Raw genomic sequence first — 115,343 nt, forward strand, 5'->3', positions numbered from 1 at the left:
CAGCGTTCATCCTGAGCCAGGATCAAACTCTCCAATAAAGTTAGTTTGTCTAGCATCTAAAATAAAAATTGACGTTTCACGTTGTTTGTTTCGTTCAGTTTTCAAAGAACTTGTCCGCCACTTCAGAAGCGACTTCATCATATTAACATCTTCATTTTTCGATGTCAACTAAGTTTTAAAATTTCTTTTTTGTCGTTTTCTGCGTTTCCGCATCAGCGACGTTTATTAATATACCATCACAACTTTTAAATAACAAGTGTTTTTTTATAAAAATATAAAAAAATTATCTACCCTACTTTCTTCTATAGAAATAACTATTATCCTCTCCACTAAAAATAGTTATTCTGATTGTATATTACTACACTTCATTCAACTAAATTGAATTTCACAATACCTTCCCAAATTTTCATTCTCTTCTATATTAAGGTTTATAATAATTATCCTTCTATAAAATAACTATACAAATTAGCCGTAAGAAAAAATCCCATCTACATTAAACAGCCACTCGCGCGCATTATCCCCTTCCTTCTCATTCGAAAATTCCCCCCTACAAATTAACAACATTCCAATCCTAATATAAACTTAAGGGCATTGTTAGAATTTTTTTACATTTAATTAATGAAAAATATCCATTTTTTGTTATATAGTAAGAAAGGACGCACTCAACTATAAATAAACCAATGGAGGAATTATTTTATGGATAGGTTAACAAAGTTTTCATTAAAAAACCGAGCTGCCATTATCATCATGATCTTTCTCATTTCCATACTCGGTGTTTATTCCGGCTCTAAATTACCTATGGAATTTTTACCAAGTATCGACAATCCGGCAATTACCGTCACAACCTTATCTCAAGGACTCGACGCTGAAACGATGACAAAGGATGTAACTGATCCTCTCGAAAAACAATTTCGCAATTTAGAACACGTCGACACCATTACTTCTTCTACATACGAGGGATTATCACGTATCGACATTACGTATACATCAAAAGCAAACATGAAAGATGCAGCACGCGAAGTCGAAAAAGCCGTCAATACAATTAAATTCCCTAAAGATGTAACCAAGCCCGTAGTTAGTCAATTAAACACTTCTATGATTCCACTCGCTCAAATTACTATCCAGAAACAAAACGTTTTTTCAAAAGCAGATGAAAAACAAATTGAAAAAGAAATCGTACCACAACTCGAAAACATTGATGGTGTTGCCAACGTTATGTTTTTCGGAAAATCCACCTCTGAATTATCTATCGTACTTGATCCGAACCAATTAAAAAACAAAAACGTAACATCACAGCAGGTACTAACTGTTTTACAAGGAAAAGAAACTTCTACTCCAGCTGGGGCAATTACTGTTAATCAGGAAGAATACAACCTCCGCGTCATTGGGGACATAAAAAATGTAAATGACATTAAAAACATCACTGTGGCACCCCAAGTGAAATTGCAAGACATTGCTCAAATTGAAATTAAACAACACTACGATACAATTTCACATATAAACGGAGAAGAAGGCACAGGATTAATCATCATGAAAGAACCGAGTAAAAATGCAGTTGCCATTGGAAAAGAGATTGATAAAAAAGTTAAAGAGATAGATAAGGAATATAAAGATCAATTTTCTATTAAGCTTTTGGCTTCAACCCATGAACAAGTTGAAAATGCTGTTACTAGCATGGGAAAAGAAGTAATACTTGGAGCAATCGCTGCAACTCTAATTATCTTAATCTTTATACGTAACTTCCGAACAACACTCATCGCTGTTGTCAGTATTCCATTATCTATTTTATTAACACTCTTTTTACTACATCAATCTAACATTACGCTTAACATTTTAACCCTCGGTGGTTTAGCTGTTGCGGTTGGGCGTCTCGTCGATGATAGTATCGTTGTCATCGAGAATATTTTCCGCCGTTTACAAAAAGATTCTTTCTCTAAAGATATCATTCTCGATGCAACGAAAGAAGTCGCAGTCGCAATTACTTCTTCTACTTTAACAACGGTCGCTGTTTTTTTACCTATCGGCCTCGTATCAGGAGCAATCGGAAAATTAATGTTACCTATGGTATTAGCAGTTGTATATTCTATACTATCATCCTTAATCGTTGCACTAACAGTTGTTCCACTTATGGCTTTTTTACTACTCAAAAAAACAAAGCATCGAAAGCCAAGTTCTTCATCACGATATGTCGCTACATTAAAGTGGGCTCTTTCTCATAAATTCATTATTCTACTTACTTCATTTTTATTATTTGCAGGATCAATTGCGGCCTATATATTACTACCGAAAGCAAACATAAAATCTGAAGACGACACAATGTTATCTATTAACATGACATTTCCAGCCGATTATAATGCTGAATCTCAAAAACAAAAAGCATTTGATTTTGAAAAGAAATTACTTTCTAATTCGGATATAACAGACGTTATTTTACGAATGGGATCTAGCGCAGAAGATGCACAATGGGGGCAAACAACTAAAAATAACCTCGTTAGTATATTCGTAGTCTTTAAAAAAGGTTCTGATATTGATCAATATATTAAAGAGTTAAAAAAGGAAAATAAAACTTTTGAGCCTGCTGAACTTGATTATATAAAAACAAGTTATTCAAGCTCTGGCGGCGGCAATAACTTACAATTTAACGTAACAGCTACTAACGAAGCGGATTTAAAAGAGGCGGCTACTATCGTTGAAACAAAACTAAAAAGCATGGATGATCTTTCTAAAGTAAAAACAAATTTAGAAGACTCTAAGAAAGAATGGCAAATTCATATTGATCAAACAAAGGCTGAACAACTAGGTTTAACACCAGAAATAGCTGCGCAACAAGTAGCATTCCTTATGAAGAAATCACCTATTGGCGAAATTACAATTAATAATGAAAAAACTACTATTATGATAGAACACAAAAAAGAAAACATTAATAAACAAGAAGATATTTTAAATACAAACATACTATCACCTATTAATGGCCCAATACCTTTAAAAGACATCGCAACTATTTCAGAAAAACAAACACAAACAGAAATTTTCCATAAAGACGGAAAAGAAACAATCCAAATTACAGCCGAAGCTTCAAATGAAGATTTGAGTAAAGTAAACACAGCAGTAAATAAAGCGATAACTGACTTAGATTTACCTAGTGGTGCAAAAGTAAATATCGCAGGAGCTACTGAATCTATGCAAGAGAATTTTACAGATTTATTCAAAATTATGGGGATTGCAATAGGGATTGTATATTTAATTATGGTTATCACCTTCGGGCAAGCACGTGCTCCTTTTGCAATCCTATTCTCTTTACCGTTAGCTGCTGTCGGCGGTATTTTAGGATTAATCATTTCAGGAACACCTGTTGATGTAAATTCCTTAATCGGCGCATTAATGTTAATCGGGATTGTTGTTACAAACGCTATTGTATTAATAGAAAGAGTCCAACAAAATCGGGAACACGGAATGGAAACAAGAGAAGCCTTACTTGAAGCAGGTTCTACTAGACTACGCCCAATTATTATGACAGCTATTACAACAATCGTTGCTATGCTCCCACTTCTATTTGGCCAATCCCAAGCAGGGAGTATGGTATCAAAAAGTTTAGCCGTCGTTGTCATCGGTGGTTTGGCATTCTCAACTCTTCTTACATTAGTAGTTGTTCCAGTTATGTATGAACTATTAGATAAAATCGGGAGAAAAAGACGCTCCCGTAGAAAAATAAGCACTTCTACAGAAACACCTGATATTTAAAAGAAAAGGGTTATCTTCACGAATGAAGATAACCCTTTTTCTCTACCTACTTATATAATCCATCATTTTTTCCGCATACCGTTCTAGAGATTCACTAGAATCCACAATCTAAATTACATCTGTTCGTCTATATAATTAATCACAAATTCAACAATCGTTACGCCCTTTCCTTCTATAATTAAAATACAAAAGAACCCCCTATTTATAAGTAGAGAGTTCTTCTTTATAATTTATGCCGCTTTTACCTTTTTCGTCGTTTTACTTTTTCTTTTCGTTCCTGTAAAGCGCTTGTGTAATATAGATGCTACTAAGCGTGAAATAACATTGAATAGTAATACCATAATAATTAATACAGCTGCAGATTTTGTCGCAATTAACTTCGCATCCGGGATAATTCCTTCAGAATTTAACTTCCAAATGTGAACCGCTAACGTTTCAGCTGGTCTAAATGGATTTAAAGGATGAGCAGGACTTGAGAAGTCCGCTGCTGAATTTAAAATCGGAGATGTTAAACCCGCTGTATAAATTAATGCCGCTGCTTCACCAAATATACGACCCGCAGCTAAAATAACACCTGTAATGATTTGTGGTAATGACGACGGAATAATAATACGAGTGATCGTTTGCCACTTCGTTGCACCTAGCCCAAGACTTGCCTCTTTCACATTAGAAGGAACTTCTGAAATCGCATTTTCACAAACACGCGTTAAGCCCGGTAAGTTTAAAATAGTTAAAGCAAGGGCACCACCCATTACTGTATATCCCCAACCAGTCATTGTAACAAACACTAACAAACCGAATAAACCAACAACAATAGAAGGTAAAGATGCCATTGTCTCGATACATAAACGAACAAAGTTTAAAAAACGTCCTTGCTTTGCATACTCTGCTAAATATATTCCAGCACCTAATCCAAGAGGAATAGATATAATAAGCGTTATAACAAGCATATAGAAGGAATTGAATAACTGCGGACCAATCCCACCACCAGCTCTTGTATTGCTTGGTTCTCCAAACAAGAAATTAGGATCCCAAAAACCCCATCCCTTTTGTAAAATCTCAAACACTAAGAACACTAGCAAAGCTACAACTAAAGCTGCAATCGTATAAAAGATACCTGTCCAAACTTTATTTACCGTTCTTGCATTCATTATTATCGCTCACCTCTTTGCCCAATCGCTCGAATTACTAAAATAAACAGGAATGAAATAACAAGTAAAATCATTGCTAAAGTCCATAGCGCATTGTTCCAAGCAGTTCCGTTTAATGTATTTGTCATGTCCATTGTTAAAATACCAGTTAACGTCGCTGTCGGACTGTATATTCCTTCTGGTAATTTAATCGTATTCCCGATTACCATTTGAACCGCTAGCGCTTCGCCAAAAGCACGCGCTAAACCTAAAACAACACCTGTTAAAATCCCTTTCTTCGCAGCAGGAACAATTACTCGGCTAATCGCTTGCCATTTCGTTGACCCTAGACCATAAGAAGCTTCTAAATAATCAAATGGAACAGAACGTATTGCATCAGAAGCTATACTAGCAATAGTTGGCAAAATCATAATACTTAATACAACAATACCCGCAATTAAACTAAAGCCCACTCCCCCAAACGAATCACGTAATAGCGGCACTAAAATCGTAACCCCTAATAATCCGTATACAACCGAAGGAATACCAACTAATAATTCTAAAACAGGCTTCAATACTTTATTTCCAAACTTTGGCGAAATTAAATTCATGAATATAGCAAGAGCTATAGCAATTGGCGCACTAATAATGACCGCACCTAACGAAACCACCGTTGAACCTACAATGAAAATTAAAGCCCCGAAGGATCCTTGATCAGCATTTGGATTCCATTTTGTCGATGTTAACATCTCAGTAAATGAGATACCACTTTGTGTAAAAGATTGAATACCTTTACCACAAATAAACGCAATAATAGCTAATGTAATTAAAACAATAAAAATACCACAAAACGTAACAAGTGATCTTCCTATATATTCACTTTTTACGTAATTAATTTGTTTTTTCCCCTTCATCACAGGACAGACCCCACTTCATAAATTGAAATGAACAGGACTGGCCTTGCAGCCAGCCCCATAAATTTTATTACTTATTTAATTTAGACATTGGAATATAACCCATATCTTCTACTTGCTTTTCAAAATCTTTACCTTTTACATAGTCAATGTAAGCTTTTGTTGCTTCTTTTGCCTCACCTTTTGTTACCATGTACTCGTAAGACCAAAATGGATATTTACCAGACGCAATGTTTTCAACTTTCGGTTCAGCACCATCAATTTTTACTGTTTGTAGCGCACCTTTTTTCTCGCCGACCATGTAAGACATCGCTAAATAACTTACTGAACCTGGAGTAGAGTTAATTGCTTGTTCTACTGCACCGTTAGAATCTTGTGTAGTACCAGTTCCATCATTGATTTTCGCGTCTTTCATAATTGTTTTTTCAAATGTAGCACGTGTACCAGAAGAAGCTGGACGATTAATCACGTTGATTTTTTCATCTTTCCCGCCTACTTCTTTCCAGTTTGTTACTTTTCCAGTGAAGATATCTTGTACTTGTTGTACTGTTAAGTTATCAACTTTTACATCTTTATTTACGACAAGTGCGAATGCAATACCCGCTACCTTGTTATCTACTAATTCTTTCGCCTTATTAGCATCTTTTATTTTATCTGCAGATGGAACATCTGAGTTACCAATTTGGACTGCACCAGAAGCTACTTGGTTAATTCCAGTTCCACTACCGCCACCTTGCACTTGAATAGAAACGTTTGAATTTTTCTCCATAAATTTCTTTCCGGCTTCCTCTGCAAGAGGTTGAAGTGCTGTAGAGCCTGCAGCTGCTATCGTACCTGACAATTCTTGTTTTGCATTATCGTTTCCTTTAGCATCTTTACCTGATGTCTCTTCTGCTTTTCCACATCCCACTAATGAACCCGCTACCACTAAAGCTGCTAAAGAAAATTTAATACCCTTTTTCATAACCATGTCTTGTACCCCCATTTGGATTATCACTTTTCACATTTGTCTACTTCTTTCGAACACAAATTCATTGTAGGACAATAATATTATGTAAGTGTTAAGCAATTTTTAATTTTAAGTAAATGACGATAATAATCCTTAAAAACTAGGAATCCCAACATTTATAGTTAAAGAACCCAACAAAATCCACACCATTTAAGCTGTAATGTAAATTTATTCTTAACAATGTAAATCCAATGTAAATGTTTTTCTCTCTTTTTCCCTTTTAATTAAAGTTACATTTACAATTCCGCTGTATTTTGTAATTTTTACACACCTAATTTATGCACATTAAAAATAATTTCAGTAATATTTTTTAGTACAACTAAATAAATTGGAACAATTCTAAAATTAAATGAATATTTTTAAAGTACCAATTGACAGCATCATCCAATGTAGTCTACTATATTACTAACAAAAAGTTTACCTAAGGAAACTTTTTAAACTCAAACTAAAAATATAGAGATGAGGTAACTTTTATGGTATCGGCTAATATAAAACCACTTTCCGAATTTAAAATAGGAGAGTTTGTACAAATTGAGAAGATACAATTAGAAGGAACTATGAAACGACGCTTATTAGACTTGGGATTTATCCCAGGGGCGACGATTAAAGTATTGCAACGCAGTCCACTTGGAGATCCGGTCGCTTATCAAGTGAGCAACACAACTATTGCACTGCGTAAAGAAGAAAGCTCCCTTATTTTCGGGGTATTAATAGGAGATGATTTCAGATGAGCAAACATCGTATCGCTTTAGCTGGTAACCCGAATACAGGGAAAAGTACATTATTTAATACTTTAACAGGCTTAAAACAACATACTGGAAACTGGACGGGAAAAACTGTTTTAAAAGCTGAAGGAGAATATGAACATAACGGAAGTAATTATACATTAATAGATTTACCTGGAACTTACTCACTATACTCAAATTCCGCAGACGAAGAAGTAGCAAGGGATTATATTATATTTGAAAAACCAGAAGTAACTGTAGTTGTTATAGACGCAACTGCTATGGAAAGAAATTTAAATTTAGCACTCCAGGTGATGGAGATGACAAATAATGTAGTCATTTGCATTAACTTAATTGATGAAGCCGAGAAAAAAGGGATTGTTATCGATGAAAAGAAATTAGCAAAATCACTTGGTGTACCTGTCGTTAAAATTTCAGCACGTAACCGAGTAGGTATTGGTCATTTGCTAAATGTTATTGCAAAAGTAGCAAATAAAAAACTAATTCCAACACCAATTAAAATTACTTACAGCGAAAAAATCGAAAATATGATTCAGGAATTAGAGCCACAAATTTATAAAGTGTTCGGTGATACGTATCCAGCACGTTGGATTGCGTTACGTATATTAGATGGAGATAAAAATTTCTTAACTACACTTCAAAAACACCATAATGAACCACTTGTAAGGGAGGTCGTAATTAATGGAATCTCACTCAGCCAGTAAAGCTCTTCCATTAGACTATATTATTCAACATGCACAAACACTTTCAAAAGAAGATATACGAGATGATATAGTCGGAGATATTTACCGAACATCCGCAAGCATATGTAAAGAATCCATCCAATATACAAATACTGATAAATTATATCGTTCCGAAAAACTAGATAAAATTTTCACATCTCCAATCTGGGGATTCCCAATTATGCTCGGTATTTTATCTATTATTTTTTATCTTACAATTGCAGGCGCTAACGTACCATCTGATATGATTGCCGAATTCTTCGGATGGGCCGAAGGATATTTAACATCTTGGTTCCAAGCAGCACATGCACCTGAATGGTTACATGGCATTTTAATACTTGGTTTGTTCCGTGGTATCGGTGCTGTTATTAGCGTTATGTTACCACCTATGGCAATCTTTTTCCCTATGTTCGCGCTATTAGAAAACTACGGATACTTACCACGTGTCGCGTTTAATATGGACCGCTTATTCAAACGATCCGGCGCACACGGGAAACAATCTTTAACAATGGCAATGGGATTTGGTTGTAATGCAGCAGCCATTATGTCAACACGTATCATTGAATCACCACGTGAACGTATGCTAGCAATTTTAACGAACAACTTCGTTCCTTGTAACGGTCGCTGGCCTATGTTAATTTTAATGGCTTCACTATTTATGGCTGCTGGTTATACAGGCAGTATGCAAACATTGGTTACTGCTGGCGTTGTAGTTGGAATGGTTGTAATTGGTGTTATTATGACATTAACCGTTTCTTGGGTACTATCAAAAACAGCCTTAAAAGGGGTTCCAACTCACTACACACTTGAGTTACCTCCGTACCGCAAGCCAAAAGTTTGGAATACAATTGTTCGCGCAACACTCGATAAATCAATCTATGTTTTAAAACGAGCTATAGTTGTTGCTGCCCCTGCGGCTGCATTAACTTGGTTACTTGCTAACATTTTTATCGGTGACACAAGCTTACTTATGTATTTTGTAAACTTCCTAGATCCATTTGCTAAAATGTTAGGACTTGACGGGTTTATTCTAGCTGCATTCATTCTTGGACTACCCGCTAATGAAATTGTAATCCCAATTTTATTAATGTCTTACTTATCGACTGGGGCTTTAACTGAAATAGATGATTTTAATCAAATTAAAAATCTATTCCTAGAAAATGGTTGGACTTGGTTAACAGCGTTAAACACAATGTTGTTCTCACTTCTTCATTTCCCGTGTGGAACAACACTTGTTAATATATACAAAGAAACAAAAAGTGCAAAATGGACATTCTTATCGTTTGCAATCCCTACCGTTATCGCCATTGTTGTTACATTCCTCTCTACACAATTGGTACATTGGTTAGGGCTTGTATAAAGCAAAGCATACATAGAAGGTATCCCCCTTCACATATGCTTTGCACGAAAGAAACCTGAAATTATTCAGGTTTCTTTTTTTGCACATCAGTATTCCACGGCTGTGCTCCATACGTTGTGAGTTTTTTATGAATAAAATATATAGTTCCTGGAAGAACTGCCATTAATATCGTGCAACTAATTCCTAATCCAGTAAACAACTTTCATCACCTTATTTCACTCTTTTCGGTAAAGCTGAACCTGAATGTTCAATTGTTGGATGAACATGAACAGTAATTTCAGCATTACTAAAGTAATTTTCGCCTTGATCCCAATTCTTACTTACCTTTTTCCACTCTTTATAATTATGTCGCTTATACACTTCCCCTAACTCTAGTACATCTACCTTATATTTTTTTTGAACAAGTTTAATTGATTTTTGAATACGCTTCTCCATTTCTTCCGATATATCCTTCTCTAAACGCTTTTCATTCAAAACCTTTTTATGATCACTAAAATGCAACTCAGCCAATGTGCCTTCCAGAGATAAATGAATATCAAACTTTGGTTTTGTAGCATTCGTTGTGGATACTTTAATTTTTCGACGTAACTTATGAATTTCATATGTAATAAGTTGATTCTTTTTACGGATGGTAAAAAAACCTCCAATTTTTTTACCTATTATATAATTCATCCCTACTGTTTCTTCCCCACTCAAATTGCCTACACACTTATTATCCTTTCCACGAAACAATGCTGCACCGTTCATTTGTACTCCTTGTTTTGTTAGTTCCAGAATAGGTAATACAAAACTTCGGTTAGAGATCATCTTTTCCTGCACCTCACCAATTCTTGCAGCCTCAATCATTTGGGCATTTTTCGGAGGGTGTTCAGCTAACATATCAATATACTGCGCCGGTAAATTTTCAGGCTTGGCACTTTGTTTTAAAATAGCTTCGGCATTTTTATTAGAAACGAACAAACGAATATTTCTTCTCATCTCATGATCGCGAATATATACATCTAACGTATTTTGTAAAATGTATGGATGTGAAAGTAATTCTTCAGAGAAAATAATCACCTGTATATGAGGGAAAAATAATGTACGACTAATTTTTTTGGCGATTATTCTTATTTGTTCAAATACACTATCTGCTTTTGCACTAACATTAATATAATTTTCGCTATCCCCACCCCCTTGTCCACCCTGTTGAGACAATTTACTGGGGAGTACCATCTGATAGGTCCCTTTCATAATTGGATTCGCTTTCTTCTCCTTCACAATATCGTAAGCCGCTCCTACTACAAATCCTCTTTCTTCTATCTCTTCTAACTCAGAACACCCACTCATAAATCCAGTTAAAGCCATAACCATTATAATTTTAAGAAGGTGTTTCATTTCCACCATTCCTTCTTTTTATTTTATATACAATTAAAACGAGCAAAGGTGCTAACACAACAAACCCCATATCTATCCAAGCTAAATAAGTCCCATAACTTGATAAAGCATTCAAACTACTAGGTATCATATTCACCATAAAAATAATAGGGGCACTTATGAAAATAAAAATTTGTTTCTTCACTTTCGGAAACATAGCACAAAACAATAAAGATGCAACGTCATAATACATTGCTGTAGTGTTATAAATAGTAATAATCCAAGTCGTAAAAAAAATCGCATCAAACCTTTCTAAAAATCCTCCACCAATTTCAATTTCTTTCCCTAATTCAATTGTTGGATATGTCAATCCACGTGTTGTCATATACGTAAAAACACTAATACAAGTTACATAAATTAAAATGTATGACAGCACGTTTACCATCACCGCTTTCGCGACTGCCATTGGCGCTTTTTTCGCTGTCTTATCATTCAGCAACACCGCATAAAATAAAGCTACTTCAAATCCAATAAACGTAAAAATAGAATTTTTAACTCCAACAGCATATTGACTTACTTTCGTTTGAAAAGCTGGTAGTAAATTATTTATTTCCATTAAATTTATATTTAATAAAGAAAGAAGTACTATCGCAATTAAAACAATAGGTAAGAATAAAACATTTAACCTTAATAAGGCTGCTCTTGATCCTGCTATTCCATAAATAACAACTAATAAAAAGAAGAAAGACAGTAGTTGTATTGGTGTATCACTAAATAAATACGTTTGAGAAATAACTGAAATCATTCGCGATTCATATGCTGTCAAAGCAGCGAACGTTAATACTAAAATGCTACTAATTGTGTATGCAACAGGCTTCGTCAAATGCGCACTCGTATATTGAACAAAATTTTGTTTCGGAAATAAGATAGCCACTCTCGTCACAAACCAACCTAAAACTGCACAGATCAATCCACCCAAAAGCAAAATAATCCAACCGTCCGAAAATAAAGTTTGGTTAGCAATATCTCTTGGCATAGACAATGCCCCTATACCAATAATGGTCGATGATACCGCAAACCCAATTTCCCGAGATCCAATCTCTTCATCGCCATACTCAAATGGTTTCAATTATTTTCGCTCCTTTGGACGTATTGTAGAATCTTTTGTTTGTAAGTACTCCGGTCTATCTTTCAACATCGCTTTTGGTATGCGAATAAATTCTTCTTTCCAATCTTTATAAAATGCAGGAGCAATTGGAGTTGTATACGGTATACCAACACTTGTTAAATTTGTAATATGAACAGCAAGTGCAATCAGAGCTAGAATGATCCCATACAACCCAAAAGCAGTTGCAGCTAATACAAAGACGAAAAGTAAAATCCGGAACGTAATCGTAATACTATATACAGGAAGCGAGAACGTAGCAATCGCAGTAACTGCAATAATAATAACTAAAAACGGATTTACAATCCCTGCATTTACCGCAGCTTCTCCAATTACAAGACCTCCTACAATCCCTATCGTTTGTCCCATTGGTTTGGGCAATCGGATTCCAGCTTCTCGTATTAATTCCATAGTCAAGGCCATCATTAACGTTTCAATATATGCTGGGAACGGAACACCTTCCCTCGCACCTGCAATTGAATAAGCCAGTTTAGAAGGAATAAGTCCTTGATGATAAGATACAAGTGCTACATACATAGCTGGTAACAAAACCGCAATTATGCCTGAACCCATACGTAAAAATCTTAATAACGTTCCAATCACCCAGCGCTCGTAATGATCTTCTACAGATTGAAAAATATCAACAAACACAAGTGGTGCAATAAGAGCAAACGGGGATCCGTCTACTAAAATGGCCGCCTTCCCTTTCGCTAATGAGGCTATAATATTATCAGGCCTCTCTGTATTCAAAAACTGTGGAAATGGGGATAAATTATTATCCTGAATTAATTGTTCAATCGTACCTGTTTCCAAAACGACATCTGTCACTATTGATTGAAGACGGCGATCTAACTCTTTTACAATGTGAGGATTAATAATATCTTCTATATATACTAGGGTTACTTCTTTCTGCGATCGCTTCCCCATAATATAAGATTGGAACCTCAACTTTGGATCGCGTAAGCTGCGTCGGATTAACATTTTATTCACATTAATATCTTCATTTAATCCAACTCTCGGTCCACGTATTAAATCTTCTGTCACTGGTGGTTCTAAACTTCGCTTCTCCCAAGCCCTACTATTAATAATGATAGCGGTTTGAATATTATCAATTAATATAACTGTATCTCCCGCTAAAATCGCATTTATAATATCCGGAAATGTTGTCTTCTTACCCACTTCCGCAATAGAAATAAAACGATCCAATAACGTCTGAACGACAGCCGCTTCATTTTGCACTTCTTCATATTGAAGAGTACGAACTACATATTTATAAACATTATCCTTGTCTGTTAACCCACATAAAAATACAACCGCACAACGTGTAAAACTCCCAGCAAGAGCAACTTCTCTAATTGTTAAATCATTAGGTGAACCTAACTCATCCCTAATTTCTTTCATAACTTCAAATAAGTTACCTTCAAGCTCTAACAATTTCCCCACCTAACTTCCTTTTCAACAAGTTTTTAGTTAGATTCCGCTAATTGAAGAAAATATATACAAAAAAGAGCTATCTCTTTTCAAAGATAGCTCTAATAAAGTAAAACTTTAATCAACCCTCACCAATCGGGCTTTTACAGGCAGCAGGGCCCCCACCTAACTTCTTTGCTTCCGCTGAATTTTGAGGTGGGGGTCTTACTGCTTGTTAATGCGGGATAAACGAATTACTTTTCCACTATTATAGTGTTTTTCTTTATAAATACACCTTTTGTAAATCCACTGACTCCAAACATCACAATTATATTAATTAGCAATGCGACTATACCTACATTCAAATCTTTTATATACTGCGGGAAACTCGGAAACATCGTGGCTATAGTTGAACCAGATAAGGTAATATATGCGACCACTAATAGCCCAACTCCCATTCCTGCAATAGCTCCTTGCTTCGTAATAATTTGACGTGGAAACAAACTACATACAAGTGCAGGGAAAAGTTGTGTAACGATACTGTATCCCATTAATAGAAGCGCTCCTATCGTTTCTCCTCCTTTAAATGTAAATAAAACTGCCACGAGCGTTACTACAGGCACAAATAATTTTGCCATCTTAGCAACTTGTCTATCTGAAGCAGCTGGAACTATCGTTCGATAAATATTTTTCGCTAACAATGTAGAAGCCGCCATAACAAGCATCGAACCCGGAACCAATGCCGTTAATACTCCCGCACTACCAATAATTCCAATAAACCAAGGGTCAAACGTTTGAAGAGCAAGTCTGAACAATGAAAGGTCTACATCCCCTCCTTTTAATCCCGGAACCTGTAATATAGCAGCAAATCCTGCAAAAAATACGAAAAGTAAAACTAAAGAATACAATGGCATAATTGCTGCATTTTTACGAAATACTTTTTCATTTTTTGCAGAAAAAGCAGAAGCAAATGTATGAGGCCACATATAGAAACCGAGGGCCGTTAATATAATAGTAGAAACAAACCAAGAAATACTCATTCCTTCTTCAGGTAAAGATAAAAATCCCGGTTTCGCTGCCTCTACAGCCTCAAACATCGGCTGAAATCCTCCATAATAATGATACGGTAAATATATACCTAAAAACATAACGATAAACAGTATCATAATATCCTTCAAAGCGGCCGTCCAAGCCGAACCATGTATACCTGAAACCATTACATATATAGTTATAACAATAGCACCAATCCAAACCGCAACAACAGGTGACACCCTTCCGTAAGAAGCTTCTGAAACGATAATTCCCAGTCCTTTTAACTGTAAAACAAGATATGGGATGATGGAAACAACACCAACAATTGAAACAATAATCCCAAGCGCTTTACTTCTATATTTCTTCGCAAAAAAATCCGACTGTGAAACAAGGTTATGCTCTTTCGCATACTTCCAAATCGGTGGCAATAAAAAATACGATAAAAGATAAGCTAAAGCGCCATAGCCTAAAATATAAAAGGTAGGTGCTCCTTTACTATACGCCCAGCCACTTCCTCCCAAAAATGTAAACGTCGTATAAATTTCACCTGCCATAAGGAGAAAAACAAAAATAGTGCCAAACCCTCTTCCCCCAACTGACCATTGCTCTAAATTCATATCTTTTCCATGTTGTGCCCGAATCCCTAAAAATAGTGCGAGAAACAAAAATAAAATAATGATAAGTAATGCAGTCATTTTACATCCTCCTTATTAGCAGGATCAAACACGTACACAAGCCCCATACAAAAAGATGTAATAAACACTGATAATAATACCCAAAATAATAAAAATGGCATCCCTAATACGTAAGGAGTAACTGAATTCGCAAATATTGGCCCAACTACTAAACAAAGAACTGGGATAAGCGCTAGAATGTGTATTTTCTTCATCTCATTCTCCTTTACTTATAAATTTCATAATGGCTGATACAAAGACTTCCACTCCAATCGGTAATGCATCTTCGTCAATCGTAAAACGAGGGTGATGGTGAGGATATATAATACCTTTCTCTTTATTTCCCGCTCCGATAAAAAAGAATGTCCCCGGTGCCTTTTGTAAAAACGCTGAAAAATCTTCTCCAGCCATCGTCGGCTGTAAACGAACAACTCTATCCCTTCCATAAAGTTGTAAGGCCGTTTGTTCAATAAGCTCTGTAGCTTCATAGTCATTTACAACTGGTCGATACCCATATTCATATGAAAATGTATATTTCGCTCCGTAAGATTCCGTAATATGCTTCACAATCCGCTCAATCTTCTTCTCTGTTTCACCTCGTAATTCATGTCTTAAACTTCTCACTGTCCCTTCAATCTCGGCTTGCTCTGGTATTACATTATGAGTTGTCCCCGCATGAAATTGCGTAACAGATATTACGAGAGAATCTAATGGATTCGTGAGGCGAGATACAATTTGCTGAAGTTGCGAAACGACTTGTGTTCCGATTGCAATACTATCCACCGTTTCATGAGGGATTCCAGCATGCCCACCTTTTCCCTCTATCTTAATTTTAAAAACATCCGGTGCAGCCATTGCAGGACCATAAATAACACCTATTTTCCCAACCTCTAACGACGCCCAAAGGTGAGCACCAATAATATAATCCACACCTTCCATTACACCTGCAGCAACCATCTCCTCTGCACCACCAGGAAAATTCTCTTCAGCATGTTGGAATAGAAAACGAATCTCCCCTTTAATCTTCTCTCTTTCTTCTACTAACTTATATACAACCCCAAGTAATATCGCTATATGTCCATCATGACCACATGCATGCATTACACCTTTATATGTAGAAATAAAATCAAACTCATTTTCTTCATGAATAGGAAGAGCATCCATATCGGCGCGAATCGCAACTGTTTTGCCCGGATGTTTACCTACTAACTTTGCCATCACACTATATTTAGTCGGTCGTGACACTTCTAAACATGGAAATTTCCGAAGTATATCGAACACAAACTGCGATGTTTTTTCTTCTTGAAAAGATAACTCTGGATACTTATGAAAATGCCTTCTCCACTCAACTAACTGATTTTTTAACAAAACAAGTTCCTTTGCAACATCCATTTCTCTTCTCCCCTTCTTCACCAAGTTAAATGTTATTATAACGTGAATTGTTAACTTTTAAAAGAATGTTCTGAATTTTCAGTGATGATAGACTAAAAAGAAAAAGCCATCCAAAAGATGACTTTTTCATTATTATAAAATAGTAATTGCTTGTTTTCCCATTTGCTCCCAAGCTTTCTCAAATTCTGCTCGCGGAACAGCCAAACGTGGATTATTTTTAAGAGGATCATTTACATATACAAAGTTTTGATCATATCCAATTACTACTGCACTATGCTCATAATATGTAATTTTCACTTCGCCTGAACTCGTATTCCATGTTTCAAAACTACTTTCAGCTAGCGGCTTAAACGTCGTATTAATAATGACCCATACCGGAGAGCCTGAACTAATTACTTTATATATATCTTGCATGTCTCTACCTGTTAAATTAATTACTTTTTCAGGAACATATTTTTCTGCTAAATCAAAGATTGGTTTATTGTACACACCATATCCAGGCTCTGCCTTTGTATAAATATTTCCCACAAATCCCTCGTAAGGATTTCCACGCAAACCATTTTGTTCAAATGGAACACGATGAATTTCGCTAGCAAGTTGCATCTTATCTACTTGTACACCTTTATATTGCAGCAACATAGCTAAACTTGTCACTTCACATCCTCGAGGTAATTCTGGTAATTGTTTAATAAACGGAACATCTTCAATCATAGCTACTTCTTTCATTTCAGATAGAAATTCTAGGCGTAGAACTTGCGCCTTTTGCATGATTTTATCTTTCCCTATAAAAAACGCAGCAGCAATTATAATCCCAAAAACAAAAAGATATTTTAACTTTTTCATTATAAACAAAACTCCATTAATTATTATTTTACAGACATAACTCTTATCATTGTACCCTTCTTCTTACTAGTTTGCTAGAAAGATCATGTGAATTATCGCTCATAGAATGAATCATAAAAATTCTAATTATTTTTAATAAAAAGAAAAATAAATATACATTTACAGAATATTTTGCTAAAATCAAAATTGTTAACATAGTGAAGATATCACCATGTTAACAAACATTCTTAGAGTATTTAGTCATAGTTCTTTTTTTACATACTCCATTCATTTCATAGCAAATAAACCGAGTGTGTGTTGCATCCCCCACTAATGATTAAAAACTCAGAATAAAACGAAGTTCACACATTCAAGAAAATACGGGGTGAGGGCATATGAATCAACAAATTGAACAAACAGATTTAAAACGAACAATGAAAAGTAGACACCTATTTATGATTGCACTCGGCGGTGTTATCGGAACCGGGCTATTTATGGGATCTGGTCAAATTGTCCATAATGCCGGACCTGGTGGTGCTATTCTTGCATTTTTAGTCGGTGGATTTGTTATGTATTTAACGATGTTATGTCTTGGTGAATTATCCGTTGCTATGCCAGAAGCAGGTTCATTCCAAAGTTATGCAAGCAAATTCATTTCACCTGGTTTTGGATTTGTTGTCGGTTGGATGTATTGGTTAAATTGGGCTGTTACAGTTGGCGTAGAGTTAACAACTGTAAGTATTTTAATGAAACGCTGGTTTCCAGACGTTTCTTCATGGATTTGGTGCGTTACATTTGCAGCGGCACTCTTCCTCGTCAACGCTTTATCAGCAAAAGCATATGCAGAAGCAGAGTTTTGGTTCGCAAGTGTAAAAGTCGCAACAATTGTTATTTTCATCGTACTTGGCGGCGCTGTTATGTTCGGTCTACTAGACTTTAATGGAAAGCCAGCTCCAATGCTTCATAATTTCACTGAAAATGGCGGGCTATTTCCAAATGGTGCATTAGCTGTTCTTCTTACGATGATTACAGTAAATTACTCCTTCCAAGGAACAGAATTAATTGGAATCGCTTCAGGCGAAAGTGAAAATCCTGAAAAAACAATTCCAAAAGCAATTAAAAACACAATTTGGCGAACTCTCTTCTTCTTCGTCTTAGCGATATCAGTTGTTGTAGGTTTACTCCCATGGCAAGAGGCTAATCTAGTCGAAAGTCCCTTTGTACTTGTATTTGATGTAGCCGGTGTCCCATATGCAGCAGACATTATGAACTTTGTTATTATTACAGCTGTATTATCCGTTGCTAACTCTGGTCTATACGCAAATTCTCGTATGCTGTGGGCGATGGCAAAACAAGGAATGGCAAGTCCAGCATTTACGAAATTAACTAAAAAAGGTGTACCGCTAAATGCATTAATTTTCAGCCTAATTTTCGCTAGCCTGTCCTTACTAACAAGTGTATTTGCGGCAGATACTGTCTTTCTAGTTTTAACATCTATTGCAGCAATGGCTGCCGTTGTAGTTTGGATGTCAATCGCCGCTTCACAGTTTTTCTTCCGTAGAAATTTCGTGAAAAATGGTGGCGACATAAATAATTTAAAATATCGTACACCGCTCTATCCACTCGTTCCAATCGTAGCGTTCTCGCTCAATTTCATTACATTTGTTAGTTTGGCTTTCATTCCAGATCAAAGAATTGCTCTTTATTGCGGCATTCCATTTATGATTATTTGTTACATTTTATACCAAGTTAAATATAAAAAAATTGTCACACTTGAACAGCCACGAACTGTCACACGAGAAATAAACTAAATATACAAAATATTCAGCTATCTTTCTTATCATAAGATAGCTTTTTTCTATTTCTTGGATATCCTGGTATAACTTTATTTATCTTAAAATTTTCACAATCACGTTTTTCTCTGGAAAATAGTTTACAATGTAATCAAGTTACAAATGATATTCACCTTAAAAAGTGTGCATTTGTGTCTATTTTTTAACAATATATCAAAAACTATTGCCTTCTATAAATTAATAGGTTTATATTGTTTTATTGGCATAGTTTCAATCCAAGGAGAAAGGAGATTTTCAATCGTGCAACTAAAGAAAGCGTTTTGGAAGTTGGCTTCGCTTCTTCCGTTATCATTACTTCTGTTCCTCGGTGGCTGTGATAAAAAACTCGCAGTATTAAATCCGCAAGGACCTGTTGCAAAAGCACAGTATGATTTAATTGTTTGGTCATTCTTGCTTATGTCATTAATTATCGCAATTGTATTCATTCTGTTTACAGTCATCTTGATTCGTTATCGTGAAAAACCAGAGAATATGGACTATGAGCCACCTGAACAACACGGTAACACATTACTAGAAATTATTTGGACGCTTGTTCCTGTTATTATCGTTATCGCATTATCGATTCCAACAGTAAAAGCAACTTATGCTTCGGAAGAGGTTCCGAAAGAGTCCAAACATATTAAACCAGTTGAAATTTATGTTACATCTGCAAACTGGAAATGGTTATTCAGTTACCCAGAGGAAAAAATTGAAACCGTTAACTATTTAAACATCCCAGCTGGTGTACCAATTCAATTCAAACTGACTTCTGTCGGCCCAATGAATGCTTTCTGGGTACCAGAACTTGGTGGTATGAAGTACACAATGGATGGCATGATTATGGATCTTTATTTACAAGCTGATAAGCCAGGTTCTTACCTAGGCCGTAGTGCGAACTTCTCTGGTGAAGGATTCACACACATGGAGTTCGAAGTTGAAGCAAAAACTAAAGAGAAATATGACAAGTGGGTTAAAGAAGTACAAGAAACTGCTCCTAAACTAACAGAAGCTAAGTACAACGAAATTGTTAAACCTGGTGTAGTTGGTCGTATGACATTCTCTAGTCACCACTTAAGTTATGTAGATCCAAAATCACTTGAATATTGTGATTACAACTACTACAAAAACAAAAAATAATAGCTATTATTCCAACAGATTGGAGTGAACACAGTGAAGCTTGATGAATTCTTTGTCACAGGTGACCCGATTATTTACGGTGCAGACGCTTCTATCGTTCTTGTGACATTAGCAATCATTTTCGTACTAACAAAGTATAAAAAATGGAAATGGCTTTGGGACGAATGGTTAACAACTGTTGACCATAAAAAAATCGGAGCTATGTATATTATTTCTGCGGTTATCATGTTATTCCGTGGTGGTATGGATGGTTTAATGATCCGTGCACAATTAACATTCCCAGAAACAACTTATTTAAACGCTGAACACTATAACGGGATCTTTACAACACATGGTACAGTAATGATTCTTTTCATGGCAATGCCATTCGTTATGGGATTAATGAACCTTGTAGTACCATTACAAATTGGTGCTCGTGACGTTGCATATCCGTTCTTAAATGCTTTAAGTTTCTGGTTATTCTTTGTCGGAGCAATGTTATTCAACATCGCTTTCGTAATTGGTGGTTCTCCAGACGCTGGGTGGACTTCTTACTTCCCAATGGCAGGTACAGAGTTTACTTCGGGCGTAGGAAATAACTACTACGCAATTGCATTACAGATTTCAGGTCTCGGTACGCTAATGACCGGTATTAACTTCCTTGTTACTATCTTAAAAATGCGTACACCTGGTATGACTTTAATGAGAATGCCAATGTTTACTTGGTCAATCTTAATTACAACAATTATCATTATTTTCGCTTTCCCAGTATTAACAGTTGCTCTTGCATTAATGACATTTGACCGTCTATTCGATGCTCACTTCTTTACGATGGCGAGCGGCGGTATGCCGATGTTATGGGCCAACCTGTTCTGGGTATGGGGTCACCCTGAAGTATATATCGTTATTTTACCGGCATTCGGTATTTTCTCTGAAATCATTAGTACATTCTCACGTAAGCGTCTATTCGGTTACAGTGCGATGGTATACTCAATGGTTGCAATTTCTTTACTAAGTTTCGTCGTATGGCTTCACCACTTCTTCACGATGGGTGCAGGTCCAGCGGTTAACTCATTCTTCTCGATTTCGACAATGGCGATTTCGATTCCAACCGGGGTTAAGATCTTTAACTGGTTGTTTACACTGTATAAAGGACGTATTCGTTTTACAGTTCCAATGCTTTGGTCATTGGCATTTATTCCAAACTTCGTAGTCGGTGGGGTTACAGGGGTTATGCTTGGAATGGCAGCAGCTGATTATCAATACCATAACAGCTACTTCCTAATCGCTCACTTCCACTACGTATTAATCGCAGGTACAGTATTCGCTATGCTTGCTGGATTCACATTCTGGTATCCAAAAATGACTGGTCATATGTTAAATGAACGCCTAGGTAAATGGACATTCTGGATCTTTATGAGCGGATTCAACATCTGTTTCTTCCCAATGTACTTCTTAGGTTTAGACGGTATGACTCGTCGTATGTACACTTACTCTGAAAGTCTTGGATGGGGATGGCTAAACCAAATCGCATCTGTTGGTGCGGTAATGATGGGTATCGGCTTCCTACTTCTTTGCTACAACGTAATTTGGAGTGCACGTCACGGTGAACGTGACACAACTGGAGATCCATGGGATGGTCGTACACTTGAATGGGCAACTCACTCTCCTGTACAACATTACAACTTCGCGAAGCTTCCTGAAATTAAAGAAGCTGATGCTTTCTGGTACATGAAAAAACGCGGAGAAACAGTTACACCAGCAGCAGAAGATATCAAACCAATTCACATGCCAAGTAACTCTGGTGTGCCTATTATTGCGTCTGGATTCTTCGGTCTTGCAGGTTTCGCATTAGTATTTAGCTGGTTCTGGCTTGCAGCAATCGGTGGAGTTGGTATTTTAGCTTGCTTAATCTATCGTTCATTCGATTATGATGAAGGTTACTATATCAGTGTTGATGAAATTAAAAAAACAGAACATATAGCATGAGAGGTGAAATGACATGGCGGCTTTAGATAAAAGCTTACCTTTGGAATATCAATCCGAACAAAGCAGATTGAATATCCTAGGATTCTGGATTTTTCTTGGGGCTGAAATTATGCTGTTCGCAACACTTTTCGCCTCTTATCTAGTCCTTGCTGGTCGTACGGCAGATGGCCCAACACCAGCGCAATTGTTTGAACTTAAAACGCTTTTAATTCAAACATTACTACTTTTAACAAGTAGTTTTACATGCGGTATCGTAATTCATGAAATGCGTAAGCATAACCAAAAAGCGATGCTTGGATGGTTCGTCCTTACATTACTTTTAGGTGCAGGTTTCCTATTCTTTGAGATCGAAGAGTTCATTATGTACATTGGTGAAGGCGCAACAATTCAAACAAGTGCTTTCTTATCTGGATTCTTCGTTCTTCTTGGAACGCACGGAGCTCACGTAACAGGCGGTATCATTTGGGCAACTTGTGTTATTATCCAAATTTTAAAACGAGGTTTAACACCAGTTACAGCTCGTAAAGTATTCATTATCAGCTTATACTGGCATTTCCTTGATCTAGTTTGGGTCTTTATTTACACACTAGTTTACTTGAACGGGATGGTGGCGTAAATGGCTCAAAACAACAATCAAGCAAACGGGCATGCGCATAGCGGATTCCCTTGGTCACACGTTTTCGGATTTATTTTATCGCTTGCATTAACGTTTCTAGCGTTATACGTGGCACTTTACACAACATTGCCACTTTCAACAGTCTTAACAACTATTATCATAATGGCTGTTGCGCAAGCATTGTTACAATTAATTATGTTCATGCATTTAAAAGAAGGAGAAGGAAGAGTTCAAATTCTTACAATGATATACAGTTTCTTCGTTGCAACTGCAACAGTTGGTTTAACTGTATGGATCTTCTTCTCAATGTAATGTACATGAAAAAGACTGCTGAGATTCCTCAGCAGTCTTTTTTTATCCCCTCCCCTATTACATCCACATTACGGAATTAACAACAGAATCATGAAAAATATACTTATTATGACAAATGTTAAGAAAAATCTTTCTTTATGAAATCGAATCCATATGCGTTGCTTTTCTACCTATTATATGGCTAAATAGGTACTATATTTATTTGAAGGGAGAGAACGCAATGGAACATCATACTTCTGTTCTATCACTTATGGTTGTCGTTGCAATCGCGTTTTTCGTTCCCCTTTTGTTACAACGCTTTAAATTAAAAGCACTTCCTGTTGTCGTTGCAGAAATTATTGCAGGAATCTTTGTAGGTAAAAGTGGGTTTAATATTATTGAGCCAGATATATGGCTTCAAGTTTTATCAACATTAGGATTTATCTTCCTCATGTTCTTAAGCGGTTTAGAAATTGATTTTTCTATCTTTAAACAAAAAGGGAAAAAAAATACGACTAATGAGCCAAATACATTTCAAGTAGCAAGCATTATCTTCTTATTTATTTTCATCTTATCTTATGCCCTATCATTACTATTCGTATGGCTAGGATTTGTAGATAATGCAATGTTCATGACTTTAATTATTTCAACTATTTCTTTAGGTGTTGTTGTACCAACATTAAAAGAAAACAACCTAGGAAAAACTGCAATCGGACAAATCATTTTATTAGTTGCTGTTATTGCAGACTTAGTTACAATGATTTTACTCGCTGTTTTCGTCGGATTAAATTCCGAAAGCGGTCAAAGTATGTGGCTCTTACTTATTCTATTCGGTGCCGGTATTGTCATTTACTTTATTGCAAAACGCTTTAAAAACATTCCATACTTAGATAGTTTAAAAGCTGGTAGTGTACAAATTGATACACGAGCTGTTTTTGCACTCATTTTAATCTTAGTTGGGTTATCGGAATCTGTTGGAGCAGAAAATATTTTAGGCGCCTTCTTAGCAGGTGTACTTGTATCGTTATTATCACCAAATGAAGATATGGTGGAAAAACTTGATTCTATCGGCTATGGTTTCTTCATCCCTATTTTCTTCGTAATGGTTGGTGTAAATCTAGAGGTGTGGTCTATTTTCAAAGAACCTTCTAGCATGCTAATGATTCCAATCTTAATTGTAGGACTCTTTATTTCGAAACTCTTACCATCACTCGTCTTAAGAAAATGGTATCCACGTAATATCGTACTTGGAAGTGCAATCTTATTAACATCGACACTTTCTTTAGTTATTGCGGCTGCACAAATTGGTGAAAAACTGGAGATCATCAGTCCAAGTTTATCTGCCTCTCTTATTTTAAGCGCAGTTATTACTTGTATTTTTGCACCTATATTGTTTAAAAAAATGTTCCCAAAAGTAGAAACACCAAAACCAAAAGTAGCTATTATTGGCGCGAGCAGAATTACCCTTCCGTTATCACTAGATTTAAAACGAGAAGATTATGACGTAACGCTATATATGATGCGTCAAAACAAAATAAATGATGAAGAAGCGAAATCACATGACTTCCCTATCGTGAAATTAGATGACATCACAATCGCATCATTAACTGAACAAACAGCATTTGATGCAGATCGCGTCGTTGTTGCAACAAGCGATGATGAACAAAACTTATTATTGGCAGAACATGCAAAAGATCTAGGTGTTGAACATGTTATTGCAAGTGTAGAAGATCCACTTCTACAAGAAAAAGCAACGCAAGAACATATCGCTGTATTCTCAACAATTAACTCTACACGTATTTTATTACGTGCACTTATTGATAAACCTAGTCTCGTTCGCTTAATTACAACAGCAAACGAAACAGTACGTGAAGTTGAACTGCGCAGCAATAAATATAACGGCGTTGCGCTTCGCCGCCTCCCGTTTTTAGGTGATGTACTTGTCATTCAAATCTACCGCGGTAACAAAGCATTAATACCACATGGTGATACAAGACTACAACACGGTGACACATTACTTGTAACAGGTTCAAAAGAACATATCGATACACTAAAAAACATATTAGAGTAAAAAAATGCCCCTCACATAATTGAGGGGCATTTTTTTAACTTCATATGGTAAAATGTTACTATCACATATTATGAGGATGGATCACATTATGTCTATTGTAACTTTAGCTCTTTTATTATTAGCAGAAATACTCGTTGCCATTATTCTCATCGGTGTTAGTATTGAGATTTGTAGTTACGGATGGAAAAAATCGAATGGAATAAAATATTCTTGCCTCCTACTTTCACTCCTTCTCGGAACTGCTAGCATACTCGGACTTCTCGCCGCACCTGCTTATTTCTTTATACAATTAACAGAAAAGGCCTTATAAGAAAGGATGTTAATATGATTATCGTGAAAAATATTGAGGGATCTGAAACTTACGTATTACGTCAAAAAATTTTACGCCCCAATCAAACATTAGCAGATTGTAAATATCCTTCCGATTATGAAACAGACACCTTCCACTTAGGCGCATTTATAAACGATGAACTAATTAGTATCGCTTCCTTCTCAAAAGAAATATACCCTGACCTACCAGCCGGTATTCATTATCGTCTACGAGGAATGGCCACATTACCTGAGTTTCGAAACAACCACGCTGGAAGCTCCTTAATTCAGAATGCAGAACAAATCTTACAAGAGCGTCAAGCAAATATGTTATGGTGTAATGGCCGAATTACTGTAACTGACTATTACAAGCGATTAGGCTTTCAGGAGCATGGTGAAATTTTTGAAATTGAACCAATTGGCCTTCATAAAGTTTTGTATAAAAAGATATAAGAAAAGCTTTCCTCAATACGGGAAAGCCTTTCTTATATTTCAATTTTCTCTTTTTATTTTTTTCATATATATGTATATAAACAAACTAGGAACTAAAAAACAAGCAAACATAATAAGTCCTGTCATACTAATTTCCTTTATCGAAATATCTGGTGTTACAACGATACAAATAGCTAAAATCCCAATAATAATACCCACCGGAATGAATAATAGCTTCATAAAATAACGACGCGACACTCCGCCCGTATGCTCATACACTTCCACTGAATTTTTCAGATTTAAAAAGTTAATAATTATTATCCCGCCCATAAATACCATTAATAAATCCGAAACACTTTCATATCCTGCCCCTTGCAAGACATAGCGGTAAAAGAAGATAGCTAGTATGACGATATTTTGTAAGATGAAAGCTAATCTAATATGTTTTAACCCTTCAATCATTAAACGTTCATCTTTCACGATTTTCATCCTACCACTCCTTTTCCTCCCAAAATAAATCATTCAACGTTTTATCTACTGCATAACAAATTTTTAAACATAAATCTAAAGATGGATTGTATTTCCCCTTCTCAATTAAACTAATCGTTTGCCTTGTAACGCCTACTTTTTCTGCTAATTGTTGCTGTGTTAAATCTAACTGAACACGCGCGACTTTTATTTTACTTACAGCCATTCATGTTCCTCCTCTATCTATATTGTAACATATATATTCCATTAAGTAATTTATATTTTACAAAACCAATTAAGTTTTCATCTTATCCCGATTGGTGCGGGCTAATACACAGTGAGGATATCCCCTACTGCCCATAGTTTCACTTTATTATACACAAAAAGGGAGCCTCCCATAAGAAGGCCCTCTCCTATATTTATATTATAAGAATAAATGACATCCAAATAAGAATGCAAATAAGTATAGTAATGGATGCACTTCCATCCCTTTACCCTTCACAATTTTCAAGACTGGATATACTAAAAATCCAATTGCGATTCCATTTGCAATACTAGATGTTAACGGAATACCTATAAAAATTAAAAATGCTGGTAACGCATCTTCAAATTCATTCCAATTAATATCTCGAATGCTTTGTGCCATTAAACTACCTACTATAATTAATGAAGGAGCTGTAATAGCGGCTACACTTGATAAAGAAGCAATAACAGGACTAAAAAATGCCGTTATAATTGTTAGACCAACAACTACAATCCCTGTTAATCCAGTTTTACCACCTGCAGCAATACCTGCTGATGATTCAATCGTCGCTGCTGTTGGGCTTGTTCCAAAGATAGAACCTGTAGTCCCGCCAATTGCATCTGCAATAAACGCTTTACCAAAACGCTTCTCTGTATTGTCTGTAATTAAACCTGCTTGTTTAATTAAACCGAGTAATGCACCTGTTGTATCGAATAAAAGTACAAGTAAAAATGAAAATACAACGCCGTATAATCCGTATTCAATTACATCTGAAAAGGCATTGATTGGGTTTGAAACGATGATACCCTCTGGTAAATGAGGCATCGCCACAATTTTATCAGCAAACTTCAATTGCCCTGTAAAGAAGGCAATAATTCCTGTCACAATCATACTAATAAATAATGCACCGCTCACACGCAATGTCATTAATACCGCCGCTAATATTAAACCAATTAAAGTTAAAATAACAGCTGGAGAATGAAAATCACCAATCGTAACTAAATTAGACGGATGATCCACGATAATTCCAGAAAGGCGCAATCCAATAAAAGCAATAAATAGTCCAATTCCACCTGCAATTGCATGCTTTAAACTATCAGGAATTGCTAAAATTAACTTTTGCCTAAACGAAGTAAAAGATAATAAAAGAAAAATAATCCCCGTTACAAATACAGCTGAAAAGGCAACTACATATGTAATCCCTTCTGCCTTCTGTACAACAGAATAAGCAAAATATGCATTCATTCCCATAGCTGGAGCAATAACAATCGGGTAATTCGCGAAAATCGCCATACCTACTGTTCCAACAACGGTTGCAATAATTGTTGCTGTAAACGCTTGGTCAAATGGTACACCTGCATCAGATAATATTTTTGGATTGATGACAAGAATATACGCAAATGTAAAAAAAGTTGTGATGCCAGCTAAAAACTCTTGCTTCACAGAAGTGTTATATTTTTGTAATTGAAACATGCTTATGTACCCTTCCTACACCTGAATTATTATCACACATTCTTTTTCTTACTAGTATGTGAGCAAATATAATACTTAATCTTAACAATCAATAAAAAGAAGAGTCAATATATTCCCTAATAGTTCGAATTTTAAGTTTAAGTCTGACAAGTACAGATGTAGTACAGTTCATTATGATTATTTTTGTAGCATAACAGATAGAAATGTTTTATAATTTGAAATAGTTAAATATTTAGTAAACGCATTCAAATATCGTTCACTCTACAAGGGGGATTCTTCTTATGCAGCACACAAACAAATCTGGAACTTTAAATCGTGGTTTAAAAGAACGACATATTACTTTAATGTCACTGGGCTCAGCTATTGGCGTTGGGCTATTTTTAGGATCCGCTTCCGCCATTAAACTAGCAGGTCCTTCTATTTTGCTAGGCTATATGATTGCCGGTCTCGTTATTTTTTTCATTATGCGAGCGCTTGGGGAAATGGCAATTGAACAACCTGTTGCTGGTTCTTTTAGTAAATATGCATATGATTATATTGGACCACTCACTGGTTATATTACTGGTTGGAATTACTGGTTCTTATGGGTTGTTACTTGCATGGCTGAAATTACAGCAGCTGGCATTTACATGCAGTACTGGTTCCCTGATATCCCGCGCTGGACTTGGGCGTTACTTGCTCTATTATTAATGAGCGCTTTTAACTTCTTATCGGTAAAAGTATTTGGAGAACTTGAGTTTTGGTTTGCTCTCATTAAAATTGTCACAATTATCTGTATGATAGTAGTCGGAGCTGGTATTATTTTATTCGGATTCGGAAACGGTGGTATCGCTACTGGTATTTCAAATCTTTGGTCACATGGTGGCTGGTTCCCAAATGGATTTTCTGGGTTACTACTCTCCATGCAGATGGTACTATTCGCTTATTTAGGCGTTGAATTAATCGGTGTTACAGCTGGTGAGGCTCAAAATCCGAAGAAAACACTCGCAAAGGCAATTGATAACGTATTTTGGAGAATTCTACTCTTTTACGTTGGGGCATTATTCGTTATGATGGCAATTTATCCATGGAACGAACTTGGTGAGAAAGGCAGTCCATTCGTATTAACATTCCAGCAAATTGGTATCGCAAAAGCAGCAGGTATTATTAACTTTGTCGTATTAACAGCAGCTCTTTCTTCTTGTAACGGTGGTTTATTTAGTACAGGCCGTATGCTATATACATTAGCTCAGCAGAAAAAAGCTCCTAAAAGATTTGGTCGTTTAAATAAAAACGGTATTCCAAGCCAAGGAATTGTAGCAACTGCTATCGTTTTACTCATTGGTGTTATATTAAACTATCTCGTACCTGCAAAGGTATTTACATGGCTTACTAGCATTTCAACTTTTGGTGCAATTTGGACTTGGGGCATTATATTAGTCGCTCAAATTAAATTCCGTAAAAGCTTGCCTACTCAAAATAAACAAAAGTTATCATATAAAATGCCTTTATACCCATTAAGCTCATATTTCTCACTTGCCTTCCTTGCACTAGTCTTATGTATAATGGCGTATTCAGAAGATACACGAATTGCATTGATTGTCGGCCCAATTTGGCTTATCGGCTTAGCAATCGTATATTACATGAAAGGGTTTCATAAGATTGATGAAACACCTAACTCAAAAATTAGTTAAGCAAAACATCCCTTCCTTATTACTTGGAAGGGATGTTTTTATATCTATATAAATATTTCTCAACAAAATTCACGGTATTTTTACAATTTTTTAATATTTTTTATGTTTTCCGTCTTTATTTTTACAGAAAAATAAATTACATTATTAAAGCACATATATTTATTATTAGGGGGATTCTTCTATGAAGAATAAAAAATGGATTACATTTTCTTTAGCAACAGCAATTACACTAAGTATAGGGACCTCGTTCATACCGTCTACTTATGCCGAAAGCTCTGTAGACCCAGCTCCTGAAATTGCTGCAAAAGTTGTAAATCAAAACAATGGGAAGAAAGTATTATTTGATAATACACACGGTCAAACTGCTGGGACAGCTGACTGGGTTATTGACGGCGGCTTTTCTGACTTCGGAAACGGCATTGCAAAAAACGGATATCACGTAAAGGAACTTCGTAAATCAACACCTATTACGTACGAAGATTTAAAAGATTACAATGTATTTATCGTTCCAGAAGCTAATATTCCTTACAAAAAATCTGAGCAGGACGCTATGTTACAATATGTAAAAAATGGTGGTAGTATCTTCTTTATTGCTGATCATTACAATGCAGATCGTAATAAAAATCGCTGGGACTCTTCTGAAGTATTTAATGGATATAGACGCGGTGCTTGGGATAATCCAGCAAAAGGAATGTCTAATGAAGAAGCAAATTCACAAGCTATGCAAGGAGTAGAAAGCTCTGATTGGCTCTCTGACAACTTCGGTATTCGCTTCCGCTACAATGCACTTGGTGATGTTTCAGCGAAAACAATTGTATCACCTCAACAATCTTTCGGAATTACAAAAGGTGTTTCGTCTGTAGCAATGCATGCTGGTTCTACTCTAGCAATTACAAACCCAAAACTAGCAAAAGGACTTGTTTACCTTCCAGAAAATCCATCAAAATGGAATAACGCTGTTGATAGCGGCGTTTATAATGGCGGTGGTATTGCAGAAGGCCCATATGCTGCAATTGCAAAAGTAGGACTTGGAAAAGCTGCCTTTATTGGTGACTCTTCTCCTGTTGAAGATGCTACGCCAAAGTACGTTCGTGAAGATTCTGGCCAAACAAAGAAAACTTACGATGGTTATAAAGAAGAAAACGATGCTATCTTATTAGAAAACATCGTAAATTGGTTATCGAATAAAGAGACATTTACAAGTTTAGATCAAGTAAATGGTTTACAACTTGATTCACCTACAGCTCTACAGACATTTGAACAGCCAAGCTTATCAACAGAACCACAACCTGAACCTTGGGGTGCACCAAATGCAGGTTATCAATGGTTTAATACAAATACTTTCAAACCAGGTTCATACGGTTATAATGGTGCGGTAACAACAAGCGACTACGTCGTTACACACCCTAGCATTCTACCAAACAATGAAATTTTCCAAATGAAGATTCAAGTAAACAACTTACTACCTAATACAACTTATAACAACTATTCTTTAGGTATCTTCACTACTGGTGGAACACAAGTGGCTAAATTACAAAATGCAAACGGCACTTGGCCATCTACTTTTGGATATAGTAGTGCATTTTCTTTCACAACAAACAGCTTAGGCTCTGCTGAGAAAGTTGTAAATGTACAGATTGATTCAAATACAACTGGACAAGCAACGCTTCGTCTACGCCAAAATACAACAACGAAATATAATGAAACTGTAACGATTAATAAGAAATAATAAAAAAGGCAATCCATACATGGATTGCCTTCTTCTCACTTCTCTTCCTTCGAGAAAAACATTCTTGAAATAACGATACCTATACTACCGACGATTAGGAATAACACTGCCCTAATCATCATTGATACCTCTGGTAAGTCAAGTAAGAATAACTTCCCTACCGTTACGACTAAAACGACTAAACCAGCATATAATATTTCATTCATATTTCTATTTCTTCCAAACCAAACCGCAAATAATGCATATACCATCCATAATAACGATACTGATACACTAATTACGCTTCCATCTGTAGATAAAACTTCACCGATTCTCGTAATTGTAATAAATACAATTATCATAAACCAATAGAGCACTATAGAATACATATATTTGCCGAAGCTCGCTAATACTTCTTTCGCTTCTCTCATGCAATAATAGAACGTTCCTATTAAAATAAGATGAGCAACAAAGCCTGCCGAAATAAATTGATCAAACGGGCTAAAAATAGTCTGTATCATTCCAATTGCGTAAACCGTCGCACTAACATACAATTTTATCTGTTGTTTTACTTTAATAGAAGTGACCATGCCGAGGAAACCTTGTAATAATAGTACAATCGCTGCATTCACTAAACTATACTCATATAAAATTGCTAAACTAAATGCTCCCATTGCGAAACCAAATAAGAGATTTGTAAATGTAGAATGTCTATTTTTCCTATATTCAAATACGAACATAGCGGCATGCACGATTGCACTAATAATTAATCCCCATGTTGTAAAATCATGTATTTTTGAAATAGCTAGTATAAAGAACACTGCATTTGCACTAAATATCGCCAAACGTGGTTCTAGTATAAAACTTCTCTCCGTAAACATATGCCAAAATAATAGTAAATGAATCAAACCATATACAATCGTTAACTGTACTTGCAAGTTCTCTACTAACATTGACATAACAGCAAAGAAAACGAAAAGGACAATGGCAGCAACAGCGTAAGAAATCATATATAAGTATTTATAACGATTTTTCAACGCATACCATAATAAACTAAGTGTTAATACTGTCTCATATCCAAAGAAAATATAAGGATTAGGAGTCGTACTATTTAACAAGAATGGTACGAAGAACGCTCCGACCGCTACGAAAATAGTGAGATATTCCGATTGATATCTTTTCGCTAAATAAATACCTAAAATAACCCATGCAATATTACAGAGAAACGCGACACTTGCCGGAATAAATCCATATAAATAATGTGCTGCAAACGTTGTTAGAACAATCCCGGTAATACTTCCTCCAGCTAATACTAACCCTAACGCCTGCCGCTCTCTTTTAATTTGAATATCTCCTATATAATACAATCCGATAGATAATACGATACCAAACACAATTCGTATCGCTGGTGTTAATAAGCCAGCATCTACCCCTGCTTTAAATAACCAGATCACTCCAAGCAACATAATACCGACAAATACACGCGGTAACCATGTTTGACAAAACTTAATAATATTAAATGGCTCTGGTTTAAAAGTAGATATATCTACTTGTTTTACCTGACGTTCTTGCAAAGGCTCTTTTATCTTAACTATTTCTTCTTTTGGCTTTTCCTCCATTACCGTTTCAATATATTCTTTCTTGTTCTTACTAACACGTTGCTGAGCGTTTTCTACTTCTATTTCCCTTTGCTTTACTTTTAATTCAGCAAGTGCTTCTTGAATTGTTTCAATTGCCGTTTCGAGTGCTTCTATTTTCTTATCCAAATCCTTCTTCATACGCTCCCCCCTTATTCGTAACTCTCATTAAACCTATATATTACCAATTATCTTTATCATACTCTTAGTCTATTCATTTTCAATAGTATTTTTCCAAAAAAAGAAAGGTGTCTTCCCAAAATAGGAAAACACCTTTTTACTCATTTATTCTTATTTAGAAAAATGCTAACGATAAAACCAAGACACATGCCTACAATAGCTGGAACAATCCACCCAACACCTTCTGTATAAAACGGGATGTATTTTAATGCTGACGTCCACTGATTCATCATTACATTTTTATTTAAAATATCAATTGCACTAAATATCGCTACAACCAAAACAGTTACTGCATATACGTATGCATACTTTCCAATATACTGATGGAATAACCCTAGAATAATAAGCGTTAACGCAATTGGATAAATAAATCCAAGAATTGGTACTGATACTTTTAAAATTTGCGTTAACCCTAAATTAGCTAAAATCATACTAACAACGCTTACTATAAATGCCCACACTTTATAAGATACTTTCGGAAATGCACTCGCAAAAAATTGACTACAAGACGTAACAAGTCCAATTGAAACACATAAACATGCGATAGTAAAAATAAGACCTAATAAAACGACTCCGCCCTGCCCAAATAATGTAGTCATAACTTGCGCTAACACTTTCGCACCGTTATCGAATGTTCCTAATGAGCCACTAATTGCCCCCACATATCCAAGGATGACATAAATAATCGATAATAATAATCCTGCCACAATGCCAGCAATACTCATATATTTCGCTAAACCTTTATCATCTTCAATACCTTTTGCACGTAATGCATTTGCAATAACAATTCCAAAGATTAAAGCAGCTAACGCATCCATTGTTAAATATCCATCTAAAAACCCTTGAAACATAGGAGCTTGTCCATAGTTCCCTATTGGTTCTTTCATATCTCCTACCGGTGTAAACATACTCTTTATAAAAATAAGTGCAATCATACATAATAATAACGGCGTCAATACTTTTCCAAACAATCCCATTAATTTAGATGGAGATAAACTTAACCAGTAAACAATACTAAAGAAAATAACTGTGTAAAACAACAATAGTCCGCTTCCTGCTTCAGGGAATAACTGACCTGGCCCCATTTCAAAAGCTAAACTTCCCGCACGTGGTATACCAAGCCCAGGTCCAATAAATACATACACGATACATGGAAAAATAATTGCAAATGAAGAATGAACCCTACTCGCTAACGTTTGAAAACTTCCTGCTTTTGCAATAGAGATAACACCTAATATAGGAAGACCTGTTGCTGATATAATAAACCCTACTAATGAAATCCAAACATGTTCTCCTGCTTCATACCCAAGGAAAGGTGGAAATATAAGATTCCCTGCTCCAAAGAACATAGAGAATAACATAAGGCTAATAAGTAAAATTTCTTTTTTCTGTAACAATTTCATTTCTTTCTCCTTTTTTAATTTCATCTTTTATGAAATCAATTTCACATATAAAAAAGTACAATAACCCGCTTCCTTACAAAGAAAACATAGTCCATAGTCTATCACAAAAGAAACACCCATTCTATAGCTATTCCTCTTTTCCAATTTCTTCTGAAAAATCAACCTTTATTGACTTATAATAGTTAATAAGGTAAAATATTAAGTGTACAAAATTATTAACTTTGTTTTTGTTTGTGTCAGGAGGAAAATAACATGGAATCAGCGATACAACTAGAAAGAGAACAACAAAGAAAAAAGAAACATCCTCCAGGTTTATACTTACTCTTCTTTACAGAAATGTGGGAAAGATTTAGTTACTATGGATTACGAGGATTATTAACATTATATTTAACGACAGCTTTAGTAAGCGGTGGTCTTGGGTTTAGTCCCGCATGGGCACTCTCTATTTACGGATTTTATACTGGAGCCTGTTATTTCACACCAATGATTGGTGGATACTTAACAGACCGTTTTCTAGGTAGACGAAAAGCAATCACAATTGGTGGTATAACAATGGCAATCGGTAACCTTACACTATTTGCCTTGCAAAACCAATTAGGTCTATACCTCGGATTAGCGCTTATTATTATAGGTAACGGATTCTTCAAACCGAACATCTCTACACTGGTTGGAGAATTATACGAAGAGAACGATCCAAAACGTGATAGTGCATTTACCATTTTCTATATGGGTATTAACGTCGGGTCATTTTTAGCTCCACTCGTTTGCGGATTTTTATCAGAAAATTTATTCAAAACAACAGTTGATGGCGTTGTACATTACGGATTCCGTTACGGTTTCTTAGCCGCTTCAATCGGAATGATCATTGGACAAATTTTATTTACAACACTATCAAATCGCTTCCTTGGTAATATCGGTAAAAAACCAACTCGTGATTTACAAACAGCTGCTGGACAACCATCAGTAGGAGATACACCGTTAACAAAAAAAGAAAAACAACGTACCGCAGTTATTGTCATTTTAACATGCTTCGTTGTCTTCTTCTGGGCTGGCTTTGAACAAGCTGGTAGCTCATTAACATTATATACAAACAAATTTGTAGACCGCTCTGTGTTCGGATGGGAAGTTCCAACATCTTGGTTCCAATCGGTCAATCCATTATTTATTATTTTACTTGCTCCAGTCATTTCTGCATTATGGGCAAAACTTGCAACTCGCAAGCAGGGTGATTTAAAAATCCCAACTAAAATGGGACTTGGTATGATCTTACTCGGTATCGGTTATATCATTCTCGTTATCGCTACATTAAAAACAGGTAGTGATGAACATAACATTACAGAAAAAGCAAACTTACTGTTTATCGTCTTTACGTATCTTTTCCATACGTTAGGTGAGCTATTCTTATCACCTGTCGGACTATCAATGGTTAGTGCGCTTGCTCCGGTAAAATTAGCATCTTTATTAATGGGTGTATGGCTAGCAAGTTCAGGTATCGCCAACATTTTAGGCGGACAACTCGCAAGCTTCACAACTTCACTTGGATACGCTGAAGTATTCACAGTTATTGGCGCTGTGGCAATTGTATTAGGCTGTGTTTTATTATTAATTTCTAAGAAATTAGTGAAATGGATGGATTAAAAAAGATGAGGAATTTCTCCTCATCTTTTTTATGCTGTTTTACCTTTTTCTATTGCTTGTTCGTACAGCTCTTTATGTTCTTTATATTCACTTGGTACGAAACTCTTATAGAAGAATGAGAACCAGCTGTCTCCTTTTTTATACCCTTCTTCTCGAATTTCCGCTGCTTTTTTATTCGATTTAAATCCTTCAGTAAACCACTTCTTTAACAATTCATTTCGTTCATACTTAGCAGGAACTTTTAAATCATAGTTTTCAAATGCATACTTATAGCCAGCCTTTTCTACTGCCTTTTTTGTAGACTTATAGCCTTTTTCATACGCTGTTTCATATGCCTTCACGTATACTTCTTTCTCTCTATTTTCAGGATTCTTTTCAGCTAGTTCTTTCCCTGTCTTTTCCCCTAATTCAGCTTGCTCTTTTTCAATTTTTTCTGTTCTTTCTTTATTCCCTACTTTGAACCCGTCTGCAAAGTTTACCTTAAACTCTGGAGCAACTTGACTATCGTCCATCGTCTCTTGTGCTAAACCTTGTTCTTTTCCTTTTTCAAAATGCGTTTTCTTCTGCTCTTCTAAAGACCATGCGGCTGCATAAGTCGCTTTAAACGCTTGTTTATATGCATCAGATTTTCCAGCTACATGCACTTCTGCATCATTTTTTCCTGCTTTAAAATCAGTTTCTCCATTCTTTTGACCTTCAAGTTGACCTTTTTCCATATCAGCTTGGCGCTGCGCTTCCTCTTGCTTACGTGCCTCTTCAGCTTTTCTTTGTTCCTCGGCTACACGTTGTCTCTCTTCTTCAGCTTTACGCTGTGCTTCTGCAGCACGTTGTTTTTCAGCCTCAGTATTGCGCTGTGCTTCTGCTTGTCTCTCAGCTTCTACAGCACTATTATTATTCTGACTAGGAGCTGGGCTCGTTGCGCCACTACTAGAAGCTGGTTTATTGTGATAATGATATTCCCCGTACTGTAATCCCCACTTCTCACAATTTGTACGACATGTATGTCCGCCATTAGCATCTGTACGCCCTGGATGCGCATAAGCTGAAATTGGAGCTACCAATAACGCTATACTCGTTGTTAAAAGAAGTTTCTTCACCTGTTGTCTCACTCTTGTTCCTCCCAAAATATAGAATTCTAACTTTATTATACATAAATAGAAGAATATTTAAATACGAACCGAAATATTCTATTATTTCTCAACATTAGTAAAAAAGAAGGTGAACTCTTTAAAGAGTTCACCTTCTTTTTTACTTCTTCGCCTTCGTTCCTACTAAATCACCAGCAACAACATAACGCTTAGAATTATCCTTTACAGATACACATGTAATAAGCGTTATCTCATCTTTCCCATGATCCTCTACAACTTCCCACTTATCAGGAGTCACTTCAGATACACCAGTAACCGCATACTCATATTCATTTTCATTGTCATACAAATAAATTTTATCGCCTTTTTTCAAAGAAGCTATATCACTAAATAAAACACCTTTTTTAGACATATTATGTCCTGCTAATGCGTAATTTCCTTTTCCCATAACTTGATTCTCTTTTACTGTCGCTGCACCTGATAATAAGTTTTTTTCAGTAGAAGCTTTTAAAACAGGCAGTTCTACTGAAACACTTGGAATCGAAATACGACCAATTACTTGTTTCTTATCTAATGATGCATTCGCTACTTCCGCCAAGTCTGGTTGATTAATTTTGGAAGCATCTACAAATTCCGTCTCATGCTTTTCATAATCCATCTTTTGAACAGCCTGCACATTTTCAGTCTGTTTCTTTTCAGCCTGATATCCATCATAAAATGGCTTTCCAATTAACACGCCACCTACAACAAATAGCAGAATTGCTACTATACTATAAATTCTTTGCTTATTCATACACAGTTCCTTTCCCTTACAAAATCTTACTCTATATAAAATGATAAAATAATATCGCTATATGTACAAGTATTAGCTTAAAAAGAAACCTTCTTGCCGGTGCAAGAAGGTTTCTTTTTAAGCTAATTTATTTCTGTATAGTGATACGTGAAATACTGTCATTTGAATAAAGAAAATAGAAAATAGAATATATAATGGGTATCCAGGAAGATATTCATTAATAATAGGCGAAAAAGTTAAAAATCCAACTGCACAAGGTAACACAAACCATAACGATACAAATGTTGTTCTACAAGCTTTATCCGTAATCGCTTTTTCACGTTCATCTTCTAGTGGAAATAATAATGGATACATCCAAAAAGATAAATTCTTATATTTTTTCTTTTGAATTCTATAAAAAATTGTAACTATAATTGCTCCAATAAATAATAAAATGAATGGTACTCCATTAAACCATACTTCAAACGGGAATTTCTCGTTTTTAATTATATCTGCTAACTCTGTAATAACACTATAAAATTCAACAAATGTCCAACATGCTAGTGCAGTATAGAGTACATTTATAATATAAGAAAAAACAATTCTATTCATCCTTTTCCCCCTCCTTATTTAAAACAAACACATCTTCCATCTTTAACTGAAACACATCACAAATCGTAAGTGCCAATAACAACGAAGGAACGTAATCCCCTTTTTCAATTGCTGCAATTGTTTGTCTCGTTACTCCAACCTTTTCTGCTAATACGCTTTGCGTAAAGTTAAAACGAGCTCTTAATTCTTTTACTCTGTTTAAAATGGTCAAATTTACCACCTCTCACCGTTATTGTATGCTATCCTTAACAAAATGTAAACTCAACTTAACATTATTATTATAAAAAAATCCAACTCTACGTATTGTAAAGTTGGATTACGTGTTAGTTTAAAATTGTAACTTTAACTGTTCTTCTGCCCCAACTACTTGATGAACCTTTATCTGGCATTAAAACATCAATTCTATGCCCCTTAATAGCTCCACCAGTATCGGCTGCAATTGCTACTCCATAACCTTCAACATTTACAGTCTTACCTAATGGAATAACATTTGGATCTACAGCAATTAATTTCATTCCTGGGTTTGCAGTTAAGTTATAGTGTCCCCATGCAGAAAATACTTGTTGACCTGGTGCATAACCATTTTCCGCTGGATCAGCTGTATAAGCTGTAGCTTCTACATAAATTTCTTTCCCACCAGCAGTTGGCTTAGAAGGTGGTTCAGGTTGTGCAGGTTTGGTAGGTTCTACCTTCGAATTATTATTAGCAACTGGTTCAGCTGGTTTACTAGCTTTTTCCTGCTTTTGCTTTTCAGCAATTTCTGCTTGTGCTTTCGCTAAAGCTTCTTGCTCTGCTTTTGCAGCCGCTTCTGCTTTTGCACGCTCTTCCGCTGCGATTCTTGCTGCTTCTTGCTCACGAGCAATCGTTTCTTGTACTGTCTTCATATTTGATTCAATTTTAGCTTTTTCTTCCGCTGCTAAATTAAGTTGACTTGCAACTTCATTATATTTAGCTTGAACTGTTTGTAAGTTATCTTGACGTTTTTTCAAGTTATCTTGCAGTTCAGCTTGCGCTTTTGCTAATTTTTGTTTGTCTACTACTAAAGATGCTTCTTTTTCGTCAATTGTTTTCTTGTCCTCTTCAATTTGACGAAGATCTTGTTCTTGTAGACGTAAAATTTCTTTATCAGCTTCTAGAATAGTAGAAACTGCGTTCATACGTTGTAAGAAGTCTGCAAAGTTTTTTGACTCTACTACAACTTCTACTACTAAACTTGTATTTGAACTGTTTTGAACAGAAACCATACGTTTTCTCATAATATCTTTACGAGCAAGGACTTTATCCTCCAAAACGACAATTTCTTGCTTTTTTTGCTCAATCTGCTTATGTGTTTCATCGATTTTACGTTGAATAGCAGCTTGATCCTCTTTATTTTTTGCAATTGTATTATTTAAATTATGTAGTTCGTTTTCGATACCTTTAATTTCTTTACTAACAGCTTGCTTCTCTTGCTCTTTCTTTTGCATTTCTGCATCGTTTTGTTGCAATTGCTGTTGCATGTTGTTAAGTTTCTCGTCGTTTGACTCTGCTTTAACAGCGACTGTACTAGAAAGACCGATAATTCCTGCTAATACTAGACAGCTGATTCGCTTAAAATAGTTCATAATCCGACTCCCTTCTTATACAGTTATACATGATTTATTTTACAGTTTGTTTACAAAACGATTAAATACAGTTTATTTTTCGTGACGAAAAAAAGAGAATTATGAATAAAATGTAATAGATTCTTAAATATTTAACAATTCCTATATTTAAAAAATACAAAATATGCTAAAATCCAAATATAGAGAAAATATAACTTTCGAAGGCGGTTGAAATAAATACATGTTTACTCAAAAAAAATCACTCCAACATACAATTGCTCAATTAGAAGAGCGTATACAAGAATTAGAAGCAGAATTAAAACAAAAAGATATCGAAAAGCAAGAGACTATTTCTACTATCCACGATCATGTACAAAGCGCTATCCAAGAGCATCAACTTGTAAATAACCAACATAATACACTTCAAAATTTAGTTCAACAGTTAAGTTCATGTTTCGAAAATGTTTCAACACGTACGACACATTCCAATGAGTTAAATAATGAAATGTTACAAAAGGAACAAAGCTTAATTCAGTCTATTGCAGAAATTATTGACTGCTCTAATGAAGGAAAAGAATCCGTTCACCGTTTACTTATTGTAATTAATAAATTAGGTGAACAATCTCAACGCACGTCTAATAGTATGAATCATCTAAGCGAACGCTCAAAGGAAATCGAGCAAATTGTAGAAGTCATTCAAAACATTGCAGCACAAACAAATTTACTTGCATTAAATGCGAGTATTGAAGCCGCACGTGCTGGAGAGCACGGTAAAGGATTCGCCGTCGTTGCCAATGAAGTAAGAAAACTAGCGGAAAGTACAGCAGAAAGTACAAAAAACATCGGCAACTTAACGAAAAAAATACAAGAAGAAATTGAAAAAGCATATGATAACACAAAAGATAATTTACATTTAGTCGATGAAGGTGTAGAAATGAGCGCCGATACAAATGCTAGAATTGAAAATATTTTAGTTATGATTCAAACGTTACAAAATGGTGCTACAAATGTTATTAAGGCTATCGAAAACCAAAAGTCTTGTAATGATGACATATTACGAGAATTCGCTAACACACAACAAATGTTCCAAAAATTAAATACTACTATTATGAATCATATTCATGATGCTGAAAAAGTCGATGTTCAATTATCTAAAAGTCTTCAAGGAACAGTGACTTCTTAATTAAAATTAAGAATCCCTTATACTGCTATAAGGGATTTTTATTTTATTTTGAATATTTATTTCTTTTCAATATTCATCCATATCTTTGTTATAATGGAAAAGTTGTTTCTTTCAACTAATAAACAAGGAGGTTATTATGGAACAATTTTACTACGTTTTAAAATATTTAATTCTCGGTCTGTTCCAAGGACTAACAGAACCAATTCCGATTTCTTCAAGTGGTCATCTCGTTTTAGCACAACATTTGCTAGGACTAAAAATAGAAGGGTTTAGCTTCGAACTACTTGTTAATTCAGCTTCATTATTAGCTGTATTACTTATTTATAGAAATGATTTAATTCGTCTAACGAAGAATGGTCTCTCTTATATATTTACAAGAGCAGAAGACGCAAAATCAGATTTCTTCTTTATTATTTATCTTGTTATTGCAACCATTCCAGCAGGTGTTATTGGTGTTTTATTTAAAGATTACATCGATCAGTACTTAAAAGGTGTGAAGATGGTTGGGGTTTCCCTTCTTATTACTGCTGTCGGCCTTTGGATTATTAGAAATTTACGCGGTCGTAAAAATGATGGCGACCTTTCTATGAAAGATGCAATCATCGTCGGATTAGCACAAGCTTGTGCACTGATTCCCGGAATAAGCCGATCTGGTGCCACAATCGTAGCAGCAATGTTACTTGGTATGAAGCAAGAAACAGCTCTTCGCTTCTCATTCTTACTATACATTCCTGTTAGCTTAGGTGGCTTATTGTTAAGCATTACAGACATTGCAAATGACCCAAATCTAGACACATTATTCGTACCATATGTCGTTGCATTCATCGCAACATTTATCATGACGTATATTTCACTAAAATGGTTTATGAACATTATGGCAAAAGGAAATTTAAAATATTTCTCTTTCTATTGTATTATCGTAGGTGTACTTACTCTTATTTTCTTATAAAGTAAAACTTACAAATTAAAAGCGAGTCATCTAGTGTAATAGAATGACTCGCTTTTTTATACCTTTATTAAGTTAAAACCTATTATTTACTTACAATTTTCAGAATAGTATAATATTTATCAAGTTCACTATTACAGTAATTCTATCTTTCCTACTATTATCGTAAAAGAGGTGTTTATATGTTTATAGTTACTAAACTCATTCACATTAAGTACGAATATGAAAATGAGCTACTTTATGGGCTTAGACAATATTATCCTTCCCCCGGAACGAACGGTTGTATTAACATAGAGTTTTCACCTGTTCATCGTACAAATGATAAGGCAGAGTATATGATTCGTATGTTATGGAAAACACAACAAGATTACCATACATGGCTTTCTCAAAAAGAAGGCAATGAAACTTTGAAGCACAAAATACAAGGCTATATCCTTTCTTCCAAATCAAATGCTACCTATGTGCATTAATCCTTCTCTTTTTATTCCTTACGAGGGGCAAAATGATAAAGTGAAACTTTAATCACCCTCATCAATTGGGCTATTCACAAATAACGAGATAAGGACCCTCTTACTTTTCATACTGTAAGAGGGCTTCTCTTATGCATACACTTTCTTCTCTTGACAATACAAACGAATAACATGTTTATTTTGTTGAAATACATCATGCGTCAGCCGAATAATAATAAAGTTTCGTTTTGTTTGATCATCATGAACAAAAATCTGTTCTCCCTCCTGAAAACGCCATGCACTTTCAAAAGTCGTAATATGATCCCCACTTACAGAAAAAAGTTCATATCGCATCTCTTGTACCCTCTCTCAACTTATATAATCACAATATCCTTATATTAAATTTATTATAACTTAATTCCTATCAAGTTAGTAATTTTTTCTATTTCGAAAGGTTTTAACTTTGTATTTAAATATTTTTAGCGCTATAATGATAAACGAATTTTTATTGAAAGGAGTTTTACTTTGACTGCATATTTATTTCCAGTGAAAACAGCATTTATTTTATTTCCCTTTTTAGCAATGTTTCTTTTAATCCCTTTTTTAATATTTAATTATCGAAAATACGGTTATTTAAATAAATGGCGCTCATTTATTTTATACTCATTATTACTTTACTTATTAAATGCCTATTTTCTTGTTATTTTGCCGTTGCCACAAACGTTTGATACTTGTAGCCTACAACCGGCTAATACACAACACATGCAACTCGCACCATTTTATTTCATACAAGAGATTAGTAGTCATACATCGGCAGTTTTAACGAAACCAGCTACTTATTTCTACTTATTAAAAGAGTCTGCGTTTTTACAAGTTGCCTTTAACGTTCTATTAACTGTTCCATTCGGTATTTACTTACGTTATTATTTCCGACGTAGTTTCTTACAAACAATTTGCATTTCCTTTTTCCTTTCACTATTTTTCGAGCTAACACAAGTGACTGGATTATACGGTATATACAATTGTGCATACCGATTATTTGATATCGATGATTTGTTTTTAAATACATTAGGTGGCGTAATTGGTTTTATCATTGCACCAATATTTACGTACTTCCTTCCGAAGACAAACGAGTTAGATAGTCATATTGATTTGGAAACGAAACCAGTCGGATTCATTCGTCGCCTTATCGCGATGCAAATTGATTGGATTTTCTTATCTATCGTCGTACCTGTCGTTAAAAACAAAGGAAATTCTTTCTTCGTTTCTAATATGCAATCTTACACCAATATGTATGAACTCATTTTCATTACGTGTTCAATCCTTATTTACTTTATTATTATTCCATACTTTACTAACGGAAAAACAATTGGGAAAGCATTGCTTCGCATTCACGTGAAAGGAAAATCAAATCGTATTACATTAAAAGAACTATTTATTCGCTACGGTATATTTTATTTTGCGTTAGGTGGAATCAATTATATTCTTTCTAGTAGCTCTATTTTAAATCACACAGAGCCTCTAATATTACTCGTTACATTGTTATTCCTATTCATCATTAACGGCCTATTTATTATTCATGTTTTACTACATGTATTTAGCCGGGATAAACTACTATTTTATGAACATATTAGTCATACAAGAAATGCAATTACACTAAAAAAAGCTGACAAATAATTATTTGTCAGCTTTTTCATATACATAATGTGAAACTTTAATTAGCCCTCACCTAACTTCTTTGCTTCCACTGAATTTTGAGGTAGGGGTCTTACTGCCTGACAAATAGCGGGATAAATAACTTCTCCGCATAAGGATTAAAAAACATTCCAAGTTCATCTAGAGATTTCCTCACCTGTAAAAACGAATGAAACTCTGGATATATATATTGTAATTGTTCATACGATAATGTATGCATTTTCCCCCAATGTGGACGCCCTTCATACTTCAGAAAAATCTTTTCCACTTCGCCAAAGTAAGCAGCATATTTCATACCTTTATACATATGAACAGCGATATATGCTGAATCTCTTCCATAGGCCGGACTAAGCCATATATCATCCCCTTTCACATAGCGGCATTCGATTGGGAAGTGCACCTTATACTTTTTCTTTTCAATAAGATTTGAGATTTCTTCTACAACCGTCCTCATATACTTTGAAGGAATGCTATACTCCATTTCATAAAATGGCACCGTACGTGATGTAGCAAATACTTCATAGCTCGGGCCAATTATTTTTGTGTTTGGTACAGCTTTAGCTGATAACCGACTCACGCCTTTACTTATAGAAGGAAACCATTTACATCCTTTAGATAGTAAAGAGAACATCCTATTTTCAAGTAACTCCACCTTTAGTTTATGCCATTTCAAATCACTGCCTTTATTCGTTGTTTCGTTCGTAAGTTTCACTTGTACTTCATCAGAATAAGGAAAAACGAAAAATTCAAAATGACGATGCTTCTTATATTCTTCTAGTTTGTTCATTACAGTGGATAATGACTGTTTTTCACTTTCATAAACGAGTGAATACGCTGGAATAACCTTCAATTTTATCTTTACAATGATACCTAACATTCCAAGTGACAACTGAAACGCTCTCCAATATTCTACGTTCTCAGCTTCCGAACAAACTATACTCTCACCATTAGATAGAACTGCCGTAATCTCTATAACTTGTGTTGATAAACTCCCAAAGGTAATACCCGTTCCATGAGTCCCCGTACTAATCGCTCCTGCAATAGATTGCGAATCAATATCCCCTAAATTTTCTTGCGCATAACCTTTTTCCTCAAGTAACTTCCCTAAATCATATAACTTTGTTCCTGCCCATACTTCAGCAACCATCTTCTCTGCATCAATATTCACAATACCCTTCAATTCATCTAAAGAAACTAAAACTTCTTCCGTTTGCACAAGGGGGGTAAACGAGTGTCCTGAACCGACAACACGAATTTTCTTTCCCTTTTTTCGCGCAAGCCCCACAACTTCTACTACATCTTGTATACTTTCTGGATACATCGTATAATACGGCGTTCCTTCTACATTCCCTGTCCAATTTCTCCACTTTTGTCCCTTTATAGAAAGCATTGGCCATCCCCCCGATATGTTGAATACTCCCCGACAATCTCTCCTTTTTTAACACGATATAAAAAAGGAAAGCGTTCACATAATTCACCAGCCTTACTATGACGAAACAAAATGGTCTCTCCTATATCCACTCGTTCCTCGCCGTTATAAAAAATTGGCGTTTGTACCTCGCCAGCACCTTCTAAAGCTAATAATTTTGCACCCTTCGGTCTCCAAACTTCAGGCTCTTTATCTTTTCCAACTGCTCCTGAAGCAATATATCCACCACCTAGGCAAGTGTAAATAAACGGGACTGGTTTACGCACAACTGGTAAGGCAAATCCGACCGCTGGATGAAATTTCACCTCTTTATAATAATCAAACAGCTTCGGAGAATAAAAAGCAGAACCTATTGTAATCTCTGAAACTGAATTATCTTTCTCGGTTGTTTTTATGCTTCCTGTTCCGCCTCCATTTACAAACCTTAGCTCAATACCAATGTTTTGTATTGCTTTTACAATATGTTCTCTTCTTTCTTTAACTTCTAGCACTGATTTCTGCTTTAAATACGAAATCACTTTACTTTTCAACCATTGATTCGGTATATAATCGCCCACCCCGGCAATTTGAGCTTCATATCCCATTACACCATCTAACATTAAATATGATGACCTTCTCACCTTTTCTACTACTTTCAACGCATCCTGCACATTTTTTACTGGGGACCTTTGTACACCAAAATGAAATTGAAAGAAGCGACTACTCATATCAATATCCAAACAAACACGAAAACATCCTTTAGATTGCTCAGCAATGTTTTCTAAATACACAATATGCTCTTCACAATCCACCATACAAGTTATAATGAAACCTTCCTTTGTTAACAAACTAATTTCATACAGAGCTCTTTCATCGTAAGCAGGATATCCAAGCAATAAATCATTAAATCCTTGTTCTATTAAAAATAAAATCTCTCTAGGTGAAAAGCACATAATACCTTGAAATCGATCATTTGCAGCTAGTATCTTTTGCATAATCGGAACAGAGCGTAACGATTTACTCGCTATACGAATCTTTTTATTTCCACTTAACTCTATAATCGATTGAATATTTCTATCTAAAGCCACTTCATCCAAAAATGCACAAGGTAATGGAACTTCTTTAAAAATTCCTCGATCCACATTTTTCTCTCCTCTTCTCAATATGTCTTATACATATTGGAAAGAAAGTGTGATTTTCCTGTTTGCAAATAAAAAAAGTTTCTTCTTTACGAAGAAACTTTTTGAAACTACTTCATAGAAATAGTCGCCTCTACTGGATAATGATCAGAGTAATCATTATACGTATATTTTTGGAACCATGATGTAACAGTCCATTGTGGAGATTGCGGCTGTAACACCTTATTCTCTATATACGATGGGTTCGCATGGTCTTTACTTGCAATAATATAATCTAAATACTCAGCAGGACTATCAGGGAAATTATATTTTGCAATACTGTTTGTCGTTGCGTCCCAAGTCGCTGTATGTCCAGTATAAGATGGTACAGAAGCGTTCAATGTTTTAAACATAGATGCATACTCTGAGTCATTCTTGTTCTCTGCATTTATTTTATTTACGTTCATATCACCACCAATTAACACATACTCATTATTTGGTATATTTTTATTTTTAATAAAGTCTTGAATTTCTTTTAATTGGTCTGTACGTACAGATGCAGGTGAAGTTTTTCCGCACATACTATCTTCCGCTTGCAAATGCGTACCAATTACATGAACAAAGTGATCATTTTTCTTAATTTTCGTGTATACAAATCCTTTATTCGATAAATTATCTGGCCCGCATCCTTTTGCAAATACATATTGAATCTTTTCAGCGATTGGCCATTTGCTCACAATCGCAACGCCACCATCTTCAGGAGTTGAAGATGAATAGTTTCCTAACGTTTTATCCCATTCACTTCCACTACTACGACCTAATACTGCTGTTTGATTTGGATATTCTTTCTTCAAATTCCCTAATAAACGATCTGATGCGCTATTATCAAACACTTCATTTAATATAACTACGTCTTGATTCTTTATATAATCTGCCGCCCCGATTAAATCAGCACGCTCAGTTTGTCCCCAGTTCGGATATAAGTTTGTTGATAGCATATATACATTATGCGTCATCACTTTTAATGTATCGTTTTGATTTGTAGACGCTTCTGCTTGAGCTGACGTTCCGCTATATAAAGCTCCTAGACCAACACCTAAGCTAAGTACACCTTTTAGCAATTTACCTTTCACGTTTCATACCTCCATGTATTGTATAGTGATAAAAAGGCCAAATACTCTATTCTGAGATTTGACCTTTTTTAAATACTTAACGATTTCCGTACGTATCAAACCAAAGCTGAATATATCCAGCAGTAACACGTTGTGCATCCATTAAACGCTTACCTGTCATTGGTGTAACTTCAGCGCGCCATTTATCTGCATATTCTTGTGATACAGCAGCTCTCACGAACCAATCTTTCGTATTATCATTTACAATGCCAGCGTAATCTTGTTTCGCAACTACTGCCGCTCCATGAATCCAATCTTCTGGATTCGTACCTTTCCAGTTCCAATATCCATTTCCATCCGTTACTTTATAGTTATCTTTTATCGTATCTACAAAGTTTTCATATTTAGAATGGAACCCTTGTGGATACGAAAGGTTCGTAAAGTTTGCTGCATGCATCGGTTGGTTTACATCCCCTAGATAATGAAGAGATAATCCTAAATAGAAGAATGCTTGTTTCATATCTTTATTTTTGTAAGACTCACCAGCTAATTTAAAATACTTAGCTCCAGTTTCCTTTGCCTGCTTTGCATACGGAATATAAGTTTTCCCATTGTCAGGGTCATAGAAATGTGAAGCAAATGTGCTATTATCATAGTAAGGATTTTCATAGTCAGCAGCATAAATACCGTTCTCTAACTCCGTACGCCATTCATTTAATAGTGCAACTCGATCTTGTTTTACAAGTGTTGTATTACGAGACATAATATCAATTGCACGGTTTACAATCCATAAATGAGAATTCACACCTTCTTTATGTTTATCTTCAGCAGACCAGCGCGGAATAACTCCAAATCTCTGTCCCCCATCATTTTCATGAGCAAATGCAACACTTTGTAATGGAGCAACTAATGTAATAGCTGCCGCTAAAGCAAGTACTTTCTTTTTCATATAAAATCCTCCATTTTATAATTGAATTATTGTAAACATTTTGTTAGGATCCTATGATGTCGTCCGGTTAACCTATGACTAGAATATCCCACCTTTCACGAAATTTCTATCAATAAATTAAAATATGCAAATGTTCATATCATTATAACTTTATACACAGTGAATATAATGAATGAATACACTTTCATTTTAATAAACTATTATTAAGGCTTGTCTAAACTAATGTAAAAAAAGAGTAAAGCATCTGAATGCTTTACTCTTTTTTTCTATTCGATAATATACTTGGCAATTGTACATTAACTGCTAACTTATGAATAAATCCAAACACTAATCCAATCCCAATAAATATGTATAAGATTGTAAATATCTTTCCGAAATCAGTTTGCGGACTAAAATTCCCATCACCGACAGTCGTCAACGTGACCACACTAAAATATAAAGCGTCAATAGGACGTAATTCTTCAACTGTACTATAAAAAATCGTACCCGATATTAAAGTCAAAATTGTTAATACGAATAATACTTGAAATTCTTTATCTTTCCACGCTCGTAAACAGGCTCTTAACATTCGCTTTAAAGTTAACAAAAATGAAAGCATTAGATTCTCCCTTCCAAACAAAAATACATTTAGTCAAAGGAAAGTCTATCACCTTTCAGTATAGAAAAAAAGTAGCCCTCTTCTATTTCTAGAAAAGGGCTACTCTATTCAATTCTATCTTATTTAGGTGAAACAAGAATTTTCACTTGTGTTTTATCTTTTACAAGTGCTTCAAATCCTTCTTCAACAACTTGATCGACTGTAATTTTTTTCGTAATTAATTTCTCTGCTTGAATTTGACCAGAGCTAATTAATTTAATAACAGCTGGGAAAATGTGACGGTATCCTAAAATACCAATAACTTCTTTTTCTTTTAATACTAAGTTATTTGGAGTAATTGTTGCGTCTTTTTCCCATACACTAACAATTACAGTTTGTCCTTCGAAGCTTGTACTTTCAATCGCTTGGCGTAGTACAACTTCAACACCTGTTACTTCAAAGCTAACATTTACACCTAAACCATTTGTTAAGTTACGAATTTCAGCTAACACATCTTGAGTTGCTGGATTTAATACATAATCCGCACCTGCTAATTTCGCTAACTCTTGACGTTCTTTAGAAAGTTCAACTGCAATAACAGGAGTTGCTCCTGCTGCTTTAGCTGCTTGGATAACAAGAAGTCCAATTGGACCGCAACCAAATACTGCTACTGCTTCCCCTTCTTTTAATTTACTTTGACGTACTGCATGAACTGCTACTGCTGCTGGTTCTACAAGCGCACCTTGTTCATACGTCATTTCATCTGGAATGTGATGAACCATATCTTCTGGTACTACTGTATATTCAGAGAAACCGCCGCCTTCTCCGCCAAGACCGTGGAAAACAAGTTGTTCACAAACATTGTAATGTCCATGTTTACAAGCTTCACATTTACCACAAGAATAAATTGGTTCTACAACAACGCGGTCTCCCACTTTATGAGATGTAACTCCTTCACCAATCTCTATTACCTCACCACTAAACTCATGACCTAAAATAACAGGTGCTTTCACATGTGTTAATGGATGTTCTTCTGTTGGAATAAAAATAGGCCCTGCTAAATATTCATGCAAGTCTGTCCCACAAATACCACACCATTTAACTTTGATTTTCACTGTTCCTGGTTTTACTGTTGGTTCTGGTACTTCTTCTACTCGTACATCACGTTGATTATGCCAAAGTAGTGCTTTCATTTTATACATCCCTCTCTATGTATATACTTAACCTGGTGAAGTTTACAATTCTATTATAATACTTCTATCCATATATTTCAAAAAAACAATCGTATCTCTACTAATTTTTTACAAATAACGTTCAATATTTTGTCACTTTGTACTTTTTTCCACATCTGTTAATTCAATTTCATTGCAGGTGAAATTAGCATTGTGCCATAATAGCATAGGAGAGGTGAATATCGCTTGAAATATTTTATTTACTTTATCGTTATCGTGGCATTTTTAGATACATTTTCACAATTACCTATTATGAGTACTTTCGCTCAAAGCCTTGGAGGAACCCCTCTTATTATCGGGCTAGTTGTCGGTATGTACTCATTCGCTAATATGATCGGGAATATTATTGCTGGAGCAGCTGTCGATAAATTTGGTGCAAAAAAAATCCTTTATATAAGCATGGGAATTACGAGTTTCATAGTCTTGTTATACACCGTTGTTCAAAGTGGTGAACAACTATTAGTTGTTCGCTTTATGCATGGATTTAGTGATGGCTTTTTAATTCCTGCTGCCTTTACATTTTTATCAAAACAAACAAATGCAAAAAGACAAGGAAAAGCAATGGCTCTGTCTGGTGCTGCTGTTGGAACAGCCGCAATCGTAGGACCGGCTTTCAGCGGTATTATGAAAGCAACAGCTGGCGTAGAATGGGTCTTCATTACTATTTCTATTTTAATGGCTCTTGGTACGATCGTATCTCTATTCTTCTTACCAAATAACGTATCAAGAAAAGATACATCAAGAACGCAAATAATGAACAAAGAAGATATGGTTGAACTTTTAAAATCAGAACCGTTATTACAAGCATATATTGGTGCTTTCACATTAATGTTTTCACAAGGAATTGTCACTTATATGTTACCAGTAAAAGTTGAGGCATTAGCGCTTAAAGCATCCACAACAGGCATGATGTTAAGTGTATTTGGTATAACTGCTATCCTCTTCTTCTTGCTTCCAACAAATCGTATTTACGATCGATTTAATCGTTCGAAACTAATGCTAATCGGAATTGCAGTTATGGCATTCGCATTATCTTTACTCGGATTATTTGCTACAAAAGGTATGCTCTTTATCGTAATGATGATTTATGGAATTGGATTCGCAATCCTCTTCCCGTCTATTAACGCTTTACTCGTTGAAAATACTACAGACGATAATCGCGGAAAGGCATTCGGATTATTTTATGCCTTCTTCTCATTAGGAGTTGTTGCTGGCTCCTTTACAGTCGGCGCAATCGGAGCATCACCTAGCATCAGCTTCATTATCGGGACAGCATTTTTATTAACATTTGCTGGGATGATTTATGTAAGAAGCAAAGTAAAAAAGACAATGATGGGATAATCCATCATTGTCTTTTTTAAAATGCATATTGATATAATCCGTAATATAATGGAAGCGTTGGAATAATGCCAATTAATTTAAATATAAAAGGTAACGGCTCATCTCGCTCTTCATATAAACGAAAAACAAAAACTGCAGTTAAAGTCCAAATGACGCTAAACAAGAAGATACATTTCCAAACAATTGAGGTTAATATTTGTATATCAAATACAAAACCAAAGAGCCCTATCGAATAGAACTCTTTTTGCCCAATATATTACTTTTGTGTATAACCAAATAACAATGTAAATAAATTAAACTGTAAAGGCAATACTACATTTCTTCTTTTACAAAAAAGGTGTATACATACCGACGATACTTCGACAATTTCCTCGGAAATATTTCCTTTCCCCACATAATTTGATACACTACACATGAATAAAAACTTGTATTACATAAGCTAAAATAATAACTTACTGTACAAATTAAAAAGCACAATCTTCATATGAAGATTGTGCTTTTATGTTATTAGCGTTTAATCCAAACAGCGCCTGCCGATTTATCTTCTGCCTGTCCAACAACTTGGAATTTAAGTCCAAGGTTTGGAACTTTTCTTCCTGCGTCTGCAATTTGCTTGTTACTATATACTTTTGAATCATCAAAAGTTGTAACACCTTGTAATCCAGAATAGTTAAACTGACCACGTGTTAATGAATTTACACTCCATGCTGGTGTTTTATCAAATGAAAATGCAGCATCTGCAATTTGCATGCCCGTATTACCGTATGCTGGTTTCCCGTTTAAATTACCAACTAGCGCTTCTGGATGAGAGTCAACAACACCAAGGAATCCTTCACCTGGATGCATCCCAACCCAGTTATCTTTAAAGCTATCATCTGCATACCAAACGACAAGACCTGTATTGTACACTGGACCTTTTCCTGCTTTTAATCCATTATCTGATCCCGCATAGTTTCTCCATTCTAAGTAGTAATAATGAGCTTTCTTCTCTGTCCCATCAGAAACAACAAAACCATTTAAATTCATTTTAGAATTTCCTTCTGCATCATCAGAAAATACAACTTGTCCATCAACAGTTACATTTACATTATCCATCGCAAAACCTTTATATGTTACAGCCGGATCTGTAATATAGTCGAATTGTAGTTTCACTTTTTTGCCTTTAAATTGACTTAAATCATATGATTTATCAATCCATTTCCCATCTGTTGTATCTTTATCTCCTTGGACTACTTTTTCTCCAAGTCTATCAATTAACGTCTTCGTTCCATCTTCTGTTACTGCATGTACTTCGACGAAATCGCACTCTGCTTCTAACTCATAATTTGCTTTATAATCGAATTTTGCATTTGTTCCCTTTGTTAAATCAAAGAATGGTGTCTCTAACGTTGTATGCATATCATCGCCTCTTGTACTATAATATGCATGCTTTCCAAACTCCGGTTTAATCGTTTCAACACTTTTACCTGGTAAGTTAACACGTACAACGCCTGGACGATTTGATTTCGTAACACTTTGATCAATATAGGTAGGAACTCCCACACCACTCTTAATTTTATCGTAATCTACTTCTAATATTTTTGCCCAGTTGCCACCCATATTCTTTTGTAAGAAGTCTTTATTTTGTGGTGAAAAACTAGTCGGCTCTGTTCCTGCGATTTTCCCTGTCCAACTACCTCCACTCATTAATGACCAAGCTTCGACTGGTGAACCATTTCCAGTATATTTCGTGTCATATTCATCTGGTAATCCAAGATCATGTCCAAATTCATGTGCAAACACACCTACAGCTCCATCTTCTGGTTCAATTGTGTAATCATGTGCTGCTACTTTACCACCAAAGTAATCTACCTTTGATTTCGTACCTTCAATCGCTACTGGATCTACTGCTAATTTTGAACGATGTGACCAGATCGCATCATCACCTAATTTACCGCCACCAGCTTCTTGACCAACACCAGCATGGATTACCATTAAATGATCAATTACACCGTCAGGTTCATTTTGATTCCCGTCCCCGTTTGTATCATATCTATCAAATTGATCAAACTGGGATAAATCTAGTCCTTTCTCAGCAGCTGCATGCAAAGCTTCTTTCACTAAATCACGTGCACCTTTCGGACCTTTATTATCGTGCCCACTGCTACCATCAGCTCCATAATCAGATGCTTTTCCTGGAACAGTTAGCCACTCCGTTACATATCCATCTGTCGTATAACTACCACCAGACTGCTCTTCATAGTATTGTTTAAACGTTTTTACTTTTGAACCATCAAATAAAGTATACGGCTCATTACCGAACAACATCTTTTGATAATGTTCTCTACTAAAGTCTTTCGAATACATATAACCTGGTGTTTGATCAATATTATTATGTTTATAATCACTAAATTCAACGAGTAGCACTAATACTTTATCTGATCGAACAGATCCCTTATATGGAGCTTGCTTTGCTTTTGAAGTTGGAACTTGCCCATTCAATTGATTTTTATTTGGTTCTGGCTTTTGCTCAAGGCTAACATTTTTTTCAGCCTTTTTTGCATTTTCCTTTTCTTCCATCTTTTTCTCTTTTACTTTTTTTGTGAAATCAGACGTTTCTTGTGAGTGAGCATCTGGAAGAATTTCTTTATTCGCCTGATCTCCTTGTTTCTTTTCAATATATTGCTCAACAGCTTTTTTCGTCTCTTCTTTAGAAGATGATGGATTAATTGTTCCTCTTTCTTTCAGTGCTTCCGCTAAACGATCTTCTTGAATTAAATTGTAATCAATTGGTGTTGTAGATACATTATCTTTCTTTTTTGCTGCCGTTTCTGCATATGCTAACGGAGCACTCATTACAGATGTACATCCGATAATTGCCGCAATTGCTAATGATGACAACACTTTAAATGGTGCTTTTCTTCTCATTCCATTTCTCCCCTTTTATAAAACTTAAAATTCAGATAAATCGGTGCGTTTTTGTCGAAATCTCTGTTTACTACCCTCCCTATATAAAAAGACATAATTCTATAAACATTAAGCTTTTTGTTATAGAATCATGCCCTCCAGTTTTCTGGTCAGACCCTCTATCTTTTTATCCCTTGGTTCAATTAATAATCAGTGGGGGGATGAACAAAGCCCCCACTGATTAAAGTTTCACTTTATGTCGAAATATGAAAAATAAAGAGTTATGTGATATATATTAAATATCTTATATAACAAATTTAAAAGACAATATGCAAAATTGCATGAAAATTCTTTTAAATAAAAAAAAGAATCCTAGTCAATTAAACTAGGATTCTTGCTTTTCTATTATTTCTCTTGTGTTTTTTCCCAATCAGCTAAGAATTTCTCAATTCCTTGATCTGTTAATGGGTGCTTCACTAATGAAGCAATTACGTTTGCTGGGATTGTTGCAATATGTGCACCGTTTAATGCTGCGTCAGTTACGTGAACACTGTGACGTACAGATGCTGCAATGATTTCTGTTTCGATGCCATGAATTGCAAAGATTTCTGCGATTTGACGAATTAAGTCCATACCGTTATGACCGATATCGTCTAAGCGACCTAAGAATGGTGAAACGTATGTTGCACCAGCACGAGCTGCAAGTAATGCTTGAACTGCTGAGAACACTAATGTAACGTTTGTACGAATTCCTAAATCAGAGAACGCTTTTACTGCTTTTAAACCTTCTGTTGTCATTGGAACTTTTACTACAACGTTTGGAGCAATCTTCGCTAGTTCTTTTCCTTCTTCAATCATCTTATCAGCTTCTAAGCTAATTACTTCTGCACTTACAGGTCCTTCTACAACGTTGCAAATTTCACGAATGCGTTCGTGGAAGTCTACGCCTTCTTTTGCTACAAGTGATGGATTTGTCGTTACTCCAGCTAATACACCTAATTCATTTGCCTCTTTAATTTCGTTAACGTTTGCTGTATCAATAAAGAATTTCATTTGTTGTTCTTCCTTCCTAATTTTCATTTTATATTTATTTATTTTTCTTAATAAGCTCTAATTCAATCGGAATAGATTTGTCCACTTTTTTACCTTGTGTTATCTCTTTTGCTGTTTGCATCGCCTTCTCCCCGATTAATTCCGGTTTTTGAGCAACTGTTGCAGCCATACGCCCATCGTTAACCGCTTTCACTGCATCGTCTGTTGCATCAAATCCAACAACGACTACATCTGTTTTTCCAGCAGACTTCAATGCTTCAAGTGCACCTAATGCCATCTCATCGTTATGCGCAAACACGGCTTTAATATCACCATTTGCTTGCAAAATGTTTTCCATAACAGATAATCCTTTCGCTCTATCAAAATCAGCTGCTTGTTTTGCAACTACTTTTAAAGACTTATCGGCTACGTTATGGAATCCTTTCCCACGTTCACGAGCAGCGGAAGATCCAGGGATTCCTTCTAACTCAGCAACGTTTGCTCCTTCGCCAACTAATTCACGAATGTAATCACTAGCCATTTGACCACCTTCGATATTGTTAGAAGCAATGTGAGAAACAACCTTACCTGAATTCGCAACGCGGTCTACTGTAATAACAGGAACATTTGCTGCATTTGCCGCACTTACTGCTGAAGCAACAGCATCTGAATCGGTCGGATTAATAACAACTACATCGACACCCTTTTGAATTAAATCTTCAACATCGTTCGTTTGCTTTGCTGCATCATTTTGTGCATCAACAGCAATTAATTCAATGCCACTATCTTTCGCTTTCTTTTCTGCACCCTTTTTCAAAGTTACAAAAAAGGGATTATTTAAAGTTGAAACAGAGAATCCAACTTTAATAGTTTTATTTCGACCTTTATCGCTAGAATCCTTTGCCCATTCTGGCGGTTCCATTGAACAACCAGCAGTAATGACCATAATACATGCAACGAGTATAAGTAACCATTTCTTCATGAACTGTCCCTCCATTACGCTTCTTTTCTGCGATCAATTAATACAGCTAGTAAGATTACAAGTCCTTTTACAACTTGTTGGAAGAAAGAAGATACACCTAATAAATTTAAACCGTTATTTAATACACCGATAATAAGTACACCGATGAATGTACCAACAATCCATCCTCTTCCCCCAGAAAGACTTGTTCCACCTAATACAACTGCTGCAATTGCATCTAATTCATAAGAAGTACCTGCAGTCGGCTGTGCAGAATCTAATCGTGATGTTAAGACAATACCTGCAAGCGCTGCCAAAATTCCGGAAAGACCGTAAATCATTACTTTAATTCTCGTAACATTAATACCTGATAGTGCTGCTGCTTCTTCATTTCCACCAATTGCAAATGTACGGCGACCAAATGTCGTTTTCTTCAAAATGAAGTACAGTACTGCGAAAGCGATCATCATTGTAACAGCTGGTACCGGAATACCAAGAAAATAACCGCGGCCAAACATTTGGAACATTAAATGATCACCAAGACCAGTGATCGGACGTCCGTCCATATAAACAAGCGTCAACCCACGAAAAATAGTCATTGTTGCCAAAGTTGCAATAAATGGAGCTACTTTTCCTTTCGCAATGATGATACCGTTTACAATTCCCATTACAAGACCTGCTAATAATCCAACTGCCATTGCAAGGAACGGATCCATGCCACTTGCCATCATTCCAGCAACAAGTGCACTTGATAATGCTAAAATAGAACCTACCGATAAGTCAATACCCCCTGTTAAAATTACGAAGGTCATTCCGAATGCAATAAGCGCATTAATCGATACTTGACGCAGTATATTAAATAAATTTGGAATTTCAATAAACGCTGGATTTAAAGCTGTAATTACGACGATAATTAATACTAAACCGATTAAAGAACCGAGTTGTTGTAATACATTCCCCTTCTTAGCCATCCTTACTCTCCCCCTGTAGCTAGTGCCATAATAGACTCTTGTGATGCCTCATCTTTCCCTAAAATTCCGCCGACTTTTCCTTCATGAATAACAAGAACTCGATCACTCATCCCTAAAACTTCCGGAAGCTCAGATGATACCATAATAACGGCATCGCCTTGCTCTGTAAGCTTATTCATAATAGAGTAAATTTCTTTTTTCGCTCCAACATCAACACCTCTTGTTGGCTCATCTAAAATGAGTAATTGCGGATGAATGCCTAGCCATTTTGCGATTACAATCTTTTGCTGATTTCCACCAGAAAGAGATTTCACTGCCTGCTCTCCGCTAGATGCTTTCACATTAAGAAGCTTCATCATATCCTCTGTAAACTGTTGTTCTAGCTCGTTGCTTAGAATACTTCCCTTTGAAAGACTTTCTAAATTCGGTAAAGCTAAATTTTCTCGAATTGAAAAATCTAACACTAATCCTTCAGACTTTCTATCTTCTGTAATAAAAGCAATTCTTTGTCTAATTGCATCTATTGGACTATCAATCTTTACTTCTTGTCCATTTATAAAAATTTGTCCAGAGTCTAAAGGTTCATAACCAAATATCGCTTTCATAATATCAGTGCGACCAGCCCCCATCAAACCAGCTACACCAAGGATTTCACCTTTCCTCACTTGAAACGAAACATTTTCAAATTTCCCTTTCTTCGTTCCGTTACGCATTTCAAAAATGACATCACCAATTTGACTATTTCGCTCTGGATAACGTTCACCAATGCTGCGCCCCACCATCATACTCACTACTTCATCAAATGATGTTTCTGGAATTAATCTCTTTCCGACGTATTCTCCATCACGCAAAATCGTAATAGCATCACATATTGAGAAAATCTCTTCCATACGATGCGAAATGTACACGAATGAAACACCTTCTTTACGTAACTTATTGATTACTGTAAAGAGCGTTTCGATTTCACGATCCGTCAGTGCCGCAGTAGGCTCATCCATAATAATAACGCTCGCGTTTGTCATTAATGCTTTCGCAATTTCGATAATTTGCTGTTGTCCAACCGATAATTCCTCTGCTAACATAGCGCCTCTTACATGCAACCCTAACTCCGCTAGTTGCTGCTGCGCAATCGCATTCATTTGTCGAGTGCGTAAAATACCTGTTTTCCCATACATTAACTCTTTACCGAGAAACATATTTTCAGCTACTGTTAAATTCGGCAATATGTTTAGTTCTTGATGTATAAATGCGATGCCGTACTCTTCAGCTTCTTTCGCATTTTTAAAGGTGCGCTCTTGCCCATCAATTGTGATTGTCCCACCATCTTTTTTGTATACACCTGTTAAAATCTTCATGAGCGTTGATTTACCCGCTCCATTTTCCCCCATCAATGCATGGACTTCTCCTGTTTCAATCATAAACTGTGCATTCTTCAAAACAGGATTTCCATTGAACGCCTTTGAAATGTTTTTCATTTCAATATGCATTCCCATCACTTCCCTTTATTAAAAAATCACGCCCGCATGTAAAATTACATTTGCATAAGGCGTAGCCTCGCCTGTACGAATAATCGCCTTCGCTTTCTTTGTATGCTCTTTAAATTGCTCATGAGATACATACTCAAATGCTGGCTCTATTAATTTCTGCTCTATTTCTTTATTTACTTCCGCATTATTTATAATGACTTCTTCTGCTAACGTCACTTTTTCGATTGCCATATCATCAGCTACCACTTGCAATACATCTAAAAAGCTAGGTTTTCCAATTTCAACAGCTAAATCAATTCTTTTTACTCCGTCAGGAATTGGTAAACCGCAATCAGCAATTACAATCGTATCCGTATGCCCAAGTAAAGCAAGGATTGATGCAATCTCACTGTTTAATACGCCGTGCTTCTTCATCCAACAATCACCTGCACTTCACGTACTTTATCTCTCGTTGGCATGCCGCCTTGCGCCCCAAGTTTCGTTACAGAAAGACCACCGGCAATATTCGCGAAACGAATTGCTTTTTGAAGTGTCTCTCCTTCAGAAAGTGCAACTGCTAACGCACCATTAAATGTATCACCAGCTCCAGTTGTATCCACTACATCAACAGCAATGCTAGGAACATGCACAATCTCCGTACCATTATGGAAACGAACACCGTTAGAACCTTCTGTCATCAATAATTTATTTGGATACTTCGCCAATAAATCTTCAATTGGTGAGATGAAATCATCTAATACGATGCGGCACTCATGTTCATTTGGCGTAATATAAGTTGCCTTTTCTAAAATGTCTTCTGATAAAACTTGTGCTGGCGCTGGATTTAACATAACAGGAATATTATGTTCCTCACAAATAGCCAATACATATTTTACTGTTTCAAGTGGAATTTCTAGTTGAAGAACAACCATATCCGCTTTTACAAGAAGGTCTTTGGAGCGATCTACAACTGACTTATTTACAAGAGCATTTGCCCCTTGTACGACAACAATACTGTTATCTTCTTCTGCTAAAACGATATGAGCAATTCCTGTCGTTCTATCTGTAACCGGTACCACATAATCGATAAAAATGCGTTCGTTCTCTAGATTTTTTCTAACTACTGTTCCATAATCATCATTTCCTACCGCTCCAACCATTGCTACATTTGCTCCTAATCTAGCTGCAGCAACTGCTTGGTTTGCTCCTTTCCCTCCTGGAATTGTATGAAACGCTTCACCAATTACTGTTTCTCCTGCTTTCGGCCGTTTTTTTGAAACAGCCACTAAGTCCATTGAAATGCTCCCTACTACTGCAATATTTGGCATCTGTTTCATCTCCTTACTTCGTTGTATTTCGTTCTATAATTTCAATCGGCAAACGATAATGTTTCTCTTCTAATGTATTTCCTTCCATTTGCTCTAACAACAACTCTGTTGCAATTTTCCCCATTTCATATATCGGTTGTGCAACTGTTGTAATAGATGGATACATCATTTCCGTTAAAGAAATGCCATCAAATCCGATAATTTGTAAATCATTTGGAATGACAATCCCCTTTTGAAGTGCAGCCTTTACAATACCGATCGCAATTAAATCATTCCCAGCAACAATACCATCAATATGCGGGTATTCTTCTAATAATTCCATCGCTACAAGCTCACTATTTGCTGGATCAAACGTACTCTCTGCAATCATATACGAAAGATTATTTTGCGTAATAACGTCTACAAAACCTTCAAAGCGTTCATTTGCAGTACTCACATCACGTGGACCGCGAATATGTGCAATATGTTTACATCCTTTATCTAGTAACAACTTTGTCGCAGCCTGACTTCCTGCATAGTTATCTGCATATACAGTAGAAATACGCTCATTAAACATACGGTCAATCGCAACAACTGGAACAGATACATTCATGTAATTAACACTATTTTGTGGATTCGTTGCTACAATAAATCCATCTACATTATTTTGTCTAAGCACATCAATATATTGTTTCTCTTTTTCTAAACTTTCATCAGAGTTACAAAGGACAACTGTGTAACCTTGTTTATGTGCTACATCTTCTACGGCACGTGCAACTTCCGGAAAGAATGGATTCACGATATTTGGAACAACTAAGCCAATTAAACGAGACTTTTTATTATACAGTGAACGCGCTACTGTACTAGGCTTATAATCTAACATCTCAATTGCACGTTCTACCTTTTTTAATGTATCTTCGTGAACATATCCATTTTTATTTAGAACTCTGGAAACGGTCGCAACAGATACTCCCGCTAATTTCGCAACGTCTTTGATCGTACTCATTCTCTTTTCTCCTCATTTCATGTAACCGTTTACAGAAAATAATATAACGTATTTCTAAAAATACGTCAATCATTTCTCACTAAAAAGCTTTTAAGGTTATACTCAAAAAAGCACCGCCATAAGGCGATGCTTCTTCATTACGAGTATGATACAGTTTTTTCTTTTTCTTCTACAACAGGCTCTTTAGCATCTTTTTTACGATCTGATAATTTAATTTTTTGTAAGAAAATCGTAAAGATAGCACCTACTACGATAAATACTAATCCTGTTAAGAATACAGTATGAAGCGAGTCTACTAAAGAGTTTTTCAAAATAGGTACAATACTGTTAGCGAACGCTTCTGGCATTTGTTTTAATGCCTCTGGGCTAAATAGCATTGAATATAAACCTTGTGGATCTGTGTGAATCATATCTTTAAATTTCGTTACCATTTGTCCCGCTTCTTTCGGGAATGTATCTAATACAGGTACTAAATTCTTTGTTAATGTCGTACCTGAAGTGTTATTCATAATTGATCCTAAAATTGTAATACCAAATGTACCACCGATTTGTCGGAAGAACTGACTTGATGATGTTACAACACCAAGGTCTTTTTTCGGGAAGCTTTCTTGTAACGCTAATGTTAATGTCGGCATTACAAGACCCATTCCTAAACCGATAACCATCATATAAGAAGTAGCTGTAAGCTTCGTTGTGTGCATATCCATCGTTGTTAATAACCAGAAACCACCGGCCATAATAAGCATACCTGCGATAATTTGTGGTTTTACACCAACTTTTAATACAAGTTGCCCACCGATAATACTCATCACAATCATTGTAATCATCATTGGAGTCATAATTGTTCCTGATTCAGCAGCACTTACTCCTACAATACCTTGCATGAAGAATGGTACGAACATAATCGCGCCGAACATTCCAATACTCATAAAGAATCCAATCGCATTCAGTATTGTAAATGTGCGATTTTTAAAGAAATGCATTGGTAAAATTGGCTCTTCAGCTTTCGTTTCAACGATAACAAAGCTAACGATACCAATTACAGCTAGTGCAAATAAACCGATAATTTGCCAAGAATCCCATGCATAATCTTTTCCGCCAAACGTTAGCGCAAGTAATAAACTTACAACACCGAGAATCATCGTAAAGATTCCAGCGATATCAATTTTAATTGGTCCTGTTTGTTTATGCGATTTTAATCCCATTGCAATAAAGATTGTTGCTAAAATACCAACCGGTAAGTTAATGTAGAATACCCATCTCCAGTTCACTGCATCTACAATCCAACCACCAACTTGTGGTCCAATTACAGAAGCAAGGCCGTATAACGCACCAAAAATACCTTGCCATTTTGCACGTTCTTTCCCCGTGAACATATCTCCAATAATAATCATAGCCATTGGCATCATAATACCGCCACCAAGACCTTGAATACCACGGAAAATAATTAATTCTGTCATACCATTTGCCATACCACATAACGCCGAACCAATCATGAAAATAACTAGCCCTGTTATATATACGTTACGACGACCAAGTAAATCCGCTAATTTACCTGCAATTGGTACAACTGTCGTTGATGTTAACATATAAGCTGTTGTTAACCATGTCATTAAACTTAATCCACCTAGGTCACCGACGATACGTGGCATTGCTGTACCAACAATTGTTCCATCTAATGCAGCAAATAGCATCGCGATAATTAAACCGATTAACAACAACTTTCTATTTTGATTTTCTTGTTGCTCCATGTAATCTCCTCAATTCCTCTTAGTTATTCTCTTTTTTCTCTTGTGTCCCGCAAATAATGGTTTCTAACTTCTCAAAGAGACGTAATAAATCTTCTCTTTCTTGCAACTCTAAATGTGAAAAGTATTTTGCAATATGCTCGTTACGAGCTGTCATTGCCTCTTCTACTCTAGCTTTCCCCTTTTTTGTTAACTCGATGATGACAACGCGACGGTCATCTTTGTCGTGATAGCGTTCTACAAGTTCTTGATCGATTAGACGATCAATCATCACTGTAATCGCGCTAGGCTTCACATACATCTTTTTCGCTAATGTTGTCGCTCTTGAAGCCCCATAATGATCTAAAATCTTTAAAATATAAAACTGCGGTGGTGTAAGTCCTGTCGCTTGCATTTGTTCTAATAACTCCGTCTGCATTTTCTTTCCAATCGAAAAGGCAAGAGCTTGAATTTTATCGATATGCGTCATATCATTTGGCATGTTATCCACCTCTTATTTAAACAATAAAATATTTAATGTATTTAAATATTAATCCCACGAACAAAATCCGTCAATACTTTTATTCATAAAAACGTTTACATTTTTGTCACAAAGTTGTATAATTTTCGACGAAGTTAATATTGACAGTCACGGAGAAACGGAGTACACGGCTATGAATCATAAAAGAGGAAACTTTTTTATATTTCATGGCCTTTTTATGTTCTCTGTCTTAAAACGCTTCGAATTAATTAGGGGAGGATTTTCATTTTATGTTTTTCACACAATTATTTAAACCTGCGCCCCATGCGGAACGCTTACCAGCTGATCGCGTTGATAGCGAATACCGTAAATTACGTTTACAAGTATTCTTAGGTATCTTCATCGGTTATGCAGGTTACTACTTTGTTCGAAAAAACTTTTCACTAGCAATGCCATACTTAATCGAGCAAGGCTTTAGTAAAGGGGAACTTGGGGTTATCCTTTCAGCAGTTTCTATCGCTTACGGATTAAGTAAATTTCTTATGGGTATCGTATCCGATCGTTGTAATCCTCGCTACTTTTTAGCAGCTGGGCTATTTTTATCAGGTATCATTAATATTATTTTCGGCTCATTTTCTTTCATTACAACGAGCATTATACTTATGTTTGTACTTCAGTTTTTAAATGGATGGGTACAAGGTATGGGATGGCCTCCTTGTGGTCGTACGATGGTTCACTGGTTCTCTATTAGCGAACGTGGTACAAAAATGTCTATTTGGAACGTCGCTCATAATGTTGGCGGAGCGCTTATGCCTTCACTTGTAACATTAGGCTTATACTTCTTCGCAGATGACTGGAAAAGTATTTTTTACTTCCCAGGTATTCTTTCAATTTTAGTTGGTATTTATGTATTAATTACGATGAAAGATACGCCTCAATCTTGTGGGTTACCTTCTATTGAAGAACATACTGGGGAATATCCACCAGATGAAAAAGTAAAAGATCGCGAACGCGAGCTTTCAGTAAAGGAAATTTTATTTAAATACGTATTAAACAATAAGTTTTTATGGTACATCGCTATTGCGAACGTTTTCGTATATTTCGTACGTTACGGAGTTGTAGACTGGGCTCCTACTTATTTAGTAGAAGAAAAAAGCTTTACTCATAGTAGCTCACGTACTGCTTACGCTCTATATGAATGGGCTGGTATTCCAGGTACACTTCTTTGCGGATGGATGAGTGATAAACTATTTAAAGGACGTCGTGCACCTGCTGGTATTTTATTTATGGTCGGTGTATTTATCGCAGTTCTTGTTTACTGGTTAAACCCTCCTGGTAATCCAATGGTTGATAGTATCGCACTTGTCGCAATTGGATTTTTAATTTACGGACCGGTTATGTTAATTGGTCTACACGCTCTAGATTTAGCACCAAAGAAAGCTGCTGGAACTGCAGCAGGCTTAACTGGATTCTTCGGTTACTTAGGCGGAGCCGCTTTCGCTAGTGCAGCTATGGGCTTTATCGTGGATGCATTCGGATGGGATGGCGGATTCATCTTATTACTTGCATCTTGTGTACTTGCAATGTTTTTCCTTGCTCTTACTTTAAATACAGGGTCAGTAAAACAAAAGCAAGCTTAAATAATATATAACAAGCATAAAAATAGCTCTTAGCATTTACATACATGCTAAGAGCTATTTTTTATTTTCATTGCTGTTCCTACTAATGATAACAACCAATTCCTTCCCTACTATAAGATTAAAAGATTTGATGAAACACCTTTATTAAAACAGCTAACGTAACAGATGCAGCAAATCCCCCTAAACAAATAAGACTGACACCTTGGCTATATGACAAATTTTGAAATGATTTCATTGCTTCCATCCTCCCTATCTCCCCTTTGATACTTTTATTTTACCAATGGGAAAAATTTCATAACATCGATTTCTCTAACAACTAACTTACAAATTTGTAAGTTAACATCTTTTCAACTTATATATCTAGTATTTCCACAAATAAGAGTCATTTATACATAAAAAAAGACCTCAGTTATACTAAGGTCTTCGTTACATTCTATTTCATTTTACAATCATCACTGGACATTTCACACGCTTTGCTATTTTATGACTTACACTTCCCAGCACCATTTCTTGCAGTGTATTGAGCCCTCTACTTCCAGCAATGACAAGATCTATATCTCCTGTATTTACATATTGAACAATTGTATCTCCAGGATCACCATGTAATATCGTAATTGTATAAGAAATGTTCTCTTTCTTTAATAAACCTTCAATCTCTTTTAATTTATCTTTTCGACTAGCCGATATTGTTTCTAAATCTGTTTGACCTTGTATAATATCTGATTTTGCCGTTCTATTATCTACTACGTACACAACTTCAACATTTGTTTCTTCGCTACATTTCGCAATATAGGTTGCATGCTCCGCTGCTCGAAGTGCATGTTCAGAACCGTCACATGCTAATATAATTTGTTTGTACATATGCTGAATCCCCTTTTCGTTATCCTATTCGTATTATATAATAAAGCCCCCTAAAAAGGAGGCTTTTAACTAGCAATTCTTTTATTATAAGTAGCTAAATTTGCAACAAGTTTTGAACTACGTTCATTTAATCCTGTTATAGTTACTTTCACACCACTTTGTTCATACTTCATGATAACTTTATCAATTGATGCCACTGCCGAATCATCCCATACGTGCGCATGAGTAAAGTTCATTTCGATTTCTTTTACATCTTCATTAAATGAAAAATTATTTATAAAGTCGGCTGTAGATGCAAAAAAAAGTTGACCGTGAATTTCATATATTTTCTTATTTTCAATATATAAATGTTTCACGTGAATCTTTGCCATATTGAATGCAAATAAAACCGCACTAATTACTGTTCCGATAATTACACCTAATGCTAAATTATGTGTAATTAGGACAATCACAACTGTTACGATCATAACAAATGCGTTTCCTTTTGGTACTTTATGAATTGTTGTTACAGAGTTCCAATCAAACGTTCCAATTGAAACCATAATCATAACTGCAACTAAAGCTGCCATCGGAATATGAACGACATAATCTCCTAAAACAAATAGTAATACGATTAAAAATCCGCCCGCTACAAATGTTGATAGGCGACCTCGTCCACCTGATTTAATATTAATAACAGATTGACCGATCATTGCACAACCTGCCATTCCTCCGAAGAAACCAGCAACAATGTTTGCGATCCCTTGACCGCGTGCCTCTTTATGCTTATTACTTTCCGTATGCGTCATATCATCTAAAACTGAAGCTGTTAATAATGATTCTAGTAAACCGATAATTGCAAGCATAACTGCATACGGTAAAATAATCCCTAATGTCTCAACTGTAAAAGGCACGTCAGGAATGCTAAAGAGTGGTAATTCTTTCGGCAAGCTTCCCATATCCCCTACTGTTTTCAACTGTAATCCGCTCATAAGTGCAATACTCGTCACAATAATAATTGAAATAAGCGTAGAAGGTACAGCCGTTGTAATACGTGGAAATAAATATATAATTGCAAGTCCTAATACAACGAGTGCATACATTTGCCAAGTTGCATTTTTAAAATGTGGCAATTGCGCTGTAAAAACTAAAATTCCAAGTGAATTTAAAAAACCACTCATAACAGATTTCGGAACAAACTTCATAAATGAGCTCAGTTTGAACACGCCAAAAATAATTTGGACAATACCTGTTAATATTGTTGTAGCAAATAAATATTGCAAACCATGATCTTTAACGAGCGTCACCATTAATAATGCCATTGCACCTGTTGCAGCTGAAATCATCCCAGTTCTTCCGCCAACAAATGAAATGGTAACTGCAATACAAAAGGCTGCGTATAACCCAACGGTCGGATCCACACCAGCGATAACAGAGAAGGCTATCGCTTCAGGAATTAATGCTAAAGCAACGACAATTCCTGATAACACGTCCCCTCTCACATTAGAAAACCAATCATTTTTTATCGTTTGAAACAAAATACCACTCCTCTACTCCTTTATCATTTGATTTTCTCCATAAGAAAATCAGCCGACTGCACGAAAGCTATTATATAACGAGTAGAAGATTTTTTACTATGTAAAAGTTTCCTAAAAAAGATATTACCTTCGTAGCTTCTTTTCTGAGAATATCAGGAAGACTTTAAATATACTATTACCTATTGTTGACTTATCGTACAATGATTTCGGATTCTACCGTATGTCAAATGAAGAGAACTTTGTTTGGATGGATGCAAAATGCACATGTAATTCAGCTCATTTAATTGAATAGTCCAAGGATCAAGATATTAGCTACCAAGGAAATTCATTTACAGTTCTATAGATATTTCCACTTCATATATGAGGTTTAGTTTTGAGGGTTTAGGATTAGAGGAGTTTATGCTAATTTAATGAAATTAGTAAAAGCACTCTTTCGAGTGCTCATTTTATGCAGATACAGTTGCTTTATCCTTACGGAATATGCCCATTAACCCACCGATTAATAATAATACGCCTGGTAATAAGTAAATTATAGAAATACAAATAAATCCACCGATAGCAGCCACAGTCATCATAATACCGCCAACCTTCGCTTTACTTCTTACCATAACAGATCCAACAATTCCTAAGATTGATAGAGCCACAGCTCCCCAACCTAAACCAATAACAGTATTCGCTCCATCAGCTTCAAAAGCAGCTCCCATACCGCCGATCAATAAAGCAACAAATGCACAAATAATACCAAAAATACCTCCAATAAGACCTAATACAAATTCAGCTGTTCTCTTCATTTTAATCTCTCCTTATTTAGCAACTTCAAATTCAAATTTCACTGATTTCTCGTCAAATGTAAATGTAGGTTTAAATGTACCAACAAACTTATCGCCTTCTGGTACATCAAATAACATTTTGTTTGTAATTTGGTTACCTGGCGCAATATTTTCGTTTATAAACGTATTTTCCCCACCAAAGTACTCTTTGAATTGGTTGCCGTTAGTATCAGCAATTTTTAATTCAGAAGTTCCAAAATATATATCTTTTTTGCCATTATTTTTAGCATTAAAAGCGATTTCTAGTACTTTCCCTTTTTCAGCTTTTACGTATTCGTTAGGCTCAACGAATTTAGCTGAACTGAAAGTAAGTTGTAAGCCATTAACTTCTACCGTATCTCCAATTTTATAAATCTTGCTTTCAGCTTTTTCCTTTTTATCTTTCTTTTCAGCCTGTTTAGGAGCATCGTTTTTACTCACTTCTTTAACTTCAGTTTCACCACAAGCAGATAAACTAAAAGCAAGTGCACCTGTTAAAGCAATAGTACCCAATTTTTTATACATTTCTTTTCCTCCGATTATGTAAAATGTAAGATTTCCGAAACTATCATAACAGAAACAGTTACAACTTTTTTGTCATATTTTGTCGAGGAAAATAAAAAAAGACGCTATATCAGTAGCGTCTTTGCTCATTTCATTAATGTCCACCGTGTCCTTGACCACTTTCCTGAACAATTTCTAACCTCTCATCTAGTATTCCTTGTGTTTCAAATGAAATATCACTCGTACTTCCTAATAAGAAGCCATGATTATATGGTCCAAGTGTTGGATTATCTTTAAACTTCGGCTGAATGCTTGCAAGGAAGTCATACACTGGTTGTGAAGCTTTCCCTTCTTCTAACAAGACAACAGGTGCGTGTTTACCCATATGTGAAAAAGGTGCCCCAGCAACTGCTAAATCTGGTGTTTTGCTTGAAACAAATGATAAACCGTGACCAGGTTTTGTGAATCCCCAGCCAAATTTTGTTTTTTCATCTTTAAATTTCGCAAACGCAACCGAATTTTCTGTTGGAGTCTCTCCACTAATACGCGTTACTTTCCCGTATTTGCTCAGCTCTTTTTCCACTTCTTTTGAAACAATTTTTTCTGGCCCTAATACATATATATTTGCTTTGTCTTTTCTCATTTTTAATGCCTCTATTGTCGCTTCTGGCACTTTATTCTTTTCTGTATAGAGTAGTGGTTCCGGCATATGAGAAATCCAATTTACAGCGGGTGTTGTATATAAACGGCCTTCTTCTGCAGACGAACCAATAATAACACTATTTGGGTAGCTTCCTGTTATATCGGCATACTCCTTATCAACATCCTTCGCAAATATAGCTGGGTCCGTTTCTTTTATTTGTTTTACTTTATAACCTTTTAATTGTTCAAGCGCGCTAGTACCTACATCTCCCATCACCATAATTTGTGTTCCGTCTTTCGTTCCGATTGGATTTAATCGTTTTATTTCTTTTAACGTCATTTCCGGTATCTTTTCTTTTTCTATAAATAAAATCGGCCCGTTATTCGGATGATGAATAAGGTCTGCACTCGCAATACCTAATTGCCACTCGCTTGCTGGTACTAAAATAACAGCACCTGGCTGGTTCTCCTTATGAGTTGCTGGCCATATCGTTTGCGAAGTTAATACTGCCATTTTTAGGGGGTCATTTGTATTTAACCTCGTCACATTTTTTAGACTTGTCGTTAATAAATCATTAGATGCACCTTCGTTCATTTCTTTTGGCGCCGTTACCTCCTGATTCATTTTCATTTCCTTTTGCTCTGTTTTCTTCTCTTTTGTAGATTCATGGTTTTTATGGTCTGTATTCGTTTGTCCGCATGCAGCAAGACCAACTGCTGTAATTATTGTTATCCCAAAAATTCGGGTCATTTTTTTCACTATACCGCCTCCGTATTAATCATTTTTGAGCCAATATGATTACCTAAAATGTAATTTCAACTCCACAATAACAAGCAATTCTGAAGAAATTATGCAGACGCATCATAATCTGCACCATTTCTTCATGATTTTGCATTACACTTTAAGTAACGATTATAAATATGGAGGGCTCTCTATGATTGATATACTGCTCGTAGACGATGAACCGAGAATGCTTGAATTATTAACGCTTTATCTTACCCCAATTGGATATAACTGCGTATGTGCGACTTCAGGAGAAGAAGCTATTTTACATATAGAAAATCGAAACTTTAAATTTGTTTTACTCGATATTATGATGCCAAAGATGGACGGATGGGAAACGTGCAAAAAAATCCGATCTTTTAGTAACATTCCTATTATTATGGTTACAGCTCGTGATCAAACAGTAGATGTCGTTCAAGGATTAAAACTTGGAGCCGATGATTACGTAACGAAACCTTTCCATGAAGAAGAACTTTTCGCAAGAATTGAAGCCGTTTTAAGACGTACAAATGAACATAAACAAATCCAATATCACGGTATTGTATGGGATGAAACAAAACACTTCGTTTCTGTCCATAGTGAAGAACTCCTTCTCACACCAATTGAATTTTCTTTACTCGGATTATTTTTACGCCATGTGAACTACGTATTAAACCGTGATCAGCTCATCGAACGAATTTGGGGATTAAACACAAATACAGAAGATCGCACAGTCGATTCGCATATTCGTAATTTACGTGATAAATTGCGAAAAGCAAATTTCCCTATTGATCATCATTTAAAAACCGTGTATGGAGTAGGTTATCGATGGGTTGATACTGAACAGTAAGGGGCAAAACGATGAAACGAATTTCAATTCAATTCGGATTTTATTTTTTAATTGTTACACTTTTAATTGAAAGTGTTCTCTTTATTTTGCTCTATTATAGTCTCGTAAACACTAGAGTAAATGAAGAAATGACAGCTTTATTAAAGCGAGGAAATAGTCATCGAGATGTACTTGAAAAATATTACGATGAGCAAACCATCTCTCACGTAGCATTAATGGAATCTGAAGCTGAAACAACTGTCGTTATTACAAATACAAATAAAGAAGTGCTAGCTAAATCTAACGAAATAAACACGACTATAAAAAATCACATTAGTAGCATGCAGACTCGAACAGACCATAACGGAGCGATTATAGAAAATCATTGGAAAACATCTAATTATATATGTACAGTTAGTCCTATCATAGTAGCTGGAAAACATGAAGGGTATGTGTATATGTTTCTTGGAACAAAATCCATTGAAAAGTTGGTAAATGGATTAACGAAACAATTCATTATTGCTGGCGCCATCACGTTTCTACTCACAGTCATCACAATTTTCCTATTATCACGTTTATTAACAAAACCATTGTTACACATGAAACATGCAACTGAAAAAATGAGTAAAGGCGATTTGTCCGTTTCATTAACGACTACTCGAAATGATGAAATTGGTGAACTAGCATCATCTATTCAAACGCTCGCAAATGATTTACATTATATGAAAACAGAGCGAAGTGAATTTCTAGCAAGTGTTGCTCACGAATTACGAACACCATTAACATACGTAAGAGGTTACGCTGACATTGCTTTAAAAGAGACCACATCTCCTGAGCAACGTTTGCGATATTTATCAATTATAAAAGATGAGTCTGATTACATTACAAACTTAGTTCAAGATTTATTTTCACTTGCACAAATGGAACAACATAACTTTTCTATTCAAGTAAAGGAAGTACATTTACACACCTTCCTTACTCGCATAGCCGAAAAAGTTAACGCTATGTATAAAGAAAGGTACATTAAAGTTTCTTTCTCTTGTCCTCCTACACTGGTAGTAAACTTAGATGAACAGCGATTTGAACAAGTTATAATAAACATTTTAAATAACGCTTATAGGCATTCAAAAGAACATTCTCATATAAACATTTCTGTTACAGAAGAACATAGACGTATTTTCATTACAATTGAAGATGAAGGCGAAGGTATTCCGCCTGAAGACCTCCCTCACATTTTCGATCGTTTTTATCGAGTTGATAAAGCGAGAACACGAGCTACAGGCGGAACTGGTTTAGGACTATCTATCGTAAAAGAAATTGTAGAACTACACGGCGGAAATATTACTGTAACGAGCGAAGTCGATTATGGGTCTTGCTTTATAATTTCATTACCATCCATAAAGAAACACGACTATCATCAATAGTCGTGTTTTTTATCACTTTACTTTATAATATAAATTTACAAATTGCCCAAAACGTTTCGTATCCGTTAAAGTTAAATTAATTTCCGGGTTCTTGTCTTGAAATAACGGAACTCCAGAACCTAATATGTGAGGTGTAATCGTAACAACATATTCATCAATTAGATTATTCTTAAAGAACTCTCTTAAGAGACTCCCTCCACCGACCATCCATATTTTAGATCCTTCTTGTGCTTTTAACCTTTTTGTAAACTCCACTACATCTTCATTTACAAACTCCACGTGTTCGTTTGAACCTTTTTCTGAGTTAGAAAAAACATAACATTTTTTATCTAAATACGGGAATGGTTCTATATGCTCTACTACATAATCATACGTTCTTTTTCCCATAATTATTGTATCAATAGTTTCGTACATTTCTGTATAACCGTTATCTCCCTCTCCTTCGGTTTCCATTAACCACTGTAAATCATCATCTTCTTTCGCAATATATCCATCTAAGCTCGCCGCAATAAATAAAACTATTTCACGTGACATATTTTTTCCTCCTTATACCTCATCTTGATAACATTATGATGTAAACAATATACTAACAATAAAACACGACAATTTATGTCATGTTTAAAAAGAAAAAAGGTGATACATTTGTCAAAAGCTAAACGCTTATTAGATATTCTTATATTTGCTTCTGCGAAAAAAGCATTTACAGCGCAAGAAATAGCCGATGAATTTAATATTTCTGTTCGTACTGTCCATAGATACGTTTTAGATTTAAGTGATATGGGATTACCCATTTACGCTGAACAAGGTCGCAACGGAGGATATAAAGTATTAACGAATAGAGTAATTCCACCTATTTTATTTACCGAAGAAGAAGCAGTCTCTATCTTTTTTGCCTTTCAATCTTTAAGCTACTACAGAGACTTGCCTTTTAACACAGAAATAAATTCCGTTACACATAAACTATATAGCTCCCTACAACATGATGCGAAAGCTAAAGTTGACAAAATACGTTCTTATATCGCCTTTTGGAATCCGAAAAGAACAATTGAGACACCACTTTTAAACGAAGTGTTAACAGCGGCTATTGAAAATAAAAATTTACACTTTCAATACGAATCTAAATCAAGGATCAAAACAAAACACGTTCATCCTATCGGTGTATATGCGCATGATGGTTTATGGTATTTACCTGCTTATGATTTTAATGTAGAAAAAACATTACTGTATCGCGTCGATCGTATTCTTTCTATATTATCAACGGAAGAAAATGAAGATACATTCATGAATTTAGAAGAGTGGTTTGCCTCTAACTCTCACGTAGTACATAATCCTACTCAGTTACATGTTTTACTGTCAACAGAAGGCGTACGCCAATGTAAAAGCGTGCCTTACCTTGAAGAATTCGTTGTAACAAACGAAAACGGGACAGGATATATACATTCAACAATTGATAAAGGAGAAATCAATTTTATTACCCCTTTATTTTATAGACTCGGAAAAGATGCAAAAGTTTTAGAACCGATAGAATTGATAGATGGTTTACGTATGCGTGCAAAAGAAGTTTTACATATGTATGAAGACTAAGAAGCTGCTAAATATAAGCAGCTTCTTTGTCCTGTTGTTCCTATTGTTTTATTATTGACGAATATCAAACCACCAACGATTTTTCGAATTCATATTTTCAGTGTCACCAATCCCTCTGTAATTGAAAGCATCAAGGAAGATTGAATCTAGTTTATCCTCATCTACAAAATAACCTAAGTTAACTTTCATCGTTTGTCCTGGTGTGATACTGCCAATATTGTAAAAACTTTTTCCATCTCCGTGAGGTTCTAAATAATCAACTTCACCTGTCATAATACGCGTTGCGTCCATTCCCTCTTCTTTAGCGTATTTCCATGCATTCCCTTCAAATTTAAGCTGTTTTATGGATGGATGCATATAGATTTCTTCTGTCGACTTTTTGCCAATATTTTTCACTGTTGTTGTTAAGTAGACAAATTTAACATTAACTAATTTCGAATCTACTAATGTATCAATTGAATTTTTACCATTCCCTAATTTATATTCATCTCGTCTGTATGATAGTAATTTTCCCGTCTGATCTAAAGCCTTATTCTTGCTTAATATCTCTAGGCCAAGTTCATTAAAGTTCTCTTGTTTAAAATCTTTGATTGAATCAAAAACTTCAACTTTTTCTATCACATATTCAATTTGGCTGTTATCCATAGATATCGTTACTGGAACCTTTTGTCCTATATGAAATAGTCGTTTACTATCTTTTTTCAAAGGAATAACCTTAGTTTCTTTAGGTTCATCTGCTTTGCTAAAACGATTTTCATCATAATCTACTATATATGATGCCTTTTCTTTTGACGTAGGCTCAAGTGAAATACTCCCTAACACATCCATCATTTGTTCTTCGTTTACATCGGATCCAATATAACTTTCTAACATAATCCCTTCTTTCTCAAAAAAGAGAAAGACCTTTCTGTCAAACATTACATTGTTGTTTCCTGTTTCTTTATGGACAATTACTGCTTTCCTACCGTTTATTTCTTTTTCTTCATAACTTTTAGAGTACAGCGTTTGAAAATCTGTATTCTCCCCTACTCTCCGAAGAGCGAATGAAAATCCCCCCTTTGCGTCATTATCTTTAAAGGAATATTTCATAGCAGAGTCATCAATTGCTTCCATATTTTCTGGTAATTTATCGATTTTCAGCTTATACCACTTATCAGCCTTTTTCGAGTTCTTATTTGTTACTGAAACATTTACTTCATAATTTTGTTTTTGAACGATCATATTATAGACCTTTACTGCTCCAAAAACGGTTGTCGGCATGCCGATCAATAAGCAAGCAGCAGCGATTAACATACGATGTCTTTTACGCTTTTTCAGCGGTTGTCCATTTTGCGGCTTCATTTCCTCCATAAACAATTTCTTTTTGCGCGTATATGTATGTGAAAATTCATGTTGTTCTTCAAGTTTATCAAAATCATCTAAAGCAATTTTTTCAGCAAGTTCATATATTTCTTTGGAGTTCTTTGAATTCGTCATGTTGTATACCTCCTATCATATTTTGGACTCGTTTTCGAGCGCGTTCAAACTGCTTGCGGACATTTGCCTCGGTTATCCCCATGACACTTGAAATTTCTTGATACGTTAAGTTATAGAAGACTTTGTACTTAAACACCTGTCTATTAGATTCGTTTAACTCTTTTAGCAATGCATCAATTTGAACCTCAGACATTTTACGTTTTTCCCACTCTTCAATATTTTCATCTACTGCTTCTACAGATTCTCTTTCATATTCTTCTAAAAATGTTTCATGTCGTTTGTTTTTCCGGTAACTATCAATCGCCTTGTTTTTCGCGACCCTCAAAATGTAGCGTTTAAGCTCTTGAGTAGCCAAGCTATGGAGCTTTTCCAAGTTCTTATAAAGAGTAATAAACGTCTCTTGAACCGCATCTTCAGCCTGTTGAATATTATTTAAAATAGAATACGCTACATAATAAATCTTTTGTTCATACAACTCATATAGCTCTTCCATCTTTTCATAATCGTTGTTTGTAACTTTCATATAATTCCTCCTCTCACTCTATATAACGAATAAGCGCTATACTTTGTGACACTGCAAAATCTTTTTATGTATAAAATTTAATAATAGAATAAACAAAAGCCCAATTTCTCTATTTTAACTGAGAAATTGGGCTTTTTAATATTAGAATTTTCCTGACCGCTACGCCTTTTCAGTAAGCAGCATATGCTCTATCGCTTCTTTTAACAAATTCTGTGTCTCTTCCAAGTTATGATTCTGCTTTTCTCCTGGTTGTACCATATAAAACTCAGCAAACGAACGCTCTTTATATCTTGGTACGATATGCATATGGTAATGTGTTAACTCGTTAAATACTCCACCATTTTGACAAACTGTAACTCCGTCAGGTTTATATACTATCTTAATCGCTTTTGCAATAAGCTTAGAAGCATCCATAACGGATTTTGCTACAACATCATTTAATTCATCTACTTCTACAACATGTTGCTTTGGCACAATTAAAGTATGTCCTGGGTAGAAAGGCGCATGATCTAAAAAGCAAGTTACATAGTCATCTTTATATATTTTATATATTTTTTCCTCTTCGTTTGCTAATTTACAACCTAAACATTCCATCATACTTTCTTCCTTTATTAAAAACATAAAAACGTGAGAGCCGTATTCTCACGTTTTTATGTTTCATTTTATTAGTTCAATTGTTTCCGTAACCTTTATACTATCTTTTACAGATTGAACAATCGTACAATTTTTCACTGCAAGTTGCAGCGCCTTGTCCAGCTGCTCTTCTGTAATGTTTTCTGCTTTAATTTTATAGTGCAAATGAACACTTTCAACTGGCTTCGATAACGCTTCACTTCTACCAATTTCAGTTTCGATTGTAAACGTATCGTATGGAATACGTTTCTTTTCTAAAATCGTTCGAAAGACAATTGCACTACACCCTGCGATAGAAGAAACGAGTAATTGTAACGGTGAATAACCGTTTTCTTTTCCAATCGCTAATTGACCATACGATAAATCTGCTTCTATATCATCGTGTTTGATTGTTAGTTTCATTTGTTTTTTCCATCTCCACTTTCATCGGTTTCTGCCGTTTCTTACTAATATAATAATATATATAGCAGAAAATGATAAATGGAATACCACAGTATAACGCCATTCTTTGTTCAGGAATAAACGCTAAACTAATAACAACAATGCTATTTGTAATTAAAGCTAAAATTGGAACAATCGGGTATAGTGGTGTTCTATACTTTAAGTCCTCTAACTTTCCTCCGCCTTTTATATACTGACTTCTAAAGCGAAGTTGCGATAGAGCAATAATGATCCAACTTGAAACAGCCGATAAACCAGCTATCGATAATAAATACATGTATACTGTATCTTCTGCAAGGAAACTTGTGAATAGAGATAATCCAGCTACCGCAATCGTTACGACTAGCGCTGTAATTGGAATACCACGCTTATTTACTTTCTGGAAGGAAGTTGGTGCCATTCCCTCATTTGCAAGTGACCATAGTATACGCGTCGCTGCATATAATCCAGAGTTCGCTACAGATAATAACGCAGTAATAATAACGAAGTTCATAATATCAGCTGCGTATGGAATACCAATTTTATCAAATACGACTACGAATGGACTTTCAATTACACCTGCTTCTTTCCAAGAAATTAATCCTACTAAAATTGTCATTGTTAAAATGAAGAATAACATAATGCGCCATACTGTATTACGGATCGCACGTGGAATTGTTTTTTCTGGATTTTCACTTTCTCCCGCTGCAATTCCGATTAACTCTGTTCCTTGAAATGAGAAGTTAACTGTAATCATTGTAAGTAGTACGGCAGCTAGTCCATTCGGGAAAAGTCCACCATCGCTTACAAAGTTAGAGAAAAGAGGTGCTGCTTCTTTTCCGTCATATGATATAAATCCTAATAATGCACTACCACCAAGAACAACAAATGCAAGGATTGTAATTACTTTAATACTAGAAAACCAAAATTCTAATTCAGCATAACTTTTTGCCGAAATTGCGTTTGAAGCATATAAAATAACACCGAATACAAGGCACCATACCCAAACATCAACATTTGGAAACCATCTTTTCATCATTAAACCGATTGACGTTAATTCTAGACCCACTGTTACTGCCCAGCCAAGCCAGTATAACCAGCCAATCATAAAGCCCGTTCCTGGTCCAATAAACTTCGTTGCATACTTTTGGAAAGATCCTGAAACCGGCATAGCTACCGTTAACTCTCCAAGACAAAGCATTGTTAAATACATAATAAATCCGCCTACTAAATATGAAAGGATGGCTCCCCCTGGTCCAGCCTGATTAATAGTGTAACCTGAACCTAAGAAAAAACCAGTTCCGATTACACCACCAAGTGCGATCATAAATAAATGTCTACTCTTCATCGTGCGATGTAATTTCTCATTCGTTGGTTGCTGCATCTAAATCCTCCCCCTACCAATACCCCTATATCTTGTTAAAATTTTCTGATAATAAAAATATACACGAAAGCGATTACATTTTCTATATAAAATTAAAACTTTTCTGATAAAATAATATAAAAATCGAATTATTGCAAGATTTAGATTCTATTTAGAGGAAAATAAGGAGAAACAAGGAAAAAAACCCTTACATATATTGTAAGAGTCAACGAAGTTCTAATCTTCTCGATAAAATTGATAAACTATAATTTACGATAAAGTACATACAAGCTACTAATATAAATGTTGGAATCATGTAATTCACATTTTGTCCGCTAATAATTTGAGCATTATGCATAAGCTCAGGGAGTGATATAACAACCGCTAGCGACGTATCCTTCAGCAATGAAATAAATTGACTGACAAGCGGCGGAACCATTCTCCTTAATGCTTGTGGCAAAATAATATGCCACAGCGCTTGCACATAAGTTAATCCCGAAGATCTTGCGGCTTCAACCTGCCCTTTTTCAATAGACAATAAACCACTTCTAACAATTTCAGATATCATTGCTGCCTCAAATATTGTTAAAGCAACAATTGCAGCTGTTATAATTTCTAATTTCAAGCCTGCTTCTGGAAGTGCAAAATACGTGAAAAATATAATTAACAGTAGTGGTAAGTTTCGAATCACTTCAACTATAACTCCTAATATTTGTGAGACGACAGGTATTTTCGTGTAGCGCAATATACCGATTACACTTCCAATAATAAAACTAAGTACAATTGCTATGAGCGCTACCTCTAATGTTATAAGTAATCCTTTTAATAAAAATAGAATATGATCTCCTGTAATTGCTCCCTTGAAATCCATTTACACCGCCTCCTTTGCTAAGCGTTTTTCTAAATAACGCACTAGCATACTGAGCGGAATTGTTAATATTAAATAAAACATCCCGACAAATATATAAACATCAAACGTAACAAACGTCTTCGTTGAAATTAAATCTCCTTGATACATTAAATCAGCACCAGCAATGATTCCAAGTATTGAGGAGTTTTTAACTAAATTGAGAAACTGGTTTCCTAAAGGGGGAATTACAATTTTCACAGCTTGTGGTAAGACAACATAATACATCGCCTGCACATACGTTAGCCCTGAAGAGCGAGCAGCTTCCATTTGCCCTTTCGCAACTGATAAAATACCAGCGCGAATTACTTCTGCAATAAAAGCTGTCGTATATACCGTAAGCGTAACTGTTCCTGCTACAAAACCATTTAAAGTAATTCCTATTACAGGTAAAGCAAAATAGAATATAAATGCAATTAATACGAGTGGAATATTTCTTACAAACTCCACAAAAGCTGATCCTATCCAATTTAAAATACGAATAGGTGCAATACGCATTACTGCCAAAATTACTCCTAAAATAAAACTACCTATCAATGCAATTACACTAGACATAACTGTATATTTAAATCCTTCTAAATACATATCAATGTTATTCGTTAATATAGAAAAATCAGGCACATATTCTCCCCTCTTTCTTTACAAGAAGAGGATGAGTACTCTCATCCTCTCACTTTTACTATCTACTTTTCTGGTTTTTGTCCAATCCATTTCTCATATAATTTGTCATACTCTCCGCTTGCTTTCATGTCTTTAATTAAAGTATTAATCTCTTTCGTTAAATCATCTGCCCCTTTTTGCACTGCAATTCCATACGGTTCATCTGTGAAAATTTTTCCTACTACTTCATAATTAGAATCTTGTTTTGCCATTCCGTAAAGGATCGCATTATCTGTCGTTAACACATCACCTTTACCTGCCTTTAACGCTGTAAATGCCTCACTATAATTTTCAAACTCTAATACAGTCGCTTCTGGTGACTTTTGACGAATGTTATTTGTAGATGTTGACCCTTTTACAGCTAATACTTTAACGCCTTGTTTTATATCATCGACACTCTTAATATTGCTTCCTTTTTTCACAAGTAACGATTGTCCTGCTTTAAAATATACATCTGAAAAATCCACTTCTTTTTTGCGTTCTTCCGTAATTGTCATTGTTGCAATAATTGCATCAATATCACCATTTTTCAGCATTGGAATACGTGTTTTAGACGTTACTTCTTTCAGCTCTAGCTTCTTTTCATCTCCAAGAATCTTTTTCGCAAGTGCCTTCGCGACATCAACATCGAATCCTTCTACCTGCCCTGTTGAAGGATTTTTTAATCCAAATAAATTCGTATCATTCTTTACCCCGACTACTAATTTCCCTCGTTTCTTAATTTGTTCAACAGCCCCGCCTTGCTTCGTATTTGTTTCCTTTGCCTCATCTTTCTTACTTCCGCAACCAGCAACAACAAGCACGAATAAACATGAAAATACGATTAAAGTAAATAATTTTTTCATTTTAAGCATAAAATTCCTCCTCTAATGATTTAGCACCCGACTTAAAAATAAACGAGCTCTTTCTTGTTCAGGGTTTGCAAAAAAGTGCGCCGGTGTTGTATCTTCAATAATTTGACCATCATCCATAAATAAGATCCTATCTGCTACCTCTCTAGCAAATCCCATTTCATGCGTGACAACGACCATTGTCATCCCTTCTTTAGCCAGTGCTTTCATAACATCAAGTACCTCTCCAATCATCTCTGGATCAAGAGCAGACGTAGGCTCATCGAATAGCATAATTTCCGGCTGCATTGCAAGTCCTCTAGCAATTGCCACCCGTTGCTGTTGTCCTCCGGATAATTGATGTGGATATACGTTAGCCTTCTCTGGGATTCCTACTTTCTCTAAATAAAGCATTGCTGTTTTCTCTGCTTCTTCTTTGGAAACTTTATTTACTTTAATCGGTGCTAATGTAATATTTTGAAGAACCGTTTTATGTGGATATAAATAAAAATGTTGAAAGACCATCCCAATATTTCGCCGCAATTCATTCATGTCCGTTTTTTTATTGTGTACCTCTGTATTTTGTACAATTAATTCTCCATCTGTAATTGCCTCTAATTGATTTATACATCGAAGCAATGTACTTTTTCCTGATCCTGAAGGCCCGACAACTACTACCACTTCGCCTTTTTTCACTTGCACATTAATATTTTTCAAAACTTGAAAGTTACCATAATATTTATTTACATTACGAAATTCTATCAACATACTCCCCCTTCCCCTAACAATGCATGTACATTCTTTTTATATTCAAAAATAGTCCCAAAAATAACTTTTAGCTTCAATTTGTCCATAAAAAAAAGCAAAGAGTTTCCCCTTTGCTTCTTCATTTCTATTCTGTTAAGATACTTCTTCTTTCTTATCTTTCCCGTATTCATGCTCCCAAAAATCAGCATTTTTAATTCCTAATGGCCCTGGATCGAATACTGGATCTTTTCCTTCTTTTTTCTGTTTTTCATAATCCTTTAATGCGACTAATGCAGGTTTTTGTAATAGTAAAATCGCAATGATATTTACCCATGCCATAATTCCTACCCCAATGTCGCCTAAAGCCCAAGCCGTTGCTGCTGTTTTTATACATCCATAGAATACAGCTCCTAAAAATACAAACTTTAGTACCATAGACATCCAAGGACGGTCTTTATCACGATTTAAGTACGCAATATTCGTTTCTGCAATGTAGTAATACGCCATAATTGTTGTAAACGCGAAGAATAATAACGAGATTGCAACGAAACCGTTTCCAAATCCAGGGAAAACAGATTCTACCGCCGCCTGTGTATATCCTGGTCCTGGCTGAGCACCATTTAGTTTATTAACGATAAAGTTTTTTCCGCTTGCATCAAATACGTTATACATGCCTGTAATAATCATCATAAATGCTGTTGCTGAACAAACAAATAATGTATCAATGTAAACGGAAAATGCTTGCACTAAACCTTGCTTAGCTGGATGTGATACTTCGGCTGCTGCTGCTGCGTGTGGTCCAGTCCCTTGCCCTGCTTCATTGGAATAAATACCACGTTTTACCCCCCAAGAGATTGCTAAACCGATAATACCACCGAAAGCAGCTTCTAATGCAAATGCACTTCTTATAATTAACATAAATGCTTCTGGCAATTTTTCAATATTCATAGCAACAATGACGCAAGCTACTAAAATATAGCCTATTGCCATAAAAGGTACGACAACTTGCGCTACGTTAACAATTCGCTTTACTCCACCGAAAATGATAAGAGCTAATACAACAACTAATATAGCCCCTGATGCGGTAGTATTAATACCAAAAGCCGTTTCTAAACTTACAGCAATACTATTTGCTTGTACGCCTGGTAGTAAAAGTCCTGTTGCAAGAATTGTCGCTGCAACGAATACTAAAGCATACCATTTAACTCCTAGACCTTTTTCGATGTAATAAGCAGGTCCACCACGAAACTGCCCTTGATGTTTCGTCTTATATATTTGCGCGAGTGTTGATTCTACATAAGCTGATCCTGCCCCTAAAAAGGCTACTGCCCACATCCAAAATACAGCTCCTGGTCCACCGAATGCAACCGCTGTTGCTACCCCAGCGATATTCCCTGTCCCAACACGTCCTGATAACGAAAGTGCTAACGCTTGGAATGAAGAAACACCAGCCTCTGATTTTTCTCCTTGAAATGTCAGCTTCACCATTTCTCCTACGTGCCTTACTTGTAAAAACTTCGTTCGAATAGAAAAATATAAACCTACTCCTAAACATAAATAAACAAGTGCTGGACTCCAAACAATATTATTTAACCAATTTACGAAAGTTTCCAACATTCCCCCTCCTTCTTTATAAAGAATATTCAGAATATATATAAAATTATAAGTGCATACCGAATCTAGGACAATATTATTTTAATAAAGTAAACATATTTTTGTATAAAAAAACAAAGTATATATTTGTTTTATATACTTTGTTTTGAACTAAATGTATTATATATTCACAATTGCTTCTCTTTTAATAATTCTTTCGTATAGCTCTTCTGATAATTTCAAGAAGTTATCAGGCATATCTTTCCCTTTAAACTTCTTCTGAAGCGTTCCATATAAACCTATATCACGTAAACGTAAAAATAGTGGCAACGATTCATACCAACTATCCGCCAGCCTGTGCTCATACTCATATCCTTTTCGTAACACTTGTAACTGTTTACGAGCAAAATCTGTCTTCTCTTCTGCTGTCCACGTTGTAAATAGAACAGAGTAGTATAGAACCATCGCTAAATCATGTATAAAGTAATTATAAGCCGCATCATCAAAATCAAAGATTGTTAGCTCTTTACCATCATAATGAAAATTACCTTGATGGATATCACCGTGCATAAGACCGAACGTTTCTCTTTCAACTGGAAGGGCCTTAATTTCATCCATTAGTACCGCTGCAATCTTTTTCACTTGACCATCTTCTAATTCATTAACAATTCCACTTTCGTCTTCTTCCCACGTATCACGGTAGTCTGTTTTAGGATATTCCATTGTAAGGCGATGCAGTTGCCCAATCGCTTTTCCCCATGCTTCAAAGAGAGGCTCGCCCCAATAAGGCGATTCCTCTCCTTTTACTTGCTCACCTTTTGCATATGTAAATAAAGAAGCGGAAAAGAACGTTCCATCCTCTGCTACGATTTCTTCTACGAGATTTCGAGACGTTGAATAAAGAGGTCCTGCTACCTTTGCCCCATTCTCCGCAACATATCGTAAAAAATCTAGTTCAGCCTCTACCTCTTGTTTAGAACGATGAGAAGAATGTGTTAAACGTAATACGTAATCTTCATCATTATCACCCTTCGCCTTAAAAATATAATTCTCAAAATCTCCAAGTGGCTTTTCTTCCACTGTTACATGAAACAAATTCGCTGCTCTTTTTAAAATCTCTTTCGTAAAAACACGTTCTACAGCTATTTCCATATATATCCCTCCTATATATCTTCTTAATTCGACACAAATGTTAGAAGTACTGCTATGAAATTGAATAATGCACAAAAGACAATGTAACGTAACCTTCAATCCTCTTTTTTTAAAATAATTCAAGCATAAATTTCTCACAAACGACAAAAATTAACAGAAACAATTGCACTTTAAGAGAGGTGGAAATTATGACAGAGCAAAAAGAACAACAAGAGAGTAAAAAACAAAAGCATATGTTTCCATCACTTCCGGAGAACATTAATTACATTGAAAATAAACTTTCTCATTCTGATGATATAAAAAAATTAGATCTCCCTTTTCAAAACGGAAAAGGAGCAATCTTATATATCGAATCTTTAGCAGATCCAAATCTAATTCATCAGTTAGTCCTTGAGCCATTATTAACGCGATCAGATTTATCTTTAGATAAAGCTTTTTCTACGTTAAATATGAAAAAAGAAACGAATTTAAATTATGGGATACAACTTTTATTACAAGGTAAATCCTTATATTTTCATGAACACGTCGACAGTTTTTGTATTTTCGAAACAACCTTATCTTTAAAGAGAGATATAGCAGAGCCTGATAATGAAGGAGTTGTGCGCGGTCCACATACTGGTTTTGTAGAGGATCTAGCAACTAATTTAACCTCTATTCGTAAACTCATTAAGAGTCCAAATTTAGTTGTTAAGTATTTTACACTCGGTGAAGAAATGCACACGAAAGTGGCAATTACTTATATGCAAAATATAGCGAATGACGATTTAGTTATAGAAGTGAAAAGAAGATTGGAAACCATTAAAACGGATGCACTTATGCCACCAGGATACATACAAGAATTTATAGAGGATACGTCTTTCTCCCCATTTCCGCAGCAATTAAATACAGAGCGTCCAGATAGAACTGTTGCTAATTTAATGGAAGGGCGTGTTGCTATTTTATCTGATGGAGATCCAACAGCACTCATCGTTCCTGTTACGTTATTTGCTTTCTATCAATCACCAGATGATTATAATAACCGTTGGATTGTCGGTTCTTTCGTCCGAATGATTCGCTTAGTAAGTTTTTTAATTGCCTTTCTCTTACCAGCTTTATATATTGCAACTGTTGCTTTTCATCCTGATGTGTTACCGCTCGAACTTGTGTATACGATTAAAGCTTCATTAGAGAAAGTACCGCTTCCTCCTATTTTTGAAGCTCTCTTAATGGAGTTAATTTTCGAGTTATTACGAGAAGCTGGTATTCGCTTGCCGAGCCGCGTTGGACAAACAATCGGTATTGTAGGTGGTTTAGTAATTGGGGATGCAATTGTAAAAGCTGGACTCGTTTCTTACACAATGATCATCGTTGTAGCTTTAACTGCAATCTCATCTTTTCTCGTTCCATCAAACGATATGAGTTCAGCAGTTCGGATTCTTCGTTTTCCATTAATGCTCCTTGCTGCCATATTCGGATATGTAGGAATATCATTCGGTCTCATTATAACTTTCGTTCACTTATGTCAGCTTCATTCATTTCATACACCATATCTTTCTCCTGTTGCCCCGATGCGGATTAAAGATATGAAAGATTCTTTCATAAGACTACCAATTTGGTCATTTTGGGAAAGACCACATGATCCAAAACCGAAAAAAATGCAGCGCCAACATGTAACGAGAGAGGATGAGGACGGTGACAAACACGCAAAGTAAAATTTCACTTGTTCAATTTACCTTTTTCGTTATTCAATGCCAAATTGGGGTCGGTATACTATCTCTACCTAACCGGCTTCATCCGATAGCAAAAGGTGGTGGTTGGATTTCTGCGCTCATTGCGGGGCTTGCCATTCAACTTATTATTTTACTTATGTGGCTTTTCTTAAAACGATTTCCTGATGCAGATATGTATAAAAGTGTTTGTATGCTATTTGGTAATAAGTTAGGAAAACTATTGGGCTTTTCTTATGTTTTTTATTTTACCCTTATCGGTATGACGGTTATGTTGAATGCTTGTAACGTCATTAAAGTATGGGTTTTACACGCAACTCCGTGGTCTGCAATTCTCATATTATGTACAGTAGCTTGTTGTTATGTAGCTTATAACACATTTAAAGTCATCGTACGATTTTATGTCATGGCCTCTATTCTCATTATTCCAATGGCCCTTTTAATTGCCCTAGGGCTTTCACGAGCTGATTTCTCTTATATTTTTCCTATTACAGAAGCCGGATGGTGGAATATAATTCAAGCATCCAAGGAAACAATTACAGCCATGTATGGTTTTGAAATTATTCTTATCGCTTTTCCAAAAGTAAATGGGAGTTCTATTGCAAAACTGAAGGCCATTTCTATCGCCAATGGATTTGTAACTCTTTTTTATACTTTTACCGTTTGGATTTGCTTTATCGTATTTAGTCCAAAGCAAATTGAGCTTATTCCAGAGCCAGTTGCTTACTTATTACGCTCCTTGCATATTGGAATTATAGATCGAACGGACCTAATCTTCATCCCAATTTGGATGATAACAGTTGTCGCTTCTATTGCTAGTTATTACTGCGCTGCTTCAATCGGAATTGGACATATATTCAACCTTGCTAATCATAAAAAGGCTGTTCCAATCGTTGGTATTATTGCTTTTAGTGTAGCCTTATTTATAGATACACCTGAAGAATTAAAAGTAATTTCAACTTTCACTGATAAGTTCACCTATATTTTCATCGTTGTTCTCCCTCTTTTATTTCTACTTTATTCAATAATAAGAAAGAAGAAAGGAGAACAGTATGTTCCCAAAAAGAGTTAAATTACTTTTAATATTATGTGCTAGTTCCCTCCTTTCTGGCTGTTGGGATCAAGAACCATTAAGGGAGGCAAGTTTAGCTTATAGCGTTGGAGCTGATATTACGGAAGAGAATAAACTCCAGCAAACAATCGAGCTCGTAAAAAGTTCAAGCGGAGAGCAATCTTCATTTGAGAATGAAATATATTCAGCAACCGGGCATAACATAATGGATACAGGCGATGCCCTAAAAAAAAATGTGACTGGGAATATTCGCTATTTTAAATATGGTGTTCAATTACTCGGAACCAAAATTCTAAAAAAGGGTATACTCCCCTATTTAGATGTCAGCTTTCGAGATCCAACAAACCCAACTGCTTTAGTAAAACTTATTGCAGTAGATGGTGAAACATCGGAGATACTCGAAAAAAAGAAAATAGGAAATTTACTAATTGGAGATTTTCTAAAGAAAAAAGTGAAAAGCTTAGAAGATATGAGTGTATTTCCAAAAGAAACTTTAGAAACAGCTGCTACAAAAATGTTAGATCCCGGTAAAGACTTTACCCTTCCTTCTATAAAAATAAAAGGAAAAGAAGTAGTTACAAACGGGTTAGCTTTATTTAACAATGATAAATTAACTGGGCATTTACCTTTGCAACAATCTGTTTTATTCGTGTTATTAACCGGAAAAATGGGAACAAGTGCCCGTATAACCCAAAAACTGACTAGTGATGAATCTGAGAAGACATCTGATTATTTAACAATGGAAATTAGTAATCGAAAATTAAAACGCGACTTAAAAATAACAACAGATAAAAAAGGAAATGTTTATGCTCACATTAAGCTCCAATTAAAAGTTATAGCACTTGAATCTCCAAGAGATAATATGTATACAATGGACGATAGAGAAAAACTAAATAAAGAACTTTCTAAACAACTCACGAAAGAAGCGAAAAAAATAACACGAAAACTACAAAAAGCAAATTGTGATGCTTTCGGTATTGGAAGACATCTTATCGCTTATCATCCTAACTTATGGAAGAAAAAAAATTGGAATAAAGATTATGCAAAAGTAAAATTCAAACCTGAAGTAGAAGTAAGCATTTTGTATAGTGGTGTCTTAAAATAAAAAGGTTGTATGCCGCTCGGGCATACAACCTTTTTATTTCGTATATCGATACACAATTGATTCATATGGTCTTAAGTTAAGTTTTGCAATATCCTTGCTGGCATCTTTATAATTCGACAGTAGTACTTCTTGTTTCATTCCATCTAACTGAACGTGCGCTGGTACTGAATACGTTATTTCTTCTCCATAGAAGTTATTTATAACAAGTAGTACTTCACTTTCTGTAGTACGAGTATATGCCCAAATTTTAGGATCATTTTTATCCAAAATAGCATATTCTCCTTCTGTAATTACATCATACGTTTTTCTAAGCTCTATTAACTTTTTATAATGATAAAATACGGACTCTTTATCTTCTAATGCTTTCTCTACGTTTATTTCTTTAAAATTTTCAGCCGCTGAAATCCAAGGTGTACTTGTTGTAAAACCACTGTTCATCTCTTCATTCCACTGCATCGGAGTGCGAGAGTTGTCACGAGATTTTTGCTTTAAAATCCCTATAATCTCTTCTTTTGATAGCCCTTCTTTTAGCTTTATATCGTATATATTTAACGATTCTACATCACGATATTGCTCGATGGACTCAAATTTAGGATTCGTCATACCGATTTCTTCCCCTTGATAAATATAAGGCGTTCCTTGCAGCATGTGCATGGCTGTCGCTAACATTTTTGCAGATTCGTTTCGGTACTTTCCATCATCACCAAAGCGTGACACGATGCGAGGCTGGTCATGATTACACCAAAATAACGCATTCCATCCTCCGCCCTTTTGCATTTCAATTTGCCAGTTAGACATAATCTCTTTTAATTTAATAAAATCAAACTCTGCTTTCGTCCACTTATCACCATTCGGATAATCTACTTTTAAATGATGGAAACTAAACGTCATGCTTAATTCATTACGCTCAGGATTAGAATATTTAATACAATTATCAATTGTCGTAGATGACATTTCTCCAACTGTAATGACATCTTTTCCTGCAAAAACATTTCGGTTCATCTCTTGTAAATATTCATGAACACGCGGGCCATCTGTATAATACTTGCGTCCATCACTTGTCGCAGTACTACCTTCATCGTTTAAAAAGCATTGGTCTTTTGAAATTAAATTAATGACATCTAATCGGAATCCCGTTACCCCTTTATCCAGCCAAAAGCGCATCATATCATATACTTCTTCACGCAGTTTTTCATTTTCCCAATTTAAATCAGCTTGTGTTTCATCAAATAGATGTAAATAATATTGCTCCGTCTTCTCATCATATTTCCAAGCAGATCCACCAAACTTAGACTGCCAATTATTTTTTTCATCACGCCAAATATAGTAATTACGATATGGACTATTTTTATCTTCCTTCGCTTCTTTAAACCACTTATGTTCAGTCGAACTATGATTTACAACAATATCAAGCATAATTTCAATGTTACGTACTTTCGCTTCTGCTAAAAGTTCTTCAAACTCTTCCATCGTTCCGTAAGATGGATCAATGCTGTAATAATCACTTACATCATATCCATTATCATTTTGTGGTGATTGGTATATCGGTGTTAACCAAATATAATCCACTCCGAGTTCTTTTAAATAATCTAGTTTCTCTGTAACCCCTTTTATATCACCGGTTTCTCTATTGTAATAACTATTAAAGCTCTTCGGATAAATTTGATAGACTACACTTTTATGCCAATCCTTCATGTTTAACTTCCTCCTACTTCTGTTTCACTCTTTTTGCAAATAACCATGTTAAAGTAAATGGGATTACAACTGCAATAATCATTCCGACAATAAACATTGGAATCGATTTCGGAATGATAGAAATAAATGCTGGCAATCCCCCAATTCCGATAGCAGGTGCTAATACACCATTTAATGTAATGAATATCGCTGCCACAGCAGACCCTATAATCGCTGCATAAAACGGGAACTTATTTCGTAAATTCACACCAAACATCGCTGGTTCTGTAATACCGAAGTATGCTGAAATGGCTGATGTTGATGCCATACTTTTATCATTTTGATTTTTAGAAATCCAGAACATCGCAAGTGCCGCACTACCTTGCGCAATGTTAGAAAGAGCAATCATCGGCCAAATAAATGTACCGCCATGTTGTGCAATCAATTGTAAATCAATTGCAATAAACATATGATGCATACCTGTAATTACAAGTGGTGCATATAACGCTCCAAATAATACTGCTCCAACTACTGGTACTGTTTCATATACACCTACTAATCCTACTGTTAATAAATCTCCAATATGACGTGTAACCGGACCAATAATTCCTAATGCTAACACACCTGTCACAACGATTGTTGTAATTGGTACAACTAATAATTGAATTGCATTTGGTACATGTTTCTTTAAGAAAATTTCTACTTTACTTAACACAAATGCAGCTACTAAAACCGGCAAGATTTGACCTTGATACCCTACCTTTTCAATTTGGAACAGTCCTAAAATATCGAAGTACTCAATCTTTTGTCCGTCTAAACCAGTCGCTGCTTTTCCATAGTCCCAAGCGTTTAATAAGGCCGGGTGCACAAGCATTAATCCCATAACAATCCCTAGTATTGGACTACCACCAAAACGCTTCGTTGCTGACCACCCGACAAGTGCTGGTAAGAATACGAATGCTGTATTGGCCATCATATTAATTAAATCCCAAAGCCCGCCTAAGTTCGGATAAACATCTAATAAATTTTTCCCATCAAAAAATAAGTCCTTTGCGCCTAATAGATTGTTAATACCCATTAGTAAACCAGCCGTTACGATCGCTGGTAATATCGGCATAAATACATCTGAAAATATTTTTACAAACTTTTGAGCTGGATTTAACTTCTGATTTCCAGAGTCTTTTACGTCAGCTACAGTCGATTCTTTCATACCCGCAAGCGTTATCAATTCAGCGTAAACACGATCTACATCTCCTGGACCAATTACAACTTGAAATATACCAGCGTTATGAAACGCTCCTTTCACTAATGAAACAGACTGTAATTTATCATTATCTATTTTACTTTCATCTTTTAAAGCGATACGGAGCCTCGTCACACAATGTGCAGCTTGTTCAATATTGTCTTTCCCACCAATATACTGCAACACTTCCTCTGCTGTTTTACGATAGTCTTTCCCCATATTCCCGTCCCTCTTTTCTTTTTTTGATACCGTTTACAATTACATATTAACTCGTATATATAAGTTAGTCAACACTCGTATATACGAGTTTGTGTTTTTTTTATAAAAAAAAGAGATGAAACAATATTTTGTTCCACCTCTTTACTTCCTGCGTGCCACATCCGAAAAGTGAAAAATATCTAAACGGTGGCGTGATTCTGTATATTCAAACTGACTTCCATCATACAAATGTGTAAAGTTTTTCACAACGACAACATAGTCTGTTCCATTTAAATCTAAATACTTTCTGTCATCCTCTGTACATGGCTGTACTTCAATTACCCTCTGCGAATAACTAATATGTAGCCCAAGCTCTTTCTCGATGTATTTATAAATCGATGCAGTTGCAATTTCTTTCGTTAATCCTGGAACAAACTCAGATACAAAATGATTTATATCTAAAATTACTTTTTCTCCATCAATATTTCGTACACGTTTAATATGGTCAATCACTGTTTTTTCTTTCACGTTTAATAACTTTGCTACGTCTTTCGTCGCTTCAATTTTCTCCATTTCTACGACATCTGTAATACAATGACGTCCTAAACGTTCATTTTCTTCTTGGAAACTTACAATACCACCAAAATTAAATTCAATATTTTTTCGCTTTAAAACAAAAACACCTTTTCCATGAATTTTTTGCACATATCCACGCTCTTGCAGTAAATCTACAGCTTTTCTCACCGTGCCTCGGCTTGCCTCATACTGCTTCATTAATTCTGTTTCTGATGGGATTTTGCATCCCTCTTTTAATTGTTTATTATCAATAGATTTACTGATTTCTGTATAAATTTGTTCATACTTACTCATCATCTACAATAGCCCCTTGTCACCTTCTAATTCTATATGTATTATAACATGCTTCACTCTTCTGCCAATCTCTCACTTATTTTCCAGTACAAGAAAAATATAGGTAAATATTTAATCTTTAAAACGTATTTTTATAAAAATTTTTATATTTTTCTTTTCATTCAAAAAAACATGTAGTATACTAACTTCAAAATCAGAGGAGAAAGGGAGCAAAGAACTATGCTTACTTATACAACAACTGTAGTTACATTTGCACAAAAACATCATCATCATACGTAACCCTTGAAACCTAGCGGAAAAATTACGCGTAGGTACAAGGGTTATTCCCGTTGTACCTACGCTTTGGCAAAAGAGCCATGTAGGTATTTTTTTATCTACATGGCTCTTTTTTTATTGTCAAAAGGCTAGTAAAAAATGATGTTTAAGCAAAACTTACTACAAAGGAGTTAACAAAAATGGAAACGAAAAAATGGGGATTATGGGTTTTAACAGCATTTGTTATCGGGAATATGGTTGGCGGTGGCGTATTTATGCTTCCAGCAAATTTAGCACAAGTATCAGGTCCAATGGGTTCTACACTCGCATGGAGTATTACAGGCCTTGGCGTATTTATGATTGCACTTGTATTTGGAAATTTAGCGATTCGTAAACCAGAATTAAAAGCTGGACCACAAAGCTATGCTCAAGCGATGTTTCCTTCAAAAAAAGCTGGTAAAGTTGCAGGATATAGTATGGCATGGGGATATTGGGCTGCTAACTGGGCTGCAACAGCATCTGTTATTATTTCCTTTGCTGGATATTTATCAACATTCTTTCCAGTTTTACAAAGTAAGCAAATTCTTTTTTCAATAAACGGATTTTCACTAGAACTCGGAAAAGGGTTAACTTTCCTTGTATGTAGCCTTATGCTATGGGGAATTCAATATATTCTTTCTCAAAATATTGATCGAGCTGGAAATATGAATCTACTTGCTACTATTGCAAAAATTATCGGATTTACAATGTTTATTGTAATTACATTATTCATTTTCAATGCTTCTAATTTCGGAGACGGTCAAACCTTTATGAATGAAGCAGGACAATCTATCTCGTTAGGTGGCCAAATCAATTCAGCTGCTATTGCAACACTCTGGGCATTTATCGGTATTGAATCAGCGGTTATGCTTTCTAACCGTGCAAAATCACAGCGCGATGTAAAAAAAGCTACGATTTTCGGATTAATTATCGCTCTTCTTATTTACATGTCAATTACTTTACTTACAATGGGAGCTCTTCCGCAAGATGCTTTAAAGGAGTCTCAAAAACCGTTAGTAGATGCATTAAATTTAGCAATTGGAAATAAAGGTGCATATATAATGGCCTTACTCGCTCTTATATCTTTATTTGGATCTACAGTTGGCTGGATTGTTGTTAGTTCAGAAGTACCTTACCAGGCAGCAAAAAATGGACTTTTCCCTAAGTTTTTCGGGAAAACAAATAAAAAAGGTAGTCCTTCAAAATCACTATTGATTACAAATATAATGACGCAAATTTTCTTATTTTCAACGATTTCTGGTACTGTTTCAGAAGCGTATAGTTTCGCTATCGTCGTAGCAACATTAGCCTATTTAATTCCATACCTTGTTTCTACCTTGTACCAATTAAAATTAGTTATTACAGGAGAAACGTATGATATACTGCCCGGATCTCGAGTAAAAGATGGAATTATTACGACATTAGCGTTGGTATACTCTATTTGGGTTATCAAAACGGGAACTGCTGATTTAAAAACATTCTTCTTAGGAATTGGATTGTTCGTATTAGGTCTTATTCTTTATCCAGTACTAATGAAAGACTCACAAAAAACGGATTAAATAAAGAGAAGCTGCTGGCTTCTCTTTTTTATTAAAAATCTGTAATTAACTTTTCTTTTAGCTCTCCTACAGATAAAGGTTTCGCATAATAAAATCCCTGTACATAATCACAGCTCATTGATTGTAACAAACTCTCTTGCTCTACTGTTTCTACTCCTTCAGCAACTACTGCTAAATTTAAACTATGAGCAATTTCAATAACGGATTTTACAATCGTTCGTTCTGGTTGTGCGTGATCATAATGAAATTCACGAATAAAATTACGATCAATTTTTACAATATCCAGTGGTAGTTGTTTTAAATAATATAAGGAAGAATAGCCAGTTCCGAAATCATCCAAAGCAATTAAAACACCCATATTTCTTAATTCTTGTAATGTAGCAATAATATAATCAAAATGGCGGACTGCTATGCTTTCCGTTATTTCTAATATTAAACGGTTCGGAGGAAAACCAGTTCTCTTTAAAATGCTACGTACAGAGAAAATAAAACGTTTCTGCATTAATTGTTGTATAGATAAATTCACTGATAACTTTAGTCCTTCTTGATAATTGGGCAATGTTTTAAACAATCGGCACGATTTTTCTAATACCCAGTCTCCTAGCTTTATAATAAGTCCAGACTCTTCAGCTACCGGGATAAATTCGTTTGGTGAAATAGGTCCGTCTTCTGTCATACAGCGTACTAGAGCTTCTATACCAGAATATCTCTTCGTTTTCAAATCAATAATAGGCTGCAATACTACATCTAACTCTTCATCACGAATTGCCTTTTGCAAAGCAAACTCAACTTTCATTCTACGATTTATTTTCGCGCGTAGCTCATCTGTAAAGAAACATGCAGCATTTCTCCCCTGTTCTTTTGCACTATACATAGCTAAGTCGGAGTTTTTCAATAATGTTTCCACGTCTTGTCCGTCTTGTGGATAAGAACAAAGTCCTAGACTAGCTGAAATATATACTTCATGGCCTTCAAGAATAAATGGTGCCTGGAAACATGACAACACAGATGTCGCTAACTGCCTCATATCATCTTGCGTATGATTTTTTGTTAACAGCACAAATTCGTCGCCACCTAACCTAGCCAGAACATCTTTCTCTCCTAGTACATAATGCAACCTTGAAGCGACTTCGCTTAAAAGTAAGTCCCCTATCATATGACCTAACGTATCATTTACTAATTTAAAACGGTCCAAATCAAAGTAAATCATACCAAATTCTTTTTTATCTGCAATCAATTTATTAACGGTCGTTATTAATTGCAAACGGTTCGGCAAACTCGTTAAAGCATCATGATAGGCAAGTTCCCTATAACGACTTTCACTTAGTCGCAACCTCTGTTCCGCTTCTTTTCTACTACTAATATCATTTCGTATTGCGATAAACTGGTATGGCTCTCCTTTTTCATTTAAAAATGGAACAATTGTTGTTTTGACCCAATAATATGTACCATCTTTCGCTCGATTCCGAATCTCACCTGTCCATACTTTCCCATTCAAAATACGTTTCCATAAGTTTTGAAAAAAGGTTTTCGGATGATGACCTGAATTTAAAATACGGTGATCTTTTCCAATTAATTCTTCCCTTTTGTATTTAGAGATTTCACAAAATTTATCATTTACATATGTAATAAGACCTTCTCGGTCTGTAATTGCAACAATTGAAGACTCATCTAATGCTAACTTTAAATCTCGCAACGAAGAGTCATATAATGCATGACCTCTCTGTTCTAGCATGCGCATCTCTCCTTGCTTCTATCTGACTAAAACACAACCTGTTTCTCTTCATAGAAATAGAGATATTTCATTTTCTAATACTAGCCCTTTACATAAATTATCTTTTTAAATAAACCGATTAAAATAACATAATATTATTTGTAATAAAAAGCAATATTATACCGTTTCAATTATAACTGGTAGCTTCCCATATCTCTAATTACTTCGCGCCTTATTATACCGCAATCCTTTTAAGTAGCTCTATGCAAGCCTTGTTTCCAACTAATACCACTCATATCTGATCTCTTTGTTTTTAATAACGAAATAGAAATTAGATCATACTACATAACTATTCACGAATAATAATATGAAAATCTACATTAATGTGTATGTTTTTGAATTACAATAACAAAATATTAACATATTTCTACCTTAACTTTGGAATTATTTTATAAATAAATACTGTATTAAACTAAAAAAGAGGATAGCCTCTTTTTTAATTTAATACGAATATGGTATTTGCTGATAACCTGGGTATGGCATTGGATACGTTACAGGGTATGGTGATGGATAAGCTACTGGATATGGAGCTGGATAATATCCTCCACTTGTTGCACCTGTTAATGCACCAGCTGTCAGTCCGCCTAACACTCCTCCTGCAAAGCTTCCAGGGAAAAATCCGCCTCCCCATGAACTACCACCACCCCAGCCCCATCCGCCTCCGTGATGATGATGGTGATCATAGTGATTGTGTCCTCCATGGTGATGATGTCCACCGTTATGATTGTGTCCTCCATGATGATGATTTCGATAGTACAATCCATTATTTTCTATATAATTCATGTTTCTCCGCTCCTTTTCGATTTTTTCATTTTCATATGCGTTAAGAGTGGGATAAAAAATGGGATAGTACACTGTATGTAGGACAAATGCGGAAAGTATAGGTGAAATGTCTATATTTTGTAAAAAAAGCAAAACACCTTATAATAAAGATGTCATATTACATCTTCTATTTAAGAAGTCTATATTGAAAAAAGATTAGGGGAATTATATAGAAATGAAGAAGCCTATCGTTCAATTACTATTAATATTTACAATTGTATCTATCGTTCTGTTCCTATTAAATACATCGTATATTTCGTTATATACATTTGTCGGTGCTCTATGGTCCATCACAATTGTCGGAATTTCATTCGTTATTTTTATAGAAAATAGATCTCCACAAAGTACGTTAGCATGGTTTTTAGTATTAGCACTTCTTCCTATTATAGGTGTGCTTTTATACGCTATTTTCGGACGCAGCCGCTGGAGAAGAAAAAAACATCTCCATCGTTCAGAAGAACAAAGAAAATTATTCCGTGAAATATTAGAAGGAAGAAGACTAGAGTTATTACTCACAGTCCCACTAAATGAACGTTCCATACATTTAACAGAAGTCATACAAAAATTTGGAGGTGGTCCTGCCGCAGATAAAACAACTACAAAACTTTTAACAAACGGAGATCAAACATTTTCAGAAATTTTGCGAGCTATAGAGCAGGCAAAGCATCATATACATATTCAATACTACATTTATAAATCTGATGAAATTGGTACAAAAGTTCGAGATGCTTTAATACAAAAAGCAAAAGATGGTGTTATTGTACGCTTCCTTTATGATGGCCTTGGAAGTAATACGTTACGACGGCGATTTTTGCAACCTATGAAAGAAGCTGGGATTGAAATTGTAGAATTTGACCCTATTTTTTCAGCTTGGTTACTTGAAACTGTCAATTATCGTAACCATCGAAAAATTGTTATTGTAGATGGAAAAATTGGTTTTACCGGAGGACTCAATGTCGGTGATGAATATCTTGGCCGTTCCAAAAAATTTCCTGTTTGGCGTGATAGTCATTTAAAAATAGAAGGAAAAGCATTATATAAATTACAAGCAATCTTTCTAGAAGACTGGCTCTATGCCTCTAGTGGTTTAAATACTTATTCCTGGGATCAATTCATGAATAGACAATACTTCCCAGGTAAAGAGATTTCAAATGCAGAAGGTGCTGTTCAAATCGTAGCAAGCGGACCAAGCTCCGATGATAAAAGTATTCGTAATACATTATTAGCTGTTATGGGCTCTGCAAAAAAATCCATTTGGATCGCTACACCCTACTTTATTCCAGATCAAGAAACTTTAACATTATTACGCTTAAGTGCAATTGCCGGAATAGATGTACGGATTTTATATCCAGGTAAAAGTGATAGCATCATTAGTGATCAAGCATCTCAATCCTATTTCACTCCGCTTTTAAAAGCTGGTGCTTCTATTTACAGTTATAAAGATGGTTTTATGCATGCAAAAATTGTACTCGTTGATGATACAATTGCAACTATTGGAACAGCGAACATGGATGTACGTAGCTTTGAATTGAATTACGAAATTATTAGCGTGCTTTATGAATCAAAAACAGTTCACGACATTAAACGTGATTTTGAAGAAGATTTTAAACATTCAACTGAAATTAAATGGAACTCTTTCCAAAAAAGAAGTATAAAAAAACGCATATTGGAGTCTTTCATGAGGCTCATTTCTCCTTTACTGTAGGCAATCAACTTCATCTTGATTGCTTTTTCTTTTCCCTTTATCCTCCTTCCTTTTCTTTGCATACCATATTAAAACAAGTTATCATAAGATGTATTACTTTATGAAAATAATGTTAGGTGGGAAATACATGTTAGAACAATTTCATATACATGCTGATTTAAAACAACAGCTTTCTACGATTCATGAAAAGAATAAACAAGAAGCTGGTGAAAATGCACATTTAATCGGAACGAAAATATATAAAGCGTCTGATAATAGCATTATTGAAGATGCGATTACAGCACTTCTTCTTGGCAAGAATATTCTATTAAAAGGACCGACTGGTAGTGGTAAAACAGTACTAGCGGAAACTCTTTCTTCTTTATTCCAAAAACCAATGCATAGCATTAACTGCTCTGTCGACTTAGATGTAGAGGGTATTTTAGGATACAACACACTACAAACGAAAGATGGTGCATCTGAAGTTTCATTCGTTAATGGTCCTCTTATGAAAGCAATGAAGAACGGTCACTTCCTATATATTGACGAAATCAATATGGCAAAACCTGAAACGTTACCACTTCTTCACGGCGCATTAGATTACCGTAAAATGATTACAAACCCATTTACACAAGAGGTTGTATACGGTGATGACGAATACCGTGTAATTGCTGCGATTAACGAAGGTTACGTTGGAACAAGTGAACTAAATGAAGCGTTAAAAAACCGTTTCGTTATTATTGAAGTTCCTTACATTCAAGGTGATACATTAAAAGAACTATTATTAGCAGAATCAAAATTAAATGATGTTGCAACAATTGAAAAGTTTGTTGCATTTGCAAGCGACCTTATGCCTTTAGCTCGCGATGGACGTGTAAGTGAAGAAGCAGCAAGTATTCGTGGTATTATCGACGCATGTGATTTAGGTGTATATATTCCTGTTATGCGAGCGATTGAACGAAGCATAATTGCAAAACTTAATGATGAAACAGAACAAATGACTGTCCGTGAATTAGCAGAAAGTTATTTCTTTGAGGGATAATTTATGAGACAAATTTTTAGTGACAAAAAAATTGATGCGTCGCTGTTTCTACAAATGGAAAACTTAATGTATGCTCTTCTAAAAGAAGACGATGCCTATCTTGAATATGGCTATAAAGCATACTACGACGAAATTGAAAAGAAAGTTGTCATTAGTCACTTTTGGGATGATCGAAAAGAAGAAGATACAGTAATCGGATTAAAAAGCGAAGTGTTCTTAAAAGCACTTGGTAATAAACATTACTCGGACATGACTTTAATTCGTTCTTATGCGATTGAATTGCAAGAATCGCCCCTAAAAAAGTTTTTAACACAATTATTTGTTCTATTAGAAGATTTACGCGTTGAGGAAATCGTAAAGAACTTACGTCCTGGCACGAAGCATGTTTTTAAACGTCGAAAAGAAATGTACCGCAATTATTTCGGCTCTCAAAATGAAATAAACCGTGTTCGTAATTATCACGGTGATCGTCTATTTTGTCTATGCTATCTTTCATTAACGAGCGATAAATACGAAATGTTTAATAATGAATATTTTGAGCAAATTGAAGCGATTTTACATGAAACATTCCAAGCACGTAATACAGAAGATATTATGTATATCGTTGAGAAAATTCGCTATCGCTTAGAGGCGCTTCTTGAAAGCGATATGCTTAACAACTATTTCGGACATGCTCCACTTTACTTATCTGTCCTTGCAGACGAAAAGAACTGTCGCGTCGAAGATTTAGCAAATGATGATACGCAGCTTATAGATGACGATGAAAATAAAAACAAAATGGATGAAAGTTTCTCCACATGGCATCGTGAAAATAAAAATAACGAAAACGAGAACTTTTTACGCTTTGAATTAGAAAGCGGAACAAAAACTAATATGATGGGTGATACTGCCCGTGAATCAGAAGATGGCGACCAAGCACTTGGTTCTGTACAAGGTACCTCACAAAAAAGTACACAATCCAACTTTGATGGCGCTGATACAGAAGAAGCAAGGGCTTCACACGCTTCTAGCCAGCACGACGGTGCATACGGTAAGTATAATGTAGGTGCTTCTCATACATTTAAAGAAGCTCGCAAACCAAACTCAGATGAGAAAAAAGATTACCAAGCTATCAAATCAGTCGTCAATAAAGATGTAAAAGAATTAAAGAAAATTATCGAAAAAACAATTGAAAATAAAACGAATGCGAATAGTGATAAATATTACGGAAGACTTCGTAAGAAATTCCTTCGTATTTATACCGAAAAACAACCGCGTATGTTTTATAAAAAAGGACAAGAGTCACAAGAACTCGATGTTGCATTCCAACTATTAGTTGACTGTTCTGGTTCTATGTATAACAAAATGGAAGAAACGAAGAAGAGTGTTGTACTATTCCATGAAGCTTTAAAGTCTTTAAAAATCCCGCACGCTATTAGCGGATTTTGGGAAGATGCCTCTAGCGCTAAACCTGAAGATAAGCCGAACGTTATCCATGAAGTTGTAAATTATAAAAACTCAACGTTGCCAAACGTTGGTCCAGAAATTATGCAACTTCGTGAAGAAGAAGATAACCGCGACGGATATATTATTCGTATCGTTTCTGAAAAACTTGCCAAAAGACCTGAGAAACATAAATTCTTACTAGTCTTCACAGACGGTGAGCCTTCTGCGCTAGACTATCAACAAGACGGAATTTTAGATACGCATGAAGCTGTTAAACTCGCGCGTAAAAGTGGTATGGAAGTAATCGGTATCTTCATCGAAGAAGGCGAAGCGAAAGAAGCAACTTATCAATTGATGAAAAACATTTATAACCATCACTTCTTAGTTGCAAATCATGCTGAAGATTTACGATTGAAGATTAAACCATTGCTGAAAAAACTATTACTGAAGACGATTGAATAGAAAATAGGAGCCTTGTGGCTCCTGTTTTTTCGTTCAATTACTTTGTTTCTGGTTGAAACTTGTATGGAATGGCTACTTCTAATAAAGATTCAAATCCTCCGTCATAGTATGGGAAACGCTCATTCGCAATTGTTCGATCTACCCACTCTATTGCAGAAATTTCACCTTCATCTTCCGCAATAAGTTCCCCTTTTACTACATTCGCTCGGAATGTAAAAAATAGTGCATGATTCCCTGATTCTTCAAAGAATTTTTCATTGATCGCAACAAGCCCCCCAGCCAAGGCGGTTAAACCTGTCTCTTCTTTCACTTCTCTTATTAGTGCTTCCTCTAATATTTCACCTTTTTCCACAGCCCCACCTGGCAATGACCAAACGTTTTGTTCTACATTATGTACCATTAATATTTTATCTGTTTCTTCGTCATGCATTAGTGCGTATACGACATCAACTCTTTGCATAAGACTTCTCTCCTCCCAAAAATAATGAAGAGCCGATTCCTAAGAATCGACTCTTCCTATTAATTCATCACTAACTCAGCTGTGAGCTTTTTTTTTAACTTAGCCAGCATGTCAGTTGTCATTTTGTCTAAATCGTATTCTGCTTTAAAGCCCCACTCTTTCATTGCTGCAGTTGCGTCAATAGAGTTTGGCCAGCTATCAGCGATTGTTTGACGAGCTGAATCTACTGCATAATCCATTGTAAACGTCGGAATGTGTTTACGAATTGACGCTGCAATTTGCTCTGGCTCGAAGCTCATTGCTGTAATGTTAAATGCATTTCTATGCACTAGCTTACTTGGATCAGCTTCCATTAATGAAATGATCGCTTGTAAAGCATCAGGCATATACATCATGTCCATGTACGTTCCTTCAGCAATGTATGAGGTGTATGCACCTTTTTTAATCGCCTCATAATAAATTTCAACTGCATAATCAGTCGTTCCGCCTCCTGGAGGAGCTACGTAAGAAATTAAACCTGGGAAACGGACACCGCGCGTATCTACACCAAATTTTTGATGATAATAATCACATAGTAATTCTCCTGCCACTTTGTTTACCCCATACATCGTAGTAGGACGCTGAATTGTATCTTGCGGTGTATTATCTTTTGGCGTCGATGGACCGAATGCACCGATAGAACTTGGCGTGAAGAACTTACAGTTTAATTCACGAGCTGCTTCTAATGCATTTACAAGTCCGCCCATATTTAAGTTCCATGCGAATAACGGATTTTTTTCTGCTGTTGCTGAAAGTAAAGCTGCTAAATGAATAATTGTATCTACTTCATTACGCTTTGCGATATCATGTAGTTTTTGTCCATCTGTTACATCTAACGTTTCAAATGGACCAGACGTTACTACTTCACTATCTGTTTCACGAATATCTGTTGCAATAACATTTGATGCGCCGTATACATCACGAAGTTTCATTACTAGTTCAGAACCAATTTGCCCTAAAGAACCGGTTACTAGAATTTTTTTCATTTTCCCCACTCCTCATTTGCAAGCTATTCAAAAGATGTCGTTACTTAAATGATGCCCATTTCTTTTCCTACTTGTTCATACTTAAGAATTGCTTCATCTAACATTTCTTTCGTATGAGCTGCTGTAGGCATATTACGAACGCGCCCTGTTCCTTTTGCTACAGTTGGGAACACGATAGATTTTGCGTATACACCTTCTTCATTTAGACGTTTACTAAATTCTTGTGTTAATACTTCGTCCCCAATGATACAAGGTGTAATTGGCGTTTCACTTTCCCCAATGTTAAAGCCAAGTTCTTTTAATCCTTGTTTTAAGTAGCGACCATTTTCCCATAAGCGATCGTGTAACTCTGTGCTTTCCATTAAGATTTCAATTGATCTCATGCAAGCTGCTGCATCAGCTGGTGTTAATGCTGTAGAGAATAAGAATGGACGTGAACGAACTTTTAACCAGTCAATTAAATTTTGTTTCCCTGCTACATATCCACCAATTACCCCAATTGCTTTTGATAATGTACCAATTTGGAAATCAACTTTATCAGAAAGACCGAAGTGCTTTACAGTTCCTGCACCTTTTCCAAGTACACCTGAACCGTGTGCATCATCTACGTATGTCATTAAATCTAACTCTTCTGCAATCTCAACAATTTCTGGTAGTTTTGCAACATCTCCATCCATTGAAAAGACACCGTCTGTAATTACCATTAATTTATTGTAAAGACCTGATTCTTTCGCCGCAATTGCTTTTTGGCGTAAATCTTCCATATCCGAATGTTTATAAACAATAATTTTTGCTTTTGATAGACGACTACCATCAATAATAGAAGCATGGTTTAATTCGTCTGAAAGAATTGCATCATTTTTATCCATAACAGCTGAAATCGCTGCCATATTACAGTTAAATCCTGATTGATAAGCAATTGCTGCTTCTGTATGTTTAAACTTTGCAATTGTTTCTTCTAACTTAATATGCAAATCTAAAGTACCGTTAATTGTACGAACAGCCCCTGCTCCAACACCGTACTTATGAATAGCACCAATTGCTGCTTCTTGCAAACGGCTATCTGTTGCTAATCCAAGATAGTTGTTTGAAGATAAGTTAATATATTCTTTTCCGCCAATTGTAATGATCGGTCCATTTGAACTCTCAAGCGGATCAATTACGTTATAAAGCCCCTTTGATTTTAAATCCTCTAAATTTTCTTCTAAAAATTTCGCAAGTGTTTTACTAGACATCGTGAAGCCTCCCATCGTTCATGTAAGCGGATTATTGTCTTAATAGTTCTAATAATCCCTCTACTAGCTTAACACGTTTTCAGAATTTATTATAGAAAAATAGTTTAAAGTAACCGCTTACAATTTTAGATTATATATGATTCATTACAATAAATCTATTATTTACTTTTCATATTTGATAGAATTAAAAAAATATTTCAGGAGGTTTAAAACATGGCATTTACAGAATCTGATGTATACAATAACACAGCATTTTTCGAACAATATATGAAACGAAGATACCGAGAAAATAGCCCAAATGAATCCATTGAAAAACCAGTATTCTTTCAGCTCATTGGTCATGTACGAGGAAGACAAATTCTCGATTTAGGCTGTGGTGATGCTAAGTTTGGCGCGGAATTATTAGAAAAGGGATGCTACTCTTACACCGGCATTGAAGGCTCCGAACTTATGTATGAAAAGGCTAAAAAACAACTAGAAAATAAAAATGGATCTGTTCATTTTTTAAACCTCAAAGATTATACCTACCCCTCTTCCACTTTTGATTTAGTAACATCTAGACTCGCCTTACATTATATTGAACATCTTGATGCCATTTTTCAAAATGTGTTTCAAACTTTAAAAACAAATGGCACCTTTACCTTTAGCGTTCAACATCCCGTTATTACTTCTTCGTTTGAAAGCTTACAAACAAGTGGTAAAAGAACGAGTTGGCTCGTCGATGATTACTTTAAACTAGGCAAACGGGTTGAACCATGGATTGACCAAGAAGTTATTAAATATCATCGTACAACGGAAGATTATTTCACATTATTACAGCAAGCTGGATTTACCATTACATCATTAAAAGAAGCTACACCAAATCCAACCTATTTTCAAAATGAAGAAGAGTATAAACGTCGCTTACGTATTCCTCTCTTCCTCTTATTTTCTTGTACCAAATAAAAAAAACGATGAATCACTCATCGTTTTTTTATCTCATTACCTGAGCAACTTCTTTAACTACACGTCTTCCTCTTCCGTGAGGTATACAAAGCGGTGTTCCAAACAACGGATCCGTACTAATTTGACACTCCATTCGGAATACATCACGTACTAGTTTCTCATCTACCACTTCTTCAGGTTTACCTTGTGCATATATTTGTTTATCTTGAATGGCTACAATGTTATCTGCATAGCGACATGCTAAATTTAAATCGTGTAATACCATAACAATTGTTCTTTGTTCTGTTTCATTTAATTCGAATAATAAATCTAGCACTTCAATTTGGTGAGTCATATCTAAATATGTAGTAGGCTCATCCAGTAAAATAATATCTGTATCTTGTGCAAGCGTCATTGCAATCCAAGCACGTTGTCGTTGTCCACCTGAAAGAGCATGCACATCACGCTCAGCAAATTCTGTCATACCTGTTGCTGCAAGTGCCTTCTGTACCATTTCCTCATCTTTTTCTGACCACTGTTTCAGCCATGTTTGATATGGATAGCGTCCTTGTTTTACAAGTTGCAATACTGTAAGCCCTTCAGGTGCTTGCGGTCCTTGCGGTAAAATTGCCATTTGACGAGCAATTTGCTTCGTTTGCATACTTTGAATAGCTTGATTATCTAACAAAATGTCACCAGTTGTTGGCTTTAATAATCTAGCTAGTGAACGTAATAAAGTTGATTTCCCGCAACCGTTGGAACCGATAAAGATTGTAATTTCACCTTTTGGAATTTCTAAATTCAACTCATCGATAATAATTGTTTCACCATAAGACAACGTCAAACGTTTCGTCTCCAATGCTTTTTGCATATTCATCTCCCTTTATGAATTCCGACTTTTATAAAGTAAATAAATAAAATAAGGTGCACCAATTGCTGATGTAAATACCCCTGCTGGAATTTCAAGTGGTGTGAAAACTGTACGCCCAATTAAATCTGCAGCAAGTACTAGAATTGCACCAACAATAGCTGCAACTGGGAGTAATGCACCGTATAAAGAACCAACTAGCCTTCGTGAAATATGAGGTGCCATTAAACCGACAAATCCAATTCCTCCGGCGAAGGCAACTGCTCCCCCAATTAAAGCCGTACTAAGTAATAACATGAATACGCGTGACTTCGTTAAAGGAACACCAAGTCCTACCGCAATATCATCCCCTAGCTCTTGCGCATTTAAATGTCTAGCAGCTATAAATGATATTACCGTTAAAATGAGAACCCACGGTGCAAGCACCATAACGTTTTGCCATGAAGAACCATAAACAGTACCTGTAATCCATACATTCGCTTGACTCGCTTGATAAATTGGTGCTAACAACATAAACAAAGTCGTTGCCGCTTTCGTTAATGCCCAAAACCCCACACCAATTAAAACAAGACTAATCGGCGATAACCCGTCATTTCTCCATGCAAATAAATATACAAAAAGCGCCACAATCGTTGCCCCAACAAAGGCTGCTAACGGCATATAATGAATGCTTACAGTTAGCGCATTATTTTTATCACTAAATATAGCTAAAAACAATACAACTGCAACACTTGCCCCGCCCGTAATCCCGATGATATCCGGAGAAGCAAGTGGATTTCGAACGAGACCTTGTAAAATACATCCTGCTACAGCAAGCGCAATTCCTACGAGGATAGCAATTAAAATACGTGGCATACGAAACTTATTCACAACCATATTTGACATCGCATCGCCATTTCCAGTAATTGCTTGCCATACGTCATAAGGAGCAATTTTCATGTCTCCCATACCTGCGCTCGCAAAGAATAATCCTATTAAAACAACTAGTAAACTTAACAAGACGAGACAAGCTCGTTTATACATTAAAAACGAGAGCTCACCTTTTCCTATACGAAACGGAATATATTTCTTCATTTGCTAAGCCCTCTCTTACGTGCAATATAAATAAAGAATGGAGCTCCAATAAATGCTGTCATAACTCCTACTGGTACTTCTTGTGGCATAATGACATATCTTGCTGCTATATCAGCCAATATTAGTAGTATTGCACCTAACAATCCGCTATAAGGCACTCTCCATCTGTGGTCAACTCCAACAAGAAATCTCGCAAAATGCGGAGTAATAATTCCAATAAATCCAATTGGGCCAGCAACCGCAACCGAACCACCAGACAACAGTACAATAATAAGTAACACGAATGATTTCATTAAAATTGTTCGTTGTCCAAGTCCTTTCGCGACGTCTTCTCCCATCATCAATGTATTTACTTTCCCTGCCATCATAAGAGATGCAATCCATCCTATTAATAAATATGGGAATACAGATTGTAAAATTTCTAACTTTCTCCCTTGCACAGATCCAGCAAGCCAAAATAATACCTCTTCAAGTGCTTTTTCATTTAACACAAGTAATCCTTGTGTTAATGATGAAAATAACGCACTAATTGCGACCCCTGCTAACGTTAACTTAAGAGGAGTAGTTCCTTCTTTTCCTAAAGAACTAGAAGCAAATACAAGTACAGCTGCAACCGCCGCTCCTAAAAAGGCAATCCATGTGAAAGCTGATAATGATGTTATTGAAAAGATTACAATTGCTACAACTATGAAGAACGCAGCACCTGAATTTAATCCAATAAAATCTGGAGAAGCAAGTGGATTCTTAGTTAAAGTTTGCATAAGACAACCAGCAATGGCTAAACTAGCACCAACACTAGCTGCAATTAACGCCCTAGGCAGACGTACATTTTGAATAATAATATGTTCATTGGAACCGTTAAAATGGAAAAAAGCATCCAATGCTAGTTTCCAACTCGTATTTGTATACCCGAAAATAATACTTCCCCAAATACAAATAACGACTGCAATGATTCCAACAAATAATCCAATCCATTTTGCTCGATTTGTTTTTAATAACATGCAGCGTTTCCCCTTCAATGTATAATGATACGTTGTTAGTGTATTTCAACTTAATTCTCATTGTCAACGGAAATGAGAATTATTTTCACCCATATGTATTGACAATCAAAAGATAAAGGCTTAATATCATGCTTGCTATTGAAAAATATTCTCAACATGTAGGGGGTACATAATGAATTTCATGCGGAAGAAATCGTTTACAGTATTTGTATTTTTACTAGCATTTTCAATGCTTTTAAGCGCCTGTGGAAAATCAAATAACAAAGAAGAATCTACAAAAGAAGATAATAAAAAAGAAGTGGTTACTGTAGAACATGCAATGGGTAAAACAGAAGTTCCTGCTAATCCAAAACGTGTAGTTATCTTAACAAATGAAGGAACTGAAGCTTTACTTGAATTAGGTGTGAAACCAGTTGGTGCTGTAAAGTCTTGGACTGGTGACCCATGGTATCCACATATTAAGGATAAAATGAAAGATGTAAAAGTTGTTGGTGATGAAGGACAAGTTAACGTTGAAACAATTGCTTCTTTAAAACCAGACTTAATTATCGGTAATAAAATGCGCCACGAAAAAGTGTACGAACAACTAAAAGCAATTGCACCTACTGTGTTCTCAGAAACATTACGTGGTGAATGGAAAGATAACTTCAAATTTTATGCAAAAGCATTAAATAAAGAAAAAGAAGGTCAAAAAGTTGTAGCTGATTACGAATCACGTATAAAAGATTTAAAAGGCAAACTTGGCGATAAAGTAAACCAAGAAATCTCTATGGTTCGTTTCATGCCTGGTGATGTTCGTATTTATCATGGCGATACATTCTCTGGTGTTATTTTAAAAGAACTTGGATTTAAACGTCCTGGAGATCAAAATAAAGATGATTTTGCAGAGCGTAACGTATCTAAAGAGCGTATTTCTGCTATGGACGGTGACGTATTATTCTACTTCACATTCGATAAAGGAAATGAGAAAAAAGGATCTGAACTAGAAAAAGAGTATATAAACGATCCTCTATTTAAAAATTTAAATGCAGTAAAAAATGGTAAAGCATACAAAGTTGATGACGTTATTTGGAATACAGCTGGTGGCGTAATGGCCGCTAACCTACTATTAGATGACATTGAAAAACGCTTTGTTAAATAATATTTCCTTAACCAGCTCCCTTCTGTGGAGCTGGTTATTTTTCAATTCACTTAAATGTCACATTATTTCGTTTTGTATTTTTATTCCCAATATGTTATATTGAGAAAGTAAATAGAATATATTTTCTTTATATCAGAATAAATGTTTTAATCTAAATTTTCTGATTAATCACTATTTTATTTTCTTTTAGAATTCAATTATTACATTTGAAAACGCTTATCATCTCGTTTTCAGGGCAAAATACAGTAACGGTCGAAGAAAAATAGAACTTTTTTAGAAATTTCCTTTCTATTTCCATATAATTCTATTGACTTCTAAATATTTTGTAAATTAAAATGATTACATAAATATCCGTTATACAGGATTAGGGGGAAACAAAAATGGATGCAGCTTTAAAATTAGACAAAGCTGGAGAGCAACAATCACCAAAAAAACATCCACCAGGGTTGTACTTGTTGTTCTTAACAGAAATGTGGGAAAGATTTAGTTATTATGGAATGCGCGGCCTTTTAGTTCTTTATTTAACAACTGCTGCGGTTAGTGGCGGGTTAGGATTTGATAAGGCATTTGCAGTGCAATTATACGGTTATTTTACAGCAGCAGTATATTTCATGCCAATTCTTGGTGGATGGCTAACTGATCATTACATTACAAGACGTCATGCCATTACTCTCGGCGGAATTATTATGGCAATCGGTAACTTTGTACTATTCTCAATGAACACAAAAACAGGACTTTTCCTTGGATTAATACTACTAGTTATTGGTAATGGATTCTTTAAACCAAATATTTCTACACTGTTAGGTGAATTGTATGATGAAAATGATTCACGTCGTGACAGTGCATTTACTATCTTCTATATGGGTATTAACGTAGGTGCTTTCTTTGCTCCACTTATTTGTGGATTTTTAGCAGAAGACTTCTTTAAAACAAGCGTTGATGGCGTTATGGTTATGGGATATAAATACGGATTCTTAGCAGCTTGTATCGGTATGATTGTTGGGCAAATTGTTTTCAACTTATTAGCTCCTCGCTACCTTGGTAAAGCTGGAACAACAGTTGTCGGTAAAAAATCAAAAAATCAACCTACAATTGAAAAGAAACCTTTAACAAAACAAGAAAAAAATCGCACTTGGGCAATTGTAATTTTAACTTGTTTCGTAGTATTCTTCTGGGCAGGATTTGAACAAGCTGGTAGTTCTCTAACACTTTATACAAATAAATTTGTCGATCGTACAATTTTCGGATGGGAAGTGCCAACATCTTGGTTCCAATCTGTTAACCCAGCATTCATCGTATTACTTGCACCATTAGTATCTATGCTATGGTTAAAACTTTCTAAAACAAAACGCGGTGATTTAAAAGTACCAACAAAAATGGCCTTAGGTATGATTTTACTAGGTATAGGTTACCTTGTTTTAACATTAGCAGTTCTAAAAACTGGAAGTAATGAAGCTGATATAACTGTTAAAGCAAACTTATTATTCATCATCATTACTTATATGTTCCATACAATTGGTGAGTTGTTCTTGTCACCAATCGGATTATCTATGGTAAGTGCAATTGCACCTGTTAAATTAGCATCATTATTAATGGGTGTATGGTTAGCTGGTTCAGGTATGGCTAACTGGTTAGCTGGTAAACTTGCTTCCTTTACACAATCATTAGGATACCTTGAAGTATTTGCAAGTATCGGGATTATCGTTATCGTCTTAGGATTTGTACTTCTTCTATGCTCTAAAAAAGTTGCAAGTATGATGGAATAACAAAAAGACGCTTCTAAAATTAGAAGCGTCTTTTTTATTACTTCTCCTCTAAAGCTGTCACGTCCACATGAACGCTCTCACCAGGATTAGATACATCATACACTTGAGCACTCCCCTTCTGCTCATCACAGCTCTCAATCCATACTGGTACGCCCTCATATGTAACGTCAATTCTACTTGAAGAAGATAAGATTTGTTTCACACGTTTCACATCCATACTACTATCCCTCCTTTTGCTTACTACACTCCTTTTTATTTTTTCTTTTCCTTTTAGAATATATTCCGTAAGGCAGCATGTTGATTGATAGTCATTTCTTCCTAACATGCTAATATTTACTCTCTCGCTACCTTTCTGACAAATAAAAAAAGACGTATATTCTACACGTCTTTTTCCATAATATTCAAATTTTAAGAAAATAATGTTTTTACTACTGCACTTACTTTATCATTATGGATTTGATAATACACTTCTAATCCTCGTCTTTCAAAGCGTACTACTTTATTTTGCTTTAACTTCGTTAAATGTTGTGAAACAGTTGATTGTGGAATTTCTAATACTTCCTGTAGCTGTGTTACATTACATGTTCCTCTTTGCATAAGTTCCATTACTAGACGTAGACGAAGTGGGTGAGCTAACGCTCTTAACATTTGTACATCTTCTTCTGAAATACGACATTCGAATTGATTTTGGCTCATAAAGTTCCCCTCATTTTCGTTTTTATTTGCGTTTTTATGTTCTTTTTATTTATTTATATATCTGTTCTTATATTTCCTGTTACGACATAACTTTATCAACCTATAAAGCCGAAAAATTTTTCCATCTTTATCAGCAAAAATTCAGGAAAAAATCCTTGCTGATTTTGAATATTATACTATATGATATAACGAAAAAGCAAAATAATGGCCTACGAATACTTTGCTTGCAAACGTTGTTTTATCAGGCTTTTTGTTATATTTTCACCTCATTGAAATGCACAGTAACGGTATTGTAAAATACCGTCTATAATTGATAACCTATCGTAATGTAGTTGAACTATAATTAACCTCTTTGTTACGCTAAAAGGAATTTTCAGTAAAAAGAGATGATGTGATATTAAAAATTTGTTTCTTATTTTTTATTCGTATTGCAAGCGGTTGGATTGTTGTGCAAAACTTCCTATTAAATCCACTCACCGTTCCCCCCACTAGATCAAATAGGACAGATAATTGCATATATCAAACTTTATACTTAATATAAAAGACTTCATCTAATATACGCCTATAAGGAACATGCCATCTGAATAAGCAAAATAATATGCACATAGTTTATACAGCACACTTAAATTCATTTGAGTGTGTTTTTTGTCTACTTTATGAACAAAGCTTTTCTTTTAACACTATTATGGAATAATTATACTTTTTTACGTTGACAATAGTGTTGAAGGAGAATATACTAAGCATGTAAGTTGATTGTGAATAGTTTCACAAATAATGTGAATTTCTTCACATATAATAGATAGGAGTTGTCATTATTATGAGTACTTGGACACAAATTTATGACCCGTTAAACAATATTTGGTTATCTGCACTAATCGCAGCACTTCCAATCTTTTGTTTCATCATTTGTTTAATGGGATTCAAAATGAAAAGTTACATGGCTGGTCTTTATAGTGTGATTGTCGCTATTATCCTTGCAATATTTGTTTATAAAATGCCAGCAACAGTAGCTGTAGCATCTGCCGGATTCGGTGTTTTATCTGGATTTTATCCAATTTGTACTATCGTTATCGCTGCAATTTTCCTTTACAAATTAACTGTTAAAACAGAGCAATTCAATATTATTCGCGATAGTATTTCAAGCATTACAAATGATCAACGTTTACAAGTATTATTAATCGCTTATTCTTTCGGTGCTTTCTTAGAAGGCGCAGCTGGTCTAGGGGTTCCAGTTGCTATTACAGCCGCACTACTTGTAGGTATGGGCTTTAATCCATTAAAAGCAGCAGGTATTTGTTTAGTAGCTAATATTGCTGGTGGTGCTATGGGTGCTATGGGTATTCCAGTTACAGTACCAGCACAATTAACTCAACTTGACGCATTAACTATTGGTCGTCAAACTGTTCTTATTTTACCTTTCATTAGTGTTATCTTACCTTTCTTACTTGTTTCAATGGTCGATGGAATTAAAGGTATTAAAGAAACTTGGCAAGGTATTCTTGTAAGTGGTGTTTCTTTCGCTATTACTCAATTCGCTGTAACTTACTTCTTAGGCGCAGAACTTACTAATATTTTCGCAGCCGTTGTAAGTATGATCTCTCTTGCATTATTCTTACGTGTTTGGCAACCAAAATCTTCTAATAAAGAAGAAAAACAAGAAACTAAAGTATCACATACATTCAATCAAATTTTATATGCTTGGTCTCCATTCGTATTCTTAACTGCATTTGTAACAATCTTTAACTTAAAACCGATTAAAGCTTTATTTGCTCCAGATGGTGCGTTAGCAAACTTAGTATTTAACATTCAGTTCCCTGGTCTTCATAATGCTGTTATGAAAACTACACCAATTACAAAAGCTGATACACCTTTCGCAGCTGTTTTCAAATTTGATGTATTCTCTTCTACAACTACTGCGATTGTACTAGCAATTATCGTTTCACTTATCGTTTACCGCGTAAAAGGTAAAATGGTTAAAGAATTAATGATTGAAACAATGAAAGAATTAAAAGCTCCAGTATATACAATTTGTAGCGTTATCGCATTAGCTTACGTAGAGAACTACTCTGGTATGTCATCTACACTTGGACTTGCATTCTCTTCTACTGGTAATGCATTCCCAATTCTTTCTCCAATCTTAGGATGGATTGGCGTATTCATTACAGGTTCAGTAGTTTCAAGTGGTTCTTTATTCGCACCACTTCAAGCAGTAACAGCAGACCAGTTAAACATCGTTCCTTCTACACTCGTTGCCTTAAACGTAGTAGGTGGTACAATGGCAAAAATGGTTTCACCACAATCTGTAGCAGTTGCTTGTGCCGCAGTTGGACTAGTTGGTAAAGAATCTGCTCTATTTAAAACAGCAATGAAATACAGTTTAATCTTCTTAGCTGTTATTAGCTTACTTCAATTAAACGCTGTATTTAATATCTTTTAAAAATAAAACACCGATCCAAATGGATCGGTGTTTTTCACATTACATTTCTTTATTTTTTAATAAAGAAGCTCCAGCAATTTCAGGGTGAGTCATTTCGAATGGATCTAAAATAATATCCAATTCCTCTTCTGTCAGTACACCATGCTCTAAACATAACTCCCTAACAGATTTTCCTGTTTCAATCGCTTCACGTGCAATACGAGATGCTGCTTCATAACCAATATGAGGATTAACTGCTGTAATAATTCCAACACTTTTCTCAACATATTGCTTCAGCAATTCTTCATTTGCTGTAATTCCTTCAATACAATATTCACGGAATACACGGAATCCATTATTCATAATACTAATAGATTGAATTAAATTAAATACAAGCACAGGCTCCATTACGTTTAACTCTAATTGTCCCGCTTCTGATGCTAGGCAAATTGTATGATCATTTCCAATTACTTGG

The 115,343-nt window shown here is 35.4% G+C and carries 104 protein-coding genes and 2 pseudogenes (1 of these 106 running past the window's edge); 35 read left to right on the forward strand and 71 right to left on the reverse strand.

The genetic code is table 11. The features are described from left to right. The first annotated feature begins 696 nt into the window (after positions 1–696). Positions 697–3,741 carry an efflux RND transporter permease subunit gene (locus ACTFR8_RS25680; protein WP_440028698.1) on the forward strand — a complete coding sequence of 1,015 codons (3,045 nt, stop codon included), beginning with the start codon at positions 697–699 and terminating at the stop codon, positions 3,739–3,741. 230 nt (positions 3,742–3,971) lie between these two features. On the opposite strand, the gene pstA is transcribed toward ACTFR8_RS25680, so the two are convergent. From pstA to ACTFR8_RS25695, 3 genes are all read right to left on the reverse strand, one after another. Beyond that, entirely contained in the window at positions 3,972–4,892 is a 921-nt protein-coding gene (gene pstA / locus ACTFR8_RS25685) for a phosphate ABC transporter permease PstA (RefSeq protein WP_000994155.1), read from the reverse strand. Between the two features lie 2 nt (positions 4,893–4,894). Then, a complete protein-coding gene (gene pstC, locus ACTFR8_RS25690) occupies positions 4,895–5,785 on the reverse strand; it encodes a phosphate ABC transporter permease subunit PstC (protein ID WP_000676676.1) in 891 nt (296 codons plus the stop codon). A gap of 70 nt (positions 5,786–5,855) precedes the next feature. After that, positions 5,856–6,755, reverse strand: coding sequence for a phosphate ABC transporter substrate-binding protein PstS (locus tag ACTFR8_RS25695; protein ID WP_000245116.1), 900 nt, complete (start codon positions 6,753–6,755; stop codon positions 5,856–5,858). 512 nt (positions 6,756–7,267) lie between these two features. Between ACTFR8_RS25695 and ACTFR8_RS25700 the strand changes: the two genes are divergently transcribed. Genes ACTFR8_RS25700 through ACTFR8_RS25710 form a run of 3 tightly spaced genes read left to right on the forward strand, consistent with a single transcriptional unit; the run spans position 7,268 to position 9,622 of the window. Continuing rightward, on the forward strand, positions 7,268–7,525 hold the full coding sequence (locus ACTFR8_RS25700) for a FeoA family protein (RefSeq protein ID WP_000252982.1): 258 nt from the start codon (positions 7,268–7,270) through the stop codon (positions 7,523–7,525). After that, entirely contained in the window at positions 7,522–8,244 is a 723-nt protein-coding gene (locus ACTFR8_RS25705) for a FeoB small GTPase domain-containing protein (protein ID WP_000033865.1), read from the forward strand. Before ACTFR8_RS25700 ends, ACTFR8_RS25705 begins: the two co-directional genes overlap by 4 nt. Further along, complete coding sequence (locus ACTFR8_RS25710; RefSeq protein WP_000443591.1) at positions 8,222–9,622, forward strand: nucleoside recognition domain-containing protein; 1,401 nt, start codon at positions 8,222–8,224, stop codon at positions 9,620–9,622. The genes ACTFR8_RS25705 and ACTFR8_RS25710 overlap by 23 nt, the downstream gene beginning before the upstream one ends. A 61-nt stretch (positions 9,623–9,683) precedes the next feature. Here the strand turns inward: ACTFR8_RS25710 and ACTFR8_RS25715 are convergent, their stop codons facing one another. From ACTFR8_RS25715 to ACTFR8_RS25750, 8 genes are all read right to left on the reverse strand, one after another. Continuing rightward, entirely contained in the window at positions 9,684–9,821 is a 138-nt protein-coding gene (locus ACTFR8_RS25715) for a hypothetical protein (protein ID WP_000493997.1), read from the reverse strand. 11 nt (positions 9,822–9,832) lie between these two features. Further along, positions 9,833–10,999 carry a spore germination protein GerLC gene (gerLC, locus tag ACTFR8_RS25720; RefSeq protein ID WP_000681631.1) on the reverse strand — a complete coding sequence of 389 codons (1,167 nt, stop codon included), beginning with the start codon at positions 10,997–10,999 and terminating at the stop codon, positions 9,833–9,835. Further along, positions 10,983–12,107, reverse strand: a complete 1,125-nt coding sequence (gene gerLB / locus ACTFR8_RS25725) for a spore germination protein GerLB (RefSeq protein ID WP_000802007.1) — start codon at positions 12,105–12,107, stop codon at positions 10,983–10,985. The genes gerLC and gerLB overlap by 17 nt, the downstream gene beginning before the upstream one ends. Then, positions 12,108–13,586, reverse strand: a complete 1,479-nt coding sequence (gene gerLA, locus ACTFR8_RS25730; protein WP_002004436.1) for a spore germination protein GerLA — start codon at positions 13,584–13,586, stop codon at positions 12,108–12,110. A gap of 221 nt (positions 13,587–13,807) precedes the next feature. Next, on the reverse strand, positions 13,808–15,280 hold the full coding sequence (locus ACTFR8_RS25735) for a sodium:solute symporter family protein (RefSeq protein WP_000125933.1): 1,473 nt from the start codon (positions 15,278–15,280) through the stop codon (positions 13,808–13,810). Next, entirely contained in the window at positions 15,277–15,474 is a 198-nt protein-coding gene (locus ACTFR8_RS25740; protein WP_000719833.1) for a DUF3311 domain-containing protein, read from the reverse strand. The genes ACTFR8_RS25735 and ACTFR8_RS25740 overlap by 4 nt, the downstream gene beginning before the upstream one ends. A gap of 1 nt (position 15,475) precedes the next feature. Beyond that, positions 15,476–16,651, reverse strand: coding sequence for an amidohydrolase (locus ACTFR8_RS25745; RefSeq protein ID WP_000382089.1), 1,176 nt, complete (start codon positions 16,649–16,651; stop codon positions 15,476–15,478). Positions 16,652–16,783: 132 nt separating this feature from the next. Continuing rightward, positions 16,784–17,494 (reverse strand): C39 family peptidase, encoded by a 711-nt coding sequence (locus ACTFR8_RS25750; RefSeq protein ID WP_065845712.1) that lies wholly within the window; start codon positions 17,492–17,494, stop codon positions 16,784–16,786. 374 nt (positions 17,495–17,868) lie between these two features. Here ACTFR8_RS25750 and ACTFR8_RS25755 point away from each other — a divergent pair, with 374 nt between their 5' ends. The 8 genes from ACTFR8_RS25755 (at position 17,869) to ACTFR8_RS25790 (ending at position 26,150) form a co-directional block, all read left to right on the forward strand. Further along, entirely contained in the window at positions 17,869–19,284 is a 1,416-nt protein-coding gene (locus ACTFR8_RS25755; RefSeq protein ID WP_065845713.1) for an amino acid permease, read from the forward strand. A 282-nt stretch (positions 19,285–19,566) separates the two neighbouring features. Next, positions 19,567–20,442, forward strand: coding sequence for a cytochrome aa3 quinol oxidase subunit II (locus ACTFR8_RS25760; protein ID WP_001176165.1), 876 nt, complete (start codon positions 19,567–19,569; stop codon positions 20,440–20,442). Between the two features lie 33 nt (positions 20,443–20,475). Continuing rightward, complete coding sequence (gene qoxB, locus ACTFR8_RS25765; protein WP_000762367.1) at positions 20,476–22,410, forward strand: cytochrome aa3 quinol oxidase subunit I; 1,935 nt, start codon at positions 20,476–20,478, stop codon at positions 22,408–22,410. 13 nt (positions 22,411–22,423) lie between these two features. Beyond that, complete coding sequence (qoxC, locus tag ACTFR8_RS25770; protein WP_000729318.1) at positions 22,424–23,026, forward strand: cytochrome aa3 quinol oxidase subunit III; 603 nt, start codon at positions 22,424–22,426, stop codon at positions 23,024–23,026. Next, positions 23,027–23,338, forward strand: coding sequence for a cytochrome aa3 quinol oxidase subunit IV (gene qoxD, locus ACTFR8_RS25775; RefSeq protein WP_000068425.1), 312 nt, complete (start codon positions 23,027–23,029; stop codon positions 23,336–23,338). A gap of 220 nt (positions 23,339–23,558) precedes the next feature. Beyond that, entirely contained in the window at positions 23,559–25,388 is a 1,830-nt protein-coding gene (locus ACTFR8_RS25780; RefSeq protein ID WP_252209802.1) for a monovalent cation:proton antiporter family protein, read from the forward strand. 52 nt (positions 25,389–25,440) lie between these two features. Further along, on the forward strand, positions 25,441–25,698 hold the full coding sequence (locus ACTFR8_RS25785; RefSeq protein ID WP_044129536.1) for a DUF4022 family protein: 258 nt from the start codon (positions 25,441–25,443) through the stop codon (positions 25,696–25,698). 14 nt (positions 25,699–25,712) lie between these two features. After that, entirely contained in the window at positions 25,713–26,150 is a 438-nt protein-coding gene (locus ACTFR8_RS25790) for a GNAT family N-acetyltransferase (protein ID WP_000587680.1), read from the forward strand. 39 nt (positions 26,151–26,189) lie between these two features. On the opposite strand, the gene ACTFR8_RS25795 is transcribed toward ACTFR8_RS25790, so the two are convergent. The 3 genes from ACTFR8_RS25795 to ACTFR8_RS25805 form a co-directional block, all read right to left on the reverse strand. Further along, entirely contained in the window at positions 26,190–26,618 is a 429-nt protein-coding gene (locus ACTFR8_RS25795) for a hypothetical protein (protein WP_252209801.1), read from the reverse strand. Between the two features lies 1 nt (position 26,619). Continuing rightward, complete coding sequence (locus ACTFR8_RS25800; RefSeq protein ID WP_000301183.1) at positions 26,620–26,823, reverse strand: helix-turn-helix transcriptional regulator; 204 nt, start codon at positions 26,821–26,823, stop codon at positions 26,620–26,622. A 198-nt stretch (positions 26,824–27,021) separates the two neighbouring features. Further along, on the reverse strand, positions 27,022–28,314 hold the full coding sequence (locus ACTFR8_RS25805) for an NCS2 family permease (protein WP_000487191.1): 1,293 nt from the start codon (positions 28,312–28,314) through the stop codon (positions 27,022–27,024). A 281-nt stretch (positions 28,315–28,595) separates the two neighbouring features. Here ACTFR8_RS25805 and ACTFR8_RS25810 point away from each other — a divergent pair, with 281 nt between their 5' ends. Then, on the forward strand, positions 28,596–29,987 hold the full coding sequence (locus ACTFR8_RS25810) for an amino acid permease (protein ID WP_252209800.1): 1,392 nt from the start codon (positions 28,596–28,598) through the stop codon (positions 29,985–29,987). Positions 29,988–30,168: 181 nt separating this feature from the next. Next, on the forward strand, positions 30,169–31,716 hold the full coding sequence (locus ACTFR8_RS25815) for a DUF2194 domain-containing protein (RefSeq protein WP_252209799.1): 1,548 nt from the start codon (positions 30,169–30,171) through the stop codon (positions 31,714–31,716). A 35-nt stretch (positions 31,717–31,751) separates the two neighbouring features. Here ACTFR8_RS25815 and ACTFR8_RS25820 read toward each other — a convergent pair whose 3' ends face one another. Then, positions 31,752–33,473 carry a DUF2339 domain-containing protein gene (locus tag ACTFR8_RS25820; protein ID WP_252209798.1) on the reverse strand — a complete coding sequence of 574 codons (1,722 nt, stop codon included), beginning with the start codon at positions 33,471–33,473 and terminating at the stop codon, positions 31,752–31,754. Positions 33,474–33,613: 140 nt separating this feature from the next. Continuing rightward, a complete protein-coding gene (brnQ1, locus tag ACTFR8_RS25825; protein WP_252209797.1) occupies positions 33,614–34,915 on the reverse strand; it encodes a branched-chain amino acid transport system II carrier protein BrnQ1 in 1,302 nt (433 codons plus the stop codon). Positions 34,916–35,167: 252 nt separating this feature from the next. Here brnQ1 and ACTFR8_RS25830 point away from each other — a divergent pair, with 252 nt between their 5' ends. Further along, a complete protein-coding gene (locus ACTFR8_RS25830) occupies positions 35,168–36,553 on the forward strand; it encodes a peptide MFS transporter (protein ID WP_000443143.1) in 1,386 nt (461 codons plus the stop codon). 29 nt (positions 36,554–36,582) lie between these two features. Here ACTFR8_RS25830 and ACTFR8_RS25835 read toward each other — a convergent pair whose 3' ends face one another. The 5 genes from ACTFR8_RS25835 to ACTFR8_RS25855 form a co-directional block, all read right to left on the reverse strand. Next, complete coding sequence (locus ACTFR8_RS25835; protein ID WP_001249811.1) at positions 36,583–37,662, reverse strand: YHYH domain-containing protein; 1,080 nt, start codon at positions 37,660–37,662, stop codon at positions 36,583–36,585. Between the two features lie 139 nt (positions 37,663–37,801). Then, positions 37,802–38,434: a class A sortase gene (locus ACTFR8_RS25840; RefSeq protein ID WP_001041724.1), complete on the reverse strand. Its 633-nt coding sequence runs from the start codon at positions 38,432–38,434 to the stop codon at positions 37,802–37,804. 117 nt (positions 38,435–38,551) lie between these two features. Beyond that, entirely contained in the window at positions 38,552–39,025 is a 474-nt protein-coding gene (locus ACTFR8_RS25845; RefSeq protein ID WP_001080043.1) for a hypothetical protein, read from the reverse strand. Continuing rightward, a complete protein-coding gene (locus tag ACTFR8_RS25850; RefSeq protein ID WP_000154020.1) occupies positions 39,018–39,236 on the reverse strand; it encodes a helix-turn-helix transcriptional regulator in 219 nt (72 codons plus the stop codon). Before ACTFR8_RS25850 ends, ACTFR8_RS25845 begins: the two co-directional genes overlap by 8 nt. A 112-nt stretch (positions 39,237–39,348) precedes the next feature. After that, complete coding sequence (locus ACTFR8_RS25855; RefSeq protein ID WP_001105789.1) at positions 39,349–40,629, reverse strand: 3D domain-containing protein; 1,281 nt, start codon at positions 40,627–40,629, stop codon at positions 39,349–39,351. Between the two features lie 631 nt (positions 40,630–41,260). On the opposite strand from ACTFR8_RS25855, the pseudogene ACTFR8_RS25860 reads away from it, so the two are divergent. The 3 genes and pseudogenes from ACTFR8_RS25860 to ACTFR8_RS25870 all read left to right on the forward strand — a co-directional run. After that, positions 41,261–41,791: pseudogene (locus tag ACTFR8_RS25860) on the forward strand (methyl-accepting chemotaxis protein); the annotation flags it as partial. 136 nt (positions 41,792–41,927) lie between these two features. Beyond that, positions 41,928–42,740, forward strand: coding sequence for an undecaprenyl-diphosphate phosphatase (locus ACTFR8_RS25865; RefSeq protein ID WP_000434796.1), 813 nt, complete (start codon positions 41,928–41,930; stop codon positions 42,738–42,740). Between the two features lie 179 nt (positions 42,741–42,919). After that, entirely contained in the window at positions 42,920–43,207 is a 288-nt protein-coding gene (locus ACTFR8_RS25870; RefSeq protein ID WP_025966743.1) for a hypothetical protein, read from the forward strand. Positions 43,208–43,336: 129 nt separating this feature from the next. Here the strand turns inward: ACTFR8_RS25870 and ACTFR8_RS25875 are convergent, their stop codons facing one another. After that, the gene (locus ACTFR8_RS25875; protein ID WP_001268332.1) at positions 43,337–43,540 is read right to left on the reverse strand and encodes a hypothetical protein; all 204 of its coding nucleotides are present in this window, start codon (positions 43,538–43,540) and stop codon (positions 43,337–43,339) included. Between the two features lie 171 nt (positions 43,541–43,711). Between ACTFR8_RS25875 and ACTFR8_RS25880 the strand changes: the two genes are divergently transcribed. Continuing rightward, positions 43,712–44,863 (forward strand): VanZ family protein, encoded by a 1,152-nt coding sequence (locus tag ACTFR8_RS25880; RefSeq protein ID WP_000128012.1) that lies wholly within the window; start codon positions 43,712–43,714, stop codon positions 44,861–44,863. 91 nt (positions 44,864–44,954) lie between these two features. Here ACTFR8_RS25880 and ACTFR8_RS25885 read toward each other — a convergent pair whose 3' ends face one another. From ACTFR8_RS25885 to bdhA, 6 genes are all read right to left on the reverse strand, one after another. Then, positions 44,955–46,271 carry a D-arabinono-1,4-lactone oxidase gene (locus tag ACTFR8_RS25885; RefSeq protein ID WP_048568080.1) on the reverse strand — a complete coding sequence of 439 codons (1,317 nt, stop codon included), beginning with the start codon at positions 46,269–46,271 and terminating at the stop codon, positions 44,955–44,957. Continuing rightward, a complete protein-coding gene (locus ACTFR8_RS25890; RefSeq protein WP_000373743.1) occupies positions 46,259–47,431 on the reverse strand; it encodes an amino acid deaminase/aldolase in 1,173 nt (390 codons plus the stop codon). The genes ACTFR8_RS25885 and ACTFR8_RS25890 overlap by 13 nt, the downstream gene beginning before the upstream one ends. Positions 47,432–47,538: 107 nt before the next feature. Beyond that, complete coding sequence (sph, locus tag ACTFR8_RS25895) at positions 47,539–48,540, reverse strand: sphingomyelinase C (RefSeq protein ID WP_000676789.1); 1,002 nt, start codon at positions 48,538–48,540, stop codon at positions 47,539–47,541. Between the two features lie 76 nt (positions 48,541–48,616). Next, positions 48,617–49,468 (reverse strand): phospholipase CerA, encoded by an 852-nt coding sequence (gene cerA / locus ACTFR8_RS25900; RefSeq protein WP_000730997.1) that lies wholly within the window; start codon positions 49,466–49,468, stop codon positions 48,617–48,619. 253 nt (positions 49,469–49,721) lie between these two features. Beyond that, the gene (locus ACTFR8_RS25905) at positions 49,722–50,066 is read right to left on the reverse strand and encodes a potassium channel family protein (protein ID WP_000948209.1); all 345 of its coding nucleotides are present in this window, start codon (positions 50,064–50,066) and stop codon (positions 49,722–49,724) included. A gap of 119 nt (positions 50,067–50,185) precedes the next feature. Beyond that, on the reverse strand, positions 50,186–51,238 hold the full coding sequence (gene bdhA, locus ACTFR8_RS25910) for a (R,R)-butanediol dehydrogenase (RefSeq protein ID WP_000645827.1): 1,053 nt from the start codon (positions 51,236–51,238) through the stop codon (positions 50,186–50,188). Between the two features lie 225 nt (positions 51,239–51,463). Here bdhA and ACTFR8_RS25915 point away from each other — a divergent pair, with 225 nt between their 5' ends. Further along, on the forward strand, positions 51,464–52,618 hold the full coding sequence (locus tag ACTFR8_RS25915; protein WP_048568077.1) for an MFS transporter: 1,155 nt from the start codon (positions 51,464–51,466) through the stop codon (positions 52,616–52,618). Between the two features lie 16 nt (positions 52,619–52,634). On the opposite strand, the pseudogene ACTFR8_RS25920 reads toward ACTFR8_RS25915, so the two are convergent. The 11 genes and pseudogenes from ACTFR8_RS25920 to ACTFR8_RS25970 all read right to left on the reverse strand — a co-directional run. Beyond that, positions 52,635–52,847: pseudogene (locus ACTFR8_RS25920) on the reverse strand (hypothetical protein); the annotation flags it as partial. Between the two features lie 278 nt (positions 52,848–53,125). Beyond that, on the reverse strand, positions 53,126–55,525 hold the full coding sequence (gene inhA2 / locus ACTFR8_RS25925; protein WP_252209794.1) for a M6 family metalloprotease immune inhibitor InhA2: 2,400 nt from the start codon (positions 55,523–55,525) through the stop codon (positions 53,126–53,128). Between the two features lie 384 nt (positions 55,526–55,909). Next, entirely contained in the window at positions 55,910–56,557 is a 648-nt protein-coding gene (fsa, locus tag ACTFR8_RS25930) for a fructose-6-phosphate aldolase (RefSeq protein WP_000667698.1), read from the reverse strand. A gap of 34 nt (positions 56,558–56,591) precedes the next feature. Beyond that, on the reverse strand, positions 56,592–57,518 hold the full coding sequence (rbsB, locus tag ACTFR8_RS25935; protein WP_000758974.1) for a ribose ABC transporter substrate-binding protein RbsB: 927 nt from the start codon (positions 57,516–57,518) through the stop codon (positions 56,592–56,594). Positions 57,519–57,532: 14 nt separating this feature from the next. Continuing rightward, positions 57,533–58,468, reverse strand: a complete 936-nt coding sequence (locus tag ACTFR8_RS25940) for an ABC transporter permease subunit (RefSeq protein ID WP_001074641.1) — start codon at positions 58,466–58,468, stop codon at positions 57,533–57,535. Between the two features lie 2 nt (positions 58,469–58,470). Next, positions 58,471–59,955: a ribose ABC transporter ATP-binding protein RbsA gene (gene rbsA, locus ACTFR8_RS25945; protein WP_001986250.1), complete on the reverse strand. Its 1,485-nt coding sequence runs from the start codon at positions 59,953–59,955 to the stop codon at positions 58,471–58,473. Between the two features lie 18 nt (positions 59,956–59,973). After that, positions 59,974–60,369, reverse strand: a complete 396-nt coding sequence (rbsD, locus tag ACTFR8_RS25950) for a D-ribose pyranase (protein WP_000716154.1) — start codon at positions 60,367–60,369, stop codon at positions 59,974–59,976. Continuing rightward, complete coding sequence (gene rbsK / locus ACTFR8_RS25955; protein WP_001132861.1) at positions 60,366–61,262, reverse strand: ribokinase; 897 nt, start codon at positions 61,260–61,262, stop codon at positions 60,366–60,368. Before rbsK ends, rbsD begins: the two co-directional genes overlap by 4 nt. A 13-nt stretch (positions 61,263–61,275) precedes the next feature. Beyond that, positions 61,276–62,247, reverse strand: coding sequence for a ribose operon transcriptional repressor RbsR (gene rbsR, locus ACTFR8_RS25960; protein WP_050821615.1), 972 nt, complete (start codon positions 62,245–62,247; stop codon positions 61,276–61,278). Positions 62,248–62,384: 137 nt separating this feature from the next. Continuing rightward, positions 62,385–63,998 carry an MDR family MFS transporter gene (locus ACTFR8_RS25965; RefSeq protein ID WP_000437641.1) on the reverse strand — a complete coding sequence of 538 codons (1,614 nt, stop codon included), beginning with the start codon at positions 63,996–63,998 and terminating at the stop codon, positions 62,385–62,387. Positions 63,999–64,017: 19 nt separating this feature from the next. Next, positions 64,018–64,476, reverse strand: a complete 459-nt coding sequence (locus ACTFR8_RS25970; protein ID WP_001132365.1) for a MarR family winged helix-turn-helix transcriptional regulator — start codon at positions 64,474–64,476, stop codon at positions 64,018–64,020. Positions 64,477–64,745: 269 nt separating this feature from the next. Here ACTFR8_RS25970 and glpT point away from each other — a divergent pair, with 269 nt between their 5' ends. Beyond that, on the forward strand, positions 64,746–66,095 hold the full coding sequence (glpT, locus tag ACTFR8_RS25975; protein WP_000466384.1) for a glycerol-3-phosphate transporter: 1,350 nt from the start codon (positions 64,746–64,748) through the stop codon (positions 66,093–66,095). 118 nt (positions 66,096–66,213) lie between these two features. Here the strand turns inward: glpT and ACTFR8_RS25980 are convergent, their stop codons facing one another. The 6 genes from ACTFR8_RS25980 to ACTFR8_RS26005 form a co-directional block, all read right to left on the reverse strand. Further along, on the reverse strand, positions 66,214–66,330 hold the full coding sequence (locus ACTFR8_RS25980) for a DUF4027 family protein (protein ID WP_000834733.1): 117 nt from the start codon (positions 66,328–66,330) through the stop codon (positions 66,214–66,216). Between the two features lie 203 nt (positions 66,331–66,533). Next, positions 66,534–66,956 (reverse strand): universal stress protein, encoded by a 423-nt coding sequence (locus ACTFR8_RS25985; protein WP_000277999.1) that lies wholly within the window; start codon positions 66,954–66,956, stop codon positions 66,534–66,536. 65 nt (positions 66,957–67,021) lie between these two features. Next, complete coding sequence (locus ACTFR8_RS25990) at positions 67,022–68,473, reverse strand: SulP family inorganic anion transporter (RefSeq protein ID WP_000487916.1); 1,452 nt, start codon at positions 68,471–68,473, stop codon at positions 67,022–67,024. 446 nt (positions 68,474–68,919) lie between these two features. Further along, complete coding sequence (locus ACTFR8_RS25995; protein WP_000831286.1) at positions 68,920–69,264, reverse strand: DUF4064 domain-containing protein; 345 nt, start codon at positions 69,262–69,264, stop codon at positions 68,920–68,922. A gap of 12 nt (positions 69,265–69,276) precedes the next feature. Next, positions 69,277–69,807, reverse strand: coding sequence for a DUF4352 domain-containing protein (locus tag ACTFR8_RS26000; RefSeq protein WP_000277062.1), 531 nt, complete (start codon positions 69,805–69,807; stop codon positions 69,277–69,279). A gap of 133 nt (positions 69,808–69,940) precedes the next feature. Then, positions 69,941–71,188, reverse strand: a complete 1,248-nt coding sequence (locus ACTFR8_RS26005; protein WP_000738868.1) for a hypothetical protein — start codon at positions 71,186–71,188, stop codon at positions 69,941–69,943. Between the two features lie 175 nt (positions 71,189–71,363). On the opposite strand from ACTFR8_RS26005, the gene ACTFR8_RS26010 reads away from it, so the two are divergent. Beyond that, a complete protein-coding gene (locus ACTFR8_RS26010; RefSeq protein WP_000565484.1) occupies positions 71,364–72,041 on the forward strand; it encodes a response regulator transcription factor in 678 nt (225 codons plus the stop codon). An 11-nt stretch (positions 72,042–72,052) separates the two neighbouring features. Then, on the forward strand, positions 72,053–73,444 hold the full coding sequence (locus tag ACTFR8_RS26015; protein ID WP_000822532.1) for a sensor histidine kinase: 1,392 nt from the start codon (positions 72,053–72,055) through the stop codon (positions 73,442–73,444). A 12-nt stretch (positions 73,445–73,456) separates the two neighbouring features. Here ACTFR8_RS26015 and ACTFR8_RS26020 read toward each other — a convergent pair whose 3' ends face one another. Then, complete coding sequence (locus tag ACTFR8_RS26020; RefSeq protein WP_000085764.1) at positions 73,457–73,978, reverse strand: dihydrofolate reductase family protein; 522 nt, start codon at positions 73,976–73,978, stop codon at positions 73,457–73,459. A gap of 75 nt (positions 73,979–74,053) precedes the next feature. On the opposite strand from ACTFR8_RS26020, the gene ACTFR8_RS26025 reads away from it, so the two are divergent. Further along, positions 74,054–75,028 carry a helix-turn-helix transcriptional regulator gene (locus ACTFR8_RS26025; protein ID WP_252209793.1) on the forward strand — a complete coding sequence of 325 codons (975 nt, stop codon included), beginning with the start codon at positions 74,054–74,056 and terminating at the stop codon, positions 75,026–75,028. Positions 75,029–75,079: 51 nt separating this feature from the next. Here ACTFR8_RS26025 and ACTFR8_RS26030 read toward each other — a convergent pair whose 3' ends face one another. From ACTFR8_RS26030 to ACTFR8_RS26080, 11 genes are all read right to left on the reverse strand, one after another. After that, a complete protein-coding gene (locus ACTFR8_RS26030; protein ID WP_252209792.1) occupies positions 75,080–76,504 on the reverse strand; it encodes a DUF4367 domain-containing protein in 1,425 nt (474 codons plus the stop codon). Next, positions 76,470–77,027: an RNA polymerase sigma factor gene (locus ACTFR8_RS26035; protein WP_000869272.1), complete on the reverse strand. Its 558-nt coding sequence runs from the start codon at positions 77,025–77,027 to the stop codon at positions 76,470–76,472. Before ACTFR8_RS26035 ends, ACTFR8_RS26030 begins: the two co-directional genes overlap by 35 nt. 159 nt (positions 77,028–77,186) lie before the next feature. After that, positions 77,187–77,621, reverse strand: coding sequence for an HIT family protein (locus ACTFR8_RS26040; RefSeq protein ID WP_070758203.1), 435 nt, complete (start codon positions 77,619–77,621; stop codon positions 77,187–77,189). Between the two features lie 63 nt (positions 77,622–77,684). Beyond that, positions 77,685–78,062, reverse strand: coding sequence for an OsmC family protein (locus tag ACTFR8_RS26045; RefSeq protein WP_016117157.1), 378 nt, complete (start codon positions 78,060–78,062; stop codon positions 77,685–77,687). After that, positions 78,037–79,464, reverse strand: a complete 1,428-nt coding sequence (locus ACTFR8_RS26050) for an amino acid permease (RefSeq protein ID WP_001187097.1) — start codon at positions 79,462–79,464, stop codon at positions 78,037–78,039. The genes ACTFR8_RS26045 and ACTFR8_RS26050 overlap by 26 nt, the downstream gene beginning before the upstream one ends. A gap of 205 nt (positions 79,465–79,669) precedes the next feature. Further along, positions 79,670–80,314, reverse strand: a complete 645-nt coding sequence (locus tag ACTFR8_RS26055; RefSeq protein ID WP_000345955.1) for an amino acid ABC transporter permease — start codon at positions 80,312–80,314, stop codon at positions 79,670–79,672. Further along, positions 80,315–80,971 carry an amino acid ABC transporter permease gene (locus tag ACTFR8_RS26060; RefSeq protein WP_252209791.1) on the reverse strand — a complete coding sequence of 219 codons (657 nt, stop codon included), beginning with the start codon at positions 80,969–80,971 and terminating at the stop codon, positions 80,315–80,317. It lies immediately after the preceding gene. A 62-nt stretch (positions 80,972–81,033) separates the two neighbouring features. Continuing rightward, on the reverse strand, positions 81,034–81,864 hold the full coding sequence (gene glnH / locus ACTFR8_RS26065; protein WP_000916491.1) for a glutamine ABC transporter substrate-binding protein GlnH: 831 nt from the start codon (positions 81,862–81,864) through the stop codon (positions 81,034–81,036). Between the two features lie 12 nt (positions 81,865–81,876). Then, positions 81,877–82,608 (reverse strand): amino acid ABC transporter ATP-binding protein, encoded by a 732-nt coding sequence (locus tag ACTFR8_RS26070; RefSeq protein WP_044584131.1) that lies wholly within the window; start codon positions 82,606–82,608, stop codon positions 81,877–81,879. 132 nt (positions 82,609–82,740) lie between these two features. Continuing rightward, complete coding sequence (locus ACTFR8_RS26075) at positions 82,741–84,201, reverse strand: alanine/glycine:cation symporter family protein (protein WP_000447396.1); 1,461 nt, start codon at positions 84,199–84,201, stop codon at positions 82,741–82,743. A gap of 159 nt (positions 84,202–84,360) precedes the next feature. Next, entirely contained in the window at positions 84,361–85,332 is a 972-nt protein-coding gene (locus ACTFR8_RS26080; protein ID WP_000401648.1) for a phosphotransferase enzyme family protein, read from the reverse strand. A gap of 188 nt (positions 85,333–85,520) precedes the next feature. Here ACTFR8_RS26080 and gerKA point away from each other — a divergent pair, with 188 nt between their 5' ends. The 3 genes from gerKA to ACTFR8_RS26095 are packed head-to-tail and all read left to right on the forward strand — an operon-like array spanning position 85,521 to position 89,215. Beyond that, the gene (gene gerKA, locus ACTFR8_RS26085) at positions 85,521–87,023 is read left to right on the forward strand and encodes a spore germination protein GerKA (RefSeq protein ID WP_000139243.1); all 1,503 of its coding nucleotides are present in this window, start codon (positions 85,521–85,523) and stop codon (positions 87,021–87,023) included. Continuing rightward, positions 87,004–88,110 (forward strand): GerAB/ArcD/ProY family transporter, encoded by a 1,107-nt coding sequence (locus tag ACTFR8_RS26090; protein ID WP_000185796.1) that lies wholly within the window; start codon positions 87,004–87,006, stop codon positions 88,108–88,110. Before gerKA ends, ACTFR8_RS26090 begins: the two co-directional genes overlap by 20 nt. Beyond that, positions 88,091–89,215 (forward strand): Ger(x)C family spore germination protein, encoded by a 1,125-nt coding sequence (locus tag ACTFR8_RS26095; RefSeq protein ID WP_000484126.1) that lies wholly within the window; start codon positions 88,091–88,093, stop codon positions 89,213–89,215. The genes ACTFR8_RS26090 and ACTFR8_RS26095 overlap by 20 nt, the downstream gene beginning before the upstream one ends. A gap of 33 nt (positions 89,216–89,248) precedes the next feature. On the opposite strand, the gene treC is transcribed toward ACTFR8_RS26095, so the two are convergent. From treC to treR, 3 genes are all read right to left on the reverse strand, one after another. Next, positions 89,249–90,910: an alpha,alpha-phosphotrehalase gene (treC, locus tag ACTFR8_RS26100; RefSeq protein ID WP_000656144.1), complete on the reverse strand. Its 1,662-nt coding sequence runs from the start codon at positions 90,908–90,910 to the stop codon at positions 89,249–89,251. Between the two features lie 13 nt (positions 90,911–90,923). After that, the gene (gene treP / locus ACTFR8_RS26105; protein WP_000513940.1) at positions 90,924–92,351 is read right to left on the reverse strand and encodes a PTS system trehalose-specific EIIBC component; all 1,428 of its coding nucleotides are present in this window, start codon (positions 92,349–92,351) and stop codon (positions 90,924–90,926) included. A gap of 141 nt (positions 92,352–92,492) precedes the next feature. After that, the gene (treR, locus tag ACTFR8_RS26110) at positions 92,493–93,203 is read right to left on the reverse strand and encodes a trehalose operon repressor (RefSeq protein ID WP_000987235.1); all 711 of its coding nucleotides are present in this window, start codon (positions 93,201–93,203) and stop codon (positions 92,493–92,495) included. 452 nt (positions 93,204–93,655) lie between these two features. Between treR and ACTFR8_RS26115 the strand changes: the two genes are divergently transcribed. Then, on the forward strand, positions 93,656–95,053 hold the full coding sequence (locus ACTFR8_RS26115) for an amino acid permease (RefSeq protein WP_000448444.1): 1,398 nt from the start codon (positions 93,656–93,658) through the stop codon (positions 95,051–95,053). Between the two features lie 31 nt (positions 95,054–95,084). On the opposite strand, the gene ACTFR8_RS26120 is transcribed toward ACTFR8_RS26115, so the two are convergent. Both ACTFR8_RS26120 and ACTFR8_RS26125 read right to left on the reverse strand, forming a co-directional pair. After that, positions 95,085–96,788, reverse strand: a complete 1,704-nt coding sequence (locus ACTFR8_RS26120) for a putative bifunctional diguanylate cyclase/phosphodiesterase (RefSeq protein ID WP_000893343.1) — start codon at positions 96,786–96,788, stop codon at positions 95,085–95,087. Between the two features lie 480 nt (positions 96,789–97,268). Beyond that, positions 97,269–97,610 carry a hypothetical protein gene (locus tag ACTFR8_RS26125; protein WP_001106407.1) on the reverse strand — a complete coding sequence of 114 codons (342 nt, stop codon included), beginning with the start codon at positions 97,608–97,610 and terminating at the stop codon, positions 97,269–97,271. 214 nt (positions 97,611–97,824) lie between these two features. Here ACTFR8_RS26125 and ACTFR8_RS26130 point away from each other — a divergent pair, with 214 nt between their 5' ends. The 3 genes from ACTFR8_RS26130 (at position 97,825) to ACTFR8_RS26140 (ending at position 102,262) form a co-directional block, all read left to right on the forward strand. Then, on the forward strand, positions 97,825–99,354 hold the full coding sequence (locus ACTFR8_RS26130) for a cardiolipin synthase (protein WP_000743031.1): 1,530 nt from the start codon (positions 97,825–97,827) through the stop codon (positions 99,352–99,354). Positions 99,355–99,481: 127 nt separating this feature from the next. Further along, a complete protein-coding gene (locus tag ACTFR8_RS26135) occupies positions 99,482–100,375 on the forward strand; it encodes an ATP-binding protein (RefSeq protein ID WP_000892973.1) in 894 nt (297 codons plus the stop codon). 3 nt (positions 100,376–100,378) lie between these two features. Then, positions 100,379–102,262, forward strand: a complete 1,884-nt coding sequence (locus tag ACTFR8_RS26140; protein WP_001248851.1) for a vWA domain-containing protein — start codon at positions 100,379–100,381, stop codon at positions 102,260–102,262. Positions 102,263–102,299: 37 nt separating this feature from the next. Here the strand turns inward: ACTFR8_RS26140 and ACTFR8_RS26145 are convergent, their stop codons facing one another. From ACTFR8_RS26145 to ACTFR8_RS26155, 3 genes are read right to left on the reverse strand one after another with little or no spacing between them, the layout of a single operon-like run. Next, positions 102,300–102,722 (reverse strand): NUDIX hydrolase, encoded by a 423-nt coding sequence (locus ACTFR8_RS26145; RefSeq protein ID WP_030023064.1) that lies wholly within the window; start codon positions 102,720–102,722, stop codon positions 102,300–102,302. Positions 102,723–102,781: 59 nt separating this feature from the next. Next, the gene (locus ACTFR8_RS26150; RefSeq protein ID WP_000723129.1) at positions 102,782–103,747 is read right to left on the reverse strand and encodes an L-threonine 3-dehydrogenase; all 966 of its coding nucleotides are present in this window, start codon (positions 103,745–103,747) and stop codon (positions 102,782–102,784) included. Positions 103,748–103,791: 44 nt separating this feature from the next. Beyond that, complete coding sequence (locus ACTFR8_RS26155; protein WP_252209790.1) at positions 103,792–104,982, reverse strand: glycine C-acetyltransferase; 1,191 nt, start codon at positions 104,980–104,982, stop codon at positions 103,792–103,794. A gap of 213 nt (positions 104,983–105,195) precedes the next feature. On the opposite strand from ACTFR8_RS26155, the gene ACTFR8_RS26160 reads away from it, so the two are divergent. Continuing rightward, a complete protein-coding gene (locus tag ACTFR8_RS26160; RefSeq protein ID WP_098290631.1) occupies positions 105,196–105,927 on the forward strand; it encodes a class I SAM-dependent DNA methyltransferase in 732 nt (243 codons plus the stop codon). Between the two features lie 28 nt (positions 105,928–105,955). Here ACTFR8_RS26160 and ACTFR8_RS26165 read toward each other — a convergent pair whose 3' ends face one another. From ACTFR8_RS26165 to ACTFR8_RS26175, 3 genes are read right to left on the reverse strand one after another with little or no spacing between them, the layout of a single operon-like run. After that, positions 105,956–106,777 (reverse strand): ABC transporter ATP-binding protein, encoded by an 822-nt coding sequence (locus ACTFR8_RS26165; RefSeq protein ID WP_001167963.1) that lies wholly within the window; start codon positions 106,775–106,777, stop codon positions 105,956–105,958. 12 nt (positions 106,778–106,789) lie between these two features. Further along, positions 106,790–107,848 (reverse strand): FecCD family ABC transporter permease, encoded by a 1,059-nt coding sequence (locus ACTFR8_RS26170; RefSeq protein ID WP_000760054.1) that lies wholly within the window; start codon positions 107,846–107,848, stop codon positions 106,790–106,792. Next, the gene (locus ACTFR8_RS26175) at positions 107,845–108,849 is read right to left on the reverse strand and encodes a FecCD family ABC transporter permease (protein WP_252209789.1); all 1,005 of its coding nucleotides are present in this window, start codon (positions 108,847–108,849) and stop codon (positions 107,845–107,847) included. Before ACTFR8_RS26175 ends, ACTFR8_RS26170 begins: the two co-directional genes overlap by 4 nt. Positions 108,850–109,021: 172 nt before the next feature. On the opposite strand from ACTFR8_RS26175, the gene ACTFR8_RS26180 reads away from it, so the two are divergent. After that, positions 109,022–109,990: an ABC transporter substrate-binding protein gene (locus ACTFR8_RS26180; protein WP_001010274.1), complete on the forward strand. Its 969-nt coding sequence runs from the start codon at positions 109,022–109,024 to the stop codon at positions 109,988–109,990. A 380-nt stretch (positions 109,991–110,370) separates the two neighbouring features. Next, the gene (locus ACTFR8_RS26185; RefSeq protein WP_000338328.1) at positions 110,371–111,756 is read left to right on the forward strand and encodes a peptide MFS transporter; all 1,386 of its coding nucleotides are present in this window, start codon (positions 110,371–110,373) and stop codon (positions 111,754–111,756) included. Between the two features lie 37 nt (positions 111,757–111,793). On the opposite strand, the gene ACTFR8_RS26190 is transcribed toward ACTFR8_RS26185, so the two are convergent. Continuing rightward, complete coding sequence (locus tag ACTFR8_RS26190; protein ID WP_000382679.1) at positions 111,794–111,973, reverse strand: acid-soluble spore protein H; 180 nt, start codon at positions 111,971–111,973, stop codon at positions 111,794–111,796. Between the two features lie 191 nt (positions 111,974–112,164). After that, on the reverse strand, positions 112,165–112,452 hold the full coding sequence (locus ACTFR8_RS26195) for an ArsR/SmtB family transcription factor (RefSeq protein ID WP_000081428.1): 288 nt from the start codon (positions 112,450–112,452) through the stop codon (positions 112,165–112,167). An 817-nt stretch (positions 112,453–113,269) separates the two neighbouring features. On the opposite strand from ACTFR8_RS26195, the gene ACTFR8_RS26200 reads away from it, so the two are divergent. Then, a complete protein-coding gene (locus ACTFR8_RS26200) occupies positions 113,270–114,889 on the forward strand; it encodes an L-lactate permease (protein WP_252209788.1) in 1,620 nt (539 codons plus the stop codon). 39 nt (positions 114,890–114,928) lie between these two features. Here the strand turns inward: ACTFR8_RS26200 and aspA are convergent, their stop codons facing one another. Further along, a protein-coding gene (aspA, locus tag ACTFR8_RS26205) for an aspartate ammonia-lyase (RefSeq protein WP_252209787.1) crosses the window boundary here: on the reverse strand, positions 114,929–115,343 show its 3' end. The gene runs 1,019 nt beyond the window's last position; only the last 415 of its 1,434 coding nucleotides appear in the window; its start codon lies beyond the right edge, outside the window — the gene reads right to left on this strand; its stop codon occupies positions 114,929–114,931.

The organism is Bacillus cereus group sp. MYBK15-3 (assembly GCF_051916765.1).
In the GTDB taxonomy this organism is placed as follows: Bacteria; Bacillota; Bacilli; order Bacillales; family Bacillaceae_G; genus Bacillus_A; species Bacillus_A cereus.

Excerpts from the sequence above, each read along its gene's own strand:
- ACTFR8_RS25680 (WP_440028698.1), top strand. The coding sequence starts at position 697 with ATGGATAGGTTAACAAAGTTTTCATTAAAAAACCGAGCTGCCATTATC.
- pstA (WP_000994155.1), bottom strand. The coding sequence starts at position 4,892 with ATGAATGCAAGAACGGTAAATAAAGTTTGGACAGGTATCTTTTATACG.
- pstC (WP_000676676.1), bottom strand. The coding sequence starts at position 5,785 with ATGAAGGGGAAAAAACAAATTAATTACGTAAAAAGTGAATATATAGGA.
- ACTFR8_RS25695 (WP_000245116.1), bottom strand. The coding sequence starts at position 6,755 with ATGGTTATGAAAAAGGGTATTAAATTTTCTTTAGCAGCTTTAGTGGTA.
- ACTFR8_RS25700 (WP_000252982.1), top strand. The coding sequence starts at position 7,268 with ATGGTATCGGCTAATATAAAACCACTTTCCGAATTTAAAATAGGAGAG.
- ACTFR8_RS25705 (WP_000033865.1), top strand. The coding sequence starts at position 7,522 with ATGAGCAAACATCGTATCGCTTTAGCTGGTAACCCGAATACAGGGAAA.
- ACTFR8_RS25710 (WP_000443591.1), top strand. The coding sequence starts at position 8,222 with ATGGAATCTCACTCAGCCAGTAAAGCTCTTCCATTAGACTATATTATT.
- gerLC (WP_000681631.1), bottom strand. The coding sequence starts at position 10,999 with ATGAAACACCTTCTTAAAATTATAATGGTTATGGCTTTAACTGGATTT.
- ACTFR8_RS25735 (WP_000125933.1), bottom strand. The coding sequence starts at position 15,280 with ATGACTGCATTACTTATCATTATTTTATTTTTGTTTCTCGCACTATTT.
- ACTFR8_RS25740 (WP_000719833.1), bottom strand. The coding sequence starts at position 15,474 with ATGAAGAAAATACACATTCTAGCGCTTATCCCAGTTCTTTGTTTAGTA.
- ACTFR8_RS25745 (WP_000382089.1), bottom strand. The coding sequence starts at position 16,651 with ATGGATGTTGCAAAGGAACTTGTTTTGTTAAAAAATCAGTTAGTTGAG.
- ACTFR8_RS25750 (WP_065845712.1), bottom strand. The coding sequence starts at position 17,494 with ATGAAAAAGTTAAAATATCTTTTTGTTTTTGGGATTATAATTGCTGCT.
- ACTFR8_RS25755 (WP_065845713.1), top strand. The coding sequence starts at position 17,869 with ATGAATCAACAAATTGAACAAACAGATTTAAAACGAACAATGAAAAGT.
- qoxC (WP_000729318.1), top strand. The coding sequence starts at position 22,424 with ATGGCGGCTTTAGATAAAAGCTTACCTTTGGAATATCAATCCGAACAA.
- qoxD (WP_000068425.1), top strand. The coding sequence starts at position 23,027 with ATGGCTCAAAACAACAATCAAGCAAACGGGCATGCGCATAGCGGATTC.
- ACTFR8_RS25780 (WP_252209802.1), top strand. The coding sequence starts at position 23,559 with ATGGAACATCATACTTCTGTTCTATCACTTATGGTTGTCGTTGCAATC.
- ACTFR8_RS25785 (WP_044129536.1), top strand. The coding sequence starts at position 25,441 with ATGTTACTATCACATATTATGAGGATGGATCACATTATGTCTATTGTA.
- ACTFR8_RS25790 (WP_000587680.1), top strand. The coding sequence starts at position 25,713 with ATGATTATCGTGAAAAATATTGAGGGATCTGAAACTTACGTATTACGT.
- ACTFR8_RS25795 (WP_252209801.1), bottom strand. The coding sequence starts at position 26,618 with ATGAAAATCGTGAAAGATGAACGTTTAATGATTGAAGGGTTAAAACAT.
- ACTFR8_RS25800 (WP_000301183.1), bottom strand. The coding sequence starts at position 26,823 with ATGGCTGTAAGTAAAATAAAAGTCGCGCGTGTTCAGTTAGATTTAACA.
- ACTFR8_RS25805 (WP_000487191.1), bottom strand. The coding sequence starts at position 28,314 with ATGTTTCAATTACAAAAATATAACACTTCTGTGAAGCAAGAGTTTTTA.
- ACTFR8_RS25810 (WP_252209800.1), top strand. The coding sequence starts at position 28,596 with ATGCAGCACACAAACAAATCTGGAACTTTAAATCGTGGTTTAAAAGAA.
- ACTFR8_RS25815 (WP_252209799.1), top strand. The coding sequence starts at position 30,169 with ATGAAGAATAAAAAATGGATTACATTTTCTTTAGCAACAGCAATTACA.
- ACTFR8_RS25820 (WP_252209798.1), bottom strand. The coding sequence starts at position 33,473 with ATGAAGAAGGATTTGGATAAGAAAATAGAAGCACTCGAAACGGCAATT.
- brnQ1 (WP_252209797.1), bottom strand. The coding sequence starts at position 34,915 with ATGAAATTGTTACAGAAAAAAGAAATTTTACTTATTAGCCTTATGTTA.
- ACTFR8_RS25830 (WP_000443143.1), top strand. The coding sequence starts at position 35,168 with ATGGAATCAGCGATACAACTAGAAAGAGAACAACAAAGAAAAAAGAAA.
- ACTFR8_RS25840 (WP_001041724.1), bottom strand. The coding sequence starts at position 38,434 with ATGAATAAGCAAAGAATTTATAGTATAGTAGCAATTCTGCTATTTGTT.
- ACTFR8_RS25845 (WP_001080043.1), bottom strand. The coding sequence starts at position 39,025 with ATGAATAGAATTGTTTTTTCTTATATTATAAATGTACTCTATACTGCA.
- ACTFR8_RS25855 (WP_001105789.1), bottom strand. The coding sequence starts at position 40,629 with ATGAACTATTTTAAGCGAATCAGCTGTCTAGTATTAGCAGGAATTATC.
- ACTFR8_RS25865 (WP_000434796.1), top strand. The coding sequence starts at position 41,928 with ATGGAACAATTTTACTACGTTTTAAAATATTTAATTCTCGGTCTGTTC.
- ACTFR8_RS25870 (WP_025966743.1), top strand. The coding sequence starts at position 42,920 with ATGTTTATAGTTACTAAACTCATTCACATTAAGTACGAATATGAAAAT.
- ACTFR8_RS25875 (WP_001268332.1), bottom strand. The coding sequence starts at position 43,540 with ATGCGATATGAACTTTTTTCTGTAAGTGGGGATCATATTACGACTTTT.
- ACTFR8_RS25885 (WP_048568080.1), bottom strand. The coding sequence starts at position 46,271 with ATGCTTTCTATAAAGGGACAAAAGTGGAGAAATTGGACAGGGAATGTA.
- cerA (WP_000730997.1), bottom strand. The coding sequence starts at position 49,468 with ATGAAAAAGAAAGTACTTGCTTTAGCGGCAGCTATTACATTAGTTGCT.
- ACTFR8_RS25905 (WP_000948209.1), bottom strand. The coding sequence starts at position 50,066 with ATGCTTTCATTTTTGTTAACTTTAAAGCGAATGTTAAGAGCCTGTTTA.
- bdhA (WP_000645827.1), bottom strand. The coding sequence starts at position 51,238 with ATGAAAGCACTACTTTGGCATAATCAACGTGATGTACGAGTAGAAGAA.
- inhA2 (WP_252209794.1), bottom strand. The coding sequence starts at position 55,525 with ATGAGAAGAAAAGCACCATTTAAAGTGTTGTCATCATTAGCAATTGCG.
- fsa (WP_000667698.1), bottom strand. The coding sequence starts at position 56,557 with ATGAAATTCTTTATTGATACAGCAAACGTTAACGAAATTAAAGAGGCA.
- rbsB (WP_000758974.1), bottom strand. The coding sequence starts at position 57,518 with ATGAAGAAATGGTTACTTATACTCGTTGCATGTATTATGGTCATTACT.
- ACTFR8_RS25940 (WP_001074641.1), bottom strand. The coding sequence starts at position 58,468 with ATGGCTAAGAAGGGGAATGTATTACAACAACTCGGTTCTTTAATCGGT.
- rbsA (WP_001986250.1), bottom strand. The coding sequence starts at position 59,955 with ATGCATATTGAAATGAAAAACATTTCAAAGGCGTTCAATGGAAATCCT.
- rbsD (WP_000716154.1), bottom strand. The coding sequence starts at position 60,369 with ATGAAGAAGCACGGCGTATTAAACAGTGAGATTGCATCAATCCTTGCT.
- rbsK (WP_001132861.1), bottom strand. The coding sequence starts at position 61,262 with ATGCCAAATATTGCAGTAGTAGGGAGCATTTCAATGGACTTAGTGGCT.
- rbsR (WP_050821615.1), bottom strand. The coding sequence starts at position 62,247 with ATGAGTACGATCAAAGACGTTGCGAAATTAGCGGGAGTATCTGTTGCG.
- ACTFR8_RS25965 (WP_000437641.1), bottom strand. The coding sequence starts at position 63,998 with ATGGAGCAACAAGAAAATCAAAATAGAAAGTTGTTGTTAATCGGTTTA.
- ACTFR8_RS25970 (WP_001132365.1), bottom strand. The coding sequence starts at position 64,476 with ATGCCAAATGATATGACGCATATCGATAAAATTCAAGCTCTTGCCTTT.
- glpT (WP_000466384.1), top strand. The coding sequence starts at position 64,746 with ATGTTTTTCACACAATTATTTAAACCTGCGCCCCATGCGGAACGCTTA.
- ACTFR8_RS25980 (WP_000834733.1), bottom strand. The coding sequence starts at position 66,330 with ATGAAATCATTTCAAAATTTGTCATATAGCCAAGGTGTCAGTCTTATT.
- ACTFR8_RS25985 (WP_000277999.1), bottom strand. The coding sequence starts at position 66,956 with ATGTACAAACAAATTATATTAGCATGTGACGGTTCTGAACATGCACTT.
- ACTFR8_RS25995 (WP_000831286.1), bottom strand. The coding sequence starts at position 69,264 with ATGAAGAGAACAGCTGAATTTGTATTAGGTCTTATTGGAGGTATTTTT.
- ACTFR8_RS26000 (WP_000277062.1), bottom strand. The coding sequence starts at position 69,807 with ATGTATAAAAAATTGGGTACTATTGCTTTAACAGGTGCACTTGCTTTT.
- ACTFR8_RS26010 (WP_000565484.1), top strand. The coding sequence starts at position 71,364 with ATGATTGATATACTGCTCGTAGACGATGAACCGAGAATGCTTGAATTA.
- ACTFR8_RS26015 (WP_000822532.1), top strand. The coding sequence starts at position 72,053 with ATGAAACGAATTTCAATTCAATTCGGATTTTATTTTTTAATTGTTACA.
- ACTFR8_RS26020 (WP_000085764.1), bottom strand. The coding sequence starts at position 73,978 with ATGTCACGTGAAATAGTTTTATTTATTGCGGCGAGCTTAGATGGATAT.
- ACTFR8_RS26025 (WP_252209793.1), top strand. The coding sequence starts at position 74,054 with ATGTCATGTTTAAAAAGAAAAAAGGTGATACATTTGTCAAAAGCTAAA.
- ACTFR8_RS26030 (WP_252209792.1), bottom strand. The coding sequence starts at position 76,504 with ATGACGAATTCAAAGAACTCCAAAGAAATATATGAACTTGCTGAAAAA.
- ACTFR8_RS26035 (WP_000869272.1), bottom strand. The coding sequence starts at position 77,027 with ATGAAAGTTACAAACAACGATTATGAAAAGATGGAAGAGCTATATGAG.
- ACTFR8_RS26040 (WP_070758203.1), bottom strand. The coding sequence starts at position 77,621 with ATGGAATGTTTAGGTTGTAAATTAGCAAACGAAGAGGAAAAAATATAT.
- ACTFR8_RS26045 (WP_016117157.1), bottom strand. The coding sequence starts at position 78,062 with ATGAAACTAACAATCAAACACGATGATATAGAAGCAGATTTATCGTAT.
- ACTFR8_RS26050 (WP_001187097.1), bottom strand. The coding sequence starts at position 79,464 with ATGCAGCAACCAACGAATGAGAAATTACATCGCACGATGAAGAGTAGA.
- ACTFR8_RS26055 (WP_000345955.1), bottom strand. The coding sequence starts at position 80,314 with ATGGATTTCAAGGGAGCAATTACAGGAGATCATATTCTATTTTTATTA.
- glnH (WP_000916491.1), bottom strand. The coding sequence starts at position 81,864 with ATGCTTAAAATGAAAAAATTATTTACTTTAATCGTATTTTCATGTTTA.
- ACTFR8_RS26070 (WP_044584131.1), bottom strand. The coding sequence starts at position 82,608 with ATGTTGATAGAATTTCGTAATGTAAATAAATATTATGGTAACTTTCAA.
- ACTFR8_RS26080 (WP_000401648.1), bottom strand. The coding sequence starts at position 85,332 with ATGGAAATAGCTGTAGAACGTGTTTTTACGAAAGAGATTTTAAAAAGA.
- gerKA (WP_000139243.1), top strand. The coding sequence starts at position 85,521 with ATGACAGAGCAAAAAGAACAACAAGAGAGTAAAAAACAAAAGCATATG.
- ACTFR8_RS26095 (WP_000484126.1), top strand. The coding sequence starts at position 88,091 with ATGTTCCCAAAAAGAGTTAAATTACTTTTAATATTATGTGCTAGTTCC.
- treC (WP_000656144.1), bottom strand. The coding sequence starts at position 90,910 with ATGAAGGATTGGCATAAAAGTGTAGTCTATCAAATTTATCCGAAGAGC.
- treP (WP_000513940.1), bottom strand. The coding sequence starts at position 92,351 with ATGGGGAAAGACTATCGTAAAACAGCAGAGGAAGTGTTGCAGTATATT.
- treR (WP_000987235.1), bottom strand. The coding sequence starts at position 93,203 with ATGATGAGTAAGTATGAACAAATTTATACAGAAATCAGTAAATCTATT.
- ACTFR8_RS26115 (WP_000448444.1), top strand. The coding sequence starts at position 93,656 with ATGGAAACGAAAAAATGGGGATTATGGGTTTTAACAGCATTTGTTATC.
- ACTFR8_RS26120 (WP_000893343.1), bottom strand. The coding sequence starts at position 96,788 with ATGCTAGAACAGAGAGGTCATGCATTATATGACTCTTCGTTGCGAGAT.
- ACTFR8_RS26125 (WP_001106407.1), bottom strand. The coding sequence starts at position 97,610 with ATGAATTATATAGAAAATAATGGATTGTACTATCGAAATCATCATCAT.
- ACTFR8_RS26130 (WP_000743031.1), top strand. The coding sequence starts at position 97,825 with ATGAAGAAGCCTATCGTTCAATTACTATTAATATTTACAATTGTATCT.
- ACTFR8_RS26135 (WP_000892973.1), top strand. The coding sequence starts at position 99,482 with ATGTTAGAACAATTTCATATACATGCTGATTTAAAACAACAGCTTTCT.
- ACTFR8_RS26140 (WP_001248851.1), top strand. The coding sequence starts at position 100,379 with ATGAGACAAATTTTTAGTGACAAAAAAATTGATGCGTCGCTGTTTCTA.
- ACTFR8_RS26145 (WP_030023064.1), bottom strand. The coding sequence starts at position 102,722 with ATGCAAAGAGTTGATGTCGTATACGCACTAATGCATGACGAAGAAACA.
- ACTFR8_RS26150 (WP_000723129.1), bottom strand. The coding sequence starts at position 103,747 with ATGAAAAAAATTCTAGTAACCGGTTCTTTAGGGCAAATTGGTTCTGAA.
- ACTFR8_RS26155 (WP_252209790.1), bottom strand. The coding sequence starts at position 104,982 with ATGTCTAGTAAAACACTTGCGAAATTTTTAGAAGAAAATTTAGAGGAT.
- ACTFR8_RS26160 (WP_098290631.1), top strand. The coding sequence starts at position 105,196 with ATGGCATTTACAGAATCTGATGTATACAATAACACAGCATTTTTCGAA.
- ACTFR8_RS26165 (WP_001167963.1), bottom strand. The coding sequence starts at position 106,777 with ATGCAAAAAGCATTGGAGACGAAACGTTTGACGTTGTCTTATGGTGAA.
- ACTFR8_RS26170 (WP_000760054.1), bottom strand. The coding sequence starts at position 107,848 with ATGAAGAAATATATTCCGTTTCGTATAGGAAAAGGTGAGCTCTCGTTT.
- ACTFR8_RS26175 (WP_252209789.1), bottom strand. The coding sequence starts at position 108,849 with ATGTTATTAAAAACAAATCGAGCAAAATGGATTGGATTATTTGTTGGA.
- ACTFR8_RS26180 (WP_001010274.1), top strand. The coding sequence starts at position 109,022 with ATGAATTTCATGCGGAAGAAATCGTTTACAGTATTTGTATTTTTACTA.
- ACTFR8_RS26185 (WP_000338328.1), top strand. The coding sequence starts at position 110,371 with ATGGATGCAGCTTTAAAATTAGACAAAGCTGGAGAGCAACAATCACCA.
- ACTFR8_RS26190 (WP_000382679.1), bottom strand. The coding sequence starts at position 111,973 with ATGGATGTGAAACGTGTGAAACAAATCTTATCTTCTTCAAGTAGAATT.
- ACTFR8_RS26195 (WP_000081428.1), bottom strand. The coding sequence starts at position 112,452 with ATGAGCCAAAATCAATTCGAATGTCGTATTTCAGAAGAAGATGTACAA.
- ACTFR8_RS26200 (WP_252209788.1), top strand. The coding sequence starts at position 113,270 with ATGAGTACTTGGACACAAATTTATGACCCGTTAAACAATATTTGGTTA.